This window comes from Paenibacillus sp. YYML68, assembly GCF_027923405.1.
Taxonomy (GTDB): Bacteria; Bacillota; Bacilli; order Paenibacillales; family NBRC-103111; genus Paenibacillus_G.
Genome location: NZ_BQYI01000001.1, coordinates 2,438,261 through 2,553,603 on the forward strand (window position 1 = coordinate 2,438,261; position 115,343 = coordinate 2,553,603).

Here is a 115,343-nt window from a genome sequence, read left to right on the forward strand (position 1 = left end):
TCAATCGTGCGATATTGTTGTATTGAGCATCTTCGTGAATCCGCTCCAGTTCGGACCTAACGAAGATTTCGAGCGATACCCGCGCGACGAGCAGCGCGACCTTGCGATCGCGGCGGAGTACGGTGCCGATGTCGTGTTCATGCCTCAGGTTGAGGAGATGTATCCAGAGCGGACGCGAACGACCGTAACCGTATCTGGCGTGACCGAAAGACTGTGCGGCGCCTCACGGCCGGGACACTTCGACGGTGTCGCTACCGTCGTGACGAAGCTGTTCAACCTCGTACAGCCGGACCGAGCTTATTTCGGGTTGAAGGATGCGCAGCAGGTCGCTGTCATTGAGCAAATGGTCCGCGACTTGAACGTACCGGTCGAGATCGTTCCTTGTGCGACGGTACGGGAAGCGGACGGCCTCGCGAAGAGCTCGCGCAACGTCTACTTGAGCGCAGAGGAGCGAGAGCAGGCTGTTATATTGAACAAGGCGCTGCGGGAGGCCGAGCAGCAGCTGCGCACGCAGCGCGACGCCATGTCGTCGCAGGAGCTTGCCGCGCAAGTAACGGCACGCATCCAGGAGGCGCCGCTTGCCCGCATCGATTATGTCGAGGCGCTCGCCTATCCGTCGCTGGAGCCGATCTCCTCATTCACGGAGGCTGAGCAAGCTCTGATCGCTGTGGCGGTCAAGTTCGGCAATACAAGACTGATTGACAACTGCTTGATACGCTTTAACGGCTAAGCGGGGCAACAATACGATAATGAAGGAGGCGCTAGGAATGTTCCGCACGATGCTGAAGGCCAAAATACACCGCGCAACGGTAACCGAAGCGAACTTGAACTATGTGGGCAGCATAACGATCGACGAGGAGCTGCTGGAGGCGGTAGACATGCTGCCGAACGAAAAGGTGCAAATCGTCAACAACAACAATGGTGCACGCTTCGAGACTTATATTATACCTGGACCAAGAGGCTCCCGCGTCATCTGTTTGAACGGCGCAGCGGCGCGCCTCGTGCAGCCTGGCGATAAGGTAATTATTCTCTCCTATGCGATGATGACCGATGAGGCAGCGCGCACTCATGCGCCACGAATCGCTATTATGGGCGATGAGAACGAGATCATCAGTGTCCTGAAGGAAGAAATTCATTCCACTATTCTATAGATAGAATGAAACAGGACGGGTCGACGCACAATGAATATACAACGCAACCAATCGGCCAAAGGTGGGATGTACGTATGTTCAAGCATCTGTTCGCATCGATGAATGCTATGCTGGATGAAGTGCAGTCGGAATACCCGTCCTCAACCGGTGGGAGAAGGAAGCAGCTGAAGCATAAGCTCGAGGAGCTGAAGTCGATGAGCGACTTCTGCATTGAGGAATGGCTGCAATTCGAGGAGAAGCTGGCCCAGACGCTGAAGGAAACAGGCATTGGCGCCCTTGGGGAGGGCAATGCGACGGACCCGCTAGATCCGGAGTTCGCGGCCAGGCGGTCCGATGCGTTCATTCGCGGTCAAGGCTATTATAAGCTTCATATGTTTCATGAAGCGCTTGCTGAATTTACCGAGCTGCTAAGCAAGCAGCCGGAATTTACGCTCGCCCGCATTTACATGGCCATGTCATACTTTCATTTAGGGCGGACAGCGGATAGCTACTCCCACTTTCATTTTTTGTACCAGCTGACAGAGAACGTGCAATTGAAGGCCATCTCCTTGAATGCGATGGGCTGTATTCAGATTCAGCACAACAATATGGAACGGGCCGGTGAGCTGTTCGAGCTTGCCTATCGTACCGATCCGACGAGTATAGAGCCGCTAATTGCGATGGGGCTGTGCACAGAGAAGCAAGGCGGGCTGCAGTTCAGCTTCTCTGGTACTCGTAAGTCGGGCGTTGTGAAGGGATAAGCCGTATGCAGGCTGACGGTCCAGAAAGTTGCTATTCCTTTTTCTGCGCAGTATGCTATTCTAGTGTGAGGAAGAGTGGAATGAAGGGATGTAACGGGCACCGATGAAATTCGCGGTATTGGACTTCGAGACAACCGGCAGCACCGCTGCTGATCGAATTATTCAGGTTGGTCTCGCCATTGTCGAAAATATGGAAATTACAGACAGGTATACTTCACTCGTCAATCCGGGCATGAGTATACCTTCTTCTATTATTGCATTAACGGGTCTAACAGATGATATGGTTAAGGATGCACCAACATTGGATGAGGTGATGGCCGAGGTCGTGCCGCTGCTGCAGGATACTGCGCTAGTTGGGCACAATGTCGGCTTTGACCTCGCTTTTTTGCAGCGAGCGCTCGATGAATGCGGCTACTTCGCCTATGACGGCCGTACGCTCGATACGCTGGATGTGCTGCGCGTCGTGTTCCCCGGCTTGTCCAGCCTGCAGCTGTCCATGGTGTGCAACGCGATGGGCATCGTGCATGACAGACCGCATCAAGCTGACAGTGATGCTGAGGTGACGGCACTCATCTGGCTCCGCTGTCTGGAGCGACTGCAGGCGATGCCGCTGCTCACGCTTCAGCGGATGGAGATGATCTTCGCCGATTCCTCGAATGATTTCGGCTGGCTTGTACACGAGTTTGTACAGTATAAGGAGCAGCAGACGGCGGATCAAGCGGATGAGAAGTTTACGTTTCATAGACAATTCGCACTCGCTGTGGACGATTGGGGCGACGAAGAGCCGATCCGTGACGAAGCGCAGGTGCAGTCGTTACCGGACACGTTCGAGTCGTTCTACACGCAGCTGCGCGAGTCACTGAAGCAGCGCTTCGCCTCCTACGAGGATCGGGAAGCGCAGGTCATCATGATCAACGAGGTCGAGAACGCGTTTCAGGACAGCCGACATCTTCTCGTCGAAGCGGGGACTGGAACAGGGAAGTCGCTCGGCTACTTGATCCCTTCCTTATATTATGGCCTGAAGCATGAGAAGAAAGTAGTGGTCAGCACCCATACGATTAACCTGCAGGAGCAGCTTCGGGAGCGTGATCTCCCGCTGCTGCACGATTTGTTCACGGTTCCGTTCCAGGCGTCTGTGCTGAAGGGGCGAAGCCACTACTTGTGTATGCGTAAGTTCGAGCATAAGCTGAACACGCTTGACTTCGAGAATGGGAAGGATGATCGGATTACAGCTGGTCAAATGCTCGTCTGGCTCGGAGAGACGAAGCGAGGAGACGAGGAAGAGCTATACTTCGCGAATAAGGGCAAGCAGTTCTGGCACACGGTGGAGAGCGATGCGGATTCGTGTCTGAATCGGGCTTGTCCGTGGTTCAAAAAATGCTTCTACCACCGCGCTCGACATGAGGCCAACAGCGCTGACGTTATCATTACGAATCATTCGTTATTATTCACCGATATGAAGGCGGAGAACCGGCTGCTCCCGGCATACAAGCATCTCGTTGTTGACGAGGCGCATCACTTCGAGGAAGTCGCGAGTAAGCATCTGGGGATGGAGCTGCATTACCACCGCCTGATGAATACGCTTCATGCACTGTACAAGGATAGCCGCTCCGGGCAGCTGACAAGCCTACGGATCAAGCTGCAGCAGACGTCGGAGGATCATCGAGCCGCGGCGTGGAGCGCTGAGCTGGATCGAGCTGTAGAGCCGCTGCTCGCGCTCAAGGAGGAATGGGAGCAGCTAACCGAGCTGCTGTACCAGCTGCTGGTCATGCGCAGTCAGGACAGCGCGCAGAGCGAAGGCAATGCGCTCGTCTACCGGCTCAAGAAGGATACGCTTCCAGAAGGCTGGGACAAGCTGGTACTCCTCGCGGAAAATATGCAGCTGCATTTCTCCGAGGCGCTGAAGAAGCTCGACAAGCTGGTGACGGAGCTGAAGGAAGCGCAGGACGAGTTCGACCTGCAAGGTCAGGTTACCGACCTCAGTGGTACGGTCAAGGATCTGCATAGGCACAAGGATGCGCTGCAGCTGTTCATGACGATGCCGGACGACAACTCCGTCTATTGGCTGGAGGGCGGCACCTATAACAAAAACCGCTCGCTACAGCTTCATAGCGTGCCGATCGATGTCAGCTCGATGCTGAAGCAGCACTTCTTCGAGCCGAAGGAAAGTGTCGTGCTGACGAGTGCAACGCTGTCCGTCGGCAAGTCGTTCGACTATACGTGCGAGCAGCTAGGGCTGCAGCCGAGCGCGCCGGAAGCGGAGCTGAAGACGGTCATGCTGCCGTCTCCGTTCAACTACAGGGAGCAGGCGCTGGTGGCGATTCCGCGCGACTTTCCGACGCTGCGTGGCGGCGCTTCTGGCGATAAGGAGTTCGTCGACGCACTCGTGCAGTCGCTTGCGGAGGTCGCACTCGAGACGCGCGGCCGTATGCTCGTGCTGTTCACGTCGAACCGTATGCTGCGTACGGTACACGGCAGCTTGAAGGATATGCTGTCGTCGTTCGGCATCAGCGTGCTCGGTCAAGGTGTCGACAGCAGCAATCGCAGCAAGCTGACACGCTTGTTCCAGAGTAGTCCGGAGTGCGTGCTGCTCGGCACCAGCAGCTTCTGGGAAGGTGTCGATATCCCTGGCGATGCGTTGATGTGTCTGGCGATCGTACGATTGCCGTTTCAGCCGCCTACACACCCGCTCGTTGAGGCGAAGATCGAGAAGGTGAAGCTGCGCAATCAGAATCCGTTCATGAAGCTATCGGTGCCTCAGGCGGTCATTCGCTTCAAGCAAGGCTTCGGCAGACTGGTGAGAACGGCATCAGACAAGGGCATCGTCATTATTTACGACACACGGGTGATTGATACGAACTATGGCAAATATTTCTTATATTCCTTGCCCGGCCCGAAGATCGAGCATATGCCCAGCAGCCAGCTCGTCCCGAGAATCAAGCAATGGATGGAGGACAACCCCTCATGAAGTCAATGAAAATATCTGAAGCGGTCGTCCGCCGTCTGCCTATCTATCTGCGATTCCTGAATGAGCTGAGCAAAAAAAATATAGCCACTGTCTCTTCACAGGATCTTGGGCAGAAGCTCGATCTCAACCCGGCGCAAATTCGCAAGGATCTTGCCTATTTCGGTGAGTTCGGTAAAAAAGGGATCGGCTACGACGTTAATTATTTAATTGAGAAAATACGTCAAATATTGAAGATTGATAAAGTGATCCCGGTTGCGCTAGTCGGTGCAGGCAACCTGGGCCGTGCATTGTGCAATTATAACGCCTACTTGAAGGACAATATGAAGATCGTGGCCGTATTCGACGCGCATCACACGAAGGTCGGTGAATCGATCAACAATTTGAGAGTGAAGTCGATGTCAGAGCTTCCACATTGCGTGCGGTTGCATAAGGTTCGAATCGGTATTATTACGGTTCCGGCGACGGAGGCGCAGCAGGTTGCGAATCTGTTCGTCGAGGCAGGAGTCGAGGCGATTCTGAACTTCGCACCGATCATCCTCAAGGTGCCGCCTGATGTGCGCATTCATCATGCTGACTTTACAGCCGAGCTTCAGAGTTTGGCGTATTATTTAGAATAATGACTGTGAAGCCTGTGCCGCTGCCAAGACTTGCGTGCGGTACGGGCTTTTTTTTCTCATTAAGAATACTTCATCACGATGCTGTTCAAAATATCGGCTACGTCCTCACACGCGTCCGTCGTCTCCTCTAGCCCCTCGTACAGCTCCTTAAGCTTGAAGTCATGATACGGCTCCTTCGGGTTCGCGAATATGTCGCGCACCCCTTCACGCATCAGACGATCGGCCTCGTTCTCCAGCGCGTTAATCTGCACCGTATGCTCGGCGATCTGAATGTACTTCTTCTTCGATAGCAGCTTGAAGGCGTCCAAGATATGCTGGCAGCTGTTCACGAGAACGGCAGAGAAGCTTCGCATGTGCTTATCGGTAAACGTAATGCTCAAATAGTCGAAGCGCGCGATCGATGCCTCTATGCCGTCGAGTACATCATCCAGCTTCGATGCAAGCTGCATCAGATCTTCACGGTCAATCGGTGTGACGGTAACTTTGCTCAGCTCTTGATAAATCTGATGCGTGATCTTGTCTCCTAGGTGCTCAAGCTCTTTAATCTCGGCGTTGTAGGAGGCGGGCGGCTCCGTTCCCATCATTGCATGTCTAAACCGTTGGGCAGCATGCAGCACGTTCTCGGAGGCTTTGATCAGCAGCAGTAAAAAATCGGTCTCATTTTTCTTCGTAAATAGCATCGGCGGAGGCCCCCCATCGAATCATGTTCTTCCTTAGTTTATGTGGAAGTCGTCTATAGTATGAGGGAGAGGGGCGCAATTCAAGGAATGAAGCTTGCTTTTGGCGCGTTGAAATTGTAAATTGTTAACGTGAAGACGAGCTTAACGGCTCGACAATGAGGTCGATGACGGAAAGGAACTAGCGGAATGAAAAGAACGGTAATTACGAATGGCTTGTTCATCACGATGGATGAGCACAAGCCTCTGGTCAAGGGGTATATGGTAGTAGAGGGTAGCCGCATCGTTGCCATCGAGGAGGGGGCGCCAGAGCCAGCAGCTGTGTTCGATGAGACGATTGACGGCAGCGGAAAGCTGTACATGCCGGGCTTCGTCAATACGCACGGTCATGCGGCGATGTCGCTGCTGCGCGGCTATGGCGACGATCTGGCGCTGCAGGTGTGGCTGCAGGAGAAGATGTGGCCGATGGAGGCGAAGTTCACCGCTGCCGATGTGCGTGCAGGGACGAGTCTGTCGGTGCTCGAGATGCTGAAGGGTGGTACGACGACGTTCGTCGATATGTACGATCATATGAATCAGGTCGCGGAGGTAAGCAGAGACAGCGGCATACGTGCTTGCTTGACGCGCGGCGTCATCGGTCTGTGCCCGCGTGACGTGCAGGATGCAAAGCTGGCGGAGGCGGTGCAGTTCGCCCGTGACTGGCACGGACAGGCGGACGGACGCATTACGGCGATGATGTCGCCGCACGGACCGTACACATGCCCGCCGGATTACATCGAGCGCATCGTGCAGGCGGCGCATGACCTGAACCTGCCGCTCCATACGCATATGTCCGAGACGGCGCGCGAGGTGCAGGATAACGTTGACCAGTATGGCGTGCGTCCGGTGGAGCATCTGGAGAAGCTCGGCGTATTCTCACGTCCGACACTGCTCGCTCATGGCGTCCACTTGACCGACGAAGAGATCGCGGTGCTGAGCAAGTACGATGTGCGCATCTCGCACAATCCGGGCAGCAACCTGAAGCTGGCGAGCGGGGTTGCGCGTGTACCTGAGCTTCTGAAGGCGGGTGTGCTCGTGTCGCTCGGTACGGACGGCGCCGCTAGCAACAACAATCTTGATATGCTTGAGGAGATTCGTCTTGCCGCTCTGATCCACAAGGGTGTATCCGGTGATCCTGTCGCTGTATCGGCCGCGGAAGCGCTGCGCATGGGGACATTCGATGGAGCCAGATCAATCTGGCTTGAGGATGTCGGTACGCTGGCACCTGGAATGAAGGCGGACTTCATCGCACTTGATATCGATCAGCCGCATTATTATCCGCGTACGAGCATGATTTCTCACGTTGTATATTCCGGCAGCTCACGGGATGTCGTAGATGTATGCGTGGATGGACGCTGGGTTGTGCGTGGCGGCGAGTGCTTGACGATGGACGAGGAACGCGTTCTATTCGAAGCACAGCAGGCATTCGAGCGTCTGACAGGCGTGTAGCTTAAGATGACTTGCGAGCCTGTCAGCTAAGGAGGGGCGAGTCTTATGAGTAAATATTGGAAGTGGGGCCTTAGCTTCGCCGCGATGCTCGTTGCCTCGCTGCTCCTCATCAATTGGCTGTTTCACGTCATCTCCTCGGCAGAGTGGAATACGCAGCGTGCTGCGGTGCAGACCGCCTATGAGAAGACGGTGCTTGTGAAGACACACAAGGTAGAGCGCTTCGTCGGCGATCAGGCCTACACGGTCATTACCGGAGAGGACAAGGTGGGCCGAAGACTCTATGTATGGGTCGGCGATGAGGGCCTTCGTACGGAGCTGGCGGCCAATGGGCTTGACATCGAGGCAGTCAAGGCCAAGGTGCTGGAGAAACAGCCTCGTGCGCGCGTGCTGAGAGTGACGCCGGGCATACAGGGTGACAGGCTGATATGGGAAGTTTTTTATAAGCTAATACCGGAAGGGCAAAGCGACGAGCAGCACTTTTATGACTATTATACGTTTTACGAAGGAAGCTGGATCGATACTTGGCGCTTAACTATACAATAGACAGATCACACCGGAAGGCCGCATGGACTGCAATTGCGCAGCGCTGTGCGGCTTTTTTTGTGCTAGCTGACATGACGGCTGTCTACTTACCACTCATTACATGCGCGAAAGTGATAGATCATGTGATATACTTTCTGTACAGAAATGTTGATATACTATTTCCGAATGCGTTCAGACCTACATTATATAGAAAGGGGGACGTCGACTGATGAAGTTACGTCTCTTACCGGTAGTGCTAAGTGTTGTCATCTCGGCCTCGTTGTTGTTCGGAGGGTACTTCGCTTATCAGAGCTACGCGATGGAGAACCCGTTCGAGAAGGCGGTCAACGGTATTGCAGGAGTGGAGTTGGTGTCTTCCAAGCTCACCTCAAGCACGGCGGATGTTGAGCTGAAGCTCGAGGAGGGCCAAAGCTTGCGCGAGGTGTACCAGCATATTGAGGAACGCGGCAAGCAGGTGCTCGGTACACGTGGGCTGAAGGTGAAGGTAGTGAACGAATCGTCCTCCAGGCTAGATGGCTGGTGGTCGACCGTGTTGTTCGATGTAGCAGAGGCGATGGAGACGAAGCAGTATTCGGACATCCCGAAGACGCTTCATGAGCATGCAGGACGAGAGTCCGGCTTGTCGGCGTCGTCTGAAATCGACGAGAAGTTCGTCTATGTAACGTTGACCGATGGACAATATCGTAAATATATGATGCTTCCTAGAACGCCTGCGACAATGGGGGTGTGGCCGAATGAGTAAATACGGCAAAGAAATATTGATCGGCACCGTGCCGGTCGTCATCGTTTTTTTGTACTTCCTTGGCGTTAATATTATTCCGATCGTATTCATGACCGTGATCCTTGGCACGTTCCTGTACATGAACCGTGCTCGTAATGGCATGGGAGTTGGTAGTGACCGTAAGAGCCGCGCCGCTGCAACGCCGAGCTACTTGACGTTCGACGATATCGGCGGTCAAGAGCGGGCGAAGCGGGAGCTGAAGGAGGCGCTTGACTTTCTTATCCGATATGACGACATTAAGCGTCTTGGTATTCGCCCACTGAAGGGAATGCTGCTGACCGGCCCGCCTGGAACGGGAAAAACGTTAATGGCGAAGGCATCCGCGCATTATACGAACTCCATCTTCCTCGCTGCATCAGGCAGTGAGTTCGTCGAGATGTATGTCGGTGTCGGCGCGAGCCGGGTACGCGACCTGTTCAAGGAAGCCCGCACTCGTGCGCAGAAGGAGAACAAGGACAGCGCAATCATCTTCATCGACGAAATTGATGTCATCGGTGGTAAGCGCGACGGCGGTCAGCAAAAAGAGTACGATCAGACGCTGAACCAGCTGCTCACTGAGATGGACGGCATTCATACGTCCGAGAGTCCGCGTGTCTTGATTATGGCGGCGACGAATCGTAAGGAAATGCTGGACAGCGCGCTGCTGCGTCCGGGACGCTTCGACCGTCACATTGAGGTTGATCTGCCTGACAAGAAGGCCCGTCTTCATATTCTAAACATTCATGCGAAAAATAAACCGATGGCTGAGGATGTTAATCTGGAGCTCATTGCACAGGAAACGTTCCAATTCTCCGGTGCGCAGCTGGAGAGCGTCATGAACGAGGCCGCGATCTATGCGATGCGCGAGGAGCTGGAGACGATTCAGCAGAGGCATCTGTCGCTCGCCGTCGATAAGGTCATGCTCGGAGAGAAGACGGATCGCGAATCGACGAAGGAGGAGCGTGACCGTGTCGCTCTTCACGAGCTGGGTCACGCGATCGTCGCGGAGCGGGTTCGCCCTGGCTCGGTATCGCAAGTATCGCTCAGTCCACGCGGCAAGGCGCTAGGCTTCGTTAGACACAACCCGCAGTCGGACCAGTACTTGTATACGAAGGAGCAGATTGAGGAGCAAATCATGATTGCGCTTGGCGGCTCTGTAGCAGAGGAGATGTTCTACGGCGGACGAAGCACAGGCTCTCGCAACGACTTCGAGCAGTCTCTGCAGATGGTGCGTACGATGATGGATTCGGGCTTGACCCGACTTGGCATCATTGACCGCTCCATGGTGACGAAGCAGGAGCTGATGAAGGAGAATGGAGCGATTCTGGAAGACCTTACAGGCCGCACGAGGGAGCTGCTTGAGCTGCATCGTCCTGTGTTCGAGCAGTCGCTTGAGATATTGATTGCCGAAGAGGTGCTGTCAGGCGAACAATTCAGACAGCTGCTGGCTCAGCATAGTAAAGTCGAGCAAATCGCTTGAGAATGAAAGCTAATGCGGGGCAATCCGGTCGGATCGCCTCTTTTTTTCGTAAAATCGGTCTAAATGAAAAAAAATGAGCCGAACCTGCAACTTTTTTGCCGAATGAGAGTCTAATAGAGTAATAGATTTTGTCAAATTATGAGGCTCGAGGTGCAGGATGAAGCGAATGACAGCTTGGTTATTGATGTTGCTGCTGATGATGTGTATCGCGGTGCCCGCCGCGAACGCCGCTGAAACGAAGCCGATTCAATTATTTCTGAATGGTAAGCAGCTAAACCCCGAGGTTGCACCGCGCATCGTTAACGGCAATACGATCGTGCCTGTGCGTATTATTGCTGAGTCCGCAGGTGCGAAGGTGAGCTGGGACGAGAAGCAGCGCAAGGTTACGGTGCTTCAAGGGGAACAGACGGTTCAGTTGTTTATCGACAAAACGACAGCTTATGTGAACGGGAAGAGCTATACGCTTGAGGCGGCTCCAGTCATCGTAGACGGAAGCACGCTGCTGCCGCTTCGCTTTGTGGTCGAGCAGCTGAACACGAAGGTGACGTGGGATGAGATTACCCGATCCGTGTTCATGTACAATCAATCGACGCTGGCAGGTGCAGGGACGAATGGGGGCGGCGCCCAGGGTGAAGTCGTCGTTGATGCCAAGCCGGAGCAGCCGGTCGGACAGTCAGCCGGACAGCCAGATGGTGAAGCGCAAGGTGAGAAGACGACAGGGTCTGGCAAGACGGATGGAACGGATAAGCCGACAGGAGTGAATAATTCCACAGGTGCTTCGAACAAGCCGGGTGGCACAGAGCAGTCAAGCGGGGAGGCTGCGGCACCGCAAGCTAGTGGGCAGCCGACGACAGGCGCGTCACAGCCTGGACAGGCAGGTCAACAGCCGAATGCGGGTCAGGCGGAGCAGGGCGGGGAGAAGAAGGTCGATTCTGGTACAGCGGATAAGCCTCAGCAGCCAGCATCGCCGTCTGTCGAACCTCAGATTGCTAATGTGATCTACGATCTTGCATTCGCAGGCGAGCAGTTGGTCGTTCGAACGACGACCGAGGCACCGCTCAAGCCTAAGGTGTTCCGGCTGAGTAATCCGGACCGCGTCGTCATCGATGTGCCTGGAGTCAAGCTTCATGAGCCGCTTGCGGCACAGGCGGCCGGTCAAGCGAGCGGAGCTGTCATAGAGGCGACGAACAGTGCGTTCGCCTCGCAGATTCGTTACTCGCAATTTACCGAGGAGGCTGTCCGCATCGTCATCGACCTGACCAACGGCTCGAGGTACAAGCTAGCCGTCGCCGCAGAAGGGGCGAAGCAGCTAGTGCTGCAGCTCGAGCCGCCACGCGAGCGGGCTGTCGTCTATCTGGACCCAGGGCACGGCGGTAAAGATTCTGGTGCTATCTCGAAGCATACAGGACGGTATGAGAAAACTTTTGTACTCGCGCTTAGCAGGAAAGTGACGGCCTTGCTCGAAAAAGAAAAAGGGATCGAGGTGCGCACAACGCGTTCTGACGATACGTTCCTTGAGCTCGCCGAGCGTGTGGCGCTAGCGAACTACAATGATGCCGACGCCTTCATATCGATTCATGCGAATGCGAGTGACAAGGCGTCCGTGAGCGGGACGGAGACGTTCTACTATACGGAGCATAGCTTGTCGTTCGCGAACATCATGCACAGTTATATCATTCAAGCAACCGGCTTCATCGACCGTAAAGTGAAGCAGGGCAACTTTCACGTGCTTCGCAATACTTCAATGCCCTCCGTGCTGCTTGAGATTGGGTTCCTCAGCAACAAGCAGGAGGAGAGTCTTCTGTTCCAGGAGTCGTTACAAAACCAGGTCGCCGCAGCTATCGTTCAAGGCATCAAGAAGCAGCTAAATCTGGAATAAGGAGTGTTCGCTATGCACAACCATTGGAGATCGTCGCTCGCAGCCGCAGTGCTGCTCGCTGTCGTCATGACCGGCTGCGGACAAGGTAAGCCGCTTAGCGGCGGAGCTACTACAGCTGACCCTGTACAGTCGGTCCAGCCGGATGCGACAAGCACTACAGCTGAGCAGTCTCAGAAGAAGCTTTCACTTCCAGTGAAAACTTACTACAGCAATAGCGGCTTCGATAAGCTTGTCGAGAAGCAGTCCATGATTGAAGTGGACACTGACGCTGACAAATATAAAGCGGTATTCGAGCAGCTTCGCACGGCCCCCGATGAGCAGACCGTTTCGCTGGCCAAGCATATTACCGTCAAGTCTGTGCAGCTGCAGGGCAGCTTATTGACCGTCGATATGACGATCCCGGGTGAGGCAAGGCTGGGAGCAGGTGGCGAGGAGATGCTGCTGCAGGCTTTCGCTCAAGCAGCCTTCCAATTCAAAGAAATTAACGCACTGCAGCTGCTCGTAGACGGGCAGAAGGTAGATAGCCTGATGGGTCATATGGAGCTACAGCACCCGATTAAACGTTGATTACAAAGCTTACCAACATCGACATCTGCTGATTGAGAGGAGCTCGCTTACTTATGCAACTACGCAATCGTCAAATGAATAAATCACGCAAGCTGGCAGCCGCCGTGCTTGCACTCAGCCTGGCCTTCAGCGGGTCCGCCTATGCGGCGGACCCTGTGTCCGTTACAGCTAATACGAATACAAGCTCGGTGCTTCAGTTCTCGGACGTGAGCGGCACACACTGGGCCGTCAAGCATGTGACGAAGCTGGCTGCGCTCGGAATCGTTCAAGGTTACGAAAACAGAGAGTATCGTCCTGACACTACCGTGTCACAGCAGGAAGTCATCATCATGGCCATACGAATGATGGGTCTTGAGCAGCAGGCGCTCAGTGATACGGCTGAGACTGTGCTACCGGTGCTCGTCAGCGATTATGCGAAGCCCTATGTCGCGTATGCCTTGGATAAGGGTCTCCTGTTGGCCTCGGAGGAGCTTGCGAACACAACGACCACCAAGACGGCGTGGGGCTCCAGGGAAGCGTCCCGTGAATGGGTCGCGAAGCTTGTTATTCGTGCGATCGGCAAGGAGCAGCTAGCGAAGGATCATTCTGCATCTACGGTACCATTCACGGATGCTACTTCATTCTCTACTGCAGGTAAGGGCTATGTGAATGCAGCAGTTTTGCTCGGCATCGTTCAGGGGTTCGAGGACGGCTCCTTCAAGCCGCAGGGCAGCGTAACACGCGCTCAGATGGCTACGTTCCTAAGCCGTGCGGACAAAGAAATGACGGTGAAGTCCTCACGTGTTGCAACCGGCTATATTATGGACATGATGGACGGGAAGCTGACCGTTCTTAATTCCAAGGGCGATACGAATACATACACGATGAATGCGGATACGGTCATCTATAATGCGAAGGACGATACCCGTATTCCGGCTACCCAGCTGAAGCTGACGAATGAAATTTACATGGTACAGAGCTTGAATAAAGCGCTGTACATTGAGCTTACGAATGCGGATGACCGAATGGAAGTAACCGAAGCGATCCTTGACCGTTTCTATATGGATCGGATGATCGTCTCGGCTGAAATTAATGGATCCATCGGATTGTTCGATCTGGCTGCTAACGTGTCGGTGACGGACAAGGACGGCAGAGGGTTGAGCATCGGCTCTGTTCAGGCAGGTAGCCTGCTGGAGCTGAAGCGCAATACGCTCTTGAAGGAAAATAAAATTACTCATATCGTAGTGAAGCAAGCGCCGGTCTCCAAGACGGCTGAAGGTACAATCTCGAGCATCGATCGGACACAAGGGTCAATCACGATTCTAGAGAAGACGAGCGTCGCCGCAGAGTCGTATGCGATGACGGAGCCTCTGATCGTGAAGCTGCCGGACGGCTCGCTCGCGGACTTGTCCAAGCTTCATCTTGGCGATGCCGTCACCTATGAGGTGAAGAACAACAAGCTAGTTGGCATCACCATCAAGAAGCAAGCGGATGTCGTGACGACGGTACAGGGCACACTGACCGCGGAAGTGAATAAGGACACTCGCATATTGACGATTACAAAAACGGGCGGCAGCGGTCTTGCAGCGTACTATTTGAATGACAATGCGATTGTCGACATCTCCGGCTTATCGAGTGCAAGTCTGTTCGATCTGGAGGTAGGCGATGAGCTCAGCCTGGAGCTGCTTAATGACAAGGTTGTAAAGGTGTCGGTAACGAGCAGACAGGTCGAATCGTTCGAATTCGTTAAAATATTGTCGTTCGAGCCGACAACGAAGGTGCTGACGATTATTAAAAATAATGGCAGCTTCGGTGCGTACCAGCTGTCCGATACGACCGTCATTAAATTTGCAGGTACGACGCTCCCAATCGATCAATTCCAGACCAACTTCATCGGAACACAAAGCGGCCAGTCGACCGCGGACCGCAACCGTAAGGTGAACCTGAAAGTATCGAAGGATCGCATCGTTTCGCTTGAAATGACAACAGCGCTTGACGCAACCGTCGCGCAGGTGAACACCACTCTGCACGAGGTTACTCTTCGAACTGCAAGCGGACAGGCACTAACGTTCAAGGCACCTGGAGCTAAGGTGGAGCTCCAGAATAAGGCGAATGGGGAGCTAGCGGACCTCAAGGTAGGCGATTCCGTACGAGCGAGCTTAATATTTACACAAGACATGATCAGTTCCATTGCGGTCAAGTCATCCGGAATGTACAAGACGCTCATTACGAATGCAGCAACGAAGCAAGTAACGGCGAAGCATACACAGTCCGGAGTCACGGTTACATTTACTCTGGATAGCTTGGATAAAATCGTGAACCAGGCCAAGCCGGCCAGCGGCTTCGAGGATATTCATGTCGACGAATATATCAAAGCCAGCTTCACCGGGACGAAGCTTGATCAAGTCGCGATTATGAATACTGTTCGGGGCAAGGTTAATGCTGTCGATGCGACACAGCAGACGATCACGGTGCAAGATTTCCAAGGCGGACTGCATGTGCTGGCTCTGGCGCAAAGCTTCACGGTAAAGCTTCCGGATGGCACCTCCTCTGCGAATATTACGGCGATTAAGGCCGGAGACCGTGTCGAAATTGTGAAGGAAGCGGACGGTAAGACGCTCATTCATACAGCAGCAGCCTCCAAGCGATTGTTCGCCTCATACGACAATGTATTAGGGTTTATCTTGCTCAAGCCTTCGGGCTCTAACAGTAAGGATCGATACAATATGCATACGAAGGCTTATCTCCACCGTGGCAGCACGGTCGTCAGTCCTGGCAGCTTTGCGCCTGACGAAGAAGTGAATGTTTATGTAATTGACGACAAAATTATAGAAATCGAGAAGCCCTAATCATTCATTATAGACTGGTCTATTTGATCGAAACCGTCTTGTCCGGCATAGCTTTCTCGGCCGTGTCAGGGCGGTTTTTGACGTCTTACCTGAAGACTTGCGATGTCGGAAAAATTTCTTAATTTCGCGGGAATGTACGTTGCTTCGACCTTGCAGATTCGGTAAACTAAAGGTCAGACACGAGAGCGAGGAAGGACGGTAAGCATGAATCGATCACAGGTTCGGAAGGTGCTGGATACGATCGCTGAAATGTTTCCCGATGCTCATTGCGAGCTTCGTCATGAGAATCCGTTCGAGCTAACGATCGCCGTGCTGCTGTCCGCGCAATGTACGGACGAGACGGTCAATAAAGTGACGGCTGATTTGTTCCAAAAATATAAGAAGCCTGAGGATTACTTGGCGGTTCCCTTAGAGGAGCTGGAGCAGGACATTCGACGTATTGGCTTATTTCGCAATAAGGCGAAGAACATTCAGGCGCTGTGCGCGCTTCTCTTGGACAAGTTCGGCGGTGAAGTGCCTAGGGAGCATGAGCAGCTCGTCGAGCTTCCAGGTGTCGGTCGGAAGACGGCGAATGTCGTGATGTCGAACGCATTCGGCGTACCAGCTATAGCTGTGGACACACATGTCGAGCGTGTATCGAAGCGTCTCGGTCTTGCAGGCGCAGACGATTCGGTGCTTGAGGTGGAGAAGAAGCTGATGAAGCAGGTGCCTCGGGACGAGTGGACCGATACGCATCACCGGCTCATTTTTTTCGGAAGATACCATTGCAAGGCACAAAACCCGCGCTGTGAAGCTTGTCCGCTCCTCGAATTATGTCGAGAAGGAAAAAAACGTATGAAACCGGCCCGAACAAGGAAAACTGTACCAAAGGCCGCAAAATCGGCGGAAGCCGAGATTCAATAGAAGAAGGGATAGGATAATCGATGAAATGCATCTCCGTATATACAAATGACTTTGAAGTGTTCTCAGATATTTATGAGAAGGTGCTGAATACGCCGCTGCAGGAGGACGAGGAGCTTCAGGTTGAGGGTGTGATCGTGTCCGAGTCGGGCAGTGTGCCTGAAAACTATTTGTCACGGATGAAGCAGCGTCCTGAGGTCGTTGTGATGAAGGTGAAGGACAAAGACATTACAATTTTGCAGCATCGGGACGTGTTTGAAATTTTTATTCCTGAGAAGGAAACTGTGGTACACTAAAACCGAAGCAATTCGGTTTTTTCTTTTTTATTCATCACATATACATGGGATCGCAAAGTAGGGGGAACGGATGAACAGTATGTTACATACAACAGAAGGAGCTGCACAAGGGGAAGTGCAGCACAAGGACAGTCAAGGAGAAGCGAATTCGGGCGGCTCGCCGATGAAGGAGATTCGTCAGCTGCTCGTTCAGATGGAGCAGGCTGGCGATCTGGAGCATGCGGGCAAGCTGAGGCAGTTAATGGCGAAGGTGCAGACGGGACGATTGAACCTCGCGTTCTGCGGACACTTCTCTGCAGGGAAGTCCAGCTTGATTAACAAGCTGTGCGGGCATCAGCTGCTCCCGTCGAGCCCGATTCCGACGAGCGCGAATATCGTCAGCATTGCAAGCGGGGAGCCAGGAGCTCGTGTCGTCTATCGGGCGGAGGAGTCTGCAACTGGTTCGGTGGAGGCAGGCCGCACGGAGCGGGTTGCGCTGGATGATCTGGCTGAGCATTGTCGTAATGGGGAAGCGATCGAGACGGTTGAGATTACATATCCGATACCATTGCTTGGCGATATGGCGGCGCTGCTTGATACGCCGGGTGTCGATTCGACGGACGATGCGCATCAGCTGGCGACGGAATCGGCGCTGCATCTCGCGGACGCGGTGTTCTATACGATGGATTATAACCATGTGTTATCCGAGGTTAATTTGGCCTTCGCGAAGAAGATGGTGGAGTGGGGCAAGCCGCTCTACTTGATCGTCAATATGATCGATAAGCATCGGGAGCACGAAGTGACGCTGGAGGCTTATAAGGCGGGCGTCCACGAATCGTTCGCAAGCTGGGGCGTGAAGCCGGACGGCATCGTCTATACGTCGGTGAAGGTGCCCGAGCATCCGGCCAACGAGTGGTCGACGCTGCTATGGCTGCTGAGCGAGCTGATTGCTCGTAAAGATTCGCTGATCGTGCAAAGTCTGGAGCAATCGGCAAGAGCGCTGGCGAAGCAGCATGCGGATAAGCTGGCGGAGGCTGCAGAACCGGAGAAGGAGGCGCTTCGCGCCCGTCTTGCGGAGGATGAGGGTGTTGAGGCTGCTCAGCAGCAAGCTGTGGAGCTGCAGGCTGAGCTGAAGCGGATCGATGCGTTACCGCAAACGATCGTCAACGATGTACGTAAGGAAGTAACGGCACTGCTTGACAACGCGAACGTTACTCCTGCGGTTACTCGCGATCTTGCGCATACGTATCTCGAGAGCCGTCGACCGGGCTTCAAGGTCGGCTGGCTCGGCTCTGCAGCGAAGACGACCGCGGAGCGTGAGCGTCGTCTTGCTGCGTTGCATCAGGATTTCGCGTCGCAGGTGCATACGCAGGTCGAGCGTCACGTGCAGCAGCTGCTGAAGGCGAAGCTGAGTGGTCTTGGTCTTGCGACTGAGCGCGTGGCTGAGGCGGCAGAGGGCGTCACGTTCGAGGTGACGCCAGAGTGGCTCGCCGCCGCGGTGAATGAGGCGGCCGTATTCGGTAACGAGTACACGATGACGTACTCGAAGCATGTAGCCGCCGAGCTGAAGGCGGCGTATCGCAGGCTGGCGCTCGACGTAGCCGATGCGCTGGCTGCGGAGCTCGCGGCTGCGCTCGCGCCGAGCCGCGAGGCGCTGGCTGCGCAGCTCGCCGCGCTCGAGCAGCGCCTCAGCGCGCTGCGCGAGCTCGAGCGCCGCGAGCAGGCGGAGCGCGCGTATCGCGACGCGCTGCTCGCCGCGCTGCCGGCGAGCGCCCGCGCGGCGCTGCCGGCGCCCGAGCGCGCGCCGGGCCGCGACGCGGCCGCAGGCGAAGCCGCTGCGGCCGCTAGCGCGGCTGCGCCTGCGGCGAGCGCCGCGCTCGCCGCGCTGGCGGAGCGCGCAGGCGCTGGCGCCCGCGGCGCGGCTGGCGGCGGCGAAGCGGCCGCCGCGAGCGGGCTGCGCGCAGCGGGCGGCCACCGCGCGCGGCTGCGCAGCACGAGCGAGCGGCTCGCCGCTGCGGCTGGCGAGCTCGAGGATGTAGCGGCGCTTCAATCGATTCGCCGCTCGCTGCTGGAGAAGGCGGAGCGCCTCGCCGGCAACCGCTTTACGATCGCGCTGTTCGGAGCGTTCAGCGCGGGTAAGTCGTCGTTCGCCAATGCGCTTATTGGCGAGCGGGTGCTGCCGGTATCGCCGAATCCGACGACGGCGGCGATTAACAAGATTATGCCGCCGGAGCCCGAGGCGGGCTGGCCGCACGGCACGGCGAAGGTGCGCGTGAAGAGCGCCGATAAGCTGACCGCCGACGTTCTGTACTCGCTTGAGATGCTGGGCGAGCGTGTCGAATCGCTCGATCAAGCGCTCGCGGCTATCGACGGGCTGAAGCCGGAACGCATTCCAGGCAAGGGCAAGCCTCACTTCGCCTTCCTGCGAGCGGTGAAGCTGGGCTGGAGCGCAATGAGCGCAAGCTTGGGTCAAGAGCTTCGCATTACAGTGGATGAATTCGGCAGCTACGCAGCGGACGAGTCGAAATCGTGCTTCGTCGAGCTAATCGAGCTCTATTACACGAACCCGCTTACTGAGCAAGGGGTCGTCCTTGTCGATACGCCGGGCGCAGATTCGATCAACGCCCGCCATACGGGTGTGGCATTCGAGTTTATCAAGAACGCCGACGCCATTCTGTTCGTCACGTACTACAATCATGCGTTCTCGCATGCAGACCAGCAGTTTCTGCTGCAGCTCGGACGAGTGAAGGATAGCTTCGAGCTGGATAAAATGTTCTTCATCGTCAACGCGGCGGACCTCGCCTCGTCGTCAGAGGAGCTCGACGGCGTCGTGAAGCACGTCGAGAGCAATTTGCTGCACCATGGCATTCGTCATCCGCGCATCTACCCGCTGTCCAGCTACTATGCACTGGAAGGGAAGCTGGCGGGCGATGAAGCGGCGACTGACCTGTCCGGGATTACCCGATTCGAGCAGGAGTTCGTCCGCTTCACCTTCGAGGAGCTGACCGATATGGCGGTTCAGGCCGGAGATGCCGACCTGCGCCGTGCTTCGCAGACGCTGCAGAGCTGGCTTGACAGCGCGAGCAGCGACGCCGCTGACCGCGCCAAGCAGGCGGAGGCGCTGCGCCGTTCGCTGGCGGCAGCCTCTAGCCGTTTGCAGGAGACAACTAGCGACCGTGAGGTGAAGGAGCTGTCCAAGGAGATCGAGGAGCTGCTCTACTACGTGAAGCAGCGGACGGCGTATCGATTCGGTGAGCTGTATCAGCTCGCCTTCCATCCTTCGCTGTTCCGTGAAGACCCTCGTGAGCCGAAGGCTGTGCTTATGTCGGCTTGGGAAGACCTGCGGCGGATGATCAGCTTTGATCTGTCCCAAGAAATATTGGCGACGACGCTTCGCATCGAGAATGCGATCAACAAGCTTGCCAAGGAAACCGCCGCCCAGTGGACGGATTCGATCCGCAAGGAGCTGTCGAGCTTTGATTCGCCGGGCTTCGAGTCGTTCAAGCTGAACACACCGGAGCTGACGGGTACGCTTGAGGCCGATGACGTGAATGCGAAGTGGCTGTCAGGCTTCTTCAAGAATACGAAGCAGTTCTACGAGGGCGAAGGACGGGCACAGCTGCGTCGTGAGCTGGAGTCGAGGCTGAACACGCCGATGGCTCGCTTCGCGCAGCAGCAGGCCGAGCAGCTGGAGCTTGCTTACGCCGATCAGCTGCGCTCCGTTCTAACGGAGCTGTCCGCTCAGTGGCAGCAAGCGATGCGCGAGCATGCCGAAGGTCTTCTTGAGGCGCTGGAGATGAAGCTGGATCTGGCAGCTCTGCAGGCGAAGCAATCGAGATTAGACGCGTATAGACAGCAATCATAACGATACGAGAGAAGGAATCGGTGCGGAACCGGTTCCTTTTTTTGTTCGGCTCGTACCAGATTGATCGGATGAAAGCTGTTTTTTTGAGAAAAGGATTCCGACGCCTGTATGAGCACGATTCGGGAGAAAAAGCTTGGTACAGCTGACATAACTGCGGCATATGGGGGAATATACGATGTCATGCATCGATATCGAGTTAGCGCTTGTTGCCGCACCTGGTTGATGGTGGTAAACTGCTAACCATGACCATAAGAAATAGAGCCTTGTCAATGGATGTAAGCCCTTCACATAGTGGATGCTAGAGAAATTTCGATTTATCGTAACAGAAGTCGAAGCAGCCGGAGGGACTAATGATTTATGAACGCGCGTACATCACGAGCTATTCATCTACATACATACTCGCGCTCACAATAGAGTTTATGTTCAAGAGGAGGAGTGCAGCTTGGAAGTGTTCAAGCAATTAAAAGATTTTTATTGGCCTGCCCGCAAGTTTTTGGTCTCATCGATCCTATGTCTGATGACGGCGACGGCGTTAGGGCTCGTGTACCCGAACCTGTACCGTTACTTCATCGACGAGGTCATAGCCAATGAGCGCTACGAGCAGGTTCCGATGCTTGCCGCTGCTGTACTCGTTGTGATGGCGCTGAAGGCATGCTTTCAATTTTTGCACGGAGCGTCTAGTGGAAGGCTCGGCAACCTGACCGCGTTCAACATGCGTGAGGCGCTGTACCGGAAGCTGCAGTTCTTATCGTTCCAGTATTATGACAAGGCTCGAACCGGTGACCTCATGTCCAGGCTGACGGCAGATCTGCAAGCGGTTCGTGACTTTATCGGCTTCGGCTTCGTGCAGATGCTGAACGTGTTCATGATGTTTACGTTCGGCATGGCGATGATGCTGACGATCCACTGGCAGCTGACGCTCATCACGCTGGCGACGATGCCGCTACTCGTGTTCACAGCGATCCGCTTCGAGGGCCGGATTCATCCGGCCTTCCGCTCAATTCGCCAATCGATGAGCTCGATGACGACGACCGTTCAAGAGAACATTACAGGCGTTCGCACCGTCAAGTCGTTCGCTCGCGAGCCTTATGAGCTCGAGAAGTTCGACGGACGCAATGAAGATTATAAGTCGAATAACGTGAATACGTCGACGATCTGGGCTACCTATTTTCCACTTATGGAGATGATTGCGAACTTGAGCGTCGTGCTGTTGCTGGGCACTGGCGGCTGGATGGTCATTCAAGGCTCAATTACGCTGGGAGAGCTGATTGCATTCTACACGCTGGTCTGGTATATTATCGGCCCGCTGTGGAGCATCGGCTTTCATATTAACAACTTCACGCAATCGAAGGCGGCCGGAGAGCGGCTGATCGAGATCCTGCATCAATATGTGCATGTGAAGGATCGGGACAACGCCAAGGTGCTGCGCAAGGAGGAGGTGCGAGGCGAGGTACAGTTCGAGAACGTGACGTTCACGTACGGCGAGGCGCCGACTCCGGCTCTGGTTGATTTCAGCCTCCATGCACCGGCAGGCTCTGTCATCGGCTTGCTCGGCGGTACAGGGTCCGGCAAGTCAACGGTCATTCAGCTTCTGCTGCGGGCGTATCAAGTGAAGGAGGGGCGCGTGCTGCTGGACGGGCAGGACATACGCAGTGTCACACTCGAGAGCTTACGCAGCCAGCTGGCAATCGTGTTCCAAGAGACGTTCCTGTTCTCCTCCACGATCCGCAACAACATCGCGTATGGCGCGAAGGCTGTAACGATGGAGCAGATCGAACGCGCTGCGAGGCTGGCCAAGGCGCACGACTTCATCATGGAGCTGCCGCTCGGCTACGACACGATCGTTGGCGAGCGTGGGTTAGGCTTATCTGGTGGACAGAAGCAGCGTATAGCGATTGCTCGCGCCCTCCTGCTGAACCCGAACATCTTGATTCTGGACGATGCGACGAGCGCTGTCGATATGGAGACTGAGCACGACATTCAGCAAGGGCTGCGCGAGGTGATGCACGATCGGACGACGTTCATTATCGCGCATCGCATCTCTTCCTTGAAGCATGCCGACGAGATCATCGTGCTCGATCAGGGCCGGATTGTACAACGAGGCAAGCATGAGGAGCTGATGCAACAGGAAGGACCGTATCTGGATACGTACCGGATTCAATTCGCCGATCAGCCATCCAGCGACGACAGCATCGCATGGACGAAGGCGCAGACTGAAGCAGTCTCCAGTCAGGAGAGCGACGGTCTGCAGCATGAACAGGATCATGCGCGCCGCATGAAGGATGAAGCTAGAGGAACCTTGAAGCCGTCATCTGCACCAATACCGCGAAGGGGGCTGCTCACGTGAGCCGTGGCGATATACATACCGAGCATGAGCCAAGTAACGAGCAAGACCAACAGGCGCAATCCCGTTCTCACGAACGACCAGGAACGCTGCATAACGAGACGATCTCCTCCCGTTTCGTCTACCAAGACGATGAGGAGCTGGATAAAGGGTTTGATTGGGTACAAGTCAAGCGTGTAGGCCACTACATGAAGCCTTACGCCAGACAGCTTATCCCGGTGCTGGTACTCATGATGGCTGTCGGTGCTATAACGAAGCTGCTGAACCCGATCTTGCTAGGCTTCGCCATCGATCATGCCATCAAGGACAAGGACGGTCAGGAGCTGCTGTACTGTGTGCTCGGCATGCTGCTTCTGTATATCATTCAATGGGCGGCGAACAATTACCGGGTCCGGTACACGAACATGATTGGTCAACGCATCATCTACGACCTGAGGCGTGATCTGTTCAGTCACATCCAGAAGCTATCGTTTCAATTTTTTGATAAACGACCGGCGGGCTCTATACTTGTACGTATTACGAACTATGTCAACTCGCTCCAGGATCTGCTCTCGAACGGTGCGGTGAACATGCTGATCGATCTGGTGCAGCTGTCGGGTATCGTCATCATCTTGCTCATCTATAACTGGAAGCTTGGCGCAGCGATTATGATTACGGTCCCGATCATGTTCCTGCTGTCCACGAAGCTGCGTATGTATATACGCCGGGCGTGGCAGGTTGTACAGACGAAGACGTCGCGTATTAATGCCCATCTGAACGAATGTATACAGGGCATCAAGGTGACACAGGCGTTCACGCAGGAGAAGGCGAACATGGATTACTTCGAGGATATGAATCAAGACAATCTAAGGTCCTGGAACCGTGCGTCCACCTTGAACCAATCGTTCAACCCGCTGATTGAATTTACGGGTGGCATCGGATATTTCATTCTATTCTTGTTCGGTGCATTCTTGATTCAGAGCGGAGAGATTACGATTGGTACATTCGCGATGTTCGCCTCGTATATCGGTCACTTCTGGGAGCCGATTAACCGGCTCGGTCAGTTGTACTCGCAGGTGCTTATTGCGATGGCTTCATCGGAGCGTATCTTCGAATTCATCGACGAGCAGCCAAGTGTGGCGGAGCGGTCGAATGCGCTGGCGCTGCCGAAGATTGAAGGACAACTGTCGTTCAAGCAGGTCGAGTTCGAATACGAGCCGGGACGCCATGCGCTCAAGGGAATTGATCTGGAGGTCAAGGCAGGCACCTCGATCGCATTGGTCGGTCATACCGGCTCAGGCAAAAGCACGATTATTAATCTGCTCTGCCGCTTCTACGACGTGACTGGCGGCACCATTACGATCGATGGGCACGATATTCGAGACTTGACGCTGCAGAGCTTGCGCTCACAGATCGGCATCGTCATGCAGGATACGTTCATCTTCTCGGGTACGATCCGCGACAACATCCGCTTCGGGCGCCTAGAGGCGACGGATGAAGAGGTGGAGCGGGCTGCGCGAGCGGTGCGCGCTCACGATTTCATCGTTAACCTGCCGCAAGGGTACGATACGGAAGTACAGGAGCGGGGCAGCGTCCTCTCGATGGGACAGCGTCAGCTGCTGTCGTTCGCCCGTGCTCTGCTTGCCGACCCGCGTATTCTTATTCTGGATGAAGCGACGGCAAGCATCGATACGGATACCGAGGTGAAAATTCAAGAGGCGCTGAAGACGCTGATGGCGGATCGAACGACCGTTATCGTTGCGCACCGCTTGTCCACCATTCGACATGCCGATCAAATTGTAGTGCTCGATCACGGCTCCATCGTAGAGCAGGGCAGTCATGACGAGCTGCTGCGGCACAAGGGTGTTTATGACGGCTTAATTCAAGCCCAGTACCGCTTCCTCAAGGAAACGGGTTAAGAGAAGGCTACGGTCCCGACGGCGCTGTGAAGCGACTCGGGGCTTTTTCTTTACCAGAACAAGCGAACATATGTTTGATTATACAGCAGACAGAACGACAATGTCCACAATTTGTTGTCTTATCCACGGACATCAGGTCATATACATGGGAATGGATTAGGCATGAGCTGAACAGGAAGCGCGCTTCATATGAACATGTACAGGGAGGTAGCCAACATTGAAGAACAGTTCAAGCATGTGGATGAAAGTGTTGGGAGCCGTACAATGGATGACCGCCTTTGCCGTCATTGTCACCGTCGTGTTCTCGGGCCGCTGGTTCGTGAAAGCCCAGACCATCCCCCGCTATGACGTCTTTCTGGACGATCAGCTGTTGGGCACGGTGTCCGATCCGGAGCTGGTCAAAAGCTGGAAGCTGGAGCGTTATCGTGAGGTCGAGCGTGAGCATAGCAACCTTCGGGTCACTTCGAACCTGGAGAAGCTGAACTTTGTCAGCAATCCTGCATTCAACGGAGCGATAGACAACGATGCTGTCATCGCTGCTCTGAATAAGAAGATCGTCTATTATTTCTTCGCTGTCGAAATTCGGATCGACGGGGAATCGATCGGCTACGTCAAGGATCTGCAGACGGCTGCCGAGCTGCTTGAGCAAATTAAGGCACCTTACAAGTCTGCTGCAGAAGCCGTTCCCGCAGAGCCGAAGCGTAAGCTTGTTCGGGCGTTGTCCGCGAACGGGACGACTGGACAAGTGGAGGGACTGGCGGAAGCATCGGTCGAGGAGTCAACTATCGCTGAGGAGGCGGCTGCAGCTGTTCCGGCCTCCTCTCTTGCCAGCAGCTTCGTCCAGGACGTCAGTCTCGTCGAGACGATCCTCGAGCCGGGGAAGGTTGAATCGTCCGAGGCAATTAAGCAGCGCATATTGGCCGGTAAGGTTGTGCCGGAGACTTATACGGTACAGAGCGGCGATTGCATGTCGATGCTCGCAAGCCGGTTCCAGATGCCGATCGAAACGCTGCGTGCGAACAATCCCGAGGTACGGGGCGATCTGATCCGTGTTGGCCAGCAGCTGCGCATTACGGTGCAGCAGCCGATGTTGACGGTGAAGACGACGGAGGTGCGCACGGAGCAGCATAAGGTGCCGAGCGGCGTCAAGTATGAGAAGGACCCGGAGCTGAAGGCAGGAGTGATTCAGATCGTGTCGCAGGGCAAGCCGGGGCTGAAGAAGGTTATGATTCAGTCTGTCAAGCTGAACGGCAAGCTGGCGGAGGAGTCTTTGCTGCATGAGGAAGTGCTGGAGGAAGCGGTACAGACAGTCGTAAGGCAAGGGACGAAGGTCATTCCTGGCGTCGGAACCGGTAAGTTCTCCATGCCAGTCTTACGCGGCGAGGTGACGAGCCAGTTCGGTCTAAGGTGGGGGAAGTCGCACAAGGGCACTGACTTCGTATCGAAGGAGCGCAGCATTATGGCGTCCGATCACGGCAAAGTGATTTTCGCAGGCTGGAAGAGCGGCTACGGCAATTGCATCATTATCGATCATCAGAACGGTTATGAGACGCTGTACGGGCACTTGAGCAAGATTAGTGTGAAGGAAGGCGAATCGGTTACGAAGGGTGAGAAGATCGGCATTATGGGCAGTACAGGCAATTCGACCGGCGTCCATCTTCACTTTGAAATTATGAAAAATGGGATTCAACACAATCCGATGAAATTTTTGAGCTAAAACACTCAGCTCATACTCCCCGAATTGATCATGGTTATCCCCACTCTCCTCCGCGCAATAAGGGTCTATCCTCAGGTGAAAAAGGCGGAGGCAGCTCGGTAACCGAACGTCGGTTGAGCTGCTTCCCATTGGCTGAATTTGCAAATCTCCAATCGAACCGCTACTCTAAAAGTAAACGTTGCAGTCACAACAAAGACAAGCTGTACAAGCTGCTTGGGTGCAGGAGGAGAATCGATGAGCTCAACACGATGGCTATGGCGAACAGTTGGCGTGGGCGCGCTCGCGTCGACGATTATTTGTGGAATCGGCTTCACGTATGCGGTGAACGAAATTATATTTCCAGCGTCCGGCGAGCTTCAAGCGCCGTCCGTACCTGCCGCTCCTGCGAATACCGCAGAGCCTGCGCCAGGGCGGGCCGCTGCTCCATGGAATGCGAAGGCCGAGGTGCGACTAGTTGCACTTGGTGATTCGTTGACGGCTGGAACAGGCGACATTACGGGCAAAGGCTACGTGCGCGGCGTGAAGGACAAGCTGCAGGAGACGCTGGATAAGCCGGTGTTCGTGTACAACAACTTTGCGATACCGGGCTTCCGCACGTACGATCTCTTGAACAATTGGGAGGCGAAGCCAGACATCGCGAAGTCGATCGCGGAGGCGGATGTCGTGCTGCTGACGATCGGCGGCAACGACTTGTTCGAGGGCGGGGAAGGTATCTTCACCGCGCCGGAAGCGGGTGCGAGCGGCTCTGCGCAGGGGGCAGCTCGTGCAGGTGGCGAAGGTGCAGCAGGTGCTCCGGGGACGCAGCAAGGAGTTGCGCCGGGAGTACGTAGCGGAGCTGGTACAGGTGGAGGGAGTGCAGCTGAAACTCCTGCGACTGGCCAAGCGCGGGCAGGAGCAGGCTCTGATGTGGCGCTCGGGGAAGGCTTCAACCCGGAGGCGGCGGCGAAGCGTATGCCCGAGGCGCTGAAGCGGCTGGAGCAAATTATGGAGCGCGTCAGCAAGGCGAATCCGAACGCGCGTGTGCTGTATGTCGGGCTGTACCATCCTTTCCTTGATCTGGACAAGTCGAAGGAAGGCAGCCGCGTCATTCAGCAGTGGAATACGGCGGCATTCGATCTTGCGACTCGTCTACCGAACGTGACGGTCGTGCCGACGTACGATTTATTCGAGCTGTACAGCGAGCGGCTGCTGTACACGGACCATTTTCACCCGAATCAGGAAGGGTATGAGCGCATCGCGAATCGTATCGTCGATATATTGAATTAGGCTTGCCATATCTGAACTATACAGGAGGGAGGCTACACAATGTTGTCATCACAGCAGCAAGGCAGAGACGCGACAGTCGTCCTGTCAGTCGAGGGCGTCCAGAAGCGAATCGGTAAGCGGCTCATCATCAAGGGGATTTCCTTCGACGTGCGCGCAGGGGAAATATTCGGCTTCCTCGGTCCGAACGGCTCAGGTAAGACGACGACGATTCGCATGCTCGTCGGTCTTATTAAGCCGACTGCAGGCACGGTCCGTATCTGCGGCTATAACGTGTTCACCCAGCACGAGAAGGCGCTCCAGTACGTCGGCTGCATCGTCGAGAATCCAGAGCTGTATCCTTACATGAGCGGCTGGGAAAATCTCGAGCACTTCGCACGTATGCTGGACGGCGTGACGGAGCAGCGCATTCACGAGGTCGTCGACATCGTCGGCATGGATGCCCGCATTCATGATAAGGTGAAGACGTACTCGCTCGGCATGCGCCAGCGTCTTGGCATTGCACAAGCGCTGCTCAACGACCCGAAGCTGCTCATATTGGACGAGCCCACGAACGGACTCGATCCGCAAGGCATTAAGGAGCTGCGTGAATTTATACGACGGCTGGCGGATACGGGACTGAGCCTGTTCGTATCGAGCCATCTTCTTAGTGAAATTCAGCAGATGTGCGATCGCGTGGCGATTATTAGCGACGGCGAGGTGCTGCAGGTCGGCGAGGTCAGCGAGCTCGTGGACGAGCGTGCTGGCACCGTCATCTGGACGGTGCGTCCAGCGGACGCAGCGCGAGCGGTGCTCGAGGCGCATCCAGACGTGCGCGACCTCGCAGAGCTGGACGCCGAGACTGCGGATGCACCAGCCAGGCTCGCGTCGCGCCTCGCGCCGGAGCTGATCCCTGAGCTGAGCCGCCGCCTTATCGCGGCCGGGGTTGAGCTGTTCGGCGTCGAGAATCGGGTGCCGAGTCTGGAGGATTTATTTTTGCAGGTGACGGAGGGGAAGCGCATTGGCTAGCATGTACCGGCTCGTGATGAATGAGAGCATCAAGATGGTGAAGAAGAAGCGGCTGCTCGTCGTGCTGCTCATCCTCGCTTCGATCATCCCGATGTTCGCTTACGCACAGATGAAGGTTGCAGAGAACAGTCTGAAGCAGTTCGGTACGACCGATTGGCGCGCCGAGCAGCGGCAGAAGATTACGGACTATACGAGACGTCTGTCGAGCGCCCGTCTGCCGGACGAATGGAAGCAGCGCATCCAGGTCGAGGTGAAGGTTGCGCAATACTACTTGGATAAAGATGTGAATCCGGCTTCGCCGAACGGGGTAACCTTTACAGTAGAGTTCGTTCGCAATGCGGTCGGCCTCTTGATCCCGCTCATGATTATGGTCATCGCAGCCGATATTGTGTCGGGCGAGCATACGGGCGGCACGATCAAGCTGCTGCTAACGAGGCCCGTTCCGCGATGGAAGGTTTTGCTCAGCAAGCTCATTACGCTCATCTTGTTCGCGTCGGTTGTCGTCGTCGCAACAGCCTTGCTGAGCTACTTGATCTCCGGCCTCTTCTTCGGCTACGGGGGGTGGAGCGCACCGCGGCTGTTCGGCTTCTCCGTTACAGGTACCGAGGTCGATTTCAGCAAGGTTCGCGTCGTGGAGCAATGGTTTTATTTGCTGCTTGAGCTTGGTCTGGTCTGGTTCGCTGCGGTGACGGTGGCGCTCATGTCACTGATGATTTCGGTGCTTGTTCGCACGACTGCGGCCGGTATGGGCATTATGCTGGCGGTGCTCATTTCGGGAACGATATTGACGAATATGGTGTCGTCTTGGGAGACGGCTAAATATTTTTTTATGGTAAATCTCGACTTGACCGATTACTTGTCCGGAAGCACTCCACCCATTAAGGGTATGGATTTACCATTCTCGCTCTCCGTATTGAGCGTATGGGTGCTGTTGTCTGTTCTTGTCTCTTTTACCGTATTTACGAAAAAAGATGTATTGAACTAATTCGTTCAGATGTTATAATGCTTCATAGTTGAACGGAACGTTCAGTTCGAGGGCTTGGCGCAGGCAAGGGAGCCGGCAATGGACGTCCTTCGTTCGCTGCCGCGCCCCGCGGTGCTTGATGGAGTGAGCCCGGCTTGCGAGATTGTGTTGGTTTAGGGAGGCTTGCGTTGCGATGACGGAACAACTGGATTTGTTTGAGAAAAGCACGGCCGCGCCGGCCGATTACGGCGCAGACGACATCCAGGTGCTGGAGGGACTTGTAGCAGTTCGCAAGCGGCCGGGTATGTATATCGGCAGCACGAGCTCGTCCGGTCTGCATCACTTGGTATGGGAGATCGTGGATAACGCGGTCGACGAGCATCTGGCGAAGCATTGCAATCAGATCGACGTCACGATCCATAAGGATCAATCAGTGACCGTTCAAGATAACGGCCGGGGCATTCCGACCGGTATGCATAAGACAGGAATTCCGACTCCGCAGGTCGTCTTTACGATCCTGCATGCAGGGGGCAAGTTCGGTGGAGGAGGCTACAAGAAGTCCGGCGGTCTTCACGGCGTCGGCGCTTCAGTGACGAACGCTCTGTCCGAATGGCTAGAGGTGGAAATATACCGCGAGGGAAAAATTCATCGCCAGCGGTTCGAATATTGGGTGGACGAAGCAGGCAAGGAGCACGTCGGCGAGCCGTCGACAGGGCTAGAAGTTATCGGCAACACCCGCAAGACCGGCACGCGCGTGACGTTCAAGCCGGATAAGCGCGTATTTCAAGGCGGCACGACGATCAATTACGATACGCTCGCCGACCGACTTCAGGAGATTGCTTTCCTGAACTCGGGCTTGAAGGTGACGATTTCGGACTTGCGCACTGGCAAGACAGATGAGTTCCTGTATGAGGGTGGAGCGAGTCAGTTTGTGCAATTTCTGAATGAGGAGAAGAGTGTGCTGCACGACGTCATTCATTTCATCTCGGAGAAGGATGAGATTGAGGTCGAGGTAGCGCTTCAGTATAACGATGGCTATACGGAAACGATCGTGTCCTTCGTCAACTCGATTCCGACGCGCGGCGGCGGAACTCACGAAACCGGATTCAAGACCGCCTACACGAGGGTGATGAACGATTACGCGCGGAAGACCGGCATGCTCAAGGAGAAGGAGAAAAATCTCGATGGGCAAGACCTGCGCGAGGGGATGATGGCGGTCATCAACATCAAGATGTCCGAGGTGGAGTTCGTCGGTCAGACGAAGGACCAGCTCGGCAGCGCCTCTGCCCGCAGTGCGGTTGATGCGGTCGTCTCTGACAAGATGTCGGTGTTCCTCGAAGAGAACCCTCAAGTTGCGCAGATGATCATGAAGAAGGCAATACAGTCGTCGAAGGCCCGCGAGGCAGCGCGCAAGGCTCGCGAGGAGGTGCGCAGCGGCAGGAAGGGGAAGAGCGAGAGCTCGAACCTGGGCGGCAAGCTGACGCCTGCGCAGTCGAAGGACTATACGCGCAACGAGCTATTCATTGTCGAGGGCGACTCGGCTGGTGGCTCGGCGAAGCAGGGCCGCGATTCGAAGTTCCAGGCGATACTGCCGCTTAAGGGCAAGCCGATGAATCCGGAGAAGGCGAAGCTGCTCGACATTATGAAGAACGAGGAATATAAGGCCATTATCGCCGCGATCGGCGCAGGTGTCGGTCCGGAGTTCGACTTATCCGAATGCAATTATGCCAAAATTATTATTATGACTGATGCCGACACCGACGGCGCTCATATTCAAGTGCTGCTGCTTACGTTCTTCTATCGGTATATGAAGCCGCTGATCGATGCCGGCAAAGTATATATCGCGCAGCCGCCGCTGTTCAAGGTGACGAAGAAGGCCGGTAAAAACAGCGCCGTACATTATGCATGGACGGATGAGCAGCTGCATGTGCTGACGAAGGAGCTCGGCAAAAATGTGGAGCTTCAGCGCTATAAGGGACTAGGTGAGATGAACCCGGACCAGCTGTGGGAGACAACGATGGACCCGGCGACACGAACGCTGCTGCAGGTTCGGATCGAGGACGCAGCGAAGGCAGAGCGCCGCGTGTCGACGCTGATGGGTGACAAGGTCGATCCGCGCAAGCGCTGGATTATCGAGAACGTCGACTTCACGGAATATGAACAATAAACGGGGGTCAGCAGGTGAGTACTCTTGAACAATTTTTACCGGCCTTCCTGGAGGAAGTTGTAGGTGATCGCTTCGGCCGGTATTCCAAATATATTATTCAGGACCGCGCCATCCCGGATGTGCGCGACGGACTGAAGCCTGTGCAGCGGCGCATTCTGTACGCGATGTACGACGCGGGCAATACGCCAGACAAGACGTATCGCAAGTCGGCGAAGACGGTCGGTGATGTGATGGGTAACTACCATCCGCACGGCGATTCCTCGATCTATGAAGGGATGGTGCGGATGGCACAGCCTTGGAAGATGGGCCATGTGCTCATCGACGGACACGGCAATTGGGGCTCACTTGACGACGACCCGGCTGCTGCGATGCGTTACACCGAGGCGCGTCTATCCGAGATCGCGATGGAGCTGCTGCGCGACATTGAGAAGCGCACCGTCCAATTCAAGGATAACTTCGACAATACGACGAAGGAGCCGGTCGTGCTGCCTTCGCGCTATCCGAATCTGCTCGTTAACGGGGTCAGCGGCATATCGTCCGGCTTCGCAACGGAAATACCAACGCATAATTTGCGTGAGGTCATTAACGCGTGTATCGAGCTGATCGATAAGCCGGACAGCACGCTTGAGGATCTTATGACAATTATGAAGGGTCCGGACTTCCCGACGGGCGGTATTATTATGGGCTCTGAAGGCATCCGCGAGGCGTACCGCAGCGGCCGGGGCCGTATCTACATACGGGCGAAGACGTCGATCGAGGATCTGCGGGGCGGCAAGCAGCAGATCGTCATTACGCAGATCCCGTATCAGGTCGTCAAGTCTCGTCTGGTGACAGCTATGGAAAATATTCGTCTGGAGAAGAAGATCGAAGGCATCGCCGAGGTGCGTGACGAGAGCGGACGCGAAGGCTTGCGCATCGTGGTTGAGCTGAAGAAGGAAGCGGATGCGCAAGGCATTCTTGCTTATTTGCTCAAGAAGACCGATCTTCAGGTGACGTACAACTTCAATATGGTCGCCATCGTGAACAAGACGCCGAAGCAGCTTGGTCTTGTCGATATGCTGAGCGCTTACATCGAGCACCAGAAGGAAGTCGTCACGTTCCGCTCCCGCTATGAGCTTGAGAAGGCGGAGGATCGGGCACACGTGCTCGAGGGACTCGCTAAGGCATTGAACATTCTTGACGAGGTCATCGCCGCGATCAAGGCGTCGAAGAATCGTCAGGACGCGCAGAACAATCTCGTGAAGCTGTTCGGCTTCTCTGAGCGTCAAGCAGACGCGATCTTGACGTTGCAGCTATACCGTCTAACCAATCTGGAGATTCACTCGATCGAGAAGGAGCTTAAGGACGTACAGAAGACGATCGCTTATCTACGTGCGATTCTGGGCAGCGAGAAGAAGCTGCTGGCTGTCATTAAGGACGAAATTTCCGCGATTCGGGATAAGTACGGCATCGACCGCCGTTCCGCTATACAGGACGAGGTGGAGGAGCTGAAGGTCAATCTCGAGGTGATGGTGACTGCAGAGGATGTGTTCGTCACGCTGTCTAACGAGGGCTATATTAAGCGTACGGGCAAGCTGTCGTTCATCCGCTCCGGCGGAGAGGTCGAGAGCACGGGGCTGAAGGAAGGCGACTACCTTCGCGAGCTGCTCGATGTGAATACGCTGGAGAGCTTGCTCATCTTCACCCAGAAGGGTCAATACTTCTTGCTGCCTGTGCATCAAATTCCGGAGTACAAGTGGAAGGACAACGGTACGGCGATCGTCAACGTCATTCCGATCTCCAAGGACGATCGAATCGTGAACGTCATCCCGGTCAAGGAGCTCGACGAGGCGGGCAAGTCGTTATTGTTCGTTACGCGCAAAGGTCAAGTGAAGCGAACGGAGCTGAAGGATTATGCGACGAACCGCTCCACTGCACTTGTGGCGTGTAAGGTCGGCGAGCACGATGAGGTCATTCGGGTGCTGCTTAGCACCGGGGGCCAAGACGTATTGCTCGTGACGAAGACGGGCCTTGCGATCCGCTTCAAGGAGGACGAGGTGAACGCAATGGGCCGCGCGGCTGCAGGCGTTCGCGGCATTGCGCTCAAGGAGGACGACGAGGTCGTTGCGGTGGAGCTCGTAGAGGGCTACGAGGGCGAGCTCGTTGTTATATCTGACAACGGCTATGCCAAGCGTTCACTCATGGCTGATTACTCTCTGCAAGGGCGTGGCGGCAAGGGCGTCATCACGTTCGAGTTCAAGCAGGGCAAGGGTGTGAAGTCGAACGGAACCGCGCTTCAATATGCTTTCGCGGTGAAGGAGCCCTTCGAATTGACCGCTATTTTGAGTACGGGCGAGAAGACGGTGTTCTCTACAGAGAAGGCCCCGCTTGAGGACCGCAGATCGTTCGGCAAGGCTATGTTCGCACTAGCCAAGACAGATGCGATTGTAGATATACTCAAATACCATTAATCATAGCTCGTATAGCTCGGCTCCAGCCGGTCTAACAGCTCGAGCATGAGCTCCAATACGGCCCACGTCGGCATCGGATCGTCCAAGCGATCGAGCCAGCGTGGGTCTTTTATAATTCCTTTTTGCAGAGCGGCTTCACCGATTTTCGTTTTCCATGCTTCCATGCTCAATTCCTCCTTCTACACCAGATGACAAGCTTTCACCTTTAGGCGAGCATCCTGCTGCAATATATGTAGAAGCTCGTCAAAAGGTACTTGTTTTTATCGGTTCATGTCATAAAATATTCATGCCATTAACCTTTATTGCGAGAGGAAGGAATGTTATAATGTAGGAAAACTAAGGAATATCGGGAGTGATTGTGCTGTGGTTACTCAGGAATTTGCGAAGCTGTGGCGTAAGCTGTCCAAGGACCTTCGCACTCACATGGAGACAGAACTTGCACCGACCATTACGGAAGGCCAGCTAACTGTGCTGGAGCTGCTATTGACTTCGGAAAAGCCCAAAATGAAGCCGTCCGACTTCATTGACGTACTGGCGACGACACCCGCCGCGATCACGACGCTGCTCGACCGGATGGAGAAGGCGCAGCTTATTATGCGTGAACGCGATGAGAAGGATCGACGCATCGTGTGGGTGCTCGTCACCGATAAGGGACGTATGGAATGCGAGCGAGGCCTCCAGATTCGGGAGCAGTTTTTGCAGCAATATTTAAGCCGCATCTCCTCGCACAACCAGCAGCTGCTCGTATATTTACTTGGCAAGGTTGCGAATGCATGACCTATAACGCAACAGCATCCTGAGAGCGCTGGCACCTAAGCTGACGACAACGATCATAACCATTACGCAAGTTTATGTATATGGTGCAACCTGCTCCATTAGAACACTGACTGCACGACTCTAATGATGACAGCAAACACCCCGACCTGAGAGCAGGTCGGGGTGTTCGGCTAATCATGACTCGATTGCTCCCAGAGCAGCCAAGGGTACGCAACAGGCGGAGCTGAGCGGAACGAGAGCGTCTCCTTGGTGACGGGATGCTCGAACGATAGGGACGTTGACCATAGTGCAATCTGCTGCCCTCGCACCGCCTTCGATGCGCCGTAGCGCTGGTCGCCGACGAGCGGACAGCCGATCGTGGCAAGCTGGACACGGATCTGGTGGGGACGACCGGTGTGCAGCTCCACCTCGACTAGTGACATGCCTTCGAGACTACCGAGCAACCGATAGTCCAGTACAGCTTCCTTCGCACCGTCCTTATTCGGCGGCACGACTGCTACGGTGTTCGTCCGTGCATCCTTCAGTAGATGATGTCTGAGCGTCCCAGCAGGGCTGGACGGCCGTCCGTGGACAACCGCGCGGTATACCTTGCGGATCGAGCGTGTGCGTACAGCCTCGGACAGCCGGGATGCCGCCTTCGACGTCTTGGCGAACACCATGACCCCGCCGACAGGACGATCCAGACGATGCACAAGACCCAGATATACGTTGCCGGGCTTGCGATGGCGGTGCTTCAGATCTACCTTAATCATGGTGAGCAAGTCCGGATCTCGGGATTCGTCCTCCTGTGTAGGCACGTTAGGCGGCTTCACGACGACGATCACATGGTTGTCCTCATATAACGTTTCGAATGGCGCAGCCGACATGCTACGCCTCCCAGCGGCCAAGTATGCCGCATGGCAGCATGAGCTTGGAGTCAGTAATCGGCAGACCGATTTCGCCGCAGGAGATCGAGCCGCCGAACTTGCTGCCCATCGATAGGGCGAGCACATTTTTCAGTACCGAGGCGGAGATGCCTGTTGTGTAGGAGTTGATGAGCATGAACAATGGCTTGTCCGACATGATGCTCATGCACGTCTCTACGAACGGGTATAGGTTCGTCTCGAGCTTCCATGTCTCTCCATTCGGGCCGCGACCATAGGAGGGTGGGTCCATGATGATCGCATCGTACTTGCTGCCGCGGCGCTGCTCGCGCTGGACGAACTTGAATACATCATCCGTGATGTAGCGTACCGGACGTTCACCGAGACCGGACAGCTGTACATTCTCCTTCGCCCATTGCACGACGCCCTTCGACGCATCGACGTGGCATACCTCGGCCCCCGCATAAGCGCACGCTACTGTCGCACCACCCGTATATGCGAATAGATTCAGCACGCGGATCGGGCGACCAGCGCCTTGAATCTTCTCAATCATCCAATCCCAGTTGACTGCCTGCTCCGGGAATAACCCTGTATGCTTGAAGCTTGTCGGCTTAATATGAAATTTCAGCTCGCCATAACCGATCGTCCATCGTTCCGGAATTTGCTTCTTATACTCCCACTGACCGCCGCCGCTTGAGCTGCGATGATAATGCGCATCCGCCTTGTGCCAGGCGCTGAGCTGCTTCGGAAGCGGCCATATAATTTGCGGATCCGGTCGACGCAGTATGATGGAGCCCCAACGCTCCAGCTTCTCGCCATCTCCAGTATCTATCAATTCATAGTCTTTCCAATTCTCAGTTGCAAACATACGATTTCGTCCATCCTTTGCTCCAATATATTCAATCTATTGTACATGAATTAAGAGGTGGAATCCAATACTGTTATTGGGCGAAATCAGAACGAAATGAGGGAGCCTTATCGGCTCCCTCAACAATCCCTACTATTATATATAGTTAGCTCAGCTTTAAGGTTTAGGAAGCTCCATATATTGCACGAGGGATGGCATCTCATTCCTGATGAAATCGTCGTAAGCTTTGGTCATGTAATCATCTCGCAGAGATTCCTTCACCTCATCGAAGCTAAGCGTACGGCGCTGCTCAATGCGCATCAGATCGATGCTGTAGGTTGTGTCAAGCGGCTTGCTGATCTCATTGATCGGCAGCTTGAGGGAGCTTGCGCGGCGATCATCCTCCCAGCTATTGACAGGAACCTCTTCGAAGAATGTGGAATAGATCGACTTCTCGTCGTTCTCCTCTTCCTCGATCAGCTTCTCGAAGTCAGCGCCCTTCGCTAGCTTCTCGGACAGCTTGCTTGCGATGGACATCGCTTCCTCCTTCGTACGCGTGATGCCGAACAGGTCGCCATAGCCGATCTCCAGCTGTCTTACAGAGACGACGGTATACTCGTCGGTCTTCAGCTTTTGATCATAGGCTGCCTTCAGGACGTCATCGGTAGCTCCAGCTGCGAGCACATGATCGACTTGGACGCTCAGTTCCAGCAGCTTGCGGAGCGCTTGTTTTTGGCCATCGGTCGTAAATTCATAGTAATCGATGGAGTCCATGTACTCAGCCTCTGCCTTGGCCTTGATGGCAGGTGCATCGGAAGGGGAGAGGCGCGCGGCCAGCAGCTGATGGCTCACCAGCGATTTCAAGGCGAACAGGAGCTCGTCCTCAGTAAGCTCGTACTGTGACGTATACGGGTCATAGCCGCTGACGATCAGCATATATTCGTACAGATCCCCTAGTGTGACTTGACCGCCTGTATAGGTAGCTACGATCAGGTCCTTATCGATTCGCTTGCCTACATAGATCGTACCAGTATCGTTGTCGAAGCTGATGTCCTTGCCGATCGACTCGCTGACGAACCGAAGCGGCACATACGTGGTGCCATTGTAGATGAAGCCTGCACCTTGCTCGGCATTTGGAATTTTTTGTACACCATCGAACATATATTTCAGCTCACGAAAATATACCTCAATTTGAGTGCCTCCCGCGAATGCGGCAGTTCCTGTCAGCATGGCGCCAAGCGATAGTCCAAGCACAAGACCTTTGAGCTTATCGTTCATATGTACTTATACCTCCAGTGCTGGTTGTGATTCTGTTAAGTTCGACAAGCTGCGTCGATTTCCTGCACATGACGATGAACGAGCAGAATTAAGCTGAAAATTAATCATTAATTTTTTTTTGGTGAAAGAGGAAAGGATTTTCTGTATTCATGTAGTATTTCTTGTAGTATCGGCGGAAATAAAAACATCGAGGGGGTGCCTCAGGTGAAAAGCTTAGTCCCTTATCCAGAGGACTTGTATTTATTCCATGAAGGCAACCTGCATCGCAGCTATGAGCTACTCGGCGCGCATCCTGCGGTCGACAGCGATGGAACAGCTGGAGTGCGCTTCTCTGTATGGGCTCCGCATGCTCGTGAGGTGCGCGTCGTCGGAGATTTTAACGATTGGGACGGCACGCGTCATCCGATGCACAAGATCAGCACATGGGGCGTGTGGTCGGTATTCATCCCGAGCGTACGTCAAGGCGAGTATTACAAGTATGAAATCGTGACACCCGAAGGAACGCTCCTGTACAAGGCGGACCCTTACGCAGTATGGTCTGAGCTGAAGCCCGGAACGGCTTCACGGGTTTACGACCTGAGCGGCTACGAGTGGACGGATCAGGCGTGGCAGCGCAGTAAAGAGACGAGCTCCGTGTATGAATCGCCCTTGAATATTTACGAGGTTCATCTAGGGACATGGAAGAAGAAGCCGGACGGCAGCTATTTGACTTACCGTGAGCTTGCCGCGGATCTCGTCCCTTATGTGAAGGAAATGGGCTACACCCATATTGAGCTGCTCCCGCTTGCTGAGCATCCGTATGACCGATCCTGGGGCTACCAGGCGACAGGCTATTACTCCGTGACGAGCCGATTTGGAACGCCGCATGATTTTATGTACTTCGTAGACTGCTGTCACAACGCCGGTCTAGGCGTCATCATGGACTGGGTGCCCGGACATTTCGTGAAGGACGAGCATGGGCTGCGGCAGTTCGACGGAAGACCGCTGTTCGAGTATAACGACCCTGCGATTGCCGAGAAGCCGGAGTGGGGAACATTGACCTTCGACTTCTCAAAGAAAGAGGTCGTTAACTTCCTCATCTCGAATGCGCTGTTCTGGATGGATGTGTACCATATTGACGGACTGCGCGTCGACGCCGTTGCCAGTCTGTTGTACTTGAACTTCGGCAAGCCGCGCGAGAAATGGATCAAGAACGCATACGGCGGTGATGAGAATCCCGACGCGATCGAGTTTCTGAGGAAGCTCAATTGGACCGTATATCACTATTATCCGCAAGCGCTGATGATGGCAGAGGATTCGAGCGCCTGGCCGCTCGTTACAGCTCCTGTGCACGAGGGTGGACTCGGCTTCAATTACAAGTGGAATATGGGCTGGATGAACGATATGCTGGAATACATGGAGATCGATCCGTACTTCCGCTGCGGCAGTCACCACCTCTTGACGTTCAGCTTCATGTACACCTTCTCTGAAAACTACGTGCTGCCACTGTCTCATGACGAGGTGGTGCACGGCAAAAAATCACTATTGAATAAAATGCCGGGCGACTATTGGCAGAAGTTCGCCAATCTGCGCGCTCTGTATGGATATAAAATGTCCCATCCGGGTAAAAAGCTTCTCTTTATGGGAAGCGAATTCGGTCAATTCGACGAGTGGAAGGATCTCGAGGATCTCGATTGGGAGATGCTATCGTATGACAGCCATCGCAGCATGCACCGGTATGTCCGCGAGCTGAATCAGCTTTATTTGCGGGAGCCCGCGCTGTGGGAGCTCGACCACTCACCGGACGGCTTCGCCTGGATCGATCCGAACGATCAGGCGCAGAGCGTCACCTCGTTCCTGCGAAGATCGCGGCGGCCGGATGATGTGCTCGTGATCGTGACCAATTTTACCCCCGTGTACCATGAGCACTATCGAATCGGCGTACCTTACGCAGGCGAATATGCCGAGCTGTTCAACAGCGATGCCGGCGAATTCGGCGGCTCCGGCAAGCTGAACGCTGGCACACTCGTGACAGAGCCTGTGAGCTGGCACGGACATGCCAACAGTCTGCATGTGTCGCTGCCACCGCTCGCTACGGTCATCTTCAAGCCGATTCACATCGTCAAGCCTATACCATCGAATTCAACTGCTATGCTAGGAAGGGGTCAAGCCGATGCGTAAAAAAGAATGTGTCGCCATGCTGCTGGCAGGGGGCGAAGGAAGAAGATTAGGCGTGCTGACCAAGCAGCTCGCGAAGCCGGCCGTACATTTCGGAGGCAAATACCGCATTATCGATTTTACCTTAAGCAACTGCACGAATTCCGGCATCGATACAGTCGGAGTGCTGACACAGTATCAGCCGCTCGTGTTAAATTCATACATCGGCATTGGTACGCCGTGGGATCTTGACCGTAAGCACGGAGGTGTCACGGTGCTTCCTCCTTATATGGAGCAGAGCGGCGGCGACTGGTACAAGGGGACGGCCAACGCGATTTACCGTAATATGCCGTTCATTGATCAATATGACCCTGAATATGTGCTCGTTATCTCGGGCGACCATATCTACAAGATGGATTATGACCGGATGCTCGATTTCCACAAGAGCAACGATGCGGATGCAACGATTGCCGTCATTGAGGTGAAATGGGAGGAAGCGAGCCGCTTCGGACTGATGAGCATTGATGAGGAGCGCCGCATTACAGAATTTGCTGAGAAGCCGAAGGAGCCGAAGAGCAACCTCGCTTCGATGGGCATCTATATTTTCAACTGGCAAGCGCTGAAGTCTTATCTGATCAAGGACGAGGAAGATCCGAGCTCGAGCAAGGACTTCGGTAAAGACCTCATTCCGCGTATGCTGCGTGAGGATCAGAAGATGTATGCATACCCGTTCGAGGGCTACTGGAAGGACGTCGGCACGATCCAGAGCCTCTGGGAGGCCAATATGGACCTGCTCGAGGACGAGCCGGAGTTCAATCTCAATGACCGCGACTGGCGCATCTACTCGGTGAATCCGTTCCAGCCTGGACAGTACGTCGCACCGACAGCGCAGATTAAGCGTTCGCTGGTCAACGAAGGCTGCGCGGTGTTCGGCGAGGTGGACCACTCGGTCTTGTTCTACGGCGTGCAGGTGGGCGAGGGCAGCGTCATTAGCGATTCGGTCATTATGCCGAACGTCACGATCGGCACGAATGTGACGATCCATAAGGCGATTATCGGTGAAGGAACCGTGATCGAGGACAATGCGGTCATCGGCAGCCCGGACCGTGATCCGGCACAGGACATCATCCTGATCGGCAACAATGAGCATATTCATGCAACGACTACGATTACGGTGAAAGGGTGACGTTCCAATGAAACGACTAATGGGCGTAATTAACCTGGTGAACGAGCCGGACGAGCTGGAGGAACTGACCTATTCGCGGTGCGTAGCATCCGTGCCGTTCGGCTCCCGATACCGCTTGATCGACTTCGCACTATCGAATATGGTGAACTCCGGCATCAACAATGTCGCTGTGTTCACGCAGCATAAGTTCCGCTCACTGATGGACCATCTCGGCTCCGGCAAGGAGTGGGACCTGGACCGCAAGCGTGGAGGGTTGTTCCTGCTGCCAGCCATTCTTCACGAGTCAACTGGCATGGCACGTGGGGACCTGTTCCAATTCTACAGTCATCGGGATTACTTCTACCGCGGCAACGAAGATTATGTGTTGATTACCCGCTCTCATATGGTATGTAATGTTGATTTCAATGCCGTGCTGGACTACCACCTCGAGAAGAATGCCGACATCACGGTTGTATATAGAAAAGCCGACGACGCCGAATACGCGAAGTTCCGCAGAATGGCCGTGAAGGACGACGGTCAAGTGACGTTGATGGAGGACCATTCCGGACGACTGCGCACGGACAACATTTCTATGGAAATGTATATCATGAGCAAGCATCTGCTGCTTGATATGGTCGAATCTTGTCTAGCACAAGGATACGATCACCTCGTACGTGACGGCATTATGAAAAATATCGACAAGCTGAGCGTATACGGCTACCAGCACGAAGGGTATACGGGCATCGTCAATACGATTCAGAGCTACTACAAGCACAGCATGCAGCTGCTTAATCCGTCGGTATGGCGGGAGCTGTTCTTCCAGCGCAGCCTCGTCTACACGAAGGTCAAGGATGAGCCGCCGGCGAGATACATGGAGAATGCACATGCCCGCAACTCGCTGATCGCCAACGGCTGCATCATCGAGGGCAAGGTGGAGAACAGCATCTTGTTCCGCGGCGTGAAGATTCGCAAGGGTGCCTATGTGAAGAATAGTATTATTCTACAGAACTGTGAAATTGAGGAGAATGTCATTATCGAGAATGCGATTCTGGATAAGGACGTCTTCATCAACCGCGGCCGCGTGCTGACGGGTGACAATCAGGCACCGTTTATTGCTTCCAAAACCAAGGTCATCTAAATACCGGCGCATGATTCCATAGGTTGCTGCGGCATTGGCGAAAACGGCTGGCATGAACAAGACTTCAAGCCTAGAGGTCGAGGACGCTTATGCCGTACAGCCTTACGGATCGTCTCGCCTATAATAAAGGAGTGGTAGGAAGCCATGAAAGTGTTATTTGCCGCCTCAGAGGCTGTACCGTTCATTAAGACAGGGGGACTAGCCGACGTCATCGGCTCGCTCCCGAAGTCGCTGGTCAAGCAGGGCATTGACGTCCGCGTGATGCTCCCCAAGTATGAGGATATACCGGCTGCCTTCACCGAGCGAATGGAGCTTGCGGCGACGTTCACGGTACAGATGGGCTGGAGGTCGCTGTACTGTGGTATTTTCAAGCTCGAGCATGAAGGCATTACGTTTTACTTCGTCGATAACGAGTTTTATTTCCGTCGTCGCGGCTGCTACGGGTACGGAGATGATGCCGAGCGCTTCGCGTTCTATTGTCGGGCTGTCCTTGATGCGATGCCGCATATAGACTTCGTTCCAGACCTCATTCATTGCCACGACTGGCAAGCCGGCATGATTCCGGTGCTGTACCGTGCCCACTTCAGCTACCAGCCTGAGTACGCTCATATCAAGACATTGATCACAATACATAACTTGAAATATCAAGGCGTGTTCGGTAAGGAGCTGTTCAAGGATTACTTCGCTCTCGGGGACGAGCATCTGCATGGATATGCGCTCGAAATTCATGGAGGAGCGAGCTTCCTGAAGGGCGGTCTGCTGTATTCCGACTACATCACGACCGTCAGTCCGACGTATGCCGAGGAGATTCAGACCCCCTATTACGGGGAGAGCATGGATGGGCTGTTGCGCTCGCAGGGCGGCCGTCTGGCCGGTATCGTGAACGGCATCGACTATGAGGAATACGACCCGATGAACGATCCTCATCTTGAGGTACGCTACCGAGATTCGCTATTGAAGAAGCAGCAGAACAAGACGAAGCTGCAAGAGAAGCTGGGCCTTCCGGTCAACAAGGACGTGCCGTTGATCGCGCTCGTTACCCGGCTGGTCGATCAAAAGGGACTTGCGCTCATCGATCGTGTCATCGCAGATCTGATGGAGCTGGACGCACAGTGGGTTATCGTCGGTACGGGCGAGCACCGCTACGAGGAGCTGTTCCGCTGGGCCGCATCTGCATACCCGGACAAGCTGTCCGCACAGATCAAGTTCGACGAAGGGCTGGCTCGTCAGGTATATGCCTCTTCGGATCTGTTCCTGATGCCTTCTCTGTTCGAGCCATGCGGCATTGGTCAGCTGATCGCGATGCGCTATCGCAGCGTCCCGATTGTAAGGGAGACCGGCGGCTTGAAGGATACGGTAACGCCGTATTCCGAGGAGACTGGAGAAGGGACAGGCTTCACCTTCGCCAACTATAACGCACACGACATGCTGTATACGATCAACCGTGCCGTCACGCTGTATCGTGATGCAGACGCTTGGTCGAACCTGATGTCCAATATGAAGAAGAAGGACTTCAGCTGGCGCAAATCAGCTCAGCAGTATGTGGAGCTGTACGAGAATCTTGTCAGCTCCAGCGTGGCGCATGCATCGACCTCTACCAATGCCTAGGGCATTGGTTTTTTTTTATTATTATGGCGAGGAATGCCTTATTACATGTGTACGGCTTCTGCTATAATAAGGGAATAGATAAGGGAGGTCATACAGATGGACCAGCATGAGAACGCAGCAGAGCAGCTTCATCGTGAAGGTGGTGTGGGGGAAGCATCAGCATCGGCAGGATGCGGCTGTGAAGGGAACGAGGCTCGCACGAGCCATCATTCGGAGAAGCTGAAGTCCAGTCTCATCACGAGACTGAACCGAATTGAAGGGCAAGTACGCGGTGTTCGCGGCATGATCGAGCGAGATGCGTATTGTGATGACGTGCTGAACCAGATTGCAGCGATTCAGTCTGCGTTGAATGGGGCGGGACGACTGCTGCTGGAGAGTCATATGAAGAGCTGTGTGATCGAACGTATTCAGGCGGGCGACCATGAAGTGATCGACGAAATATTGGTGACGATGAACAAGCTGATGAAGTAAGACGAGGGGAGAGGTGTAGGATGACTGCATATGTGAAGTCACTCAATGTGGCCCAGCCGGTACACGTGCAATACGGCAAGCAGGAGGTGCTTACTGGAATTTACAAGCAGCCCTCTGAGAAGCCTCTTAAGCTGGGCAAGCTTCATTTTGAAGGGGACGGACAAGGAGATCTGGTCCATCACGGCGGCGCAGATAAGGCGGTGTGCGTCTATCCGTACGAGCATTACGACTTCTGGGAGAAGGGGCTGCAGCTTAAGCTTGAGCCAGGTGCCTTCGGAGAAAACGTTACGGTCGTCGGCTGGGTGGAGACGGAGGTGCATGTGGGCGATACGTTCCGTCTCGGAGAGGCTATCGTCCAGGTCAGTCAGCCGCGCCAGCCTTGCTACAAGCTATCGATGCGGCATGGCTGGAAGGAGCTTCCTGTGCGGGTGCAGGAGACAGGCTATACCGGCTATTATTTCCGTGTGCTGGAGGAAGGGGTAGTCGCACAGGGCGATATGCTAGAGCGTACTGCGATACATGCTGCACGTATCACAGTTGAGGAAGTGAATCGTGTCATGCACAGGGATAAGCAAGATGTGGAGGCGATCCGGCGGTTGCTCGCGATTGACGAGCTGTCTGCAAGCTGGAGGGCCACGTTGGAGAAGAGGCTCGCTGGACATGTGGAGAGCACGGCAGCCCGATTGGACGGACAGCAAGACGCTAACCAAAAAATGGGTTGACGAATATCTACTTTCCCATTATGATGAAGAAGAATTGAATACGCGGGAGCTTGGTAGAGCCAGGCTGAGAGGATAACCGTTTTGTTATCGACCGTCATACCTGATCTGGATAATGCCAGCGGAGGAAACGTGAAGCCTTTCGTATAACACTTAAGGACCGCTTCTTTGGTTGCGGTCTTTTTTGCTGTTGTGCGAGGCAACTCCGCTTGCTTCCACCATTCGAGGAGGAATAAACATGGCAAGCGTTAATGACAAGGAAACAGCTCCGAACTTATCCCAATTCCCAGGAAGCCGCAAGGTGTATGTACAGGGCTCGCGTGCAGACATTCAGGTGCCGATGCGTGAGATTCAATTAACCCCAACCATCCGCAACGAGCAAGAGGAAGAGAATAAGCCTGTGCGCGTGTACGATTGCAGCGGCTTGTACACGGATACGGACGTACAGACGGACATTCGTCAAGGTCTGCCGCTCAATCGGATCGGCTGGATCATGGAGCGCGGCGACGTTGAGGCATATGATGGCCGCTCCGTGAAGCCTGAGGATAACGGCTTCAAGCGCGAGGAGGCTGTGCAAGGTGCAGAGCAATTCCCGGGCCTGCAGCGCAAGCCGCTTCGTGCCAAGGAAGGCGCGAACGTGACGCAGATGCACTACGCGCGCAAGGGCATCATTACGCCGGAGATGGAATATATCGCAATCCGCGAGCAGGTCGAGCCGGAGTTCGTACGGAGCGAGGTGGCCAGCGGCCGTGCGATCATTCCATCGAACATCAACCATCCGGAGAGCGAGCCGATGATTATCGGACGTAATTTTCTCGTGAAGATCAATGCGAACATCGGTAACTCCGCTGTCGCGTCGTCGATCGAAGAGGAAGTGGAGAAGATGCGCTGGGCGACACGCTGGGGCGCTGACACGATCATGGACTTGTCGACGGGCAAGCATATTCATACAACACGTGAGTGGATCGTTCGCAACTCGCCGGTGCCGATCGGTACAGTGCCATTGTATCAGGCGCTCGAGAAGGTGGGCGGCAAGGCCGAGGAGCTGTCCTGGGAAGTGTACCGCGATACGCTTATCGAGCAGGCGGAGCAGGGCGTAGACTACTTCACGATTCATGCGGGTGTGCTGCTGCGCTACATTCACTTGACCGCGAAGCGTGTGACGGGTATCGTCTCCCGCGGCGGCTCGATTATGGCGGCGTGGTGTCTGGCGCATCATCAGGAGAACTTCCTGTATACGCATTTCGAAGAAATTTGCGAAATTATGAAGAAGTACGACGTTGCCTTCTCACTCGGCGACGGCCTTCGTCCAGGCTCTATCGCCGATGCGAACGATGAGGCGCAATTCGCTGAGCTCGAGACGCTCGGTGAGCTGACGAAGATCGCTTGGAAGCATGACGTTCAGGTCATGATCGAAGGTCCAGGTCACGTGCCGATGCACATGATCAAGGAGAACGTCGATCGTCAGATGGAGGTATGTCAAGAGGCGCCGTTCTATACGCTCGGACCGCTGACAACTGACATCGCACCAGGCTACGACCATATCACGTCGGCGATCGGCGCGGCGATGATCGGCTGGTTCGGCACCGCTATGCTGTGCTACGTAACACCGAAGGAGCACCTTGGCTTGCCGAACAAGAACGACGTTCGCGAGGGCGTTATCGCCTACAAGATCGCAGCGCATGCGGCTGATCTGGCGAAGGGACATAAGGGTGCGCAGGAGCGTGATAACGCGCTGTCGAAGGCGCGCTTCGAATTCCGCTGGCGCGATCAGTTCAACCTGTCGCTGGACCCTGAGCGGGCGATGGAGTATCACGATGAGACGCTTCCTGCCGAAGGTGCGAAGACGGCGCACTTCTGCTCGATGTGCGGACCGAAGTTCTGCAGCATGCGGATTACGCAGGACATCCGAGATTATGCGGCGAAGCATGGTCTTGAGGATGAACAGGCGATTGAGCAAGGGATGACGGAGAAGTCCAAGGAATTCGTCGAGGCGGGCGGACGGATCTATTCGGAATAATAGTAGCATATAGCGTAACATGATTATCGATATACGAAACGGCGTGCAAATTGGTCACCAATTTGCACGCCGTTTATTTGGATTTCCCCTACCTATTCGTGATGAGCAGGACCGGTTGGCAACGCTAGTGCTTCATACCGCTAGTCACGTATTTGCCGTAATCTGGTACAGCGAGCTGGTCGAACTGGGCCGCAAGGTGCTGAAGACCTTCAGTTAGTGCCACGCCCTGCATCGGCACGCCATGACCGGTTACTGCGACATTCGGCTTGAGCGCTGCAAGGGTTAGGACGGACTGCTTCGCTGCCGCCCAATCCGTGGTCAAGTAGCGTGGAGGCCCGTTCACCTCCTGCTCTTGTGTAATCACCTTGTAGAGCGAATCCTGCCTCACCGTGACAAAGGCGTCTCCTGCAATAAGCGTGCGATCCTGCTCACGGAACAGGGAGATATGTCCAGGTGTATGACCAGGCGTATGCAGCCAACGCCAGCCTGCTAGGTGCGGAACGGTGCCGTCCGCAGGAAGTGCCTGTATGTGTTGACCAAGCTGGATCGCCTCGTTCGGGAACATAGGCGACAGCTTCGCGAGCAGTCCGCCCTCGACCGAGGCGTCTGGCTCTGGGTAATTCATCTGACCCGTAAGGAACGGCAGCTCCAGCTGGTGTGCATAGACCGGCACGTTCCAATGACGGATGAGCTCAATGGTCGAGCCGACATGGTCGAAGTGACCATGTGTCAGTATGATTGCCTTCGGCTTGCTGCCAGCGCCGAAGCGGTTTTCGGCTACCTCCATGATAGTTTCGGCGGAGCTTGGCATTCCAGCGTCCACTAGGACGAACTCGTTGGAGCCCGCTTCACCGATGAATGCGATATTAACGATTTGCAGCGTTACGCAATAGACGTCAGGCAACACCTCAAGCTCGGCGCCTGCTTGGACGGAGATCGCGGGGATGGACTTGTAGTCGCTGCCATAGTGCATCGATTGCTCCACGTTTGATCAGCCTCATTTCTTCGTATAGGATGAAGACGATGTTATTGTCGTCAACGATGCGACTAATTATAACGAATCTGTTCGATCACTTCGCGCTGCAAGATGAATGTAAGATACTTTACAGAACTCACCGATACGCCGCTGGTATAGTAGAGCTACCAACCTTGAAACGAGGTGAAGCTCGATGAAGCTCACCGTATACTGGAGGCAGCATTGCCCCGCTTGTCGGGAGCTGCTGTACTATTTGGAGCGGAAGGGCGTCCCATACGAGGGGCTCGACGTGACGCATGATGCGGAGCATTTTGCACAGATGATGAGACTGGGAGGCTTCGCTACACCGTATATGGTGCTGGATGGACAACCGATCACCTACTTCGATCCCGAGAAGCTGGACGTCTTGCTCTCGCAGAACAATGGAGACGGCTAAGCTCATCCTGTCACTCCTGTCTTCGCGCTTATCGACCGATGAATCACTACTACCACCAGAGGAGGGGCGTCATTGAACAGAAATGCCTTATTGAAGCTAGCTGCCGTAGCAACGATTGTCACCTTGCTATTATGGTTCAATCATACGTATGTGCGCTTGACCCCGAGCAGCATTCGCGAGTGGATCGTCGCGTGGGGGTGGCTTGCACCCTTCGTCTATATTGTGCTGTACACTGTTCGCCCGCTTATTCTATTCCCAGCTTCGATTCTCTCCTTAACAGGGGGACTTGCCTTCGGGCTGTTGGGAGGCACGGTGTTAACGGTGGTCGGTGCTACGATGGGAGCAGCTGTGTCATTCTTCGTCGCTCGCAAGGCGGGCTCAGGGATCGTGCAGATGAAAGGGAAGGGCAAGTTCGCCGACGTTCAGAAGCAGCTTGATCGGAACGGCCTGCTCTACGTGCTGCTGCTGCGGCTTATACCACTGTTCCCGTTCGATCTCATCAGCTATGCCGCCGGTCTGTCGACGCTGAAGTTCCGCGTGTTCCTGATCGGCACGTTCGTCGGCATTATTCCGGGCACGTTCGCCTATATATGGCTGGGAGCAAGCTTAGCTGGCGGCAGCCGGACCGACATCGCCATTGCTGCTGTGGTGTTCCTGGCTGCACTGCTCATTCCGCTCCGATTCAAAAAAAAGCTGGAGGGTACGCCTCATGAATCTGAATCGATATGATCTTGTCGTCATCGGGGGCGGCGCGGCTGGATTGACGGCTGCCGCAGGCGCGGCGAGCCTCGGTGCGAAGGTAGCGCTGGTGGAGAAGGAGCAGCAGCCCGGCGGAGATTGCCTCCACTACGGCTGTGTGCCGTCGAAGGCGCTCATAGCGGCAGCCAGACAGGTGCACGAGGCGCGCAAGGCCGCGGGCATGTATGGCCTGAGCCTGCAGGGGGAGCCTGACCTGCAGCAGGCGATGGAGCGCGTGCATGCTGCGATTGCGCACATTCAGAAGCACGATGCTGCGGACCGCTTCCGAGCGATGGGCGTCGATGTCTATCAGGGCTTCGGCACGTTCCGCAGCGCCCATGAGGTGGAGACCGAGCAGGGCGAGCGGCTGACAGGCAAGCGCCTCGTCATCGCGACAGGCTCGCGCCCGTTCGTCCCGCCGGTGGAGGGACTCGCGGCTTCGGATTATGCGACGAATGAAGCTGTTTTCTCGTGGAAGCAGCTTCCAGCTTCCTTGCTTGTGATCGGCGGTGGTGCGATCGGTCTGGAGCTGGGGCAATCGTTCGCTCGGCTCGGCTCAGCGGTGACGATCGTTGATTCATCTCCTGTGCTATTGCCTCGCGAGGATGAGGAGGTCGCGGCCTATGTGCGAGCCGCACTGGACCAGGAGCTGCGTCTGCTGCTTCAAGCAAGCGTCATGAAGGTGGAGCGTCTCGAAGGCGGGAAGAAGCGAGTTACGGTCAAGCAGCATGCATCCGAGCACGTGCTGATCGTTGATCATATTCTCGTCGCGGCAGGCCGCAGGCCGAATACGGAGTGTCTAGGACTCGAGCGGGCCGGTGTCGAGACGACGAATGGTTATATTACGGTGAAGGATACGCTGCAGACGAGTGTGCCGCACATCTACGCGGCTGGGGACGTGCTGGATCGGTTTCCTTTTACCCATGCGGCGGGAATGGAAGGGAAGGTCGTCGTCAGCAATGCCGTCTTCGGCCTGAGGCGGAAAGTAAGCTACGCGAATGTACCGTGGGTGACGTACACCGACCCAGAGCTGTTCCATCTCGGACTGACCGAGCGGGAAGCGAGAGACGTCTACGGGGACCGGATTCGCGTGTATCGGGTGCCGCTTGCTGACGTGGACCGGTTCGTCACTGACCGTGACACGGACGGTCTCGTTAAAGTGGTGACGACCGCTTCCGGTGACATAGTTGGCGCACATGCGGTCGGCAAGGGAGCGGGCGACTGGGCGCAGGAGCTCGTCTTCGCCAAGCAGCACAAGCATAAGATCGGTGACATCTCTCATGTCATTCATCCGTACCCGACGCATACGGCTTCTGTACAGCGAGCGGCAGATCAATATTGGCGGGAGAAGCTGTTCGCAGGCAAGCTGCCTCAGCTGCTCAAGCTGTACTTGCGGTGGTTCCGATGAAGTCATGGACATTCCGTCCAAGAGACAGCTCGAAGGCAGGAGAGCCTCCTATACAGCTTGTGCTGCTCGGAGGTGGCCATGCACATGTCCATGTGCTGAAGCAATTGAATCAGTTGAAGCAGTTGAATCAGTTGAAGCATGAGAGTCAGTTAAAGCCATTGAAGCGGCAGGGGCTGCCCAAGCGCGCGGACCGGGGTAACAGCAAGCTGCTGCCAGCGATGGAAGTGACACTCCTCACACCTGATCGTTATCAATACTATTCGGGTATGTTCTCGGGCTACCTCGAAGGGAACTATGAGCTTGAGGACATCCGCATCGATCTTGAGCGCATGTGCCAGAAGGCTGGTGTTCGGCTCATCCTCGCTGCTGCAGGTCGAATCGATCCGGAGGGGCAGACGGTGATGACCGACAGCGGGCAGTGCATCCCGTATGATGTGCTATCGCTCAATATCGGCTCTGTGGTCGCCAAGAGGGTGGGTGGCAGTGATCGAACGTCTGACCGTCTGCCACAGCTTAAGCCGAATTATTATGTCGCGACGCTGAAGCAGCTGCTGCAATCGAAGGAGCGGATCGTGGTTGTCGGGGGAGGCGCGTCGGGGATGGAGCTAGCCATGAGCGTGCAAGCCGGACGCCGATGTGCAAGCTCGAATGATTCCAAGGATGGTTCATTACATGACGTGACGGTGATATATACAGGATCGCCACTAGCGGCGTACGGCGAACACGCGTCAAGGCGAATGGAGGAGCTCGCACGACGTCGAGGGCTGCACCTGATCGGCAACGATCGTGCTGTGTTGATCGACGATGGCGAGCTGGTGCTGCAGTCGGGCAAGCGGCTGCCTTATGACAGCCTGCTGCAGCTGACTGGCTCTGCCCCGCTGCCGCTCCTTCAGGCGAGTGGACTCGAGACCGATGCGAGCGGCTACATATTGGTGAACGAGCAGCTCCAATCGGTGAGTGCGCCGAACATATTCGGAGCGGGAGACTGCATTGCGTTGCAATCGCACCCTGAGCTGCCTAAGGCGGGCGTCTACGCGGTCCGTCAGGCGCCTGTGCTATGGCGCAACCTATGTGGGTACATGCTGGGCGATCCGCTCGTACGATATCGTCCACAGCGTACCTACTTGTCGATTATATCGACAGGTCATCAGGAGGCGCTGCTCCAATATGGATGGCTTACGGCTCATGGCCATTGGTGCTGGCGGCTGAAGCAGGCGATCGATCGGGCTTTTATACGTAAATATAACGAATAACAGCAGGGCATGACGAGAGGGGACGATGGAATGAAACGAGCCTACAGCTTGACGATGATGACCGTGACAGCAGTGAGTCTGCTCCTGTCCGGCTGCGTCGGAACGAGCGGTACGGAGACGAGTGGGAGCAGCAACGGCCAAGCTGCACCGCGAACGCTGCTGCAAGCGAACTGGAAGGAGATCGCCGCACAGGCGAAGGGGCAGACGGTTCAGCTGTACATGTGGGGCGGCAGCGATTCGATTAATACATATATCGACGAATGGGTCGCTCCGCGGCTGAAGCAGGAGGCGGATGTGACGCTCAGACGAGTGCCGATGAATGACACGAAGGATATTGTGAATAAGCTCCTAACGGAGAAGCAGGCAGGTAAGGCTGAGGGAACGATCGACATCATGTGGATGAACGGGGAAAATTTCAAGACGGCCAAGGAGAACGGCCTTCTCTTCGGTTCATTCGCCTCGAAGCTGCCGAACGCTGTGACGTACACCGATCTGAATGCGCCTGATATTGCCAATGACTTCGGCTTACCGACCGAAGGGATGGAAGCGCCTTGGGGCAAGGCGCAGTTCGTGTTCATCTACGATTCAGCTAAGCTTAGCGAGCCTCCACGGTCGATGGACGCGCTTCTCGGCTGGGCGAAGAGCAACCCAGGGAAGTTCGCGTACCCGGCCCCTCCTGACTTTACAGGCAGCGCCTTCATACGGCATGCGCTCTACGAGACGACAGGCGGCCATCAGCCTTATATGGGCAAGCTGGAGCGGTCAGAGCTGGAGGCAAGACTTGGGCCGCTGTGGACGTATCTGAACGAGCTGGAGCCGCTCTTGTGGCGCGAAGGGAAGACGTATCCGGAAAATCTCGCCAAGCTCGATCAGCTGTTCACGAGCGGCGAGGTATGGATGAGCATGAGCTATGATCCTTCGCGGGCATCGAACCTGATTGAGAAGGGAGCATTCCCTTCCTCGACCCGCACGTTCATGCTGGATGGAGGGACGCTGTCGAACACCCATTACTTGGCGATCCCATATAACGCCCCTAGCGCTGCCGGGGCGATGGCCGCTATTAACTACATGCTGTCCCCTGAGGCGCAGCTGGCGAAGTACGATCCGAAGCATTGGGGCGAGGATATGGCGCTCGATCCAGCGAAGCTGCCGCCCGAGGATCAGCGCAAGCTGTCTGCGATCGACCGGGGTCCGGCAACGCTGCCGGCCGCTGAGCTTGCAAGCCGCCGACTGCCGGAGCTGCCTTCGGATTATGTAGAGCTCATTGAGAAGGGCTGGACGGAGCATGTGGCGAAGAAGTAAGCCTTACGTGATGCTGCTTCCAGCGGTAGCCGTCATCACGGCGCTCTTCTTCGGAGGCGTGAATGAAGGTTTGCTGCAGAGCCTGGGGTGGCTGCCAGGTGCAGGACGGCCGCAGCTATCTGTGGAGGCGTACCGATCGATCTTCAGCTCCGAGGCGTTCTGGCACTCGTTGCTCGTCACGCTTCGCGTCGCGCTGCTGTCCACTGTGCTCTCAGCCGTGCTTGGCAGCGCCATGGCGCTAGGCTTGTTGTTGCTGCTGCTTAAGGCTCCATCCCGCCGCGTAGCGATATGGCGAAGCGTGCTGCAGCTCCCGCTGACGGTTCCTCATCTGGCAGGAGCCTATATGATCTACGTGCTGCTCTCGCAGAGCGGAACATTATCCAGGGTGAGCTATATGCTCGGTCTGACGACCGAGCTGTCGCAGTTCCCGATCCTCGTGCACGATCCGCATGGCATCGGCATTATTGCAGCGTATACGTGGAAGGAGGCGCCGTTCATCATGCTCGTTCTGATCCCCGTACTGCTCCGCATTCGCGACTCGTGGTATCACGAAGCCCGGATGCTGGGCGCAGGCTCCGCTGCATTTATTAAGGAGATCGTGTGGCCCTTGATAACTCCAGCACTGGGTATGGCTTCGTTCATCGTATTCGCCTTCACGTTCTCGGCCTTCGAGGTTCCTTACGTACTCGGCGTGACTTATCCGAAGCTGCTGGCGGTACTTGCGTATGAACGATACAACGGAGCGTTCTTAGACCGGCCGGAGGCGATGGCGATTGGCCTTGTGCTCGTTCTCGTTCCAGCTCTGCTAGGCGTCCTTGGGTATGGGCTGCTGGTTCGGCGTCGGTCGGACGCACGCAAGAGGTGGGTATGATAAGAAGATCGCTTCTGCGCAGCTTGCTCCTTACATTGGGGCTCTTGCTGGTGGCGGTTATGATGGCGATGCCATTCGTAACACTGCTGCCCTCCTCGCTATATGCCGTCCTGCCGTGGCCTCAGCTTATACCGGAGCACGTGTCGGCTCGTGCATGGCGCTACCTGTTAGCTCCGGCCTCCAATACCGGTGAAGCGGTACTGACGAGCATCATCATTGCTGTGTGCGTGACCGCGATTAACCTCGTGCTTGCGATTCCTGCAGCTGATGCATTAGCTCGACATACGCTCCGTGGTAAAAGGGCGATCGAGGCGCTCCTGTATGCACCCATCGTGCTGCCTGCGTTCGTCTCTGTGATGGGCGCGCATCTGACATTCATCCGATTCGGCTTGACGGAGTCGATCATCGGTGTCATTCTCGCTCATCTGTCTCCGTCCCTTCCCTATATGATCCGAGCGCTTACGATCAGCTTCAGCACGCTCAGCTTCGCGTGGGAGGAGCAAGCGGCCATGCTAGGCGCGGGACCGCTCGCAAGGCTCCGCTACGTCGTCTGGCCGCATATTCGGCAAGGGGTGGCGGCGGGCGCAGCGCTCAGCATGCTCGTGTCGCTTAGTCAATATCTCATCACCTTCCTCGTCGGGGGCGGCCAAGTGATGACGCTGCCGATCCTGCTGCTGCCGTTCGCCAGTGGAGGTGACTCGAGCATAGCTGCTGCATATACGATCGTCTTCGCTGTGCTCGCCGCGGCGACGCTTGGCTTGATGAATGTATGGCTGAGAAGATATGATAAGCTGCAATGAGCCCGCGCATAGCTGCACGAATCGAATAGAGCTGAAGGGAGACTCGCTCTAATGGAGGATTTATACATCGAACGATTAACGAAAGCCTACACGAGCGGCTCGAGTGGCAAGTCTGAGGCTTCAACCTTCGCCCTGCAGTCGGTGACGCTGCATATCCCCAAGGGGGAACGATTCACGATCGTCGGACCTTCCGGCTGTGGCAAGACGACGCTGCTCAAGTGTATCGCCGGACTCATAGCGCCAGATGAAGGAGCAATCATATACGGTAGTCGTCCCCTGCATCATGTCCCTGCGGAAAAGCGGGGCTTCGGCATGATTTTTCAGCAGCCGATGCTGTTCCCGCATATGACCGTCCTCGATAACGTCGCCTTCGGATTGAAGCTGAAGGGCTGGAGTAAGCAGGCACGCTACGCTGCTGCTCGCGAGCTGCTTGCAGCAGTCGCGCTTACAGGCTTCGAGGCGAGGTATCCAGCCGAGCTGAGCGGCGGGCAGCAGCAGCGGGTCGCGTTCGCCCGTGCGATCGTGAACGAGCCGACCGTGCTACTGCTCGATGAGCCGTTCAGCGCGCTCGACCCCGGCATTCGCAGCGAGCTGCGTCAGCTGCTGAACGAGCTGCAGCAGCGGTATCGCTTCACGATGGTGCTCGTCACGCATGATCGTGACGAAGCCTTCGAGCTGTCCGATCGGATCGCGCTTATGAATGAGGGGACGGTGCTGCAGATCGGACACCCAATGGAGCTATACGCACAGCCTGTGAATCGAGTAGCGGCGCGACTGGTCGGCGCAGGCACCTTGATCGAAGGAGTGCTCGAGGATGCACGCTTTCGCAGCAGCCGCAATGCGGACTTCAGCGTTACGCTGTCTTGCAACGATGTAGCTCAGCCTGCTTCGGCCGCAAGAGGCTGGCTGGTCCTGCCTCCGGAGCGTGTGCGCAGAGCTGTCGACGCGGAACTGGAAGCTCTGCGTGCAACGGTGCTGCGTGTACACTGGAGACAGGGCATGTACGAGCTGCAACTGGACGTACAGGGCGAGATCATCAGAATGAACGAGCTGTCTTATGGCCAGGAGCCGCCTCTTGTCGGCAGCGTCATGCTGGTGTGCATCACCTCCGGTCCGCTGCATGTGATCCCGATGGAGCATGCGCAATAAGCGATATCGCTTGGCGGCAGACCGTAAGCATCAGAGGGGAGAGAGGGAGCAACGTGCTCGATACACATGGAAGAAAGTATGTACAGCCGATCATCGGCCACACCGCTAAGCGGATGATTCAGCTCGGTTTGACCCCGAATCAAGTGACGTGGGCAGCGTTCATCATCGGTGTAACGACAGGCGGCTTCATATACTTCGATATGCCAATGATCGCAGTGCTCGTCTTATGGCTGTCAGGCTATCTGGATGCAGTGGATGGATCGATGGCCCGTATGAAGCAGCAGTCGAGTGCGTGGGGCACGCTGCTTGATATTACGTTCGACCGTATTGTCGAGCTGTCCGTTATCGTAGGCCTCGCCATGCGCTTCCCGCAGGCGGCTTTCTTGCTGCTGCTGCTGACGTCATCGATTGTGTTCTCGATGACGGTGTTCTTGACTGTAGGCGCACTGTCGGAGAAGAAGGGGATGAAGTCGTTCTATTACCAGGCAGGGCTTGCGGAGCGCACGGAAGGCTTTATTTTATTTACCATTATGATAATGGTTCCGAATTGGCTGCTATGGACGACGGGCTTGTTCCTCTTGGTCGAAATATTTACAGCGATGCAGCGGATGCTTGAGGCAAGGCGTTTGCTTAAGGAGTAAACCTGATGTACATTGAAGAGAGGAGCTGTTAAGGATGAAGTAGGTGCTGTAGTTATGATGGATAAGCTGTGGTATTTATCGAAGATCAGTCTATTCGAGACACTACCGGAAGAAGATTTGCAGGAGATCGATCGAATGGCGCCCATGACGCACTTTAATAAACTGCCGAAGGGGACGATGGTGCAGACGCCGGAACGAACGAGAGAAGGGTTGTTTTTCCTCAAAGAAGGGAAGCTGAGGCTGTATAAGCTGAACGCCGAGGGGAAGCAGTTCACTGCGGCGATTCTTGGACCTGGCAACATGTTCGGCGAGATGGATTCGTTCTCCTTCGGCACAGGCGGACTGTATATCGAGACGCTGGAGGAGACGCTGATCTGCTCGGTGCTGAAGGAGCACTTCGAGCAGTTCTTGAGCAAGCGTCCGCAGCTGGCGATGAAGCTGCTTAAGGAGCTCAGCTCTCTGTTGAAGGAGCGGGACGAGCTGCTGCTGAAGCTGGCGCTCGGAACGATCCGTGAACGGGTGCTGCATCTGCTGCTGAAGCTGTCCGATCAGTTCGGCATTGAAGAGGAGGAGATGCTTCGGATCGATATTGCACTTACTCATCTGGAGATCGCGAATATGATTGGTGCAACACGCGAATCAGTAACTTTAGCCTTGAAGGAGCTGGCTAGAGAGAATGTGGTCCGCACGAGTCGTCAATCTGTGAAGGTGCACGTGCAGCGGGCGGCCAAGCTTCTCGGTCTCGGCTAGAGATGAGATGTCACTGTTGCTTGTATGCTCCAATTGTGGTATAGTTATCTTAATGATTCATGTTTGAGAAATATTCAAATTCACACATAAAAAAGGTTTTCGCAATTCCCTTGAAGCCTTTTTCAATGTGTGAATTTTTTCATTTGATGAATAGCACCAAAGAAGCTATTTAGGGAGGGTCTATATGTATTTTCGTAAACCGTCGTTGGATCAGCTTCCACACGAGGAGACCAAGATTTGGTGCTGCTCGAAAGATAATTGTAAGGGATGGATGCGTGACAATTTCGCATTCGATGTAACCCCGACCTGCCCACTGTGTCAGGCGCCGATGGAGAGCGGCTTCAAGCAGCTGCCAATTGTCGACAATTCGAACGATCTAAGACATCCGAAGCAGCTAAAGAAGGGCGTCCAGATGTAACCGCTCATCGATTACAAAAAAACCGCCTCTGTCCATAAGGATAGAGGCGGTTTCGATTTTACCACTGGATCGTGTAGATTGTAGGCGAAGCAGGGACGTTGCTCCATACGTTATTGGAGCCAGGCTCCCAAGACTTGATCGTTCCCGATGACGACTTGATGACTGCTTTGAACTCGACATTGCGTTCGGCTGGGGCAACGACTGTGCCTCTCCAATCGGCGGTTGCGCTATTGTACGTTAATGCGATCGTATAATTAGAATCCCATTGACCGAGCTCAGCCCGGTTGCCGACGACATGAACCGTATCGCCCGGCACGGTCGGTGCGCCCTTCACAATGAATGTATGGCTGACCGGCGTAATTCCTAGAATGTCGCGATAGCGATCCATAAGGCCGTTGTTGTAGACCACATCGTAAAATCTGAGAAGAGTGAAGCCGGCAAAGTTGTAGTTGTATGCCATCTCCGCGCTGCGCAAGTAACCGGTTTCGTTGCCAATCGGCAAGGCGTTCTCTCCATTTAGCGTGATGCCCTTGGCGTTGGCGAGGCCTGCGACCTCTTTTACAAGCGTCTTCGGCATGGAGTACTCGGGAGCACCTCCGCTATCCACCATCTCAAGGCAAGTGAACGTCAAGTCCAGCTTCGCTGTCTTGAACGCATCGAGCAGCGTCGAATAATTGTTGTAGCCAGCTGGCTTCTCAGCACCACGCGGCAGCGTCGGGTCGTTGTATTTCCAGTGAACGCCTGCGATTTTGGCACCGATCGGAACGTTGAAGATAGGATCGAATGCCGAGTGTGCTGCTGAGCCGATGCGCTTCGCATGATCCTCCAGAATGCCTTGGTACCAGAGCATGAAGTCTTTGCCGTAATTCGTGTTGTAGCCGTTATTCAGGAACTGGTAGCCGTCAGAAGGCGGGTTGATCTGGTTCGTTGAGGTAAGGCTCAAGCCCCACGCGCTATTCACACCTGCCAGCGAGCCGTACTTGGCGAGTGCCCAGCTACGGAACTTGGATTTGGCGAACTCGGTATACACCTGGAACTTGCCACGATTCGGATAGCCGCTGCCATCGCCGTCCACGTACGAAGGGAATCGCAATTCACCAGCAGGTCCGCCGGACAAATATATTTTGGCGATTACATCCTTGTACGGAGACATCGCGCTGGCGAATGCGGAATAAAGCTGACTGTACTGCGTCTGAATAACGTCGGTTGCAAGCGGATTCAACGTTTCTTTATTGATGTATCCACTTTCAGATTTAAAATAAAGACTGTCATCAGTCTTCAGGTTGAACAGCCATTGCGGAATGGGGGTGTTGCACGTATCGCCTACATTACCTCCGCACGTGTGGGTCGAGATGATCGGCACCAGCTTGATGCCGGCATTGCGAGCTGCTTGTGCAAACCGTTGCGCATACGAAAAATCGAACTGCTGATCGCCATTCTTCTCCATGTCCCCCCACCAAAAGTCGACGGTGACACCGTAGAAGCCGTTCTGCTTCGCCCAGCGAAGGTCGTTTTCGAACGTTGTCCAGTCTGTCACCTTCGTTAACGGGGCCATCAAGTACGATTTGTAGCTGGAATTCATAGTCTTGCCTTGTACTGCTGCGCTTACTGGCATTGCGGAGAATACGAGTGACGCAGCTAAACCGAGCACTGCTAAAAGCTTGGACTTCTTGAGCATTAATGTTCCTCCTGACTAGGAATAAGATGGGTGAAGCGTTATTGTTCATCGCGTTGAGTCTTGTTGTTGTGTTGATCATAGCATGAAAGCGATTGCTGTGCAATCGTTTGCTCAAATAAATGTCAAGGAAGCATACTCAATGGGAGGAAAGTCGAAATCGCAAATATGAGGAGGAACGGGCGCATGTCTATACACCGGATGCACCCGTTGCATATGTTACTAAGGAGAACACCGGGTGAGAGTGAAACGGAGCACGAAGCGCAAGCTGATCAGAGCATTCGTTCATAAACACTTTCGACGGAGTTTCATCACAAGGTTCACACATTATAAGGAGGCGTTATACATGGGTGCAGTAGGTGCAGGTGTAGGTTGCGGCGTAGGAAACGTTTGGACTTCGACAGGTACAATCTTGGTTCTCTTCATCTTGTTGGTTATCATCACTCGTACAGTATTCATCTAATGTACTGACCAGCGGTTCCATTCGGAACGCAGCAAGAGGGCTTTGCCAACGGCAAAGCCCTCTTGCTCATGTACAGCTATGACTACAGGTCGGATTCGCGTTTATTTCTGCTGCAGCATCATGCTCCATAGACTGACATCCTCATAGCCGAGACGCCAAGCGGCCACACCGCCGAGATCGTACTTCTTGGCAATGTCAATGCGGGCCTTCACGGTCGCTTCGTCCTCCATCCAGAAGACGCGCTTGTTGCCATCCTGCGTATATTCCACCTTATATTGCTGGAACTTCGGGTCCCACGTCTTCGTAGCATTCTTCGTCTTGATCAGTGCCGGTAAATCCTTCATGAGCAAGGCCCGATTGCTGAGTAGCTGACCTTGACTGTTGACCTCCCACTCACGCACGTAGAATGGAATGCCCATAATAAGCTTGTCCCGCGGAATACCGTAGGATAAAAACTCCTTCACACCTTCCTCGACCCATTGCAGTCCGGCAACAGAGCCAGGCTCTGTACTGCCCTTCCAGTGGTGGTCGTACGTCATCGTGATGATGTAGTCGACGATACCAGCAAGCTTCTCATGGTCGAAGGCGGTCTGTGCGTTCCATTTCACGCTGCCGCGCGGCAGGTCGACGGAGACGATCAGCTTCTTCGCATGAGCAACGGTTGTCACCTCCTGCATGAAGGTCGTGAAGTTGGCGCGGTCGCCCTTCGCCAAACTCTCGAAGTCAATATTGAGACCGTCAACGCCTAGCAGCGCAGCCTTGTCGACTAGTGCGGTAATAAACTTGCTCCGAGCCTCCTTCGAAGCCAGGAAGCTCGTCGTCAGCGCTGCATCGAACTGGTTATGCACGAGCGGGTGCACCGAGAAGCCTTGCTGCTTCAAGTATGCAACGGTCTCCTTGTTGGACGTATCCGTTAATGTGCCGGAGCTGTCCTTGAGACTGAAGTAGGTCGGCGAGACGACGTCCATTCCGGTTGTATTAGCTACATGAGCCCGAACGGTGCTGTCGGTCGATGTTCCGTTCCAGCCCCAATATTGCAGCTTGCGCAGGTTGTCCCAGATCGCTGTACCACTGCCGTAGAGACGAATGGAGGCATTGCTGTACTTTTGGGCGAAGCTCAGCGCTGCTCCGATCGTGCTGGCGTCACCTATTCGATTATCGTTCTGGAATATTTGATAATAAGGATAATTGCTCCATATTTCTTGTAGCTTGCCATTCAGCATGGGCGCATCCGTCTTGATAATTCGGGTATGATCGTACGAGGCTGCGTAGCTCATCGCCTCGTCCAAGCCTAGAAATTCGCCGATCTCATTCTCATACTGATACACCTTGTAAGGCTTGATGTTGGAGAGCACTACGCTCCCTGATGTCGAATTCACAACAGTCGAACTCCCCCAGCGCAGTGACTCCTTCACCGCATCCTCTAGCAGGGCGAACCTCCAGTTATCGTTCGTGTAGGAGCCTTGATAGACGTGATACAGCTTCGGCTGGTCAGCTCGAGTACGTTGCTTCACAGCCTCCGGGGTGTTGTCCCACAGCCACTGATGAGTATTCAGATCAAGCACGTAGGCGTTAGACCACTTCTTCGCTTCGGCAACCGCATCCGATAGTGTTGCGAACGTCCAGCCGCTCAGCGTGTTCTCGCCTTGATAGACTCGGTAGCGTGGGTAGTTGTTCCAGATCCACCCGCCTGCTTGCAGGTCACGAATGCTGGCGCTCGACCACTTGGACGCTTCGCGAATCGCCTGCTCCTTCGTCGCGAACTCCCAGGACGTTGGACTGTAGCCGTATTGATACACCTTATAGCGTGGATAATTGTGCCATAGCCAATTGCGTGTGCCGATCTCTTCAACGTGAGAGTCCTTGTAGCTGCGTGCCGCCTGCTCCGCCGTCTTGTAGTCGGATGTTTCCATAATGATCTTCGTGTCTTGATAGACACGATACTTGGTCGTCTTGTCTGCAGCGACCGCCGAGCCGGCTGCCGAGAAGAACAAGACGAGAGCCGTGAGCGACAGCAGGGTCTTGCGTTTCAACATGCATCAGCCTCATTTCTTAAGTGGTTTTTTCGTAATCTACCACTCTATTAAACGTCAGCAAGCATGAAGAAGTTGCGAGGGAAATGATAGAAATTGCTGCTAGAACGAAAAAAGACCGCAGCTTCTGTCGAAGCGTACGGTCTTAACGATTGGCAACAAAATGGATCAAGTGTGAATATAAGCTACGATCTCATCCTCCAGCTCAAGCTGAATCTGATCACGGAACACGCGAAGATTGTGATGGCTGAACAAGTATCGCTCGATCGCCTCCTGCAGGTTCGCTGCGATAATGAACTGGCTGCGTCCTTCGGCCGTTACCTCTGCAGAGAAGCCGTTATCTTCATCCCACAGCAGCTCGACCTCGACCTGTGCAGGCTGAATCAGCTTGCGCTCTGCGACGTTCAAGCACACCGCGTTAATAATATCTTGTTCATTGAGCTTCATGCGATGGTCTCCTTATGGGCACATTAATAGCCGCGCGGTGGCTGCTCGTTCATCTTCTTGCGGTCGCGGAAGTAGACGAAGATTTTGCGAATCGCAACGAACAGCAGCACAAGCGCCAGCACGTTCACGAGCATGCCGAGCATTTCGCCCATGAAGCCCATACCGCCGAACAATCCGCCGAACAGCATTCCGGCCAAGCCGCCGATCAACAAGCCCTTCATCAGACCGCCGCTGAAGAAGCCAGGCTTCTGTGCAGGTGTAGCTGTAGCAGCTGTAGGCGACTTCGTAGCGGTCGAGCTGGAAGCGGCAGGGTCTGCCTTCGTCGCACCCGAGTTTGTCGCGTTGCTGTTAGGCGTTTGCGTCGACGAATTGTTGTTGAAGCTCTTCTTCGAGGAGCTGTAGCTCTTCTTCGCGTCTACCGGCTGCGGTGCGCTAAAGGAGAATGCAATGGCTGCGGCCATAACGAGTAAGGACAATTTTTTGAACATGCTGTATGCCTCCAAGTATCGTATTTTTTTGTCTACAACTGATACATACGATCAGCGCGGACAAAGGTTTCGATTTTTTTTTATTCTTGCTACAATGAATATCATATCATGTTTTTGGAAAGGAGGTAAGGGGATCTGTATGGTTCTGTATCCAGAAGCACTCATTCGCTATTATCGGTATTTCCATATTGATCGCGATTACTTCGAATGTCATGAGGTGCTGGAGGAGTATTGGAAGGAGCATCCCGACGATCCGAACAAGGAAGCGTATGTCACGTTGATCCAAGTCGCTGTAGCGTCTTATCATGAGCGGAGAGGGAATAAGGCAGGTGCGGTCAAGATGTTCCGATCGGCACTCAGTCGTCTGCAGACGGCCAATCTGGGGCCACTAGGACTTGATACGGAGGCGTTGAAGCAGCTGCTGGAGTCTAGGCTCGAAGGGCTGACCTCTATTGGCATTCAGGCTGCGACAGAAGCCTTCCAGGACTTGAACCTGCCGCTCGTCGATGATGCGCTCCTCCGGCAGTGTCAGCTTCATCTGGACGATATAGCGCGTTGGGGGAGGTCGAGCGATCATAGTGATTCGTATTTGCTGAACAAGCATACGCTGCGCGACCGAAGCGAAGTGATCGAGGAACGTCAACGGCAGCAACAAATCAGACAGTCTGGACGCGGGTAGCTATGACTTAGAATAAGACATTGGATGATACGTTCTCATGACGCTTGTCATGATCCCTCGATCGGGTTAAAATAGTAGAGATGATTATGGTAGTAAATCGTACATATCATGGAAGGTACATACGGAAGGAGCACACACGATGAATGAAACCTTGAAGCATGTGTTGGCGTATAATGAGAGCTTTGTCGAGCAGCACAAGTATGAGCCGTTCAAGACGTCCAAGTTCCCGGACAAGAAGATGGTTATTCTGACCTGCATGGACACACGTCTTATTGAATTGCTCCCATCGAGCATGAACTTGAAGAACGGTGATGTTAAGATCATCAAGGCAGCCGGTGCAATTGTCAAGGCGCCGTTCGGTGGCATTATGCGCAGCATCCTTGTCGCGATCTACGAGCTCGGCGCTGAAGAGGTGTTCGTCATCGGACATTATGACTGCGGCATGGCCAGCGTGAACACGGAGCGAGTGAAGGAGAAGATTGTGGCGCGGGGCATCAGCGAGGAGACGATTCAGACGCTCGAATATTCGGGCATCAGTCTGGAGAAATGGCTCGAAGGCTTCAACGATGTCAAGGAGAGCGTGCGCAGCAGCGTGAACTTGATCCGCAACCACCCGCTCATCCCTGACGTCCCGGTTCATGGACTTGTCATCGATCCAGAGACAGGCCGTCTCGACGTAGTAGTCGAAGGCTAGCCCTTACCCGCGTTTATCGATTACGTGCATATAGCTGTTATAGATTTGACCGCTGCTCTTCAGGATGAAGCAGCGGTCATTTTTCGTGCTGCGCTCCACCGTCATCTTCTCCTCGAAGAACACCTCGTGCTTGTTGTCCATCCATACGTCGAGCGGCTCGGCCTGTAGCTGAAAGTCGTGCGCGGTCGCTGCCTCGATGATCCAGAGCGCAGGTACGCCGCTCACCGCACAGCCGCACCCTTCATTATCATAGACAAGCTTGAGCCGTCCGGCACGCTCGCCGATTCGTTCCCGGATCGCTTGAACCGCATCCTCTGTAAATTGTATGAACATTCGTCTTCCTCTCCCTTCGTGCATTCCTTCTATTGTGGAGCAAGTTGCTTCTGAATTCAAGACCAAGTATGATCTAGAGGATGTCTTCTATTATATGGTAAAGGAAGGGGCATACCTATGGCTACCGAGCAATGGGAAACGAAATGGACCTCGTTCAAGCAATATTTGAAGAAGATGAAGAGCTATGAGGAAGCGATCGGGCTCATCTATTGGGATATGCGCACCGGGGCGCCGAAGAAGGGACTTGGTGCCCGTTCTGAGGTGGTTGGCGAGCTGTCGGGCGAGCTGTTCAAGCTGTCGGTGTCTGACGAGATGGCTGCCTATATTGATTATTTCACGGAGACTGAGCATGCGGCTCGCTTGAGCGATATCGACCGCCGGATCGTAGCGGAATGCCGCAAGGAGCTTGACCGCAGTCGCAAAATTCCTCCCGCCCGTTACCAGGAGTACGTCGTGCTGACGTCGCAATCCGAATCGGCTTGGGAGGAGGCGAAGGAGAAGTCAGACTTCGATTCGTTCCGTCCATATCTAGAGAAGATCGTGGCGATGAATCTGGAATTCATCGAGCTGTGGGGCTATGAAGGGCACAAGTACAACACGCTGCTTGACATGTACGAGCCAGGCATGACCGTGAGTAAGCTCGATCAAGTGTTCGGCGCGCTGCGGGAGCAGGTCGTCCCACTGCTGTCCGACATACAGTCTTCACCTCATCGGCCGGATACGAGCTTCCTGAGGCAGTCGTTCGATAAGGAGAAGCAGAAGCGGTTCAGCCTGTTCATCCTCGAGCAGATGGGCTACGACTTCGAGGCGGGAAGGCTCGACGAGACTGTACATCCGTTCGCGACAGGACTCAATCCGGGAGATGTGCGCATTACGACGCGTTACTTGCTCGACGATGTGAACAGCGCCTTGTTCGGCACGATTCACGAGGGTGGACATGCGCTGTATGAGCAGAACATCTCGATGGAGCTGCTCGGCACGCCGCTGTGCACCGGTACGTCGATGGGCATTCACGAGTCACAGTCCCGCTTCTGGGAAAATACGATCGGACGCAGCCGTCCGTTCTGGAGCCGTTACTTCCGCGATGTGCAGCAGCATTATCCCGGCCAGTTCGATCAGGTGACGGCGGAGTCGTTCTATCTCGCGACGAACGAGGTGAAGCCATCGCTCATTCGCATCGAGGCCGATGAGCTTACGTATAATCTGCACATCATGATCCGCTATGAGCTGGAGAAGGCGCTGTTCGACGGCTCCCTTCAAGTGGCGGACCTGCCGTCCGCATGGAATGAGAAGTACCGCGAGTACTTAGGCGTGACACCTTCAACGAATGGCGAAGGTGTGCTGCAGGATGTGCACTGGTCAGCAGGATTATTTGGATATTTCCCATCGTACGCGCTAGGCAACATGTACGCAGCTCAGATCGCAAGGACGCTCGACCGGGAGCTCGGCGGCATGGATACGCTTGTGGCGGAGGGCCGACTGCTGCCGATTAAGGAGTGGCTCGCAGACCGCATCTACAGGCACGGTAAGAGCTTAACGCCAGCTGAGATTATTCAGCGTGTGACCGGCGAGGAGCTGAACCCGGCATATCTCGTTGATTATTTGCGGGCCAAGTACAGTGACATCTATAAGTTGTAGCAGCATGAGTATTCACACGATCACACTCGGCATGGGCTGCTTCTGGAGCCCGGATGCGCTGTTCGGCTCGCTGCCTGGCGTCGTACGGACGTGTACGGGCTATGCGGGTGGGACAACGGCTGGCCCGACCTACAGGAGTATGGGCGACCATACGGAGATGGTGGAGGTTGTATACGACGAGGCACAGCTGACTCTGGAACGGATTCTCGACGTATTCTGGAGTCACCATAGCCCGCTGAACATCAACGACTATAAGGGTCGCCAGTATCAGTCGATACTGCTCTATCGCGATTCGGAGCAACTGGAGCGGATCGAAGCGGCGCTGGAGGCGATAGAGCGACGAGAAGGCACCAGGCCGGCAACGGATGTGATGCCACTCCTCAGCTTCACCCCTGCCGAGGAGCGGCATCAGAAATATTACTTGAAGCGATACCCTGATGCTGTCGGGAAGCTGCGCAGTCTGTATCGAGATGAGGCTGCACTGACCGAGTCGACGGTTGCGGCCCGACTGAACGGGCTGGCGAAGGGCTATACGAATTTGACCGCGATTACCGACGAGATAAGAGGTTGGGTAATCGATGAGTCCGAGCGCGAGAGACTGCTGCAGCTTGTGAGAAGTATCAAATGGTAAATAACGAACCGTCATGGCGATGAGTGCCTGACGGTTTTTTTTCGTCCACCTAGAGCTTGATAACGTATGCATGCCTTCACCTCGGTCTGGGCTCGTGCATAAGATATCGTACTACAACCAACAGGACGATGGAGGGATTCATATGAAGGGGAGCAGACGGAAGGGATGGATGGCGGCAGCAACAGCTGTCGTGCTGGCCGCGGCTATGCTCGTGATAGGCTGCACGAATGGCAATTCCGATGGCGGGCTTACGAAGGTTCGCGTAGGTGAGGTGACGCGCTCGATCTTCTATGCGCCGCAGTATGTCGCATTGGAGCGAGGCTACTTCAAGGAGCAGGGACTCGAGGTCGAGCTGACGACGACGTTCGGCGGCGATAAGACGATGACGACGCTGCTGTCTGGCGGCATCGATGTCGCATTGGTCGGCTCGGAGACGTCGATCTATGTGCATCAGCAGGGCAGCGACGATCCGGTGATCAACTTTGCGCAGCTGACACAGACGGATGGCACCTTCCTCGTATCACGCCAGCCCGTTGCTGAGCCGTTCGATTGGAGCAAGCTGAAGGGCTCTGTGTTCCTCGGACAGCGCAAGGGTGGAATGCCGCAGATGGCGGGCGAATTCACGCTGAAGAAGCACGGCATTGATCCGCAGCAAGATCTGCAGCTCATTCAGAACATTGACTATGCCAATATCGCAGCGTCGTTCGCGTCTGGCACAGGTGAGTACGTCCAGCTGTTCGAGCCGCAGGCTACAGTGTTCCAGAATCAGGGCAAGGGGTACATCGTCGCTTCCTTCGGTGTAGAGAGCGGCAAGCTGCCGTATACGGTGTATATGGCGAAGAAGAGCTACTTGTCGGGCAACACGGATACGGTGCAAAAGTTCACGAACGCGCTGCAAAAGGCGCAGCTGTGGGTGCAGCAGAGCTCGGCTGCCGACATCGCCTCGGTAATCGCGCCGTTCTTCCCGGATACGGATATGGCGGTTATCCGCGATGTCGTTGATCGCTACAAAACGCAAGGCTCCTACGCAACAGACGGCATCGTCGATGAGGCGGAGTGGAACAACCTGCAGGATGTGATGGAGAAGGCGGGCGAGCTGAAGCGTCGCTCCGAGCACGGTGTGCTCGTCGATAACCGATTTGCGGAAATGGCGAAAAGCACAGTACAGCCGTAATTATGGCTGTGGCGGACGCAGCGGTCGTCATAGGGCCGCTGCTGAATCTGGCCATAAGGAGGAGGTGCATCGATGGATACGGCTGCCATAGAGCTGAAGGGCGTGTCGCACGTCTATGTTAACGCGAAGGGTGCTTACGCGGCGCTGCAGGCGATCGACCTGCGGCTTGAGCCCGGTGAATTCGTCAGCTTGATCGGACCGAGCGGCTGCGGGAAGACGACCGTGCTGTCGCTGATGAGCGGCTTGCTGACGCCGAGTGTCGGCTCGGTACGAATTGACGGCGAGCTCATCAAGAGACCGACGCCGAAGGTCGGGTATATGCTTCAGCAGGATTACTTGTTCCCATGGCGGACGATTGAGGAGAACGTCATGCTCGGGCTTGAGCTGCTCGGACGAATGAGTGAAGCGGATCAGAGCTACGTCCGCGAGCTGCTGGCCGAGATGGGGCTGCTTGCCTTCCGCAAAGCGTATCCTTGGCAGCTGTCGGGCGGGATGCGCCAGCGTGCCAGTCTGGTGCGGACGCTGGCGACTAGGCCGGGCATTCTGCTGCTCGACGAGCCGTTCTCAGCGCTCGACTACCAGACGAAGCTGCAGCTGGAGGGGCTCGTCGTCAGCACGCTGAAGGAGCGGGGCAAGACGGCTGTGCTGGTGACGCACGATATTGCCGAGGCGATCGCGATGAGCGACCGTATTATCGTGCTCCAGCCAAGACCGGGTCGTGTGCTGGCTGACGTGACCGTACCCGATGACATTCGTCAAGCCGACCCGTTGTCGGCGAGGGAGAAGGAAGGCTTCCACGGACTGTTTCGCAGTCTGTGGTCGATGTTCGAGCAGATGGAGCAGACCGAAGAGCTGGAGCGGAAGGAGGGTGAAGCAAGTGGAGAGACCAACACTGAAGGAACGCCGTGAAGAGCTGGAGCAGCTGACGCGGCAGGTGCGCGGTCAATACGTGCGGATGGAACGCAAGCGAACGCTCTATGTAAGGCTAACTCAGCTGTCTCTGCTCGTCATGTTTCTTGTGATGTGGGAGGCCGCGGCTAGACTGCGCTGGATCGACGGCTTGCTGTTCAGCTCTCCGAGCCGAGTCGGGATGACGATCTATGAGAAGACGATGGACGGCTCGCTCTTGCTGCACACGGGTGTTACCGTGTGGGAGACGATTGTCGGTTTTCTGCTTGGCACCTTGGTCGGTACGGCGGTTGCTGCGCTTCTATGGTTCTCGCCGTTTCTATCCCGCGTGCTGGACCCGTACATCGTCGTGCTGAACAGCTTGCCGAAGGTGGCGCTGGGGCCGTTGTTCATCGTGGCGCTCGGACCGGGGGCGTTATCGATTATCGCGACGACGCTGTCCATCACCGTCATTATAACGATATTGGTTGTGTATAACAGCTTCCGCGAGGTGGACCCGCAGCTCGTGAAGGTCGTGCAGCTGTTCGGCGCAAGACGGGGCACTATTTTTCGTAAGGTCATCCTGCCCTCCTCATACGCGACGATTGTGTCGACCTTGAAGGTGAACGTCGGTCTGTCCTGGGTCGGGGTTATCGTCGGGGAGTTTCTCGTATCGAAGCAGGGGCTTGGGTATTTGATCATTTACGGCTTTCAGGTGTTCAACTTTACGATCGTCATTGCGAGCGTCACGGTCATTGCTGTAGCCGCTACGCTGATGTACCAAGCGGTCGCGTTCGTGGAGGGAAGACTGGTGCGGCGATGAGTGAATCGGATTAACGAAGGCGTATGCGAACGGGCATGCGTCTTTTTTTTGACCCTATGGATAACAGGAGGGTGGAAGTCGGCTTGCAGAAGCATTAAGATGAAGAGACTGGACGTGATTACGGACAAGCTGAAGGGGGAAGGGCGATGGGAATACGGGTGATCAAAACAGCGATAGCTGTCATGCTATCGATCTATATCGCACAAATGCTCGGTCTCGACTCGCCGCTGGCTACCGGCCTCTTGGCGGTGCTTGGCGTCGATGTGACGAAGCGCAAAGGAATCGCGACCTCGCTGCAGCGCATCGCGGCTTCGATCATTGGCCTCTTGTTCAGCTTCGGCATGTTCTGGCTGCTCGGCTTCCACGTATGGACGATCGGCCTCTACGTATTGGTGCTGTACCCGATTCTGAGCAGACTGAAGCTGAAGGACGGCATCGTCACGAGCTCTGTCATTATGTTCCATGTATTCGCTGAGGGAGCGGTGACCTACGAGCTGCTCTTGAATGAGGTGGCGCTGCTCATCGTCGGACTCGGAACGGCTACGCTCGTGAACGTCATCTATATGCCCAGAGAGGACAAGCAGCTGCAGCAATACCGGCTCGAGGTCGAGGAGCGCTTCTCGATCATATTCCGGGAGCTCGCGCATCATCTAAGGGATGTGACCTACATCTGGAGCGGGCAGGAGCTGCTCGAATGCGATGAGCTGCTGCTGAAGGCGCGAGAGGCGGCTAAGCGCAAGGCGGATAACAGCTTCGTGAACGTGATCGGTGGGGAGTGGGGCGTCTACTTCTATATGAGGCAACGACAGCTGGATGCGATCGGGCGCATGGCGCAGCTCGTCGCTAGGGTGTATCAGACGCTGCCGCACGGCGAGCTGCTCGCTTCGGTGTTTGAGGGTCTGAGCGAGGACGTGAAGGTTGCGCATTACACGGGGCGAACGGAGCGCAAGCTGCTGGAGCTCGAGCAGCAATTCAAGCAGATGAGTCTGCCTGTGACTCGGGAGGAGTTCGAGGTGCGGGCTTGTCTGCTCCAGCTGGCGGAGGAGCTTAAGGATTACTTGGCTGTCGCAAGGCGGGAGAAGCGTCCGGTCGGCGCTGCCGGAGGGCGCTCCTGAGTCGGGTTGTCTAATTGGTGAGTGAACATCTTGAATGAAAAATAAAATATATCAAAAAAGTTATCACACTAGACGAATGTCCTGCATACAAATGTAATGAATGATTGTATGGAGGAGGTTAGAAGGATGTCATTAGATAAAGACTTGCAAGTCAGAGAGATCTATACGAAGGCTGTCTGCGGCAAAGGACGTAAATTCTCGCAAGTAACCAACACGGTCACTCCGCCTCATGCTCCAACCAGCATATTGGGTGCTTGGATCATCAACAACCAATACGACGCGGTGAAGTCAGGGGAGAACGTGGAAGTGGTGGGTACTTACGACATCAACATCTGGTATTCCTACGACCGGAATACGAAGACGGATGTGGCGAAGCAAACGGTCTCCTATTGTGAGGTAGTGCCGCTGCATTATGTTGACAAACGGCATAAGCCGTCGACAGCTGAAGTGACAGCTGTTGCGACCCAGGAGCCGAATTGCGTGGAAGCGAGCATTTCTTCCAGCGGTGACACGGTGCTCATTCGCGTAGAACGCGAATACAAGGTCGAAATGCTCGCAGAGACGAAGGTTTGCGTGGTGGTAAGCCCTCATGGCTGCGATGATTTCGAAGACAAACATGTAGACTTCGGCACAGACGATGGCGAATTCGAGGATCTTGATCCGGATTTGCTCGACGACGATCTGGATTAATCGGATCTGCTATAATGTATGCCGAATCTTTCGATTTCGGCAGAGGGCGTCAGCCCTCTTTTTTGTTTCTTGGGGCGCTGACGCCAAAAATGGGCGGTCAACGCCCCTGCTTCACCTCATGTGACCTCTGATGAACAGGAGGAGCAATATGCGCGCTTATCTGCTTCATTCCCGCGAGCCTGGACTCGCGCCGCTGCTCGAGCTGCTGCAGATCGAGCACGGGACAAGGCTGCCCTCCACAGATCGGGAGGAGCGGCGCATCATCTATTGGGGCAGCTATCATCCAGATAAGGGAGACTCTGAGTCGCTGCAGCCGGTCAAGTCAATCGTCGCCGCGCTGAAGCCGAAGCGGGTGGCCGAGCTGCTGAGCCTGCAAGGCATCGACTGCCGTCTCGAAGGGGAGGACGCTTCACCGGGAGAACGCTGGACGCACGATTACCGGGTGCCAGTATTCCATCTGCAGCCGCTTGCTGTGTTTCACCGCTCGTCAGGTGTGTTCTATTCAGAGGGCAGCCTACAGGTGGCAGGTCGGCGGACAGGCGGTGTCGGTGTCGGTAGCATTGGTAGTGGCGGTGGCGGTGCTGCGGTGCCGATGGCGCTAAGCCGTGAGACCGAATATGTCGAGCTTGGCACGGAGCAGCCTGGCTACTATGCGATGCGCGCGATGCGCGAGGCGGTCAAGACGCTGTACGCGCTCGGTCTTGATTATGGTGTCGTACACGTGCGCGTGCTGGCGAGCGGCGCGCTATGCGTTCGCAGCGTGGAGGCGATCCCCGAGCTGACGCCGCGACTCGCGAAGCTGTTCGCAGACGCGATGAACAGCTACGACAAGTGGCTTGAGCGCACGAGCACGAGCGCGAAGCGGCCGGTCATGCTGGGGGCCGACCCCGAATTTCTACTCGTCACAGATCGTGGCAAGGTACGCTTCGCCTCCCAGTTCGTCGGCAAGGACGGTCCGTTCGGCTGTGATGCGATTATGCTGCCGAGCCGCCGCAAAATATTCCCGCTGGCCGAGCTCCGTCCAGCGCCCAGCACCGACGTCCGCAGGCTGATCGTCCATCTTCATCATACGATGCAGCTGGCGGCCAAGCAGATTACCGACACCTCGCTGCGCTGGGTAGCGGGCGGGATGCCGGTGCGCGGCTTCCCGCTCGGCGGCCACATTCACTTCAGCGGCGTCGAGCTGGACGTAGCGCTGCTCCGTGCGCTCGATAACTACATCGCGCTGCCGCTCACGCTGCTTGAGGATGAGCGGACAGCAGGGCGCAAGCCGCAGTACGGCTTCCTCGGCGACTTCCGTCGGCAGCGTCATGGCGGCTTCGAATACCGGGTGCTGCCGAGCTGGCTCGTGTCCCCTGGTGTCGCCAAGGGGGTGCTGGCGCTGGCGAAGCTGGTCGGCGAGCATTACCGTCAGCTGAAGGCGAGGCCGCTCGCCGAATCGGACGTGCTGAAGGCGTATTACCGGAGCGACAAGAGTCGGATTCGTCCGCTTCTTCCATCGCTATGGCGGGATCTGGAGCGACTGCCGAGCTACAAGGAATATGAGTCTTATTTGCTGCCGCTGAGGCGCATGATGCTGCAGCAGCGTGCTTGGAATGAGCTGGACGACATTCGTCCGAAGTGGAAAATTACACCTCCGTCGTAAGCAGCGGGTAATCTCTATCTTTTCATGCTATACTAGATAGATGATAGAGACGATTGTCTCGCAAGGGGCGATCGTCTTCTGCTATCCGTTGTGATGCGTGGAGGTTTGAAGCATGCCTAAATATACACCGATGATCGAGCAGTACCTGGCCGTGAAAGCGGAGGTCAAGGACGCTTTTTTGTTTTTCCGCCTCGGTGATTTCTATGAAATGTTTTTCGAAGATGCGGTACTGGCGTCGCGCGAGCTGGAGATTACGCTCACTGGCCGCGAGGGCGGAGGCGAGGAGCGCATTCCGATGTGCGGCGTACCGCACCATTCCGCTGAAAATTATATCGCCCGTCTCGTCGAGAAGGGCTACAAGGTCGCCGTCTGCGAGCAGGTGGAAAGTCCGGCTGAGGCCAAAGGTGTCGTTCGCCGTGAGGTTGTGCGCATCGTGACGCCGGGTACGGTGATGGACGCACGTTCCTTGCGTGAGACGAGCAACAATTATATGGCTGCCGTCGTCGAAGAAGGTGCTGGCTATGGCCTAGCGGCCTGCGACATCTCGACAGGGGAGCTGTACGTGACCCGAATTCCAGGCTCGCTCGAGCGACTGCTGGACGAGCTGAACGTGTACAGCCCGTCCGAGCTGCTAGGTGAGGCTGGGCTGCTGGAGCGCATACGTGGGGCAGCCTCGGCATTCTTGCGTACTGTTGTGCTGACGGCTCGCGAGGTGGGCGCAGTGCGGGGCGGCGAGCATAGCGGCGCAGGAGCTGGAGAGCTCGGAGCCGATCAGGGCGTAGTGAGCAGAGGCGAGCAGAGCGGTGCTGGAGAGCTTGTAGCCGATCGGGGCGCAGCGAGCAGCGGCGTTGGAGCCTCGGCTCGCGTCGACGCGGCCTCGGCCTACTTCTCCGAGCAGCAGCTGGGCGCTCTGCCCGCAGGTGGACGGCAAGCACTGTCACTCCTGATGGCGTACTTACAAGAAACGCAAAAACGATCACTCATCCATATCAAGCACATCCGTGTCTATGAGCCAAGTCAATATATGGTGATGGACCCGTTCACCCGTCGTAATCTGGAGCTGGTCGAGACCGTGCGCGACCGCTCGAAGAAGGGCTCGCTGCTCTGGCTGCTCGACGAGACGGTGACTGCGATGGGCGGCCGTCTGCTGAAGCGGTGGATCGAGAAGCCATTGATGCAAGCGACGGCGATTGAGGAGCGGCTCGAGGCTGTCGATCGGCTGTACAACCAGCTCATGCTGCGTGATGAGCTGCGCCTCTCGCTCAAGGAGGTGTACGATCTCGAGCGGCTCACCGCCCGGATCGCCTACGGCAGCGCCAACGCCCGCGACCTCGTCGCGCTGAAGGCGTCGCTCGCTCAAGTGCCTGCCTTGCGCGAGCTGTGTCTGGAGAGCGGCTCTGCAACGCTCGCTGCGCTAGCGGAGCAGATCGATCCATGCTCCGATCTGATGGAGCTGATCGCAGCGACGATCGTCGATGAACCGCCGGTCTCCGTGCGTGACGGCGGCATTATTCGCGGCGGTGTGAATGAGCGACTGGATCAGCTGCTGGAGGCGAGCACGAACGGCAAGCAGTGGCTGGCGGAGCTGGAACGCTCCGAGCGGGAGCGGACCGGCATCAAGTCGCTGAAGATCGGCTACAACAAGGTGTTCGGCTACTTCATCGAGGTGACGAAGTCGAATCTGTCGCAGCTCGAGGAGGGCCGCTACGAGCGGAAGCAGACGCTCGCGAACGCCGAGCGCTTCGTGACGCCTGAGCTGAAGGAGAAGGAGGCGCTCATTCTCGAAGCGCAGGACGGCATCGTGGAGCTCGAATATGCGCTGTTCATCGAGCTGCGAGAGAAGCTGCTCGCCCATCTGACGCGGCTGCAGCAGCTCGCGGAGCTGCTGGCGACCATGGACGTATACCAATCGCTGGCGCAGGTCAGCGCCATTCAGCGCTATACACGTCCGATTATTGCCGATGGGTACGGTCTGCAGATTGAGGAGGGCCGACATCCGGTTGTAGAGGCGGTGCTGGAGGACGGCGTATTCATCGCCAACGACACCGTACTGACCCGTGAGGATGGCAGCATGCTGCTCATAACCGGACCGAACATGGCGGGTAAGAGCACCTACATGCGTCAGGTGGCGATGATATGCCTCATGGCGCAGATCGGCTGCTTCGTGCCGGCAAGGCGTGCTATCGTGCCGATGATAGACCGCATCTTCACTCGGATCGGGGCGGCGGACGATCTGATCGGCGGTCAGAGTACGTTCATGGTCGAGATGAAGGACATTCAAGTGATGACGGAGAAGGCGACCGAGCGGAGTCTTGTCATTATTGATGAGCTTGGACGCGGCACGTCAACTGGGGAAGGGATGGCGATTGCGCAGGCGGTCATTGAGTTTTTGCATGATCATATTGGCTGCAAGACGCTTGTCTCGACTCACTTCCACGAGCTGGCCCATCTGGAGGGCAGTCTGAGCCAGCTTCGCAATGGCTGCATGGCAGTGAAGGAGAGCGGAGCAAGCGTCACCTTCCTGCGTAAGCTCATACCGGGGGCAGCCGATAGTAGCTATGGCATCTATTGCGCGCAGATTGCAGGCTTGCCGGAGTCGATTATCGGGCGCTCGTATGAGCTGCTGCACCTGTTCGAGACGCGTGCCGAGACGATTGCTGGCGCTCAGACAGAGGGCTTGCGAGATGAGGCTGGGCCTGGGCCGCACTCATCGCCTGCTGCACAGGCTGTAGATAGCGCAGGCTGGAACCGTGCTGCTGCTCGTTCAGAGGAGACGGAGACAAGCCCGTCTGCTGCTGAGGAGCATCCTCGTAGCGATAGCGAGGGTGTGCGTGCGATGTCGGCGACACCACTTGCTGTCGAGTCCGTGCGTGAGTCGAGCCCTCCTGACGCTATAGCTGCTGGCCGCCGCAGCGATGCTGTGCAGCTGTCGCTGTTCGCGGACGAGACGCCGTCGCTTCCTGCTGCTGCCGCCAGCAAGGTCGTTCCGTCGAAGGATGTGAGGTCCGAGAAGGTGCTGGAGCAGCTGAAGCAGGCCGATCTGATGAATATGACGCCGATGACGGCGATGAACTTGCTGTACGAATTGAAGAAGCAGCTGTCCTCCTCAAGCTCAAGCTAAGGAGACCGTAATTTAAACATGAGATGAGGTATATTCGATGAACGCGAAACGTAGAGGTTCCCTGTGGCGTCATGCTGCAGCAGCTGTATTGTCTATGTCTCTTCTCGCCCCAGCGGCGGCCTCGGCCGCCTCGAGCGTGACCGTATCGATCGGTCACAGTCCAGCCGACCGTGCTAAGGAGGTGCTGGAGACGCTGGAGAAGCTGCACGTCGATGCGCCTGATGCCAACGCGCTTGCCGATACGGCTATCGAAGCGATGGTACAATCGTTGAAGGACCCGCATACTGCTTATTACAACGCCAAGGAGCTGGAGCAGTTCCAGAAGGTGATGAATCAACAGTATGTCGGCATCGGCGTTCGTGTGAGCGCGGAGACGGACGGCTTGTATGTGAAGGAAGTGTTCGACGGACCAGCTTACTCCGCAGGTATTCGTGTCGGTGATGTCATCGTACAAGCTGGTGGCAAGTCTCTGATCGGACTGGCGCTTACCGATGCGACCTCGAACATCCTGGGTGAGCCGGGCACAGAGGTTCAGCTGATCGTAGTGAAGCAAGACGGCTCAGGCTCGGTGACATTGAATGTGAAGCGTGAGTCTATTCAAGTGCCGATTGTCACGGCGAAGCGCTTCGGTGATGTCGGATACATTCGGGTATCGAGCTTCTCGCACGATGCGGACGAGCAGACAGACGTACTACTTGACCATTTGAAGCAACAGGGGCCGCTGTCCGGCTTCATTCTTGATCTGCGGGATAATCCAGGCGGTCTGCTCGATAGTGCACAGCAGATGGCGCGTTTATTTAAGAAAGAAGGCACACTGATTCATACGAAGGATCGAGACGGAAAGGATGATCCGGTCACGTTCCAGGATGGAGAGGAACAGCCGTTCCCTGTATATTTCCTGGTCAATAATATGAGTGCGAGTGCTTCGGAGGTGCTGATGGGGGCGCTTCAGGATTACGGCGTTATTACAGCAATCGGCACGAAGACGTATGGGAAGGGCAGCGTGCAAAATCTGGTCTCCCTTGACACGGGCGGCGCACTAAAGGTTACGATTGAGGAATATTTAACCCCGAATATGCGCAAGGTGAACGGCGTCGGTCTCGAGCCGGATCTAGTGGTTGAGGGCGGCGAGGTGCCGGAGCTGCTGGCAGCGCTGCGCAAGGCTGGAGTGAAGGAGCTGTCGCTGGAGCTGAAGCGGCTCAACCTGTATGTGAACGGCTTCGATGTAGAGGACTCATTCAATGTTATTCGGGAAAATGGACAAACTTACGTTCCTACGCGTGTTCTGGCCGGTGTGCTGGGAGCAGCGGTAAGCTGGAATGCGGATACGAGCTCCGTGCAGCTGAAGTCTGCGGACGGAAGTGTGACGTATACGCCGCAAGGTGATGCGATCGTGCTGCGAGAGGGGACAAGCTATACGAGCGCTGCCAAGGCTGCTGCCGCGTTCCGCTCGCTGGAGTGGTCGGATAACGGCCATACGCTGAAGCTGTCGGCGCGTTCAGGCGGTTAGGACGGTTCAGACGTTCAAGGCGTTAAGGCTAAGGGGATGCTTACATGGGAATCATCAATGTTTTGGATGCACATATAGCGAACCAGATTGCTGCGGGAGAGGTCGTGGAGCGTCCTTCCTCCGTCGTGAAGGAGCTTGTAGAGAATGCGATCGACGCAGGCAGCAGCCGCATCGACGTCATGATTGAGGAAGGGGGCTTAGAGCTGATCCGAGTCAGCGATAACGGCTCCGGCCTTCAGCCTGATGATGTCGAGACGGCGTTCCTGCGGCATGCGACGAGCAAAATATCGACGACCCACGACTTGTTCGCAATCCGAACGTTAGGCTTCCGCGGCGAGGCGTTGCCGAGTATTGCGGCCGTAGCGAAGGTCGAGCTGGTGACGTGTACAGATGGCAGTGGACTCGGAACGTGTGTTCGAATGGAGGGCGGCTCGCTCATGAGCCGTACCGAGAAGGCGGCGCCGCGCGGGACCGATATTGCGGTGCGAGAGCTGTTCTTCAATACACCTGCCCGGTTGAAGTATATGAAGACGATACAAACGGAGCTCGGACATGTGACCGACTATATGTACAGATTGGCGCTGGCACATCCGGGTATTGCCTTCTCGCTGAAGCATAACGGCAGCACGCTGCTGCAGACGCTCGGCAATGGGGATATGCTGAATGCGATCGCGGCCATCTACGGCACCTCGGTTGCGCGGGTCATGCTGCCGATCTCGGGGGAGTCACTTGATTACAAGCTGTCGGGCTTCATTGCGAAGCCGGAGCTGACGCGTGCGAATCGCGGTGCGGTCACTACGATTATCAATGGCCGTTACATTCGCAGCTATCCGCTCGTGCACGCACTGCTGCAGGCTTACCATACGCTGCTGCCGATTAACCGGTTTCCGGTGGCGGTGCTGCAGCTTCAGATGGACCCGACGCTGCTCGATGTCAATGTGCATCCAGCTAAGCTGGAGGTGCGCTTCAGCAAGGAGCAGGAGCTGCTCCAATTCGTCGAGCGCGAGGCTCGGGCCGTGCTGGCGAAGCAGCGGCTCATTCCATCAGCTGCTGAGAGCACCGCTCGCAAGCCGCGGGAGGCGCTCATTCAGGAGCAGCTGGAGCTGTACCGGCCGACGGGCGGCGAGTCGGCCAGTTCGCCTGCGCCAGGGGCGCAGAGCGCCGCGCAGGCGGCAGAGCGCGGCGGCAGCGCAGGCAACGTCGCGCAGAGAGCGCAGAGCGCCGCGCAAGCGGCGGAGCACGGCCGCAGCGCAGGCGCGTCGGGAGCGCATAGCGCGGCGCAGGCTGCGCAAGCTGCTGAGCGCAGTAGCAGTGCAGGCGCGCCTAGCGCTCAGCAATCGCGGCCCTCTACGGCTGCGTATGCTTCGCCGAGCGAGCCTGCTCGCTCGGCGAGGGAGACGGCCGCAGCAGCAGAGGCGCTGCTGCGGGCGATGTCGCCAGCAATCGAGCAGCCGGCTCCAGCTCTGCCGCAGTTTCCGAAGCTGGACCCGATCGGGCAGCTGCACGGGACATACATTGTGGCGCAGAACGAGGAGGGACTGTTTCTCATCGATCAGCATGCGGCGCATGAGCGCATTAACTACGAGCACTATTATGAGCTGTTCGGTAGACCCGAGTCGGCCAGCCAGGAGCTGCTCGTTCCGATTACGCTGCAGTTTACGGCCGCGGAGGCGTCCAAGCTGCAGGAGAAGCTGCCGCAGCTGGAGCAAGCTGGCGTCTATCTGGAGCCGTTCGGCGGCTCGGCCTTCCTCGTTCGGGCTTACCCGCACTGGCTTCCGCAGGGAGACGAGCAGACGCTGCTAGATGAAATCATTGACTGGCTCTTGTCCGAGCGGAAGCAGGTCGATCTGGCCAAGCTTCGCGAGAAGGCAGCGATCATGTGCTCCTGCAAGGCGTCGATTAAGGCGAACCAGAACATGGGCATGCTGGAGATGGAGGTGCTACTGGATCGACTGGCGGCATGCCGTAATCCGTATACGTGTCCGCATGGTCGTCCGATCGTTGTCAGCTTCTCCACATATGAGCTGGAAAAAATGTTCAAAAGGGTGATGTAAAGTTGTTCGTTACGACCTCGTACGACCCGCACCCCGCACAGCTAGCCGAAGCCCGGCGCATTAGCGCCGAGCTTGGCGGCCGTTGTCTGGAGCGGCGTCGTATGACGCTAGCCCAGCTGCGCGAGCGGTTCGGAGATGCCGACATCCTCGTCATCTCCAAGGAGCGGCTGGAGTACCACCGCGAAGGGCGGCTTCCGCTCTTTTTTCACCCGAGCACGGCAAGTATTCGAATTAAACGGCTGCTGAACGGGGAGCCCGACACGCTGCTTAAGCTAGCTGCCATCGAGCCGGGAGATCGAGTCGTTGATTGCACGGCGGGACTCGGCTCAGACTCAATCGTGTTCTCTTATGCTGTCGGAGCTAGCGGACATGTGACGGCGCTTGAGAGCGCGCGTGTACCCGCTTACTTATTACAGCAAGGCCTGCAAGCGTACGAATTAGACGTAATCGGCTTGAATGAGGCGATGCGTCGCATTGAGGTCGCGGAAGTGGATCACCTCGATTACTTGCGCGGACTTGCCGATGATAGCGTCGATGTCGTATACTTCGATCCCATGTTCCGCAAGCCGATTACAGAGTCGACCTCGATCAAGGCGATTCGCGGTATGGCTGACGACCGGGCGCTGTCGCTAGATGCCATTGCACAGGCGCGTCGGGTAGCAAGACGGATCGTCGTGCTGAAGGAGCATCGGGACAGTCCGGAGTTCGAGCGTCTGGGCTTCGAGCTCGCGCACCGTTCCTCAACGAAAATAGCTTATGGAGTGATAAGATGTACATAGAATCGGACGCACCGAAGCCGCCGCTGCTCGTGCTGGTCGGGCCGACGGCTGTAGGGAAGACGAAGCTTAGCCTCACGCTGGCGAAGCAATACAACGCGGAGATTATTTCCGGCGATTCGATGCAGGTGTACCGGGGGATGGATATAGGCACAGCCAAGGCAGCCCCAGAGGAGCTGGCGGCGGTCAAGCATCATCTCATCGACATTCTCGAGCCGCACGAGCCGTTCTCGGTGGCGGAATTTCAAGAGCGCTGCACGTCACTCATTCAGGACATAGGTGCACGCAAGCGGCTTCCCTTCATCGTAGGAGGCACAGGGCTGTACGTGGAGTCGGTATGCTACGACTTTCAATTCAGCGAGGTCAGTTCTGATGAAGCGTTCCGCAGCGAGATGACCGACTATGCTCAGTCCCACGGGGCCGAGGCGCTTCATGCGCGGCTTGCACAGGTCGATCCCGAATCGGCAGAGAAGCTTCATCCGAACGACCAGCGGCGCATCATTCGTGCGCTGGAGGTGCACCACGTCTCCGGAGAGCGCTTGTCTGAGCAGCAGAAGCGTCAGACCAAGGTGTCTCCGTATCAATTGTGCATCGTCGGGTTGACAATGGATAGAGCTTTACTATATAAACGTATTGAAGAGCGAATCGATCTGATGCTGGAGCAAGGCTTGATTGACGAAGTACGCGGGCTGCTCGAGCTTGGAATTCCTTCGTCCAGCACCTCCATGCAAGGCTTAGGCTACAAGGAAATCGTCGCCTATCTGGAAGGACGCGCATCACTTGATGAGGCCGTAGACCTGTTGAAAAAAAATACGCGTCACTTCGCCAAGAGGCAGCTCTCGTGGTTTCGGCATATGAAAGAGATCGAATGGGTCGATATGAGTCAGTTGGAAGATTTTACTACCCAGCTGGACGCTGTTCGTGCTATAATATCTACTAAATTGACTCTGGACCGTAATTCATACTGAGGGGGCCCATTGATGAACAAGTCGATCAACATCCAGGACACGTTTTTGAACCAATTGCGCAAGGAGAATATTCCAGTCACCGTTTATTTGACGAATGGCTTCCAAATTCGCGGTGTCATTCGCGCATTCGATAACTTTACGATCATTATTGACAGTGAAGGACGTCAGCAGATGGTGTACAAGCACGCGATCTCGACGTTCACACCGCAGCGCGCCGTATCGTTGATGCAGCAGGAGCAGAGCGCAGATTAACTGAGAATAATGCAGTTGCGAAGGTGTATTGTTGTTAATGTTTAGCAACCTTTTGTTTTTCATTTGCGTCTAACTGAATAGCTGTCGAGCAGAGCAACCCAGTAGAATGGGTTGTTCTTTGTTTCGCCTGATGATTGACAGCAGAGAGGTCCGGTTAATAGGCAGAGGACCAGTACAATGCTGAAAGCTTAAGGAAAGGGAGTCGACTGCATGACGGGAACGGGAAGGAAAGCTGCGAATCCGACGCCGAAGGCGAAGAAGTCTGCTGGAGGCGGCAAAAAGCGTAAAAAAATAGGCGCAGGCAAAATCATTCTTTCGATGTTTATTACGGCTATGCTTGCTGCGATTTGTGCAATGGGCGTTTATATTTTCGTCATCATCAACGGGGACCGTATTCTACAGCAAAATATTAATAAGCTTGAGTTCGACGAGGCGTCTCACATCTATGACATCACCGGTCAAGAGGCGGGCGTGCTGAAGGTGGAGAACCGCATTAATGTGACTGCAGCCGAAATTCCGGAGCTAGTCAGAGATGCATTCATCGCAACGGAGGATAAGCGCTTCAACCAGCATACGGGCGTCGACCTGTTCGGGATCGCGCGTGCGCTCGTGAAGGATATCGTCGCTCGCAGCATGGTCGAGGGCGGCAGCACGATTACACAGCAGCTAGCCAAGAATGTGTTCCTGAGCGCAGATAAGACCTTCTTCCGTAAAGCGACGGAGATGTCTATTGCGATGGCACTGGAGCGTCAGTATCCGAAGGAAGAAATATTAGAGTATTACTTGAACCGAATCTATTTTGGCAACCGCGCTTATGGGATCAAGGCTGCGGCCAAGACATACTTCGGCAAGTCGAAGCTGGAGGAGCTGGACATCTGGGAGGCGGCTACACTGGCCGCGATGCCAAAGGCACCGAATACGTACAATCCGATCTCGAATCCGGAGAAGTCGAAGGAGCGTCGTGCGGTCGTATTGAGGCTGATGACAGACCAAGGCTACATCTCAGAGTCGCAGCGCGCCGATGCGGCCGCTCGGGAATATGTGCAGCCGACGAATACGGGTAAGGATCAGTTCCAGGCTTACATCGACTACGTGCTTCGCGAGGCGCAAGAGAAGTACGGCTACGAGGAGGACGATCTGCTTCGCAACGGGTATAGCATCTATACGAATCTGGACCCGAATGCACAGCGAGTTATGGAACAGACGTTCGCGAACCCGGCCTTCTTCCAGAAGGATGGTCCCGCACAGAAGATGCAGGGCAGCATGGTCATCTTAAATAACAAGGATGGCGGTATCGTTGCGATGGTTGGCGGCCGAGATTACGTCGCTCGCGGCTTGAATCGTTCGGTCGCTCAGCCTAGACAGCCGGGCTCCTCGTTCAAGCCGTTGATCTCCTTCGCACCGGCGCTTGAGGAAGGGAAATATACACCGTACTCCAAGCTGCCCGATGAGAAGAGATCGTTCAACGGCTACACGCCGAGCAACTGGGACGGTGTATACCGCGGTGAAGTATCAATGTTCGAGGCCGTTAAGCATTCCGCAAACATCCCTGCTGTCGAGGTGCTAAGCAAGGTCGGGGTGAAGACGGCGAAGTCTTATGTCGAGCGGCTCGGTATTCCATTTCACAAGGACGACAACAATCTGGCGCTCGCTCTCGGTGGCATGACGACTGGTGTGACGACGCTGCAGATGGCACAGGCGTATACCGCATTCCCGAATAACGGCTACGTGCAGGAGGCGCATGCGATTACGCGTATTGAGGGCAAGGATGGGGCGAAGACTGCCTACAAGCCGGAGAAGAAGGCGCGAGTGTGGAGCGCTAAGACGGCATGGCAGATGACACAGCTCATGCTAGGTGTTGTGGAGCCTGGCGGGACGGGAGCGGCGGCGAAGTTCGAGCGTCCGGTGGCAGGCAAGACCGGCTCGACTCAGCTGGACATCAAGGGATTAGAGAAGCACAACCGTGATCTGTGGTTCGTTGGCTATACTCCGGAATGGACGGCGGCGGTCTGGATGGGCTTCGATAAGACGGATTCCAAGCACTATATCTCGATGAGCAGCGGCAGCGCGGCGAAGATCTTCAAGGAAGTGATGCAGAAGTCGCTGGTGAAGCGTCCGGTTACGCAGTTCCAGAAGCCGGAGGGTGTGCCAGATCTGAACGAAGCGCCGAAGTCGATCGGTGACCTGAAGGCGGAGTATTCGGCGGAGAGCAGCTTGGTTCTGCTGACATGGTCGGGTGTCGGTGACAATGTGCAGTATCAGCTGTTCCGTAAGGATAGTACGATGACCGAATTTCCGAAGGAGCCGCTGACGAGCACCGCTCAGACCGAGGTGAAGGATCGGACTGCGGTTCAGGCGGGAACGTACGAGTACGTCGTCGTCCCGGTCAATACCGAGAATAATGTAGCCGGAGAACGCTCCAACGTTGCTCAGATCGTCGTCGCTGACGCTACCAAGCCTAGTCAGGGTGAGGGAGCAGGGGGCGAAGGCACTGAGGATGAAGAAGGACGTAAGCCGGGTGAAGGCGGTGAGCGGAACGGAGACGGTACCACGAATGTGCCGAACGAAGGTACACCGCGACCAGGCGGAACGATCGGTACGGGCGGCTCCGGGATTACCCCAGGAGCGGGTCAGGGCACTGGGGCAGGCAATGGGATAGGGACCGGTACAGGAACTGGGACCAGTCCAAAGCCAGGCACAGGTACGGGAGCTGGAACAGGTACGTCGAAGCCGGGTACGGGTACAGGCTCCGGTGCGGGTACAGGATCAGGTACTGGCTCTGGCGCGGACACCGGCTCGAGCCCGAGGCCGGGGAGTGGCTCTAGCGGAAGTGGTGGTACCTCGACCAGTGGCAGCGGGGCAAGTGGTGGTTCCACTAGCGGTACAGGCGCCACCGACGGGAGCGCTGGGGCAAGCGGTAGCACCACCAACACAGGCAGCCGCGCAGGCTCGGCTGGGACCGGAGCAGGAGCTGCTCAGCCGGCTGCAGGTGGCGTAGGTGCATCAGGAGCACCGGCTTCCTCCGGCACCGGTACTGGCAGTAGCAGCGGCTTAAGCATCCCGACTTCACCATAGACCAGCTATGGATTCCGAGAAGCATAGGAGTTAGAGTTGTTCATTAGCATGTAGTATACTTGTGACTAGCGGTCATACCGAATATATTACAGAAGAGGAAGTGTATTACTGATGAATCGTTCAAGCAGTCGTAGCAAGTGGACGTCAGCATTGCTGACAGCATGTCTATTCTTAGCTGTTGCCACCGGATGCGGTACGAAGCCAGCAGAGCAAGCAGGAAGCACAAGCGGCAGCAATCCTCAATCCGGGGCTAGCAAGCCGGCAACGCAAGCCGAAGGGAATGGCAAGAAGTATTCCGCACCACCGGAGATGAAGATTGATCCGAACAAGACGTACAAGGCGACCGTGACGACGTCGAAGGGAACGTTCACGATCGAGCTGTTCGCTAAGGACGCTCCGAAGACAGTCAACAACTTCGTGTTTCTCGCTAAGGAAGGCTTCTATAATGACGTGGTCTTCCACCGTATTATTCAGTCCTTCATGGTGCAGACAGGTGATCCTGAGGGGACAGGTCGCGGAGGCCCGGGCTACAAGTTTGAGGATGAGCTAGGCTCGAAGCATCAATATGAGCCGGGGATCGTGGCGATGGCGAACTCCGGAAAGAATACGAACGGCAGTCAATTTTTCATCTGTACGGGTGAAGACAGCAAGTCCTTGAACACTAGACCGAACTATACGATCTTCGGTAAGGTGACCGAGGGGATGGAGACGGTTCAGGCGATTGCCGCAACCCCGGTCGAGCAAGGCTCCGAGCCGACGGAGAAGGTCGTCATTCAGTCCGTTGCGATTACGGAGAGCTAATAGAGTCGGGCAGTGCGATGTCGCACTGCCTCTTTTTCTGTCGAATATATGCGACGAAGGTGGGCGGTGTTGGATAAACGATATTTTTTGTGAAATGTGGAAACCTATGAACGGTAGGGATCGTCTACATAAAGGAGAGATGTCGGATGACCAAATGCTGCTTGCTGCTTCATGGCTTCACGGGCAGCCCGTTCGAGCTTGAGCCGCTGACTGAGCACCTGCAACGACTTGGCTATAGCTGCCGCGTACCGCTGCTGCCAGGTCACGACCCGCAGCTGAACGATCTCGGACGCATATCATGGAAGGATTGGCTGCATGCCGCGTCTGAGGAGGCTGGTCAGCTGGCTGCCCGTTACGGAGCCATAGATGTCGTAGGCTTCTCGATGGGCGGTCTGCTGTCAGCTTATGTGGCGAATCGGTACCCGGTACGCAGGCTCGTCATGCTTAGCGCTGCGGCCATATACGTAAGTCCGCTCCGCTTTTTGGCTGATCTGGCCGAGCGGTATCGGGCTCGCGATCTCGATCATCTGCGCAGGGCGAAGGAGGTGCCGCTGAGAGCGGCGCTGCAGTTCATCAATCTCGCGAAGTATGCGAAGCGTCAGGAGCTGAATCGTGTGACGCAGCCTACACTCATTATACAAGGGGCTCGCGATCCGATTGTCCATCCGCGCAGTGCCCGTTATATTTATTCGAAGCTTCGCGGGGAGAAGGAGCTCGTTTATTTGCCCCAGTCGAAGCATATGATCTGCCATGATCAAGAGAAGGCTGATGTATGTCAGAAGGTGGGAAGCTATTTGTTACGAGCATAGGGAGAGGTGAGTATGAGTAGATGGGTTCAAGCAGCCGCGAAGACGGCGATTGCTGCTCTTCTTCTCGCAGCGATCTGGGTAGGCACGGTTCAGCTTCGCATGTCCTTGATGCCCGAGCAGCCGCTGGACAAGCACGATGTCGCCATCGTGCTTGGCGCTGCGCTGTGGCACGATAAGCCGAGCCCAGCGCTTAGAGAAAGGTTGAATCGGGCTGTGGAGCTGTATGAAGCTGGTATCACCTCGAAGCTCATCGTGACGGGCGGATATGATCGCCCTGATTCGGTATTGACAGAGGCAGAAGGGATGCGCAACTACTTAGTTGAGAATGGGATTCCGGAGGAAGACATCTATCTGGAGAACCTGGCACGCAGCACGTATGAGAACTTGAAGTATAGCCGCCAAATTATGGATGAGCAGCGATGGGAATCTGCTGTCATCGTGACCCATCGCTATCATGCAGTGCGGGCGCTGGATATTGCACAATATCTCGAATACGAGCAGCCGAAGGCTGCTCCAATGGATTCGAATGTGCTGATGATGTCATGGCACCGCGGCAGAGAGACGCTGGCGCTGGCCAAGTGGCAGCTTGATAAGATTGCGCTTGCATTCGGTCATGAGCCGGTAGGATAGCTTGAAGCGGATGTGTTAGTTTCTTTTTCACGCATGTCTTGTTATAATAATGAGCAAAAGGCTAGTCCCAGAATCGGAGTGAATGTACGATGCCATTGAATATCGGAATTGGCGGACTTATATTGATCCTTATAGTTGTTCTTATTTTATTCGGACCTTCGAAGCTTCCAGAGCTAGGCAGAGCGGTAGGGCGTACGTTAAGCGAGTTCAAGGACGCGACGCGCAGCCTTGGCTCAGGGGATAAGGATGAGGAAGACGGCAAGGAGAAGAAGGACGAGAAGAAGTCTTGACTTATGGAACTAACTGTATGAGCTGATAAGCTCCCGTAACTGACCGTGCGACCGTGCATGGCCTGTTACGGGGGCTTGTTTGTTGTTAGCCGTCAGTTGACAGCTGTCAGTAATTTGCAGTTGTTGTTACCCGTTTCTTTATTATCCGTTCACAATAACGCCGCCGTTCACATGAATAATTTGACCATTAATGTAGGACGAATCGCCGCAGGCAAGGAAGACGTAGCTCGGTGCCAGCTCCTCCGGCTGTCCGGCTCGCTTCATCGGCGTATTGGCGCCAAATTGAGCGACCTTCTCCTCGTCGAAGGTGGATGGGATGAGAGGCGTCCAGATCGGACCTGGTGCGACGCCGTTGACACGGATGCCGCGGTCGATCAGCTGCTGCGAGAGGGAGCGGGTGAATGTGACGATCGCGCCCTTCGTCGCAGAATAGTCGACCAGCTCCTTATGACCTTGGTACGCGGTAATCGAGGTCGTATTAAGGATAACACTGCCCGGCTGCAGATGCGGCAGCGCTGCCTTGGTCAGATAGAACATCGAGAACAGATTGGTACGGAACGTACGCTCCAGCTGCTCGGCGCTGATGTCCTCCAGCTTCTTCTGCGGGTGCTGCTCAGCCGCGTTGTTCACGAGAATGTCGAGCTTGCCGAACTGCTTCACCGTTTCATCGATAATGTGCTTGCAGACGGTCTCATCCCCGATATCGACGGCCATTAGCGCACATCGGCGCCCTTCCTCCTCGACCTGCCGCTTCGTCTCCTCTGCATCGCCGTGCTCGTTCAAGTAGACGATCAGCACATCGGCGCCTTCCTTTGCGTAAGTAACCGCAATAGCTCGTCCAATTCCGCTGTCTCCTCCGGTAATAATCGCGACCTTGTCCTTCAGCTTGCCAGCCGGCTTGTACCGCTCGTCCTCGAATTGCGGGCGTGGGTTCATCTGTGCTTCGATGCCGGGCTGTGTGTTTTGATGCTGGGGTGGGAACGTTTGCTTGACAGGTGTCTCCGTTGGCATATAGGATCAGCTCCTTTTGAATTAGAATGCAACACTCCTTATGATGTGACAAAAGCTTCAGCTTCTCGCATGGGAAAATGAGCCGACGATATTGCGAAAATGCGACGTAATATTCAACCTGTGTTTAAAATATGACAACATTTACAATTTATTTACATGAATATAATATTCCTCTGATCTTGAAGCCTTATGCTTGTCTAGAAATTAGTAAACCAATACCATAATAGGGAGTGTACAAATGGAAAAGAATATGGATCGCCGAACTTTTCTATCTTATCTTGGAACAGGTGCAGCAGCATTGGCAGCAGCATCGGCTGGCTTGGGAACATTAGAGGGCAAAGCTTCCGCACAATCTCCGACAGCTGACCATTTGTTCGGCTTCAAAACGAATAAAGTAAGCGGCTATTTCGAGCCGATCGAAGCTTCGATGGAGGACAAGCTTATCCTTCCACGCGGCTACAGCTACGATGTCATTGCAGCGTTCGACGATGTCATCAACGCGGCTGGCGAGAAGTTCGGTCAAGGTGCTGACTTCAACGCGTTCTTCCCGATTAACGGCTCCAACACTCGCGGCTTGCTTGTCACGAACCACGAGTATACGAATCAGTTCCTTCTTGGCGAAATTAAAGACGGCAAGATGACGAAGGAGCAAATCGACAAGGATCTGTATTATCAAGGAATGTCCGTCATCGAGGTGTACCAGGATGAGAAGGGTACATGGAAGATGGACACTACATCGAAATATGCACGCCGCATCACCGGCTTCACGAAGTTCGAATTCACGGGTCCAGCGAAGGCGTCCTCCGCTCTGAAGAACGCTTCTACAGCGCAAGGTACGTTCGCGAACTGCTCTGGCGGCGTGACGCTCTGGAATACGGTGTTGTCCTGTGAGGAGAACTTCTCCGACACAGCAGCAGCAGCAAACCTTCCGCAAGAGCACTACGGCTGGGTCGTAGAAGTGGATCCTTTCGACAAGTCGTTCCTGAAGAAGCACACCGCACTTGGACGCTTCAACCATGAGAACACAGCGATGGGTCTTACAGCAGACGGTCGTGTCGTTGTATACATGGGCGATGACAAGAGAGACGCATGTGTGTACAAATTCGTATCCAAGGACAAGTACAATGCTGCGAACGGACGTCAAAACTCTGACCTGCTCGCAGAGGGCACGCTGTACGTAGCGAACCTGAAGTCCGGTAAGTGGGTTGCTGTTACACTTGAAGCGTTGACGAAGGTTCTGTCTAACGCCAACTTCAAGACTCCAACAGGCGTGAAGGGTACAGCTGATGAGCTGAAGAAGAAGTTCCAGACGCAGGGTGATGTCGTTACGAACTGCCATGAAGCAGCTCTTATTCTTGGCGGTACGCCAACTGACCGTCCAGAGGATATCGAGGTTTCGCCATTCGATAACACCGTATTCATCTGCCACACGAACAACGATGTGCATGGCAACATTCATGGTCACATCACTCGTATCTTCGAGAAGGATAACGATCTGGGCGCTGCGGAGTTTGATTTCGAAATCTTCGCGGCTGGCGGCCGTCAATCCGGCTTCAGCTCCCCGGACAACCTGGCGTTCGACTCGAATGGCAACCTGTGGGTCGTAACTGACATCTCCACAAGCAGCCACAACAAGGGTGTATATACGACGTTCAAGAACAATGGCTTGTTCGTCATCCCGACTAACGGCCCAAGCAAGGGCGTTGCGATGCAATTCGCTTCCGGTCCTAAGGAGTGCGAGCTGACGGGTCCATACTTCACACCGGACGAGCAGACGCTGTTCCTGTCTGTTCAGCATCCTGGTGAGCTGACTACAGATGTTAGCAAGCCGACAAGCATGTGGCCTAACCGCCCAGGCGATTCGATCCCTCGTGAAGCTGTAGTTGCAGTTAAAGGCTTCAAGCTCGGTCTGTAATTATACGGTCATCGTCTTATAGCTCTATAGCATTGTTAAGGAAACCCGTGAGCCGATCTATCGTAATCGGTATTCGCGGGTTTCCCTCCATCCCCACTCTAACTATTAACCTCAAAGGAGCTGACATCTTATGCCATTCGGCAATATCGGAGTGCCAGGCCTAATTCTTATTGTCGTGATTGCACTTATTATTTTTGGACCGTCCAAGCTGCCTGAGCTCGGCCGCGCATTCGGCCGTACGCTTAGCGAATTCAAGAACGCAACGCGAGGCCTAATAAACGGTGACGACGACAAGTCGGAGACGGATGCACCGAAGCAGTCGGTACAGGACAAGCCGCAAGCTTCCGTAGACGTGAAGCCGGTCGTAGCCGCAGACAAAAACTAGCGATTGTGAATGGCTTCCTGGTGCTGGTTGCAGTGGGAAGTCATTTATGTTAGAGGTACAACCCAACCGTTGAATGTACATTTGAAGATGAAAGTATGATGGAGTCGCATTCGCGGCTCTTTTGTTTTACATGCATTTTGCCCCTAGGCAAAAGCTGGCAGCGCATAGTACGATACGTTACATAAAGAGAAAAGGGAGTGTGAATCACGATGCTGCGTGCCGTTGTGTTTGACTTTGACGGACTCATCTTAGATACGGAGTCGGCTGAATTCGAGGCGTACCAGCTCATGTATCGCCATCATGGAGCGGAGCTGCCTGTACATGTATGGGGACAATGTGTCGGTACAGCCGGTACCTTCGACCCTTATGCTTACCTGGAGGAGCAGCTGGCGGATCGCACCTATGACCGACAGGCCGCTCAGGCGATGCGTCGGGCTCACTTCGAGAGCCGCATGGAGTTAGCGGACGTTCGGCCGGGGGTGCGCGAATACTTGGATACCGCGAGCCGCCTCGGACTCCGCATCGGGCTCGCGTCGAGCTCGTCCCGCGCATGGGTCGTCGGCTATCTTGAGCGACATGGGCTGTTAGAAGCGTTCGAGGTCATCCGAACGAAGGAGGATGTGGCGATCGTGAAGCCTGATCCCGAGCTGTACCTACAGGCTGTTCAGGCATTAGGAGTCGAGCCTCATGAGGCGGCGGCGTTCGAGGATTCACCGAATGGTGCATTAGCCGCGAAGCGGGCGGGAATGAAGTGCGTCATCGTGCCGAACAGCGTGACGAGTCAGCTGACGTTCGGCGAGTATGACCTACAGCTGCAGTCGATGGCGGAGATGGGGCTGGAGGACGTGCTCGCGAGGCTGGTACGTTAAGCCATTTTTTTGCCCTCGGCTGGAAAGAGCGATACAATAGACAAAAGAAACAGACACAATTCGCCCAAGTCCTGCGTATACATTAACACCAAAGAAGAGGTGATGTATCGCATGAGCGAACGTGTTCAGTCTTCCGAGCACATCCAAATTACGAAGAACGCGCGGCAAATTAACGTCGTGCTGCGAACGCCAGAGCCGATTGCACATTCGACCTCCGCCCTGGCTGAGCCGATGTTCCATGGAAAGCCGCTGTCTCAGCAGGGCCAGTTCGGGGAAATTATGAAGGAGCTGGACCGGATGGTCGGTCTGGAGCATGTGAAGGAGCTCGTATTCGAGATCTACGCGTTGCTGCGGATCGCTACAATGCGCGCCGACGTCGGGTTAAGCGCGGGCAGTCAGGTGTACCATATGATCTTCAGAGGGAATCCGGGTACCGGCAAGACGACGGTCGCTCGCATTATGGCGCGTCTGTTCCAGACGATGGGCGTGCTGAATAAGGGGCATCTGGTCGAGGTAGAGCGGGCCGATCTTGTCGGCGAGTATATCGGACATACGGCGCTGAAGACGAGGGAGCTCGTCAAGAAGGCGATTGGCGGTATTCTGTTCATTGATGAGGCGTATAGTTTAGCCCGCGGCGGGGAAAAAGATTTCGGTAAAGAGGCCATCGACACACTCGTGAAGGCGATGGAGGATCATAAAAATCAGTTCATACTCATTCTGGCCGGCTACTCGGACGAGATGGAGCAGTTTCTCATGACGAATCCGGGGCTGCCTTCGCGGTTCCCGATCCAGCTTGACTTTCCCGATTATACGGTGGATCAGTTGATGCAGATTGTCGATTCGATCGTGAAGGAGCGGGAATATGCACTCACCCCATCGACCGAGGCTAAGATTCGGCAGCAAATTACGAATGAGAAAAACCAAATGGAAATTGCGTTCAGCAACGCACGCTTCGTGCGCAACCTGATCGAGAAGGCGATGCGCAATCATGCCGTTCGGCTGTTAAGCTCGCCGCACATGCAGCCGTCCAAGCAGGATCTGATGGTCATACGGCCCGAGGACGTGAAGCTGGAGCGCAAGACGAAGGAGACGCACAAGTTTATATGAAGCATACGACACATGAGGTAACACCTGACACAGAGGAACGCGCGATACTCGTCAGCCTCGTCACGCAGCAGCTGAAGCGGGAGGATCTGTACGATCCGGATTATTCGCTGGCGGAGCTGATCCGACTGGCCGAGACAGCAAGCGTCGAGGTGCTGGGCACGATCACACAGAATAAGGAATACGCAGACTCCAAGTGGTTCATTGGCAAGGGGAAGGCGGAGGAGCTGAAGCAGGCGATCGAGGAGACAGGGGCGAATACGGCGATTTTCGATCAGGAGCTGTCGGGAGCGCAGGTGCGCAACCTGGAGCAGTTTCTCGATGTGAAAATTATTGACCGTACGCAGCTCATCCTCGACATCTTCGCCGGTCGCGCCAAGACGCGCGAAGGCATCATTCAGGTCGAGCTTGCCCAGCTCAGCTACCTGCTGCCGCGGTTGTCTGGCCACGGCAAGAACCTGTCACGACTCGGCGGCGGTATCGGAACACGCGGTCCGGGTGAGACGAAGCTCGAGACGGACCGTCGTCATATTCGCGACCGAATTAGCGAGCTGAAGCGTCAGCTGGTCGAGGTGACGCGTCATCGCACTCTGCATCGCGAGCGGCGCAAGAAGACCGGCGTGTTCCAAGTGGCGCTCGTCGGCTATACGAACGCGGGCAAGAGCACGTTGCTGCGCGAGCTGACGGAGGCGGACGTATACGTGGAGAACCAGCTGTTCGCCACGCTCGACCCGACGTCGCGCCAGCTGAAGCTGCCGGGCGGCACGGAGATCATCCTGACCGATACGGTCGGGTTCATTCAGAACCTGCCGCACGATCTCGTAGCGGCGTTCCGGGCGACGCTCGAGGAAGTGAATGAGGCTGACCTTGTTCTGCACGTGGTGGACAGCTCGACGTCGATGATGCCGGTACAGATGAAGGTTGTCGACGAGGTGCTGGAGGAGCTTGGTGCGCATGGCAAGGAGCGCATTACGATTTTTAACAAAATCGATATGTGTACGCCGGAGCAGGTCGAGATGTTGACGACTGAAGGGGAGTTCCTGCGCATCTCGGCTTATCGGGAGGCTGATCAGACACGTGTGCTGGAGGCGCTCGAGAAGCATCAGATGGGCGGCAGCCGCACATTCCGCATTCCTGCCGATAAGGGCGATGTGATCTCGCTCTTGTATCGGGTCGGCGAGGTGCTGGAGAACGAGGTGGACGGCGACGATATGCTGTTCAAGGTACGGTTGAACAATAAGGAATACGATAAGCTTGGCTATTTACTAGCCGCATATGATGCGGCAGGGCAGCAGGAGCATGGGGGAGAGACGTCGGAGCATGTTTAGTGAGCAGGTGCTCGCCTTGATGGAGAAGGCGGAGAAGAGTATTCAGGGTAGGACGCAAGAGCTGGAGCGCATCGTGGATCATAACCAGTGGAAGGTGATCCGCGCGTTCCAAAAGCATAAGGTAAGCGATTATCACTTCAACGGCTCGACGGGGTACGGTTATAACGACCGCGGACGCGAGGTGCTCGATCTGGTGTATGCCGATGTATTCGGCGCAGAGGCGGCGCTGGTGCGTCCGCACTTCGTGTCAGGCACGCATACGATCGGCACGGCTCTGTTCGGTGTACTGCGGCCGGGGGACGAGCTGCTGTCGATTACAGGTCGCCCCTACGACACGCTGCATAAGGTGATCGGTAAGCCCGGAGATGGGCTCGGCTCGCTGCAGGACTGGGGAGTGCGCTACGCTGAGGTGGAGTTGACCGAGGATGGGCGCCCTGATTACGAGGAGATTGGCCGCCGGATTAACGCGGATACGAAGGTTGTTGCGATTCAGCGCTCCCGCGGCTATTCGTGGCGAGCATCGTTCACGGTTGCGGAGATCGGTGAGATGGTGCGCTTCGTGAAGGAGATCAAGCACGATGTGATCGTATTCGTGGACAATTGCTACGGGGAGTTCACGGAGCTGCAGGAGCCGACCGAGGTAGGCGTCGATCTGATGGCGGGCTCGTTGATCAAAAATCCCGGCGGCGGTCTCGCACCGACTGGCGGCTATATTGCTGGTGTGAAGCGTTATGTCGAGCTGGCGTCATATCGACTAACTGCCCCGGGAATCGGCGGGGAGGTCGGCGCGATGCTCGACACGATGCGTCCGATGTTCCAAGGTCTGTACATGGCGCCTCATGTTGTTGGACAAGCTGTAAGAGGGTCGATATTCGCCGCAGCGCTGTTCGAGGAGCTCGGCTTCGAGACACGTCCACATTGGAGCGAGACGCGGACGGATCTGATTCAGGCGATCCGCTTCACGAGCGCGGAGCATTTGATCGCCTTCGTGCAAGGCATACAGCGGGCGGCAGCCGTGGATGCGCATGTCGTGCCGGAGCCGTGGGACATGCCGGGGTACGAAAATCCGGTCATTATGGCAGCCGGGACGTTCATCCAGGGGGGCAGTCTCGAGCTGTCGGCCGATGCGCCGATCCGTGAGCCGTATATCGCTTACATGCAGGGCGGGCTGACGTATTCCCATTGTAAGCTCGGGGCGATGACGGCCTTACAGACGATGCTAGACCGCGGATTGCTGTAATTAATGATGACATATAGCATGAACCTAACACAACTTGACACGTATCCTTAACAGGGCTACAATAATAGTAAGGTTTTTCCTGTGTTAGGGGTGATAACATGAGTGATGACATTCGCAGAAATATGGCCCTGTTCCCTATCGGAATCGTGATGAAGCTGACGGACTTAACGGCCAGACAAATTCGATACTACGAGCAGCATGAGCTTATTATTCCTGCCCGTACCGGAGGCAATCAGCGGCTCTACTCGTTTAACGATGTCGAGCGCTTACTTGAGATCAAAGATCTCATTGAGAAGGGCGTCAACATCGCGGGCATTAAGCAGGTGCTTCTACCGGTCGACAAGAACTCGGAGGAAGCGACGGTGCTCAATGAGCAGACCGAGGTCAAGCGTCGCGAATTGACCGATTCCCAGCTGCATAAGATGTTGAAGCAGCAGCTGCTCGGCGGAGGCAAGCGTCCGAATCACGTTTCGTTGATTCAAGGCGAGCTTTCCCGTTTTTTCAGAAAATAACAGTCCCTGACGCAGGTCAACTGGGCGGCGCATCTTCGATGCCGTCATTATTCTCTTCGTCCCGGCGAAAGTACAGGATCGGGTTGACCGAAGCATCTCCGGCGTGTAGGCGACAGCCGATGAGCGCTGGAAGGCTTCGTTAATATGAGCCTATTTTTAAGGAGGAGATTTACAAGTGACGGATAAGCAATATACCAAAGAGGACATTATGCGCATCGCGCAGGAGCAGAACGTTCGATTCATTCGACTGCAATTTACCGACCTGCTCGGTACGATCAAGAACGTAGAAATTCCAGTTAGCCAGCTTGAGAAAGCACTTGACAATAAAATGATGTTCGACGGCTCCTCGATCGAAGGCTACGTGCGTATTGAGGAATCTGATATGTACCTATACCCTGACTTGAGCACGTGGGTTGTGTTCCCGTGGGTTACACAGGACCGCGTCGCACGTCTGATCTGCGACATCTACTTACCGGATGGCCGTCCATTCCCGGGCGACCCGCGCGGCATCCTGAAGGCGGCGTTGAAGGAAGCCGAGGAAATGGGCTATACGGCGATGAACGTAGGTCCTGAGCCGGAATTCTTCTTGTTCAAGACCGACGAGAAGGGCAATCCGACAATGGAGTTGAACGATCAGGGCGGTTACTTCGACCTTGCGCCTACAGACCTTGGCGAGAACTGCCGTCGTGAGATCGTATTGACGCTCGAGGAGATGGGCTTCGAGATTGAGGCTTCCCACCACGAGGTTGCTCCAGGTCAGCATGAGATCGACTTCAAGTATGCTGATGCGATTAAGGCTGCGGACCAGATTCAGACGTTCAAGCTCGTCGTGAAGACGGTAGCTAGACAGCACGGCCTGCATGCTACATTCATGCCGAAGCCGTTATTCGGTGTGAACGGCTCCGGTATGCACTGCCATCAGTCGCTGTTCCGCGGCAATGAGAATGCGTTCTACGACGAGAGCGACAAGCTTGGTCTGAGCACGACAGCTCGTCATTACATGGCCGGTATTCTGAAGCATGCCCGTGCGTTCGCAGCGATAACGAACCCGACGGTGAACTCCTACAAGCGTCTGGTGCCTGGCTATGAGGCACCGTGCTACGTCGCATGGTCGGCGAGCAACCGCAGCCCGATGATCCGTATTCCGGCTTCCCGCGGCTTGTCCACGCGCGTTGAGGTTCGCAATCCGGACCCTGCGGCGAACCCGTATCTGGCGTTGGCTGTTATGCTGAAGGCGGGTCTGGACGGCATCAAGAACAAGATGCAGCTGCCTGCTCCAACAGACCGTAACATCTATGTGATGACAGAGGACGAGCGTGAGGAGCAAGGTATTCCTAGCTTGCCGCTCAACCTGAAGCAGGCGATCGATGAGATGCTTCGCGACGATGTCATCTGCGATACGCTGGGCGATCATGCGCTTGCGCATTTCGTTGAGCTGAAGGAAATCGAGTGGGACATTTACCGCACACAGGTTCACACTTGGGAGCGCGAGCAATATTTGACGCTGTACTAAGAGATTTCATGAGTAGCTAGCATGTATAGATAGACCCTGAAGCAGCGCTTCAGGGTCTATCTTGATAAATAGGGCTTGCTGATTGAACCCTTCCTTCTAATTTTTCTCAGGTAAACGCAGCAGATTTAGAACGTGGCGCTTCACCTCTTGCGCCTGTAACTGATGACCGTGCCCCAAATAAAATGTTTGTGCTCCAGTTTCGAGTATGCGTGTTAATTCGTGCGCAACTCTGTGAGGATCGTCCTCGAAAGGAGGTCGTATGGCTCTATGAGTTTTAATGATCCCGCCCAATAATATGCCGGAAGCGACGAGATCCCCGACAAAGGCCTGGCGGGAGGCCAGTTCGATCGATATCGATCCGGCCGTATGGCCAGGCGTATGCTTCACCACACCATCGACCCCGTAACAGTCAAGATTGATATGCGTTTGTTCTCCAAGCAGAATATTCGGTTCGAATCCAATGTAAGGTTCAAACATTAATGGCGTCTTGATAAATAACCGGCCGAACCAGCCCGTCGGGCAGAAGGTCATGGGAGACTCCCGGCTATAATGCTTCGCGTCCGCTTGGTGAGCCAATATCGGTGCTCCTGACAGTTCTCGAATCTTCGCGGCGCTGCCCGCATGATCGACATGCGCATGAGTTATTATAATCAGCTTGATGTCTTTCCAAGATCGATTTTCTCGGAACAATGCTTGCCCAATTTTGTGTTCTGATCCCGGCAGCCCTGCATCGATGAGGATGCATCCATCCAGCCCTATAACTAAATAAGCATTCACCATATGGAGAGGAAGGATCGGAATCCTAACGATTCTAGCTCTATCGTGCCGTGACGTCAGGCCATTAATAAAATTCACCGTCGAACACCCTTTCATTTCAATTTAAGTCCAACCAGTTGGTATGTGTATATCTAAAGCAAAACACGCATATGATGCGCGTTGTGTATGGAACCGGGTTCATCGATCAATGGTTATTCAGCAAGCAAGAAATATATTGTCTGAAATACTCTATATTACATTTGATTACCTCTCTGTCATTTCTCGCTTTCGCTAGGATCAGTGAGCCTTGGTAGGTTGAGAAAAAATAATCCGCAAGCTGTTGGCCATCTAGCTTCAAGGCTGGTGTAGTCAGTGAGAGTTCGTCGAAGATTGACTTCAACAGTTTCGTATTATTAAGCAGTTTCTCTTCGCATAACGCGCGAAAAACTTCGCTCGTTTCGGCCAATTCTTGCGTCATCACCGCTACCAGACAGCTACTAGGGGAGTCGGGATTGCTCGCCATCTCGGAGAAAAAATCTAAAAATGCGTGCAGCTTTTCTAGCGGGTCATGGATTCCATTCAATCCAGCTTCGGCAATGAAATGGAGTTGAAGCCTCTCAAATTGTTCAATAGCGGCTTTGCCAACATCTTCCTTGGACTTGAAGTAATGAAAAAAGCTACCCTTGGTCACACCTGCTTGGACGCAGATCTCATCGACCGTTGTTCCATGATAGCCTTTCGCGAGCATAAGTGAAAGTGCAGCCTCAAGAAGCTTGTCTTTTTTAAGCGGAATACTTGTGTCTATATGCTTCATGTTTATGCCCTCCCATAACATACCAACTAGTCAGTACTATATTGAAATTATACATCAATGTCAAGAAATAAATCCTACGCATCTCAGCCTGCAATGGCTACGTGTACCAACCCGGGGGGTGAAGGCTGTATATAATCTTGTTCAGCAAGCACTAAATAAGCCCTGATTCATACGGCAGATCAGATGATCGCTGTAAGATCAGGGCTTATTCGTCTTTACTTGCTTATGGAATTGCTTGTGCGTTAATGCGGTCAGATTGATCAGTGGATGTTACGGAACACGCCGATAACTTTGCCAAGAATGGTGACGTTCGTTAGACGAATCGGTTCCATCGTCGGATTCTCTGGCTGAAGACGAATATGATCCTTCTCCTTATAGAACGTCTTGACGGTCGCCTCATCATCCTCGGTCATCGCAACGACGATCTCGCCGTTAGTTGCCGTCTGCTGCTGACGTACGATGACGTAATCCCCATTGTGAATGCCGGCCTCGATCATACTTTCGCCGATGACGCTCAGCATGAACACGTTGTGATCGCCGACGTAGTGGCTAGGCAATGGGAAATAGTCTTCAATGTTCTCGGTTGCAGTAATCGGCACACCGGCCGTAACCCGCCCAATGAGGGGAACGCGTGATACAGATACGGAGAAGGCGCCGTCTGTTGCTTCGCCGTCTGTAATTTCAATGGCTCTAGGCTTCGTAGGATCTCTGCGAATGAGACCCTTCTTCTCCAGCCGCTCGAGGTGCCCGTGCACGGTGGAGCTGGAGGCTAATCCGACGGCTTCGCCGATTTCACGAACGGAGGGTGGATAGCCTTTATCTTTAACTTCATTCTTAATGAAGTTCAATATGGCTTGCTGACGGGAGGAAATCTTGCTCATCGAATCACTCCAATTATAGGAATTATATTGTTTAAAGTATAACACAGAATAGCCGTTCGTACAAACATGAGTTCTGGCAAAATATTGACACGAACATAGGTTCGTGATATGTTTTTATCAGAACATTTGTTTGGGGGAGTGGTAAATAATGATACATACATATACAGGCAGCATCGCGCAAGGTAAGAAGATCGAAGCTTCGAAGTGGAACAAGCGCAAGCAAGTGAAGCGAATGGCGGCGGCGGGAGCAACGTTGCTTGGGATCGTTCTGATTATTCTGCTCGTATCGGCCAGCTTCGGTCAGACAGACGTGTATGCGGCTGATACGAAGCCGATCGAACACCGAACGATTATCGTGGAATATGGTGACACGCTGTGGGGGATTGCTTCTGACTATTCAACCGGTCAATTCGGTATTAAGGAATATATCTATAAGCTGAAGAAGCTGAACGGACTTAAGGATTCATCCATCAAGGCTGGACAGAAGCTAATTCTTCCCGACTAATACTCGTGCACATCGCTTGACAATCGTATGATCTAGTGTCAAAGTATTATTGATATAATTCCCGGTCAAAACCCGTATATTTCGCGGTTTGGGACTCAGCACGAACTAGACGCGATTGGGAGGAATAGCATGCACGAGTCAGATCACGACGCAACAGTCAAGCGTATCAATGAATTGGCCCGCAAGTTTAAGTCTGAAGGATTAACCCCGGCCGAGCTTGAGGAAAGAGACGAGCTGCGAAGAAAGTACATTGATTCGTTCAAATCAAACTTGAGAAATCAGCTCGAGAATATCAAGCTTGTCGACGAAGAGGACAAGGGTTAATACATTGGACACATAAGGGGAATCAATCATGTCGCGTAAGTGGGAACGAATGGTACGTAAAAATGCGAAGGATGTAAGAAAGAAGAAAGGTGTCACGCCTTCTGTAAGATCTTCAGACGGAACAGATACGTTCAAGGGGCGTAGCTGGGTGATGCCCTTTGTGCTAGTTGCAATCGGCGTTTTCAGCTTTATGGTATTTCGAGAACAGCCTGATCAGAGCTCGATGTATTGGGTAACGAGCGCGAGCTACATATTGCTTGCTCTCCTTATTTACTGGGTGCGCAGACCGCTTCTCAAAATATCGAAGCATTCCATCAGCTCGCGTCGATTCGGCGGAGATCGCTACTATGACGCAGAACAGATTGAGGACATTACGATCGGCAAGGACGCAGTCGTGATCCGGTTCAAGGGGAAGAACGGACGCTGGGTATTCTCGAAGCTGTTCCATCAAATGCCAATGGAAGCAATGAACGCAAAGCTTATCGAATTTGCTGAAAAAAATCAAGTAGCAGTAAATAAGCAATCCTAATTAGGGGAGAAAGAGGAGTAAACCGATGACGATTAAAGCTGTGCTGTTTGATCTCGATGATACGCTCTTGTGGGATGATCGTAGTGTGCAGGAGGCGTTCGAAGCTACATGTGCAGAGGCAGCTAAGCATTATGAGCTGGATGCGGCTCAATTGGGGGAGCTGGTTCGGCGTGAAGCTCGGGCGCTGTATGAGTCTTACGAGACGTATCCATTCACCAAGATGATCGGCATTAATCCGTTCGAAGGACTCTGGGCGAACTTCACCTCCGGTCATCAGGAGGAGTTCCGTAAGCTGCAAGCGCTGGCGCCTGAGTATCGGAAGCAATCGTGGACGAACGGTCTTAAGGCATCAGGGATTGATGATGCTGAGCTAGGAGCTAGGCTGGCTGAACAATTCCCGGCTGAGCGCAGATCGCGTCCATATGTGTATGAGGAAACGTTCGAGGTGCTTGATCAATTGAAGGGGCGCTACAAGCTGCTTCTGCTGACCAACGGTTCTCCTGACCTGCAGAAGGAGAAGCTGGCAGGAGTTCCTCAGCTGGCGGCATACTTCGAGCACATCATCATCTCGGGTGAATTCGGGGAAGGTAAGCCTGCTGCCTCAATCTTCCACCATGCGATGGAGCTTCTTCAGATCAAGCCCGAGGAAGGCGTTATGATCGGTGATAAGCTAACGACTGATATTCTGGGTTCCAACACAGTTGGCATGCGCAATATGTGGATTAATCGTCACCATGTCGATCGCAATGCTGATATCGAGCCGGTATTCCAGATTGCAAGTCTGCGCGATATTCAGCCGATCTTGGATGAATTGTAGCATACAACAGAATTAAGCATAAGCAGCACATCTGTTCTCAAATAAAAAACGATGCTCGTTCAGTTGATCCGTTCGATCATCAGACGAGCATCGTTTTTTACAATTACGTAACTGTTATGCCTTTTGGAATGTTGAATCCTCGAACGGGTGAGCGATCCAGCCTTCGGTTTCGATGAATAGGCGAACCGCTACGATTTGACGGTTCTCCATCAGCGTGAAGAAGTGCGGCTTATACTCGGGTACGGAGATGACATCGCCAGCTTCGAGCTCTACATCGAAGTAGCCTACGTCGTCTGTTCCCTTAATGATGAAGATACCTCTTCCCGCTGTAATGGCGCGCACTTCATCCTCGGTATGTGTGTGCACGCTCTCGAATTTCTTCAGCAGCTCGTCGAGGTTAGGAGTTGCTTCGGACAATGCAACGATGTCCCAAGTTCTGTAGCCGCGACGTTCAGCCAAGTCGCGAATTTCTTCGTCGAACACATTCAAGATTTGCGCTTTCTCCTCATCGGACAATACGAATTTATTTTGCAGCTCGGCAGGCAGCTTATCTGGATTCCAGTGCTCGTATAATACTTCTTGCTTCTCCAGAAACGCGCGTACATTCTCCTCGCCCTGGATGCGCTCTTCCGTGTTGCGAATGCGAATTTGTGCCATGGGGACATCCCTCTTTCTATATCATAATGACTCGCTTATCCGTATTATAGTAGAAGTTGAGGGTGTTGTCGATAATTGTTCTCAATTAATCGCACTAAACAGATCGGAATAACAAAAAATACTTCAGATAATTGTTGAAGTTTCTTTTCATCACGTTTCAATTCTGGTACACTAAGGGATAAAATGCTAGCTTGACCATTAGGCTGCGCGGGTATGTCCGCGTACTAAATAATATAGAATGCTGCATGTGCGAACGTGAACGTGCGATGCATTAGTGGGTAGGGCCTTAGAGAAAGGGGAGTACCATGAGTACGACAACGAAGAAAAGCTTGCTTGAGCAGCTGCAACACAAAATTATGATCTTAGACGGTGCAATGGGTACGATGATTCAGCAGGAGAACTTGACAGCCGATGATTTCGGCGGGGAGGAGCTCGACGGCTGTAACGAAATACTCGTACTGACGCGACCGGAGCTGATTCGTCGCATCCATGAGCAATATTTCGAAGCGGGAGCCGACCTCGTCGAAACGAATACATTCGGTGCAACGAGCGTCGTTCTCGCGGAGTACGACCTGCAGGATAAGGCGAGAGAAATCAATCTCGCGGCTGCGAAGCTTGCCATCGAGGCGGCGAACAAATACAGCACGCCGGAATTTCCTCGCTATGTCGTAGGCGCGATGGGGCCGACAACGAAGACGTTGTCCGTCACCGGAGGAGTCACGTTCGATGAGCTCGTAGACAGCTACTATGAGCAGGCGCTGGCGTTGATCGAGGCAGGTGTCGATGCGCTGCTCCTCGAGACGAGTCAAGATACGCTTAACGTGAAGGCGGGAAGCATCGGTATCCGCAAAGCGTACGAGGAGACGGGTATTAGGCTGCCGCTGATGATCTCAGGTACGATTGAGCCGATGGGTACGACGCTTGCGGGACAATCCATCGAATCGTTCTATATATCGCTTGAGCATCTGGACCCGATCTCGGTCGGACTGAACTGTGCGACTGGTCCTGAGTTCATGCGCGATCATATTCGGACGCTCGCTGATATTGCCGGTACGGCTGTCAGCTGCTATCCGAATGCAGGCTTGCCGGATGAGAACGGTGAGTATCATGAGTCGCCGGAGTCGCTCGCACAGAAGCTCGCTGGCTTTGCGGAGCAGGGCTGGCTTAACATTGCCGGCGGCTGCTGCGGTACGACGCCTGCGCACATTCGTGCGATGGCTGAGACGCTCAGCACGTTCAAGCCGCGCGCGCATCGCGGTGCACATCCGCCTGCCGTGTCGGGTATCGAGACGGTGTACATTGAGGATGGGAACCGTCCGTACATGGTTGGTGAGCGAACGAACGTTCTCGGTTCGCGTAAGTTCAAGCGTCTGATCGCCGAAGGCAAGTATGAGGAAGCGTCGGAGATTGCACGTGCACAGGTGAAGGGCGGCGCACATGTGATCGACGTCTGCTTGCAGGACCCGGACCGAGATGAGCTTACCGATATGGAGCGATTCCTGGAGCTTGTGGTGAAGAAGATTAAGGTGCCGCTCATGCTCGATTCCACCGACCACCGTGTCATTGAGCTGGGGCTTAAATATTCGCAAGGTAAGGCAATCATTAACTCGATCAACCTCGAGGATGGTGAAGAGAAATTCGAGCAGGTTGTCCCGCTCATCCATCAATACGGAGCTGCTGTTGTCGTCGGCACGATCGACGAGCGTGGTCAGGCCATTACGGCGAAGGACAAGCTCGAGGTAGCGCAGCGCTCCTACGATCTGCTCGTTCACAAGTACGGTATGAATCCGAACGACATCATATTCGATCCGCTCGTCTTCCCCGTCGGCACGGGAGATCAGCAATACATTGGCTCGGCCAACGAGACGATTGAGGGCATTCGACTGATTAAGGAAGCGATGCCGGATACGGAGACGATACTCGGTCTGAGTAACGTATCGTTCGGCTTGCCTGAGGCGGGCCGTGAGGTGCTGAACGCAGTCTACCTGTACCATTGTACGAAGGCTGGACTCGACTATACGATCGTGAATACGGAGAAGCTGGAGCGTTATGCTTCGATTCCGGAGCACGAACGGAAGCTGGCGGAGAGCTTGATCTACAACACGAACGACGATACGCTGGCTGAATTCGTCGCGCATTTCCGCGTGAAGAAGGTCGAGAAGAAGGAGAAGGTGTCGAATCTGTCGCTGGAGGAGCGGCTTGCGGCTTATGTCGTCGAAGGCTCCAAGGATGGACTCCACGCCGACCTCGATGAGGCGCTCCAGAAGTATGCGCCGCTCGAAATTATTAACGGCCCGCTGATGAAGGGAATGGAAGAGGTAGGTCGTCTGTTCAACAACAACGAGCTGATCGTTGCCGAGGTGCTGCAGAGCGCCGAGGTTATGAAGGCTTCCGTTGCTCATCTGGAGCCGTTCATGGAGAAGGCCGATAGTGCGGTGAAGGGCAAGATTATGCTGGCGACGGTCAAGGGCGATGTGCATGACATCGGCAAAAACTTGGTCGAGATCATCCTCTCCAACAACGGGTACAAAATTATAAACCTCGGTATCAAGGTGCCGCCTGAGCAATTGATCGAGGCGTACAAAAAAGAAAAGCCGGATGCGATCGGCTTGTCCGGTCTGCTCGTGAAATCGGCTCAGCAAATGGTCATTACGGCGCAAGATATGAAGAACGCAGGGATCGACGTGCCAATACTCGTCGGTGGCGCCGCGCTTAGCCGTAAATTTACGAAGACGCGGATTGCGCCTGAATATGACGGTCCAGTCTTGTACGCGAAGGACGCGATGGACGGACTTGATATCGCGAACAAGCTCAGTGATCCTGAGCAGCGCATCAAGCTGATCCGCGAGCTGCGCGAGAGCATGGATTCCATCGTGCAGGAATCCGGACGCACAGAAGCGCCGATGCCGGAGCTGACACGCGTAAGGGCGTCTAACGTCGACCGTACGGTGCCGCCGCAGCTGCCTCCTGACCTGGAGCCGCACGTGCTGCGTGATTACCCGCTCAGCCATCTGATTCCGTATGTGAACATGCAGATGCTGCTCGGTCATCACCTTGGCCTGAAGGGTAAGGTGGAGCAGCTGCTCGCCGAGAAGGATGCGAAGGCGCTGCAGCTGAAGGAGACGGTCGATGGCATCCTGGCAGAGGCGCTGAAGAATGGTATTCTGCAGGCACACGCCGTATACCGCTTCTTCCCGGCACAATCCCGCGGTAACGAGGTGCTCATCTACGACCCGAGCGATACGTCGAAGGTGCTGCAGTCGTTCGTCTTCCCAAGACAGCAGTCCGAGCCGCACCTGTGTCTGGCTGACTACTTGAAATCTGTCGACAGCGGCGAAATGGATTACGTCGGCTTCTTCGTTGTCACGGCGGGACATGGCGTAAGCGAGCTCGCAGCCGAATGGCGCGAGAAGGGCGATTACTTGCGCTCCCATGCGCTGCAAGCGGTGGCGCTAGAGCTTGCGGAAGGCTTCGCCGAGCGCGTGCATCAGCTGATGCGCGACAAGTGGGGCTTCCCGGACCCGGCCAGTATGACGATGCAGGAGCGCTTCGGCGCGAAGTATCGCGGTCAGCGCTTCTCCTTCGGCTACCCGGCATGTCCGAATCTGGACGATCAGCAGCAACTGTTCGAGCTGCTCAAGCCGTCGGAGATCGGAGTACAGCTCACGGAGGGCAGTATGATGGAGCCTGAAGCTTCGGTATCGGCGATTGTGTTCGCCCATCCGCAGGCGAGATATTTTAACGCCTAACATGGAAGACTAGTCGTATGAGACGAGGGTGGGGGCTACGTGCCTCTGCCCTCAACCTATGATTGGCTGTTCACCTACATCTCATCCTACATGAGACTGGAACGGAGCGATGAAGAAGTGGAACTATATTTTCTCGGAACGGGTGCAGGGATGCCCTCTAAGGAGCGGAACGTCAGCTCGATTATGCTGAACCTGATGGCCGAGCGCAATGCGTATTGGATGTTCGACTGCGGCGAAGGGACGCAGCATCAGGTGTTGCGGGCTCCGGTCAAAGTCAGCAAGCTGGAGAAGCTGTTCATTACGCACCTGCATGGCGATCACCTGTTCGGTATTCCGGGGCTGCTGTCGAGCCGCTCGTATCAAGGCGGGGACAGTCCGCTGACGGTGTATGGACCGAAGGGTGTCGAGGAGTTCGTACGTACGTCGATGCGAATCAGTGATTCGCATATCGGGTATGAGGTGCAGTTCGTCGAGTTCGAGACAGAGGATCTGATCACGCTGTGGGAGGACGAGCAATTCATCGTCGAAGCGGCGCCGCTCGTGCATCGGGTTGTGAGCTACGGCTACCGAATTACGGAGAAGCCTCAGGCGGGGAAGCTGCTTGTGGACAAGCTGAAGGCTTACGGTATTCGTTCCGGTCCTCTCTATGGCCAAATTAAACGAGGCCAGTCGATTGCGCTGGACGACGGTCGCAGGCTGGAGCCGAGCGAATTCGTCGGCGATCCGGTGCCGGGCCGAATAGTGACGATACTTGGCGATACGCAGCCATGTCCGAATATCGGACGTCTTGCGGCGCAAGCGGACGTGCTCGTGCATGAGGCGACGTTCGGTGAGGCGCGCAAGGAGATGGCAGTGCGCTACGATCATGCCACAAGTGTCGATGCGGCGAAGGCGGCCCAGCAGGCGAGCGTGCGAACACTCATTCTGACGCATATCAGCTCGCGATATCAAGGCGAAGAAGCGGCGGAGCTGCTGGCGGAGGCGTGTGCGATCCATGCGGATACGCATATGGCTTATGACCATTTCCGTTACGAGGTGGTAGCTGCCAAATAGGTGCCAAATAGCTGCCAGAGCATAATCCCCCACAACTTGCGTTATGGGGGATTACATCCGAGCTACTCGTTGCGCTGGTGCAGCGCCTCGTCTTTAATTTCCGAACGGAACGCCTCGAGGCTTTCGCGGCGACGCTCGTTCTTGCCCTCGATCTGCTGCTTCTCGGTGTCGCTGATCTCGCCTGCGTGCTCCGACAAGTAGTCTTCTGCTTCTTCGATGTTCTCGATCGTGTTATTGATGTTCTCTTGCAAGCGATCGACGTTGTCTGCGCGGTTGTCTGGTTTAGCCATAGTGAACAGTCCTCCTTGAATGGTATCCGTTAATGGGTGCAGTCGCGATCTGCGCTGCGCCAACTATATTGATGCCCTTGCGGCTGCTTTATATTCCGAAAGGGAGTGTTGTGCGCGGATGGTGGGTATTGCTATATTATTAACCTTCTATGGACTAGGTGTGCTGCTGCAATCTTTGCTTGAATTGCCGATACCGGCTAACGTGCTCGGGATGCTGCTGTTCGTCGCTGCTCTGTTCTCGCGTATTGTGAAGCTGGAGCAGGTGGAAGCAGCGGCCCAGTTCTTGCTTAGACATATGCTACTGCTATTCGTCCCGCTTGTCGTCGGTACGATGACGTATTATCGAGAGCTCGCGGAGCAAGCGCTGCTTATGATCGTAAGTCTGGTCGTGAGCACGTTCGGCGTGATGCTTATTACGGGATGGACAACTAGGACGCTGGCCCGTAAGGCGGTGCACGAGGGCGCTGGAGCGGCGGCAGGACGCAACAAGGAGGCGAAGGTCGAATGACGATTGCCGACTGGCTGGAGCAGCCCGCTGTTGCGCTTCCGGTCACACTGGGCGCTTATGTGTTCGGCCTGTGGCTGAACAGGCGGTATGCTTCGCTGCATCCGCTATTCGTATGCTCCTTACTTCTCATCGGCTTGCTGCTGCTCTTGAACGTACCGTATGCATCGTATCGGCAAGGGACGGAAGCGCTCGTCTTTATACTCGGGCCGGCCACGGTCGCTCTTGGTGTTCCGTTATACAAAAATGCCCGCTCCATCGGGCGTCACGCGCTGCCGATCGCCGCGGGTATTACAGTAGGCTCGATTAGTGCACTCTTGCTGTCAGCTGCACTCGTCTGGAGTCTGGGCGGCAGCGTGCAGCTCATGCTCTCGATGATGCCGAAGTCGGTCACGACGCCGGTAGCCGTCGAGATCTCGCGTCAGGCCGGAGGTATTCCTGAGCTGACGACGGTGCTCACGGTGCTGACCGGTTTAATGGGCAGCATGTTCGGTCCTGCCTTGTTGAAGCTTGCCGGCGTTCGGGATGACATCTCGCTTGGCACGGCGATGGGTACAGGCTCTCACGGCATCGGCACAGCACGCATGCTGCGCGATTCGGAGCTGGCTGGCAGCGTCAGCGGGTTCGCGATGGGAGCTGCGGCGATTTTGACAAGTGTACTGTTTGTGCCTCTGTATATGTGGCTGTCATAAAAGATCTGCGGTCACTTCACGTATCGTTAACAATCGAATGTAGGCAAAAAGCTAGTCATAACGGGGGCGCACACGATGCGGCCCCGTTTTTGGCATCGGGACAAGCTGGATGAAAGTTACAAAAGCTTAACAACGCGAAAACGCCTTCTTAATAAACGTCTGCTACGCTGAGTGTGTAACCATCACCCACATCAGAAAGGCGTGTTGACGATGATCACAACAGCGAGTCAAGCTTCTCGGGAGCCATCCCAACTGGCGGTCATGCTTGCTACTACGGAGGATGAGGTTGAGCAGGCGCTGCGACTGCGGTACCAGGTGTTTGTCGAAGAGGAGAAGAACATGCTCCTTCGCTCCGATCGTGGGCTTGAGCAGGATGCTTACGACGCTTATTGCGATCATTTGATCGTTAAAGATATCGAATCAAGCGAAGTTGTCGGCACGTATCGGCTGTTGCCGGGGGAGCGGGCGCTGTCGAATATCGGCTTCTATTCCGAGACGGAGTTCGATCTTACGGGCTTTGTGCCTTATAAAGAACGAACGCTGGAGCTTGGCAGAAGCTGCATCGCTCCGGCCTACAGAGGCGGCAAGGCGATCCAGCTGCTGTGGGAAGGGATCGCGCAATACATTACGGAGCGCAACTATCATTACTTGATCGGCTGCGCGAGCGTACATTTACATAGTCTGGATGAGGTGAACTTGATCTATACGCTGCTGCATCGCAAGCAGGTCATTACGGATCGGTTCGGCATCCAGCCGCTGGAGACACATCGTATCGACGGCTTGCAGGTAATCGAGACCGAGCTGACGGACAAGGAGCTGTTCCGCAAGCTGCCCCCGCTCATGAAGGGGTACCAGTGGCTCGGAGCTGAGATCGGCGGTGATCCGGCTTATGATGAAGTGTTCCGCACCGTCGATTTTTTCATCATTCTGGAGAAGGACCGGGTGACGCGGCGGTACCAGAAGCATTTCTTAACTCGCTGATGCCGGATGGACTTGGATAGATGGAGGTCGTAAGTCGTGTACGAATGGATTGCTGCATTAACGAAGAACGAGCGGGTGCTGTCCACAATCGCAGGTGTAGCTGCAAGACTACCAGATTGGTTCCTCGCACTCATATGCAAGAGCATTGCCATGCTGCTCTATGGGCTAAGCGGGACTGGACTGAGGCAGCGTATCTTGTCCAACATGGAGCGGCTGCTACCTCATTATGATGCGAGAAGCTTGAAGCGGGAACGATTCCGGTACTATGAGAATATGGTATTCGCCGTCTATGAAATATTGCTAGGCTCGTACTTGCTGCCAGCAAGAGCGGAGCGCCGCTTCGCAGCTGAGGGTGAGGAGCATCTGAAGGAGGCGCTTAAGCTAGGCAAGGGTGCCATCGTATATACACCGCATGTCGGCAATTTCTTCTATTATTATTGGTACTTGTCCCGACGGTATCATTGTACAACGATTGCAACGGCAAGCAGCGAAGAGCTGAGGCCGCTGTACCTGCGTATGCATGCGATCGGCTGCGACGGCTTCGACTATGATACGACGCCTCCGCTTGAGCTGCTGCGCAAGCTGAGAAAGCATCTGCAGTCGAATGGGGTTATCTTCATTCTGGGTGATTTCTACAGGCCGACATTCCCCAGGTCACGCTTCTTCGGCAAGCCAACACGCACACCTGATGGTGCAGCACTGCTCTCGATTGACATGCAGGCGCCGGTGGTGCCGTTCTGCGGCTGGCGCGAGCGAGGCTTCTTGCACCGGATACGCTTCGAGGAGCCGATGCACCTATCGGAAGCATATAACAAGGCGGAGCGATCGGAGGCGACAGTGCTTCTGAATCAATACATGGAGCGCGTCATTACGGAGCGTCCGGCGCAATGGTTCTATTGGTTCAATGCGGATGAGCGGTGGGAGAAGGAGCACACGATAGAGCGAACCGAGCAGTCCGCGTCCTCGAAGGAAGCCGAGGAGTGCAATCAAACGCAAACGGCATAAGGAGAGGTGTCTAGATGGATACAGGAAGCCATTTGTTATTCGGCGCGACGCTTGCAGGACTTGCGATGCTGCACCCGGAGGTGGCAGGCAGCCCGGCCCTGCAGCACGCGATGCTTACGGCTACAATGATCGGCTCGCATGCGCCTGACTTCGATACGGTCGCTAGATTGCGCGGGTACACCGCCTATATTCGTACACATCGGGGATTGACGCATTCGCTGCCTGCGCTGTTCATCTGGCCGCTGCTGCTTGCGCTGCCGATCGCTTATGGGTTCGGGGTGTGGGAGCATGTGCTCCTGCTGTACGTATGGTCATTCGCTGCCGTGTTCTTCCACGTCTTCCTCGATTGGTTCAACGCGTATGGGGTACAATGCTTCCGACCGTTCTCGCGCAAGTGGCAGCATCTGGATGTGTTGACGCTGTTTGAGCCGTTCTTGTTCGTCATCCATGCGGCCGGTCTCGTCTGGTGGATCGGGTCTGGTTCGAATCCGGGGTTGCTGTTCCTCGGCATATATATCGTGACCTTCTTATATATCACGGTGAGAACGATCCACCATGGCTACGTCGTGCGGCGGGTCAGAGAGCATATTGGCGTGGATGGCATTTGTCATGTTGTGCCGAGCCTGCATTGGCTGCGCTGGCAGTTCGTGCTCGAGTCGGACAGCTATTTTTATACGGGTGTGGTGCGCGGCAAGACCATTGAAGTGAAGGATATGTATGAGAAGCAAGAGAGTGATGTAATTATTGAAGCGACGAAGGCGATTGATGGCGTGCGCGCGTTCCTGCAGTTCGCCCAGCGCATTCATGTGTGCGCGCTGGAGAAGCAGGACGGCTACGTTGTGCAGTGGCGCGACGTTCGATTTTGGCATAACCATCAGCTGCCGTTCGGCGTCGATGTGAAGCTAGACCGTGACATGCAGGTGATCAGTCATTCGCTCGGCTGGAAGAAGAAGGCATGGGACCCTCCTTATGTGTAAGGATTTATTCAGAAGTGGGGAAATTAGGTAGCCTCTGGAATGAGATTTAGTCGATTTATGTCGAAAGGTGTAAAATATTATCGAAATCAACCGGATATCGTATTGACGGTTTGCAAGAAGCTATGCTTAAATAGTAGGAGAATAGGCATAGTTTTAAAGCTGGCGCGTTGACGATGTGCGAATGATTACATACGGGTGCTTAGCATTCTATTTCGCACCGCAATGGGCCTGACTTGATACGAAGTCGGGTCATTTTATTTTTTCATGACATGAGTGGCGATGGAGGTCATGCTGATGGCACCGCGTAAACGGATCGGCGACCTGCTCGTGGACGCGGGACTGCTGACACAGGAGCAGCTTGCTTCTGCGCTGCAGGAACAGCGGGAGACGAAGATGCGTCTCGGCGAGTTTCTCATTAACCGCCATTATATTACAGAGCAGCAGTTGATTGAGGTGCTGGAATTTCAGCTCGGCATTCCGCACATCCAGCTGTATAGGCAGAAGATTGAGCCGAAGGTCATTAACTTGATTCCACAGAGGCTGGCGGAGCAGCATCAGGTGCTGCCTGTCCGTGCTGAGGGCAACAAGCTGGTGCTGGCGATGGCTGACCCGCTCGATTACTTCGCGATCGATGAGCTAAGGATGAGTACTGGATTGCGAATCGAGCCAACCATTGCGGCGCGGGATGAGCTGCAGCGGGCGATTAAGCGGTATTACGGGCTACAGGAGTCGGTCGATCAGATCAGCCAAATTTTGCAGAGCCGAGAATCCGAGGAAGTCAAGCCGCAGACGAACGAGGAGGAAGACTCGCCTGTCGTCAAGACGGTTAATCAGATCATCATCCAGGCCGTTCAGATCGGTGCAAGCGATATTCATATTGATCCGCAGGAGGACAGCCTTCGTATCCGGTATCGGGTGGACGGCATTATGCGTACCGAGCGTACGCTGCCTCCACACATGCAGAGCGTCATTATCGCGAGAATCAAGATTATGGCGAACTTGAACGTCGCCGAGCGCAGACTGCCTCAGGATGGCCGAGTCGAGATGGATATTGAATTCCGCAAGGTCGACATCCGGATCTCCACATTGCCGACGATTCATGGGGAGAAGATCGTAATGCGTGTTCTCGACCTCGGCAGTGCGCTGACGGAGATCGAGAAGCTAGGCTTGTCGGAGCATAATTATGGATTATTCATGAAGGGCATTCAAGGCGCTCACGGCGTCGTGCTCATTACAGGTCCTACCGGAAGCGGTAAGACGACGACGCTGTATTCCGCGCTAAGCCGTCTGAACCGGGAGGATACCAACATCATTACGGTCGAGGACCCGGTCGAGTATCAGCTGCAGGGCATTAACCAGGTGCAGGTCAATCTGGTAACCGGATTGACGTTCGCCCGAGGGCTGCGCGCGATACTGCGTCAAGATCCGAACATCGTCATGATCGGGGAGATCCGCGACGTAGAGACGGCCGAGATCGCGGTTCGTGCCGCGATGACGGGTCATCTGGTGCTCAGCACCTTGCATACGAATAGTGCCGTGAATGCGATAACCCGACTCATCGACATGGGGGTAGAGCCGTTCCTCGTATCATCGGCCGTCAATTGCATCGTCGCTCAGCGACTCGTCAGACGCATCTGTCCAGGCTGTATGACGGAGTACGCGCCTTCAGACGAAGAGCGCACTCTGCTTGCGGAGCATGGGATTGAAGCGGGGATGCTGCGCAAAGGTCGAGGCTGCGGGGAATGCGGGCGTACAGGCTACCGAGGGCGTCTTGCGATTCACGAGGTGCTCATGCTCGACGACACACTTCGCTCGATGATTCTACAGAAGCGGTCGGACAGCGATTACCGTACCTATGCGCTTACACGGACGTATGAGCCGCTGCTGAAGGACGGGCTGCGCAAGGTAGCAGCGGGTATGACGACGATGGTGGAAGTATTCCGAGTGGCGGGCACCGAGTAGGCAGCGTGATGCAGACTGTTCGTTATTAAGAATGAATTCTGAGTTGGAAGGAGGCGATGGAGCTTGAGCATGTTCGATATATTGAAGCTAGCCCATGAGAAGAAGGCATCGGACATTCACGTGACGGTTCACTCTCCGATTATGCTGCGCATTCACGGTGAACTGAAGCCGATTAATGACGAAGCGCTGACGCCAGCACAAACGATCGAATTGGCGAAAGAGCTGATGACAAGTGAGCAGTACCAGACGTTCATGGAGCGCGGCGATCTCGATTTCTCCTACGGCATTCCGGATGTTTCCCGTTATCGGGTCAATGTGTTCCGGCAGAAGGGAAGCGTCAGTCTGACGATTCGCTTGATCCCGTCGCGCATCCCGCAGATGGAGAGTCTCGGCTTGCCGCCGATGGCCGAGGAGTTCGCTAGGAAGCCGCAAGGGCTGTTGCTGGTGACCGGACCTACCGGGAGCGGGAAGTCGACGACGCTGGCTGCGATTCTGGACTACATCAATCGAAGCCGCAACGATCATATCATCACGCTCGAGGACCCGATCGAGTTCATCCATCCGCATAAGTCATGTATTGTGAACCAGCGGGAGATCGGGGTCGATACCGATTCGTTCGCAACTGGACTGCGGGCGGCGCTCCGCCAAGATCCAGATGTCATACTGGTCGGTGAGATGCGCGACCTCGAGACGATCAGCACGGCGATTACAGCGGCAGAGACAGGTCATCTCGTGTTCGGGACGCTGCATACGGCGGATGCGCCGCAGACGATCGACCGCGTCATCGACGTCTTCCCGCCGGAGGCGCAGCAGCAAATACGCGTCCAGCTCGCCTCGGTGCTGCTCGGTGTGATGGCCCAGCGTCTATTGCCGACAGCAGACGGACAGGGGCGCGTGGCGGCGATCGAGGTCATGGTCAACACGCCGGCGATTGCGAACCTGATCCGCTCGGAG

At 55.1% G+C, this 115,343-nt stretch carries 101 protein-coding genes and 1 riboswitch (2 of these 102 running past the window's edge); of the genes, 84 read left to right on the plus strand and 17 right to left on the minus strand.

Annotation, left to right across the window (positions count from 1 at the left end; translation table 11 throughout):
* The 5 genes from panC to PAE68_RS11245 all read left to right on the plus strand — a co-directional run.
* Positions 1 to 730 carry the 3' portion of a pantoate--beta-alanine ligase gene (gene panC / locus PAE68_RS11225; RefSeq protein ID WP_281887004.1) on the plus strand. The gene continues 158 nt to the left of window position 1, outside the view, so only the last 730 of its 888 coding nucleotides appear in the window; its start codon lies beyond the left edge, outside the window; its stop codon occupies positions 728 to 730.
* Between the two features lie 37 nt (positions 731 to 767).
* Positions 768 to 1,151 carry an aspartate 1-decarboxylase gene (gene panD / locus PAE68_RS11230; RefSeq protein WP_281887006.1) on the plus strand — a complete coding sequence of 128 codons (384 nt, stop codon included), beginning with the start codon at positions 768 to 770 and terminating at the stop codon, positions 1,149 to 1,151.
* Positions 1,152 to 1,225: 74 nt separating this feature from the next.
* Positions 1,226 to 1,891, plus strand: coding sequence for a tetratricopeptide repeat protein (locus PAE68_RS11235; protein WP_281887008.1), 666 nt, complete (start codon positions 1,226 to 1,228; stop codon positions 1,889 to 1,891).
* Positions 1,892 to 1,994: 103 nt separating this feature from the next.
* Positions 1,995 to 4,859: an ATP-dependent DNA helicase DinG gene (dinG, locus tag PAE68_RS11240; RefSeq protein ID WP_281887010.1), complete on the plus strand. Its 2,865-nt coding sequence runs from the start codon at positions 1,995 to 1,997 to the stop codon at positions 4,857 to 4,859.
* Entirely contained in the window at positions 4,856 to 5,476 is a 621-nt protein-coding gene (locus tag PAE68_RS11245; RefSeq protein ID WP_281887012.1) for a redox-sensing transcriptional repressor Rex, read from the plus strand. Before dinG ends, PAE68_RS11245 begins: the two co-directional genes overlap by 4 nt.
* A 59-nt stretch (positions 5,477 to 5,535) precedes the next feature.
* Here PAE68_RS11245 and PAE68_RS11250 read toward each other — a convergent pair whose 3' ends face one another.
* Complete coding sequence (locus PAE68_RS11250) at positions 5,536 to 6,156, minus strand: DUF47 domain-containing protein (RefSeq protein ID WP_281887014.1); 621 nt, start codon at positions 6,154 to 6,156, stop codon at positions 5,536 to 5,538.
* A 186-nt stretch (positions 6,157 to 6,342) separates the two neighbouring features.
* Between PAE68_RS11250 and PAE68_RS11255 the strand changes: the two genes are divergently transcribed.
* The 18 genes from PAE68_RS11255 (at position 6,343) to gyrA (ending at position 34,549) form a co-directional block, all read left to right on the plus strand.
* Positions 6,343 to 7,641, plus strand: coding sequence for an amidohydrolase (locus PAE68_RS11255; RefSeq protein ID WP_281887016.1), 1,299 nt, complete (start codon positions 6,343 to 6,345; stop codon positions 7,639 to 7,641).
* A gap of 45 nt (positions 7,642 to 7,686) precedes the next feature.
* On the plus strand, positions 7,687 to 8,184 hold the full coding sequence (locus PAE68_RS11260) for a cell wall elongation regulator TseB-like domain-containing protein (protein WP_281887018.1): 498 nt from the start codon (positions 7,687 to 7,689) through the stop codon (positions 8,182 to 8,184).
* A gap of 208 nt (positions 8,185 to 8,392) precedes the next feature.
* A complete protein-coding gene (locus PAE68_RS11265; RefSeq protein ID WP_281887020.1) occupies positions 8,393 to 8,926 on the plus strand; it encodes a hypothetical protein in 534 nt (177 codons plus the stop codon).
* On the plus strand, positions 8,919 to 10,424 hold the full coding sequence (locus PAE68_RS11270; protein ID WP_281887022.1) for an AAA family ATPase: 1,506 nt from the start codon (positions 8,919 to 8,921) through the stop codon (positions 10,422 to 10,424). The genes PAE68_RS11265 and PAE68_RS11270 overlap by 8 nt, the downstream gene beginning before the upstream one ends.
* A 166-nt stretch (positions 10,425 to 10,590) precedes the next feature.
* Positions 10,591 to 12,303, plus strand: coding sequence for an N-acetylmuramoyl-L-alanine amidase (locus PAE68_RS11275; RefSeq protein ID WP_281887025.1), 1,713 nt, complete (start codon positions 10,591 to 10,593; stop codon positions 12,301 to 12,303).
* A 12-nt stretch (positions 12,304 to 12,315) separates the two neighbouring features.
* Complete coding sequence (locus PAE68_RS11280; protein WP_281887027.1) at positions 12,316 to 12,870, plus strand: GerMN domain-containing protein; 555 nt, start codon at positions 12,316 to 12,318, stop codon at positions 12,868 to 12,870.
* Between the two features lie 53 nt (positions 12,871 to 12,923).
* A complete protein-coding gene (locus PAE68_RS11285; RefSeq protein WP_281887029.1) occupies positions 12,924 to 15,698 on the plus strand; it encodes an S-layer homology domain-containing protein in 2,775 nt (924 codons plus the stop codon).
* Between the two features lie 204 nt (positions 15,699 to 15,902).
* A complete protein-coding gene (gene nth / locus PAE68_RS11290; RefSeq protein ID WP_281887032.1) occupies positions 15,903 to 16,601 on the plus strand; it encodes an endonuclease III in 699 nt (232 codons plus the stop codon).
* 20 nt (positions 16,602 to 16,621) lie between these two features.
* The gene (locus tag PAE68_RS11295) at positions 16,622 to 16,894 is read left to right on the plus strand and encodes an NAD/NADP transhydrogenase alpha subunit (protein ID WP_281887034.1); all 273 of its coding nucleotides are present in this window, start codon (positions 16,622 to 16,624) and stop codon (positions 16,892 to 16,894) included.
* Between the two features lie 70 nt (positions 16,895 to 16,964).
* Positions 16,965 to 20,738, plus strand: a complete 3,774-nt coding sequence (locus PAE68_RS11300; RefSeq protein WP_281887036.1) for a dynamin family protein — start codon at positions 16,965 to 16,967, stop codon at positions 20,736 to 20,738.
* A 442-nt stretch (positions 20,739 to 21,180) separates the two neighbouring features.
* Complete coding sequence (locus PAE68_RS11305; RefSeq protein WP_281887038.1) at positions 21,181 to 23,085, plus strand: ABC transporter ATP-binding protein; 1,905 nt, start codon at positions 21,181 to 21,183, stop codon at positions 23,083 to 23,085.
* A gap of 86 nt (positions 23,086 to 23,171) precedes the next feature.
* The gene (locus PAE68_RS11310; protein ID WP_281891027.1) at positions 23,172 to 24,980 is read left to right on the plus strand and encodes an ABC transporter ATP-binding protein; all 1,809 of its coding nucleotides are present in this window, start codon (positions 23,172 to 23,174) and stop codon (positions 24,978 to 24,980) included.
* 217 nt (positions 24,981 to 25,197) lie between these two features.
* Positions 25,198 to 26,697: a M23 family metallopeptidase gene (locus PAE68_RS11315; protein ID WP_281887040.1), complete on the plus strand. Its 1,500-nt coding sequence runs from the start codon at positions 25,198 to 25,200 to the stop codon at positions 26,695 to 26,697.
* 234 nt (positions 26,698 to 26,931) lie between these two features.
* Positions 26,932 to 27,963, plus strand: coding sequence for a GDSL-type esterase/lipase family protein (locus PAE68_RS11320; RefSeq protein ID WP_281887042.1), 1,032 nt, complete (start codon positions 26,932 to 26,934; stop codon positions 27,961 to 27,963).
* Positions 27,964 to 28,002: 39 nt separating this feature from the next.
* On the plus strand, positions 28,003 to 28,968 hold the full coding sequence (locus PAE68_RS11325) for an ABC transporter ATP-binding protein (protein WP_281887044.1): 966 nt from the start codon (positions 28,003 to 28,005) through the stop codon (positions 28,966 to 28,968).
* On the plus strand, positions 28,961 to 29,953 hold the full coding sequence (locus tag PAE68_RS11330) for an ABC transporter permease (RefSeq protein ID WP_281887046.1): 993 nt from the start codon (positions 28,961 to 28,963) through the stop codon (positions 29,951 to 29,953). Before PAE68_RS11325 ends, PAE68_RS11330 begins: the two co-directional genes overlap by 8 nt.
* Before the next feature lie 172 nt (positions 29,954 to 30,125).
* Positions 30,126 to 32,099 (plus strand): DNA topoisomerase IV subunit B, encoded by a 1,974-nt coding sequence (gene parE / locus PAE68_RS11335; RefSeq protein WP_281887048.1) that lies wholly within the window; start codon positions 30,126 to 30,128, stop codon positions 32,097 to 32,099.
* A gap of 14 nt (positions 32,100 to 32,113) precedes the next feature.
* Positions 32,114 to 34,549, plus strand: coding sequence for a DNA gyrase subunit A (gyrA, locus tag PAE68_RS11340; protein WP_281887050.1), 2,436 nt, complete (start codon positions 32,114 to 32,116; stop codon positions 34,547 to 34,549).
* Here the strand turns inward: gyrA and PAE68_RS11345 are convergent.
* Positions 34,546 to 34,713: a hypothetical protein gene (locus PAE68_RS11345; protein WP_281887053.1), complete on the minus strand. Its 168-nt coding sequence runs from the start codon at positions 34,711 to 34,713 to the stop codon at positions 34,546 to 34,548. The two genes, gyrA and PAE68_RS11345, sit on opposite strands and share 4 nt — an antisense overlap.
* 199 nt (positions 34,714 to 34,912) lie before the next feature.
* Between PAE68_RS11345 and PAE68_RS11350 the strand changes: the two genes are divergently transcribed.
* A complete protein-coding gene (locus tag PAE68_RS11350) occupies positions 34,913 to 35,326 on the plus strand; it encodes a MarR family winged helix-turn-helix transcriptional regulator (protein WP_281887055.1) in 414 nt (137 codons plus the stop codon).
* Positions 35,327 to 35,496: 170 nt separating this feature from the next.
* Here PAE68_RS11350 and PAE68_RS11355 read toward each other — a convergent pair whose 3' ends face one another.
* The 3 genes from PAE68_RS11355 to PAE68_RS11365 form a co-directional block, all read right to left on the minus strand.
* Entirely contained in the window at positions 35,497 to 36,192 is a 696-nt protein-coding gene (locus PAE68_RS11355; RefSeq protein WP_281887057.1) for an RluA family pseudouridine synthase, read from the minus strand.
* A 1-nt stretch (position 36,193) separates the two neighbouring features.
* Positions 36,194 to 37,057: a class I SAM-dependent methyltransferase gene (locus PAE68_RS11360; protein ID WP_281887060.1), complete on the minus strand. Its 864-nt coding sequence runs from the start codon at positions 37,055 to 37,057 to the stop codon at positions 36,194 to 36,196.
* Between the two features lie 156 nt (positions 37,058 to 37,213).
* Positions 37,214 to 38,314: a stalk domain-containing protein gene (locus PAE68_RS11365; protein WP_281887062.1), complete on the minus strand. Its 1,101-nt coding sequence runs from the start codon at positions 38,312 to 38,314 to the stop codon at positions 37,214 to 37,216.
* A gap of 204 nt (positions 38,315 to 38,518) precedes the next feature.
* Between PAE68_RS11365 and glgB the strand changes: the two genes are divergently transcribed.
* The 7 genes from glgB (at position 38,519) to thiC (ending at position 47,571) form a co-directional block, all read left to right on the plus strand.
* The gene (gene glgB / locus PAE68_RS11370) at positions 38,519 to 40,474 is read left to right on the plus strand and encodes a 1,4-alpha-glucan branching protein GlgB (protein ID WP_281887064.1); all 1,956 of its coding nucleotides are present in this window, start codon (positions 38,519 to 38,521) and stop codon (positions 40,472 to 40,474) included.
* On the plus strand, positions 40,467 to 41,636 hold the full coding sequence (locus PAE68_RS11375) for a glucose-1-phosphate adenylyltransferase (RefSeq protein WP_281887066.1): 1,170 nt from the start codon (positions 40,467 to 40,469) through the stop codon (positions 41,634 to 41,636). Before glgB ends, PAE68_RS11375 begins: the two co-directional genes overlap by 8 nt.
* A gap of 7 nt (positions 41,637 to 41,643) precedes the next feature.
* Complete coding sequence (gene glgD / locus PAE68_RS11380; protein WP_281887069.1) at positions 41,644 to 42,753, plus strand: glucose-1-phosphate adenylyltransferase subunit GlgD; 1,110 nt, start codon at positions 41,644 to 41,646, stop codon at positions 42,751 to 42,753.
* Positions 42,754 to 42,897: 144 nt separating this feature from the next.
* On the plus strand, positions 42,898 to 44,361 hold the full coding sequence (gene glgA, locus PAE68_RS11385) for a glycogen synthase GlgA (protein ID WP_281887071.1): 1,464 nt from the start codon (positions 42,898 to 42,900) through the stop codon (positions 44,359 to 44,361).
* Between the two features lie 96 nt (positions 44,362 to 44,457).
* Positions 44,458 to 44,832, plus strand: coding sequence for a metal-sensitive transcriptional regulator (locus PAE68_RS11390; protein ID WP_281887073.1), 375 nt, complete (start codon positions 44,458 to 44,460; stop codon positions 44,830 to 44,832).
* A gap of 20 nt (positions 44,833 to 44,852) precedes the next feature.
* Entirely contained in the window at positions 44,853 to 45,554 is a 702-nt protein-coding gene (locus tag PAE68_RS11395; protein ID WP_281887075.1) for an MOSC domain-containing protein, read from the plus strand.
* A 33-nt stretch (positions 45,555 to 45,587) separates the two neighbouring features.
* Positions 45,588 to 45,699, plus strand: a riboswitch (TPP riboswitch).
* A gap of 90 nt (positions 45,700 to 45,789) precedes the next feature.
* Positions 45,790 to 47,571, plus strand: a complete 1,782-nt coding sequence (gene thiC / locus PAE68_RS11400; protein ID WP_281887078.1) for a phosphomethylpyrimidine synthase ThiC — start codon at positions 45,790 to 45,792, stop codon at positions 47,569 to 47,571.
* A gap of 124 nt (positions 47,572 to 47,695) precedes the next feature.
* Here the strand turns inward: thiC and PAE68_RS11405 are convergent, their stop codons facing one another.
* The gene (locus tag PAE68_RS11405; RefSeq protein WP_281887080.1) at positions 47,696 to 48,556 is read right to left on the minus strand and encodes an MBL fold metallo-hydrolase; all 861 of its coding nucleotides are present in this window, start codon (positions 48,554 to 48,556) and stop codon (positions 47,696 to 47,698) included.
* A gap of 184 nt (positions 48,557 to 48,740) precedes the next feature.
* Between PAE68_RS11405 and PAE68_RS11410 the strand changes: the two genes are divergently transcribed.
* The 11 genes from PAE68_RS11410 to PAE68_RS11460 all read left to right on the plus strand — a co-directional run bounded on the left by PAE68_RS11410 (position 48,741) and on the right by PAE68_RS11460 (position 58,313).
* Positions 48,741 to 48,983, plus strand: a complete 243-nt coding sequence (locus tag PAE68_RS11410; RefSeq protein ID WP_281887082.1) for a glutaredoxin family protein — start codon at positions 48,741 to 48,743, stop codon at positions 48,981 to 48,983.
* A gap of 72 nt (positions 48,984 to 49,055) precedes the next feature.
* Positions 49,056 to 49,712 (plus strand): TVP38/TMEM64 family protein, encoded by a 657-nt coding sequence (locus PAE68_RS11415; protein ID WP_281887084.1) that lies wholly within the window; start codon positions 49,056 to 49,058, stop codon positions 49,710 to 49,712.
* Positions 49,693 to 51,129 (plus strand): dihydrolipoyl dehydrogenase family protein, encoded by a 1,437-nt coding sequence (locus tag PAE68_RS11420; protein ID WP_309299325.1) that lies wholly within the window; start codon positions 49,693 to 49,695, stop codon positions 51,127 to 51,129. The genes PAE68_RS11415 and PAE68_RS11420 overlap by 20 nt, the downstream gene beginning before the upstream one ends.
* Positions 51,126 to 52,382, plus strand: coding sequence for an FAD-dependent oxidoreductase (locus tag PAE68_RS11425; protein ID WP_281887086.1), 1,257 nt, complete (start codon positions 51,126 to 51,128; stop codon positions 52,380 to 52,382). Before PAE68_RS11420 ends, PAE68_RS11425 begins: the two co-directional genes overlap by 4 nt.
* A 30-nt stretch (positions 52,383 to 52,412) precedes the next feature.
* Complete coding sequence (locus PAE68_RS11430) at positions 52,413 to 53,684, plus strand: ABC transporter substrate-binding protein (protein ID WP_281887088.1); 1,272 nt, start codon at positions 52,413 to 52,415, stop codon at positions 53,682 to 53,684.
* A complete protein-coding gene (locus PAE68_RS11435) occupies positions 53,668 to 54,555 on the plus strand; it encodes an ABC transporter permease (protein WP_281887090.1) in 888 nt (295 codons plus the stop codon). The genes PAE68_RS11430 and PAE68_RS11435 overlap by 17 nt, the downstream gene beginning before the upstream one ends.
* Entirely contained in the window at positions 54,552 to 55,355 is an 804-nt protein-coding gene (locus PAE68_RS11440) for an ABC transporter permease (protein WP_281887092.1), read from the plus strand. Before PAE68_RS11435 ends, PAE68_RS11440 begins: the two co-directional genes overlap by 4 nt.
* Before the next feature lie 51 nt (positions 55,356 to 55,406).
* The gene (locus PAE68_RS11445; protein ID WP_281887094.1) at positions 55,407 to 56,504 is read left to right on the plus strand and encodes an ABC transporter ATP-binding protein; all 1,098 of its coding nucleotides are present in this window, start codon (positions 55,407 to 55,409) and stop codon (positions 56,502 to 56,504) included.
* A 53-nt stretch (positions 56,505 to 56,557) separates the two neighbouring features.
* A complete protein-coding gene (locus tag PAE68_RS11450; RefSeq protein ID WP_281887096.1) occupies positions 56,558 to 57,145 on the plus strand; it encodes a CDP-alcohol phosphatidyltransferase family protein in 588 nt (195 codons plus the stop codon).
* A gap of 54 nt (positions 57,146 to 57,199) precedes the next feature.
* Positions 57,200 to 57,895 (plus strand): Crp/Fnr family transcriptional regulator, encoded by a 696-nt coding sequence (locus PAE68_RS11455; RefSeq protein ID WP_281887098.1) that lies wholly within the window; start codon positions 57,200 to 57,202, stop codon positions 57,893 to 57,895.
* 184 nt (positions 57,896 to 58,079) lie between these two features.
* The gene (locus PAE68_RS11460) at positions 58,080 to 58,313 is read left to right on the plus strand and encodes a cold-shock protein (RefSeq protein ID WP_281887100.1); all 234 of its coding nucleotides are present in this window, start codon (positions 58,080 to 58,082) and stop codon (positions 58,311 to 58,313) included.
* Positions 58,314 to 58,371: 58 nt separating this feature from the next.
* Here PAE68_RS11460 and PAE68_RS11465 read toward each other — a convergent pair whose 3' ends face one another.
* From PAE68_RS11465 to PAE68_RS11480, 4 genes are all read right to left on the minus strand, one after another.
* Positions 58,372 to 59,991: a family 14 glycosylhydrolase gene (locus PAE68_RS11465; RefSeq protein ID WP_281887102.1), complete on the minus strand. Its 1,620-nt coding sequence runs from the start codon at positions 59,989 to 59,991 to the stop codon at positions 58,372 to 58,374.
* Between the two features lie 561 nt (positions 59,992 to 60,552).
* A complete protein-coding gene (locus PAE68_RS11470) occupies positions 60,553 to 62,487 on the minus strand; it encodes a glycosyl hydrolase family 18 protein (protein WP_281887104.1) in 1,935 nt (644 codons plus the stop codon).
* Positions 62,488 to 62,652: 165 nt separating this feature from the next.
* On the minus strand, positions 62,653 to 62,931 hold the full coding sequence (locus PAE68_RS11475) for a YxcD family protein (protein ID WP_281887106.1): 279 nt from the start codon (positions 62,929 to 62,931) through the stop codon (positions 62,653 to 62,655).
* Positions 62,932 to 62,954: 23 nt separating this feature from the next.
* A complete protein-coding gene (locus PAE68_RS11480; protein ID WP_281887108.1) occupies positions 62,955 to 63,419 on the minus strand; it encodes a hypothetical protein in 465 nt (154 codons plus the stop codon).
* 139 nt (positions 63,420 to 63,558) lie between these two features.
* On the opposite strand from PAE68_RS11480, the gene PAE68_RS11485 reads away from it, so the two are divergent.
* Positions 63,559 to 64,098, plus strand: a complete 540-nt coding sequence (locus tag PAE68_RS11485) for a DUF309 domain-containing protein (RefSeq protein ID WP_281887110.1) — start codon at positions 63,559 to 63,561, stop codon at positions 64,096 to 64,098.
* A 139-nt stretch (positions 64,099 to 64,237) separates the two neighbouring features.
* Positions 64,238 to 64,792, plus strand: a complete 555-nt coding sequence (locus PAE68_RS11490; RefSeq protein WP_281887112.1) for a beta-class carbonic anhydrase — start codon at positions 64,238 to 64,240, stop codon at positions 64,790 to 64,792.
* A gap of 3 nt (positions 64,793 to 64,795) precedes the next feature.
* Here PAE68_RS11490 and PAE68_RS11495 read toward each other — a convergent pair whose 3' ends face one another.
* The gene (locus tag PAE68_RS11495) at positions 64,796 to 65,125 is read right to left on the minus strand and encodes an iron-sulfur cluster biosynthesis family protein (RefSeq protein ID WP_281887114.1); all 330 of its coding nucleotides are present in this window, start codon (positions 65,123 to 65,125) and stop codon (positions 64,796 to 64,798) included.
* A gap of 117 nt (positions 65,126 to 65,242) precedes the next feature.
* On the opposite strand from PAE68_RS11495, the gene PAE68_RS11500 reads away from it, so the two are divergent.
* The 19 genes from PAE68_RS11500 (at position 65,243) to tatA (ending at position 88,015) form a co-directional block, all read left to right on the plus strand.
* Positions 65,243 to 66,763: a carboxypeptidase M32 gene (locus PAE68_RS11500; protein WP_281887116.1), complete on the plus strand. Its 1,521-nt coding sequence runs from the start codon at positions 65,243 to 65,245 to the stop codon at positions 66,761 to 66,763.
* 4 nt (positions 66,764 to 66,767) lie between these two features.
* Complete coding sequence (locus PAE68_RS11505) at positions 66,768 to 67,394, plus strand: peptide-methionine (S)-S-oxide reductase MsrA (RefSeq protein WP_281887118.1); 627 nt, start codon at positions 66,768 to 66,770, stop codon at positions 67,392 to 67,394.
* A 142-nt stretch (positions 67,395 to 67,536) separates the two neighbouring features.
* Positions 67,537 to 68,568 (plus strand): ABC transporter substrate-binding protein, encoded by a 1,032-nt coding sequence (locus tag PAE68_RS11510; protein ID WP_281887121.1) that lies wholly within the window; start codon positions 67,537 to 67,539, stop codon positions 68,566 to 68,568.
* Between the two features lie 72 nt (positions 68,569 to 68,640).
* Complete coding sequence (locus PAE68_RS11515) at positions 68,641 to 69,477, plus strand: ABC transporter ATP-binding protein (RefSeq protein ID WP_281887124.1); 837 nt, start codon at positions 68,641 to 68,643, stop codon at positions 69,475 to 69,477.
* Positions 69,478 to 69,523: 46 nt separating this feature from the next.
* Positions 69,524 to 70,279 (plus strand): ABC transporter permease, encoded by a 756-nt coding sequence (locus tag PAE68_RS11520; protein WP_281891030.1) that lies wholly within the window; start codon positions 69,524 to 69,526, stop codon positions 70,277 to 70,279.
* A gap of 146 nt (positions 70,280 to 70,425) precedes the next feature.
* On the plus strand, positions 70,426 to 71,394 hold the full coding sequence (locus tag PAE68_RS11525) for an aromatic acid exporter family protein (protein WP_281887126.1): 969 nt from the start codon (positions 70,426 to 70,428) through the stop codon (positions 71,392 to 71,394).
* A gap of 126 nt (positions 71,395 to 71,520) precedes the next feature.
* A complete protein-coding gene (locus tag PAE68_RS11530) occupies positions 71,521 to 72,084 on the plus strand; it encodes an outer spore coat protein CotE (RefSeq protein ID WP_281887129.1) in 564 nt (187 codons plus the stop codon).
* A 148-nt stretch (positions 72,085 to 72,232) separates the two neighbouring features.
* The gene (locus PAE68_RS11535) at positions 72,233 to 73,729 is read left to right on the plus strand and encodes a putative amidoligase domain-containing protein (protein WP_281887131.1); all 1,497 of its coding nucleotides are present in this window, start codon (positions 72,233 to 72,235) and stop codon (positions 73,727 to 73,729) included.
* A gap of 112 nt (positions 73,730 to 73,841) precedes the next feature.
* Positions 73,842 to 76,850 (plus strand): DNA mismatch repair protein MutS, encoded by a 3,009-nt coding sequence (gene mutS / locus PAE68_RS11540; RefSeq protein WP_281887133.1) that lies wholly within the window; start codon positions 73,842 to 73,844, stop codon positions 76,848 to 76,850.
* 37 nt (positions 76,851 to 76,887) lie between these two features.
* A complete protein-coding gene (locus PAE68_RS11545) occupies positions 76,888 to 78,360 on the plus strand; it encodes a S41 family peptidase (protein WP_281887135.1) in 1,473 nt (490 codons plus the stop codon).
* A 44-nt stretch (positions 78,361 to 78,404) separates the two neighbouring features.
* Positions 78,405 to 80,414 carry a DNA mismatch repair endonuclease MutL gene (gene mutL, locus PAE68_RS11550; protein ID WP_281887137.1) on the plus strand — a complete coding sequence of 670 codons (2,010 nt, stop codon included), beginning with the start codon at positions 78,405 to 78,407 and terminating at the stop codon, positions 80,412 to 80,414.
* Positions 80,415 to 80,416: 2 nt separating this feature from the next.
* Positions 80,417 to 81,193 (plus strand): class I SAM-dependent methyltransferase, encoded by a 777-nt coding sequence (locus PAE68_RS11555; protein ID WP_281887139.1) that lies wholly within the window; start codon positions 80,417 to 80,419, stop codon positions 81,191 to 81,193.
* The gene (miaA, locus tag PAE68_RS11560) at positions 81,184 to 82,158 is read left to right on the plus strand and encodes a tRNA (adenosine(37)-N6)-dimethylallyltransferase MiaA (protein WP_281887141.1); all 975 of its coding nucleotides are present in this window, start codon (positions 81,184 to 81,186) and stop codon (positions 82,156 to 82,158) included. The genes PAE68_RS11555 and miaA overlap by 10 nt, the downstream gene beginning before the upstream one ends.
* 12 nt (positions 82,159 to 82,170) lie before the next feature.
* The gene (gene hfq, locus PAE68_RS11565; protein WP_281887143.1) at positions 82,171 to 82,410 is read left to right on the plus strand and encodes an RNA chaperone Hfq; all 240 of its coding nucleotides are present in this window, start codon (positions 82,171 to 82,173) and stop codon (positions 82,408 to 82,410) included.
* Positions 82,411 to 82,620: 210 nt separating this feature from the next.
* Positions 82,621 to 85,485, plus strand: a complete 2,865-nt coding sequence (locus PAE68_RS11570; RefSeq protein ID WP_281887145.1) for a transglycosylase domain-containing protein — start codon at positions 82,621 to 82,623, stop codon at positions 85,483 to 85,485.
* Positions 85,486 to 85,596: 111 nt separating this feature from the next.
* The gene (locus PAE68_RS11575; RefSeq protein ID WP_281887147.1) at positions 85,597 to 86,286 is read left to right on the plus strand and encodes a peptidylprolyl isomerase; all 690 of its coding nucleotides are present in this window, start codon (positions 85,597 to 85,599) and stop codon (positions 86,284 to 86,286) included.
* Positions 86,287 to 86,432: 146 nt separating this feature from the next.
* Positions 86,433 to 87,095, plus strand: a complete 663-nt coding sequence (locus PAE68_RS11580; protein ID WP_281887149.1) for an alpha/beta hydrolase — start codon at positions 86,433 to 86,435, stop codon at positions 87,093 to 87,095.
* A gap of 12 nt (positions 87,096 to 87,107) precedes the next feature.
* On the plus strand, positions 87,108 to 87,725 hold the full coding sequence (locus tag PAE68_RS11585; RefSeq protein ID WP_281887151.1) for a YdcF family protein: 618 nt from the start codon (positions 87,108 to 87,110) through the stop codon (positions 87,723 to 87,725).
* 89 nt (positions 87,726 to 87,814) lie between these two features.
* On the plus strand, positions 87,815 to 88,015 hold the full coding sequence (gene tatA, locus PAE68_RS11590) for a twin-arginine translocase TatA/TatE family subunit (protein ID WP_281887154.1): 201 nt from the start codon (positions 87,815 to 87,817) through the stop codon (positions 88,013 to 88,015).
* 141 nt (positions 88,016 to 88,156) lie between these two features.
* Here the strand turns inward: tatA and PAE68_RS11595 are convergent, their stop codons facing one another.
* Positions 88,157 to 89,026 carry an SDR family oxidoreductase gene (locus PAE68_RS11595; protein ID WP_281887156.1) on the minus strand — a complete coding sequence of 290 codons (870 nt, stop codon included), beginning with the start codon at positions 89,024 to 89,026 and terminating at the stop codon, positions 88,157 to 88,159.
* Positions 89,027 to 89,264: 238 nt separating this feature from the next.
* Here PAE68_RS11595 and PAE68_RS11600 point away from each other — a divergent pair, with 238 nt between their 5' ends.
* The 8 genes from PAE68_RS11600 (at position 89,265) to glnA (ending at position 97,892) form a co-directional block, all read left to right on the plus strand.
* Positions 89,265 to 90,941: a PhoX family protein gene (locus tag PAE68_RS11600; RefSeq protein WP_281887158.1), complete on the plus strand. Its 1,677-nt coding sequence runs from the start codon at positions 89,265 to 89,267 to the stop codon at positions 90,939 to 90,941.
* Between the two features lie 130 nt (positions 90,942 to 91,071).
* A complete protein-coding gene (locus PAE68_RS11605) occupies positions 91,072 to 91,326 on the plus strand; it encodes a twin-arginine translocase TatA/TatE family subunit (protein ID WP_281887160.1) in 255 nt (84 codons plus the stop codon).
* A 209-nt stretch (positions 91,327 to 91,535) separates the two neighbouring features.
* Positions 91,536 to 92,195, plus strand: coding sequence for an HAD family hydrolase (locus tag PAE68_RS11610; RefSeq protein WP_281887163.1), 660 nt, complete (start codon positions 91,536 to 91,538; stop codon positions 92,193 to 92,195).
* 111 nt (positions 92,196 to 92,306) lie between these two features.
* The gene (locus PAE68_RS11615; RefSeq protein WP_281887165.1) at positions 92,307 to 93,302 is read left to right on the plus strand and encodes an AAA family ATPase; all 996 of its coding nucleotides are present in this window, start codon (positions 92,307 to 92,309) and stop codon (positions 93,300 to 93,302) included.
* A complete protein-coding gene (gene hflX, locus PAE68_RS11620; protein WP_281887168.1) occupies positions 93,299 to 94,627 on the plus strand; it encodes a GTPase HflX in 1,329 nt (442 codons plus the stop codon). The genes PAE68_RS11615 and hflX overlap by 4 nt, the downstream gene beginning before the upstream one ends.
* Positions 94,620 to 95,867, plus strand: coding sequence for a methionine gamma-lyase family protein (locus PAE68_RS11625; RefSeq protein ID WP_281887170.1), 1,248 nt, complete (start codon positions 94,620 to 94,622; stop codon positions 95,865 to 95,867). The genes hflX and PAE68_RS11625 overlap by 8 nt, the downstream gene beginning before the upstream one ends.
* Before the next feature lie 98 nt (positions 95,868 to 95,965).
* Entirely contained in the window at positions 95,966 to 96,379 is a 414-nt protein-coding gene (locus PAE68_RS11630) for a MerR family transcriptional regulator (RefSeq protein WP_281887172.1), read from the plus strand.
* A gap of 208 nt (positions 96,380 to 96,587) precedes the next feature.
* A complete protein-coding gene (glnA, locus tag PAE68_RS11635) occupies positions 96,588 to 97,892 on the plus strand; it encodes a type I glutamate--ammonia ligase (RefSeq protein WP_281891032.1) in 1,305 nt (434 codons plus the stop codon).
* Positions 97,893 to 97,988: 96 nt separating this feature from the next.
* On the opposite strand, the gene PAE68_RS11640 is transcribed toward glnA, so the two are convergent.
* The 3 genes from PAE68_RS11640 to lexA form a co-directional block, all read right to left on the minus strand.
* A complete protein-coding gene (locus PAE68_RS11640) occupies positions 97,989 to 98,747 on the minus strand; it encodes an MBL fold metallo-hydrolase (RefSeq protein ID WP_281887174.1) in 759 nt (252 codons plus the stop codon).
* A gap of 106 nt (positions 98,748 to 98,853) precedes the next feature.
* Positions 98,854 to 99,462: a TetR/AcrR family transcriptional regulator gene (locus PAE68_RS11645; protein WP_281887176.1), complete on the minus strand. Its 609-nt coding sequence runs from the start codon at positions 99,460 to 99,462 to the stop codon at positions 98,854 to 98,856.
* Positions 99,463 to 99,722: 260 nt separating this feature from the next.
* On the minus strand, positions 99,723 to 100,343 hold the full coding sequence (lexA, locus tag PAE68_RS11650) for a transcriptional repressor LexA (protein ID WP_281887178.1): 621 nt from the start codon (positions 100,341 to 100,343) through the stop codon (positions 99,723 to 99,725).
* 148 nt (positions 100,344 to 100,491) lie between these two features.
* On the opposite strand from lexA, the gene PAE68_RS11655 reads away from it, so the two are divergent.
* From PAE68_RS11655 to PAE68_RS11670, 4 genes are all read left to right on the plus strand, one after another.
* The gene (locus tag PAE68_RS11655) at positions 100,492 to 100,848 is read left to right on the plus strand and encodes a LysM peptidoglycan-binding domain-containing protein (protein ID WP_281887180.1); all 357 of its coding nucleotides are present in this window, start codon (positions 100,492 to 100,494) and stop codon (positions 100,846 to 100,848) included.
* Between the two features lie 129 nt (positions 100,849 to 100,977).
* Complete coding sequence (locus tag PAE68_RS11660; protein WP_281887182.1) at positions 100,978 to 101,172, plus strand: DUF896 domain-containing protein; 195 nt, start codon at positions 100,978 to 100,980, stop codon at positions 101,170 to 101,172.
* A gap of 28 nt (positions 101,173 to 101,200) precedes the next feature.
* Entirely contained in the window at positions 101,201 to 101,701 is a 501-nt protein-coding gene (locus PAE68_RS11665) for a hypothetical protein (RefSeq protein WP_281887184.1), read from the plus strand.
* 25 nt (positions 101,702 to 101,726) lie between these two features.
* Positions 101,727 to 102,518, plus strand: a complete 792-nt coding sequence (locus PAE68_RS11670) for an HAD family hydrolase (protein ID WP_281887186.1) — start codon at positions 101,727 to 101,729, stop codon at positions 102,516 to 102,518.
* Positions 102,519 to 102,632: 114 nt separating this feature from the next.
* Here PAE68_RS11670 and PAE68_RS11675 read toward each other — a convergent pair whose 3' ends face one another.
* Complete coding sequence (locus tag PAE68_RS11675; RefSeq protein WP_281887188.1) at positions 102,633 to 103,175, minus strand: 1,2-dihydroxy-3-keto-5-methylthiopentene dioxygenase; 543 nt, start codon at positions 103,173 to 103,175, stop codon at positions 102,633 to 102,635.
* Positions 103,176 to 103,480: 305 nt separating this feature from the next.
* Between PAE68_RS11675 and metH the strand changes: the two genes are divergently transcribed.
* Together metH and rnz are read left to right on the plus strand one after the other, a co-directional pair.
* Positions 103,481 to 106,924 carry a methionine synthase gene (metH, locus tag PAE68_RS11680; RefSeq protein ID WP_281887190.1) on the plus strand — a complete coding sequence of 1,148 codons (3,444 nt, stop codon included), beginning with the start codon at positions 103,481 to 103,483 and terminating at the stop codon, positions 106,922 to 106,924.
* Positions 106,925 to 107,041: 117 nt separating this feature from the next.
* A complete protein-coding gene (rnz, locus tag PAE68_RS11685) occupies positions 107,042 to 107,977 on the plus strand; it encodes a ribonuclease Z (protein ID WP_281891033.1) in 936 nt (311 codons plus the stop codon).
* Between the two features lie 62 nt (positions 107,978 to 108,039).
* Here rnz and tlp read toward each other — a convergent pair whose 3' ends face one another.
* The gene (gene tlp, locus PAE68_RS11690; protein WP_281887192.1) at positions 108,040 to 108,267 is read right to left on the minus strand and encodes a small acid-soluble spore protein Tlp; all 228 of its coding nucleotides are present in this window, start codon (positions 108,265 to 108,267) and stop codon (positions 108,040 to 108,042) included.
* 118 nt (positions 108,268 to 108,385) lie between these two features.
* Between tlp and PAE68_RS11695 the strand changes: the two genes are divergently transcribed.
* From PAE68_RS11695 to PAE68_RS11725, 7 genes are all read left to right on the plus strand, one after another.
* Positions 108,386 to 108,775: a CidA/LrgA family protein gene (locus tag PAE68_RS11695; RefSeq protein WP_281887194.1), complete on the plus strand. Its 390-nt coding sequence runs from the start codon at positions 108,386 to 108,388 to the stop codon at positions 108,773 to 108,775.
* A complete protein-coding gene (locus PAE68_RS11700; protein WP_281887196.1) occupies positions 108,772 to 109,464 on the plus strand; it encodes an LrgB family protein in 693 nt (230 codons plus the stop codon). The genes PAE68_RS11695 and PAE68_RS11700 overlap by 4 nt, the downstream gene beginning before the upstream one ends.
* Positions 109,465 to 109,674: 210 nt before the next feature.
* Positions 109,675 to 110,445: a GNAT family N-acetyltransferase gene (locus tag PAE68_RS11705; protein ID WP_281887198.1), complete on the plus strand. Its 771-nt coding sequence runs from the start codon at positions 109,675 to 109,677 to the stop codon at positions 110,443 to 110,445.
* A 36-nt stretch (positions 110,446 to 110,481) separates the two neighbouring features.
* Positions 110,482 to 111,450 (plus strand): lysophospholipid acyltransferase family protein, encoded by a 969-nt coding sequence (locus PAE68_RS11710; protein WP_281887200.1) that lies wholly within the window; start codon positions 110,482 to 110,484, stop codon positions 111,448 to 111,450.
* 14 nt (positions 111,451 to 111,464) lie between these two features.
* Positions 111,465 to 112,427 (plus strand): metal-dependent hydrolase, encoded by a 963-nt coding sequence (locus PAE68_RS11715; protein WP_281887203.1) that lies wholly within the window; start codon positions 111,465 to 111,467, stop codon positions 112,425 to 112,427.
* A gap of 294 nt (positions 112,428 to 112,721) precedes the next feature.
* A complete protein-coding gene (locus PAE68_RS11720) occupies positions 112,722 to 114,389 on the plus strand; it encodes a GspE/PulE family protein (RefSeq protein ID WP_281887206.1) in 1,668 nt (555 codons plus the stop codon).
* Positions 114,390 to 114,458: 69 nt separating this feature from the next.
* Positions 114,459 to 115,343, plus strand: partial view of a type IV pilus twitching motility protein PilT gene (locus PAE68_RS11725; protein WP_281891035.1) — the 5' portion only. Its footprint extends 147 nt past the window's final position; the window shows 885 of its 1,032 coding nt (coding positions 1-885); the start codon lies at positions 114,459 to 114,461; its stop codon lies beyond the right edge, outside the window.

Excerpts from the sequence above, each read along its gene's own strand:
- panD (WP_281887006.1), top strand. The coding sequence starts at position 768 with ATGTTCCGCACGATGCTGAAGGCCAAAATACACCGCGCAACGGTAACC.
- PAE68_RS11235 (WP_281887008.1), top strand. The coding sequence starts at position 1,226 with ATGTTCAAGCATCTGTTCGCATCGATGAATGCTATGCTGGATGAAGTG.
- dinG (WP_281887010.1), top strand. The coding sequence starts at position 1,995 with ATGAAATTCGCGGTATTGGACTTCGAGACAACCGGCAGCACCGCTGCT.
- PAE68_RS11245 (WP_281887012.1), top strand. The coding sequence starts at position 4,856 with ATGAAGTCAATGAAAATATCTGAAGCGGTCGTCCGCCGTCTGCCTATC.
- PAE68_RS11250 (WP_281887014.1), bottom strand. The coding sequence starts at position 6,156 with ATGCTATTTACGAAGAAAAATGAGACCGATTTTTTACTGCTGCTGATC.
- PAE68_RS11255 (WP_281887016.1), top strand. The coding sequence starts at position 6,343 with ATGAAAAGAACGGTAATTACGAATGGCTTGTTCATCACGATGGATGAG.
- PAE68_RS11260 (WP_281887018.1), top strand. The coding sequence starts at position 7,687 with ATGAGTAAATATTGGAAGTGGGGCCTTAGCTTCGCCGCGATGCTCGTT.
- PAE68_RS11265 (WP_281887020.1), top strand. The coding sequence starts at position 8,393 with ATGAAGTTACGTCTCTTACCGGTAGTGCTAAGTGTTGTCATCTCGGCC.
- PAE68_RS11270 (WP_281887022.1), top strand. The coding sequence starts at position 8,919 with ATGAGTAAATACGGCAAAGAAATATTGATCGGCACCGTGCCGGTCGTC.
- PAE68_RS11275 (WP_281887025.1), top strand. The coding sequence starts at position 10,591 with ATGACAGCTTGGTTATTGATGTTGCTGCTGATGATGTGTATCGCGGTG.
- PAE68_RS11280 (WP_281887027.1), top strand. The coding sequence starts at position 12,316 with ATGCACAACCATTGGAGATCGTCGCTCGCAGCCGCAGTGCTGCTCGCT.
- PAE68_RS11285 (WP_281887029.1), top strand. The coding sequence starts at position 12,924 with ATGCAACTACGCAATCGTCAAATGAATAAATCACGCAAGCTGGCAGCC.
- nth (WP_281887032.1), top strand. The coding sequence starts at position 15,903 with ATGAATCGATCACAGGTTCGGAAGGTGCTGGATACGATCGCTGAAATG.
- PAE68_RS11295 (WP_281887034.1), top strand. The coding sequence starts at position 16,622 with ATGAAATGCATCTCCGTATATACAAATGACTTTGAAGTGTTCTCAGAT.
- PAE68_RS11300 (WP_281887036.1), top strand. The coding sequence starts at position 16,965 with ATGAACAGTATGTTACATACAACAGAAGGAGCTGCACAAGGGGAAGTG.
- PAE68_RS11320 (WP_281887042.1), top strand. The coding sequence starts at position 26,932 with ATGAGCTCAACACGATGGCTATGGCGAACAGTTGGCGTGGGCGCGCTC.
- PAE68_RS11325 (WP_281887044.1), top strand. The coding sequence starts at position 28,003 with ATGTTGTCATCACAGCAGCAAGGCAGAGACGCGACAGTCGTCCTGTCA.
- parE (WP_281887048.1), top strand. The coding sequence starts at position 30,126 with ATGACGGAACAACTGGATTTGTTTGAGAAAAGCACGGCCGCGCCGGCC.
- PAE68_RS11345 (WP_281887053.1), bottom strand. The coding sequence starts at position 34,713 with ATGGAAGCATGGAAAACGAAAATCGGTGAAGCCGCTCTGCAAAAAGGA.
- PAE68_RS11355 (WP_281887057.1), bottom strand. The coding sequence starts at position 36,192 with ATGTCGGCTGCGCCATTCGAAACGTTATATGAGGACAACCATGTGATC.
- PAE68_RS11360 (WP_281887060.1), bottom strand. The coding sequence starts at position 37,057 with ATGTTTGCAACTGAGAATTGGAAAGACTATGAATTGATAGATACTGGA.
- PAE68_RS11365 (WP_281887062.1), bottom strand. The coding sequence starts at position 38,314 with ATGAACGATAAGCTCAAAGGTCTTGTGCTTGGACTATCGCTTGGCGCC.
- PAE68_RS11375 (WP_281887066.1), top strand. The coding sequence starts at position 40,467 with ATGCGTAAAAAAGAATGTGTCGCCATGCTGCTGGCAGGGGGCGAAGGA.
- glgD (WP_281887069.1), top strand. The coding sequence starts at position 41,644 with ATGAAACGACTAATGGGCGTAATTAACCTGGTGAACGAGCCGGACGAG.
- glgA (WP_281887071.1), top strand. The coding sequence starts at position 42,898 with ATGAAAGTGTTATTTGCCGCCTCAGAGGCTGTACCGTTCATTAAGACA.
- PAE68_RS11390 (WP_281887073.1), top strand. The coding sequence starts at position 44,458 with ATGGACCAGCATGAGAACGCAGCAGAGCAGCTTCATCGTGAAGGTGGT.
- PAE68_RS11395 (WP_281887075.1), top strand. The coding sequence starts at position 44,853 with ATGACTGCATATGTGAAGTCACTCAATGTGGCCCAGCCGGTACACGTG.
- thiC (WP_281887078.1), top strand. The coding sequence starts at position 45,790 with ATGGCAAGCGTTAATGACAAGGAAACAGCTCCGAACTTATCCCAATTC.
- PAE68_RS11410 (WP_281887082.1), top strand. The coding sequence starts at position 48,741 with ATGAAGCTCACCGTATACTGGAGGCAGCATTGCCCCGCTTGTCGGGAG.
- PAE68_RS11420 (WP_309299325.1), top strand. The coding sequence starts at position 49,693 with ATGAATCTGAATCGATATGATCTTGTCGTCATCGGGGGCGGCGCGGCT.
- PAE68_RS11425 (WP_281887086.1), top strand. The coding sequence starts at position 51,126 with ATGAAGTCATGGACATTCCGTCCAAGAGACAGCTCGAAGGCAGGAGAG.
- PAE68_RS11430 (WP_281887088.1), top strand. The coding sequence starts at position 52,413 with ATGAAACGAGCCTACAGCTTGACGATGATGACCGTGACAGCAGTGAGT.
- PAE68_RS11435 (WP_281887090.1), top strand. The coding sequence starts at position 53,668 with ATGTGGCGAAGAAGTAAGCCTTACGTGATGCTGCTTCCAGCGGTAGCC.
- PAE68_RS11440 (WP_281887092.1), top strand. The coding sequence starts at position 54,552 with ATGATAAGAAGATCGCTTCTGCGCAGCTTGCTCCTTACATTGGGGCTC.
- PAE68_RS11445 (WP_281887094.1), top strand. The coding sequence starts at position 55,407 with ATGGAGGATTTATACATCGAACGATTAACGAAAGCCTACACGAGCGGC.
- PAE68_RS11455 (WP_281887098.1), top strand. The coding sequence starts at position 57,200 with ATGATGGATAAGCTGTGGTATTTATCGAAGATCAGTCTATTCGAGACA.
- PAE68_RS11460 (WP_281887100.1), top strand. The coding sequence starts at position 58,080 with ATGTATTTTCGTAAACCGTCGTTGGATCAGCTTCCACACGAGGAGACC.
- PAE68_RS11465 (WP_281887102.1), bottom strand. The coding sequence starts at position 59,991 with ATGCTCAAGAAGTCCAAGCTTTTAGCAGTGCTCGGTTTAGCTGCGTCA.
- PAE68_RS11470 (WP_281887104.1), bottom strand. The coding sequence starts at position 62,487 with ATGTTGAAACGCAAGACCCTGCTGTCGCTCACGGCTCTCGTCTTGTTC.
- PAE68_RS11475 (WP_281887106.1), bottom strand. The coding sequence starts at position 62,931 with ATGAAGCTCAATGAACAAGATATTATTAACGCGGTGTGCTTGAACGTC.
- PAE68_RS11480 (WP_281887108.1), bottom strand. The coding sequence starts at position 63,419 with ATGTTCAAAAAATTGTCCTTACTCGTTATGGCCGCAGCCATTGCATTC.
- PAE68_RS11485 (WP_281887110.1), top strand. The coding sequence starts at position 63,559 with ATGGTTCTGTATCCAGAAGCACTCATTCGCTATTATCGGTATTTCCAT.
- PAE68_RS11490 (WP_281887112.1), top strand. The coding sequence starts at position 64,238 with ATGAATGAAACCTTGAAGCATGTGTTGGCGTATAATGAGAGCTTTGTC.
- PAE68_RS11495 (WP_281887114.1), bottom strand. The coding sequence starts at position 65,125 with ATGTTCATACAATTTACAGAGGATGCGGTTCAAGCGATCCGGGAACGA.
- PAE68_RS11500 (WP_281887116.1), top strand. The coding sequence starts at position 65,243 with ATGGCTACCGAGCAATGGGAAACGAAATGGACCTCGTTCAAGCAATAT.
- PAE68_RS11505 (WP_281887118.1), top strand. The coding sequence starts at position 66,768 with ATGAGTATTCACACGATCACACTCGGCATGGGCTGCTTCTGGAGCCCG.
- PAE68_RS11510 (WP_281887121.1), top strand. The coding sequence starts at position 67,537 with ATGAAGGGGAGCAGACGGAAGGGATGGATGGCGGCAGCAACAGCTGTC.
- PAE68_RS11515 (WP_281887124.1), top strand. The coding sequence starts at position 68,641 with ATGGATACGGCTGCCATAGAGCTGAAGGGCGTGTCGCACGTCTATGTT.
- PAE68_RS11520 (WP_281891030.1), top strand. The coding sequence starts at position 69,524 with ATGGAACGCAAGCGAACGCTCTATGTAAGGCTAACTCAGCTGTCTCTG.
- PAE68_RS11525 (WP_281887126.1), top strand. The coding sequence starts at position 70,426 with ATGGGAATACGGGTGATCAAAACAGCGATAGCTGTCATGCTATCGATC.
- PAE68_RS11530 (WP_281887129.1), top strand. The coding sequence starts at position 71,521 with ATGTCATTAGATAAAGACTTGCAAGTCAGAGAGATCTATACGAAGGCT.
- PAE68_RS11535 (WP_281887131.1), top strand. The coding sequence starts at position 72,233 with ATGCGCGCTTATCTGCTTCATTCCCGCGAGCCTGGACTCGCGCCGCTG.
- mutS (WP_281887133.1), top strand. The coding sequence starts at position 73,842 with ATGCCTAAATATACACCGATGATCGAGCAGTACCTGGCCGTGAAAGCG.
- PAE68_RS11545 (WP_281887135.1), top strand. The coding sequence starts at position 76,888 with ATGAACGCGAAACGTAGAGGTTCCCTGTGGCGTCATGCTGCAGCAGCT.
- mutL (WP_281887137.1), top strand. The coding sequence starts at position 78,405 with ATGGGAATCATCAATGTTTTGGATGCACATATAGCGAACCAGATTGCT.
- miaA (WP_281887141.1), top strand. The coding sequence starts at position 81,184 with ATGTACATAGAATCGGACGCACCGAAGCCGCCGCTGCTCGTGCTGGTC.
- hfq (WP_281887143.1), top strand. The coding sequence starts at position 82,171 with ATGAACAAGTCGATCAACATCCAGGACACGTTTTTGAACCAATTGCGC.
- PAE68_RS11570 (WP_281887145.1), top strand. The coding sequence starts at position 82,621 with ATGACGGGAACGGGAAGGAAAGCTGCGAATCCGACGCCGAAGGCGAAG.
- PAE68_RS11575 (WP_281887147.1), top strand. The coding sequence starts at position 85,597 with ATGAATCGTTCAAGCAGTCGTAGCAAGTGGACGTCAGCATTGCTGACA.
- PAE68_RS11580 (WP_281887149.1), top strand. The coding sequence starts at position 86,433 with ATGACCAAATGCTGCTTGCTGCTTCATGGCTTCACGGGCAGCCCGTTC.
- PAE68_RS11585 (WP_281887151.1), top strand. The coding sequence starts at position 87,108 with ATGAGTAGATGGGTTCAAGCAGCCGCGAAGACGGCGATTGCTGCTCTT.
- tatA (WP_281887154.1), top strand. The coding sequence starts at position 87,815 with ATGCCATTGAATATCGGAATTGGCGGACTTATATTGATCCTTATAGTT.
- PAE68_RS11595 (WP_281887156.1), bottom strand. The coding sequence starts at position 89,026 with ATGCCAACGGAGACACCTGTCAAGCAAACGTTCCCACCCCAGCATCAA.
- PAE68_RS11600 (WP_281887158.1), top strand. The coding sequence starts at position 89,265 with ATGGAAAAGAATATGGATCGCCGAACTTTTCTATCTTATCTTGGAACA.
- PAE68_RS11605 (WP_281887160.1), top strand. The coding sequence starts at position 91,072 with ATGCCATTCGGCAATATCGGAGTGCCAGGCCTAATTCTTATTGTCGTG.
- PAE68_RS11610 (WP_281887163.1), top strand. The coding sequence starts at position 91,536 with ATGCTGCGTGCCGTTGTGTTTGACTTTGACGGACTCATCTTAGATACG.
- PAE68_RS11615 (WP_281887165.1), top strand. The coding sequence starts at position 92,307 with ATGAGCGAACGTGTTCAGTCTTCCGAGCACATCCAAATTACGAAGAAC.
- hflX (WP_281887168.1), top strand. The coding sequence starts at position 93,299 with ATGAAGCATACGACACATGAGGTAACACCTGACACAGAGGAACGCGCG.
- PAE68_RS11625 (WP_281887170.1), top strand. The coding sequence starts at position 94,620 with ATGTTTAGTGAGCAGGTGCTCGCCTTGATGGAGAAGGCGGAGAAGAGT.
- PAE68_RS11630 (WP_281887172.1), top strand. The coding sequence starts at position 95,966 with ATGAGTGATGACATTCGCAGAAATATGGCCCTGTTCCCTATCGGAATC.
- glnA (WP_281891032.1), top strand. The coding sequence starts at position 96,588 with ATGCGCATCGCGCAGGAGCAGAACGTTCGATTCATTCGACTGCAATTT.
- PAE68_RS11645 (WP_281887176.1), bottom strand. The coding sequence starts at position 99,462 with ATGAAGCATATAGACACAAGTATTCCGCTTAAAAAAGACAAGCTTCTT.
- lexA (WP_281887178.1), bottom strand. The coding sequence starts at position 100,343 with ATGAGCAAGATTTCCTCCCGTCAGCAAGCCATATTGAACTTCATTAAG.
- PAE68_RS11655 (WP_281887180.1), top strand. The coding sequence starts at position 100,492 with ATGATACATACATATACAGGCAGCATCGCGCAAGGTAAGAAGATCGAA.
- PAE68_RS11660 (WP_281887182.1), top strand. The coding sequence starts at position 100,978 with ATGCACGAGTCAGATCACGACGCAACAGTCAAGCGTATCAATGAATTG.
- PAE68_RS11665 (WP_281887184.1), top strand. The coding sequence starts at position 101,201 with ATGTCGCGTAAGTGGGAACGAATGGTACGTAAAAATGCGAAGGATGTA.
- PAE68_RS11670 (WP_281887186.1), top strand. The coding sequence starts at position 101,727 with ATGACGATTAAAGCTGTGCTGTTTGATCTCGATGATACGCTCTTGTGG.
- PAE68_RS11675 (WP_281887188.1), bottom strand. The coding sequence starts at position 103,175 with ATGGCACAAATTCGCATTCGCAACACGGAAGAGCGCATCCAGGGCGAG.
- metH (WP_281887190.1), top strand. The coding sequence starts at position 103,481 with ATGAGTACGACAACGAAGAAAAGCTTGCTTGAGCAGCTGCAACACAAA.
- tlp (WP_281887192.1), bottom strand. The coding sequence starts at position 108,267 with ATGGCTAAACCAGACAACCGCGCAGACAACGTCGATCGCTTGCAAGAG.
- PAE68_RS11695 (WP_281887194.1), top strand. The coding sequence starts at position 108,386 with ATGGTGGGTATTGCTATATTATTAACCTTCTATGGACTAGGTGTGCTG.
- PAE68_RS11700 (WP_281887196.1), top strand. The coding sequence starts at position 108,772 with ATGACGATTGCCGACTGGCTGGAGCAGCCCGCTGTTGCGCTTCCGGTC.
- PAE68_RS11705 (WP_281887198.1), top strand. The coding sequence starts at position 109,675 with ATGATCACAACAGCGAGTCAAGCTTCTCGGGAGCCATCCCAACTGGCG.
- PAE68_RS11715 (WP_281887203.1), top strand. The coding sequence starts at position 111,465 with ATGGATACAGGAAGCCATTTGTTATTCGGCGCGACGCTTGCAGGACTT.
- PAE68_RS11720 (WP_281887206.1), top strand. The coding sequence starts at position 112,722 with ATGGCACCGCGTAAACGGATCGGCGACCTGCTCGTGGACGCGGGACTG.